The following is a 115,343-nucleotide window of genomic DNA, read 5'->3' as shown; positions in this document are numbered from 1 at the left end:
AATATGCTTATGACCAAGGTGTACAAACCGTTAAACTTTTTAGCGATGAAGGTGCCCCTGCTGAACGAATTATTCATCATATCTTGCCACAAACCCAATGTGACTTACTCATTATTGGATCACACGCTAAGCATGGGCTGAAAGACTATTTTGGCACCAGTGCTTCTTATATGGCTAAAAATGCCCCAATTTCAGTCATGATTATTCGCTGAAAGTGTACTTTTTTGGTAACCGACACTCAGAAGTTAGATTTTAGCTCTAAGGATTGCTACATGATTTTAAATGAAGATTCTACTTACTTCTTGGATAAAAAATACAATTATAAAAAGCGTGCTGCTTTATACATAGCACGCTTTTTTTCATCATGAATTAAACTAAATTTTATCTATCTATAAACTCTGCTTCATCTTCCAAATTTTTTGGCAAATCAATATTGTACTTTTCCACTTGCTTTTGATTAACATATGTTTCCCCTTCGTCGTAAACATAGACAGGAGTTTTAGCTGGATCATCTCCATTGAGGATATCAGCTGTCATTTCACCTGTTTTTACCCCTAATTCATGTTGGTCAATCCCTACGGTCGCGACGCCGCCTTCTTCCACCATAATATCTACTGATGGAATAATGGGAATATTCTTTTTGTCGGCTTCGTTAACAATGGTTGACATCGCATTAGCCATAGTATTGTCATTTGGAATATAGATAAAATCGACATCGTCCATGGCTTGGATCGTTTGTTGAATTTCATTTGATGAAGGAACCGCATATCTTTCAGTCTTAAAATCTTGCTTTTTCGCCTCTTTTTCGGCTTCTACAACTTGTGGTTTAGCATTATCTTCTGAGGACGAATAAAGGATCCCCATTGTTTTTGCTTCAGGTAAAAGTTCTTTGGCCAAATCCAGTTGTTGATCAATCGGTACTTGATTAGAAACGCCGGTCATATTTCCGCCTGGTCTTTCCATAGAATCGACTAAATCACTGCCCACTGGATCTGCAATAGCGCCTAACATAATAGGTATATCACTCGTTTCATTTGCTAAACTCTGAACAGCGGGTGTAGCGATTCCTACCAGAGCGTCAGGATTACCTTCGACTAATTGTTGGCTCATTGTCGCTAATTTGCTTTGATCGCCTTGACCATTTTGAAACTCGAGTTCAAGATTCTCGCCTTCTTTGTAACCCGATTGCGCTAGGCCGTCTTCCACACCTTGTCGTATATCATCTAATGAAGGGTGACTGACATATTGTAAAATACTTACTTTTTTCGTTTCTTCAGACTGAGCGTTTCCCGAATTCCTTTTCCCTAACTCAAAAGCGAACAAGCTACCTGCTAAAACTACCACAATAACAGCAACACTGAATATCAATCCTTTGTTTTTCATTTTACCTTCCTACTTTCTTTATTGAATTAAACTGATATGATCGCTTTGTTTGCTTTGTTTTAACAAATAAAAAAAGCAACAATCCTGCGATCATTGCTGAAAAACAAAGGGTCTATAATATTTAGTGTTGTTACTAAAAAAATTAGTAATAACACTAATTTTTTATATAACAAAAAAGCATTTGTTTCCTTTATAATTAAGTTGGACACCAAAATAAAAGGAGAAAACAAATGCTTCAATACAAAGATATCAAAATTAAAGATCAAAATCTAGATGTAGGCCTTAAAAACTTACTCAATATTAAGGACCCTCACATCTTTTTTTCCGCTCAAGCAGTTCAAAAAGAACCCATTCATCATCGAATGACGAATGTCTTTTACGGTGTCCTTACCTACACCCCGAAAGCTTGCGAATGTTGTGGCCTCATAAATGAAGAGAATCTTCTTATTAAACATTCGCCAAAGGCTTCGGATATTCAATTAATTCCTTATCAGGAAGTGCCCAGCGTTTTACGCTTATTTAAGCAACGATTTTATTGTAAATCCTGTCATCATACTTTTAGTGCCAGGACCTATTATATCGCCAAAGACTGTTATATTTCGCAAGCCTTGAAGTTTGCCATTGCGATAGACTTGAAGAAAAAACTATCGATGAAAGATATTGCTTTACGCTATGGGGTCTCATTTAAAACTGTGGAACGCGTATTGGATACCTTCTATCAAGGACTTAAATTCAATCCCAACCATTTACCGAAACATTTGCTAATCGATGAATTCAAAGGCACGAAGGACTGTGAAGGAGCCATGTGTTTTATCTTCAGTGACGCTCAGACAGGAAAAATTATCGATATCTTGGACGATCGCCGCAATTTCAAACTGATTGCTTACTTTCAACGATTTACTCAACAAGCGCGGAAAAGAGTCCAACATGTGGTTATGGATATGAATTCGGCTTATGGAAAAATGATCCCTCAAGTATTTCCGAAGGCCAAGATTCTTGTGGATCATTTCCACATTATCCAACAGATTTCTCGAGCTTTTAACCAGCAGCGGATTCGGTCGATGAACCAGCTGGACAAAAAGAGCGCCCAACAAATGAAGGATTATCGCAAATTAAAAAAATACTGGAAACAGCTCCAAAAAAAGCATAAAAACTTGGGGTACGACCATTTGAAACAGTTCCCTCTTTTTCGCCAAAAATATGTGACGGAATCGGAAGTTGTGGATTACTTATTAACCATTGATCCCGTGCTTAAGGCTTCTTATGATGTTTATCAAGATCTGCTTGACGCTTTTGAAAACGGCAAAGCGCAACCATTTTTCGCTATCATTGATCAACTGTCGCCTTTATTAGAAGAACCCTTTAAAAAATCCTTACGTCACCTCCAAAAGTACCGTAAAGAAATTACCTTATCTTTTACTCAACCGTATTCCAACGGCAAACTTGAAGGGAAAAACAACTTGATTAAAGTAATTCAACGGATTGCCTTTGGCTTTCGTTCTTTTAATCATCTACGTAAGCGAGTGCTTATTCAACAAGGGCTTCTTGAGATCTTATAAAATAACAAAAAAAGAAGAACCGAAGTCCTTCTTTTTATAAAGGTTTTGCTTAAACAACACTATTTGACAAAGAGCCAAAACAAAAACCGCATAGATGATTGATCTATGCGGTTCATAAGATTGATTTTAACCGGCATAGATACAAAGCTTTAGATTGCTCGTCTAAATCGTTGTATCTATGGAAAGAATCCATCAATACAACCTACTACGCCAGTTTTGCCATGCTTGTGCTAAATTGTTTGCGTAAGTTAATTGCATAATGGTTTCTTCCTTTCTTGTTTAGTAATTGAGCTTATCATACCTGAACAAAGAACTTAGGTCAACCTTTTTACAAATCAAAGATTCGATTTGGGTTTAATACATTTTTTGGATCTAGTGCTTTTTTAATCGCCTTTAATGTATTCATGTATTCTTTTGAGTAAAAATGGGATAAATACTCTTTCTTTTCCAAGCCAATACCATGCTCAGCAGAAGGCAAACCGCCCAGTTCAGCAATAAATGGATAAAGTTTTTGTTCATATTCGACTAACATCTTTTTCCACTGAACATCTTCATAATCTTCTTGTAAAACGCAGATATGGATGTTGCCATCACCTGCATGTCCAAAAAACGCACTTGAAATTCCCATCTCATCTGCATATTTTTTCGATTGAATAATTAAATCAGGAACGTAACGAGTGGGAACGACAGGATCGTACATTTTGGTAGTTGCCGCAGCATAAATTCCGGTTAGGATATGATCGCGAATATTCCAAACTAATTTTGCTTCTTTTTCATCAATATCCCGGATATTTAACGCGCCTGCCGAGTTAACAATGGAACGGACTTCGTCTAATTCACGGTTTAGAGCTTTTTCGTCATTGGAGTTTAATGTCAAAAGTAAAAAAGCCGCTCCTTCTTGTTTGGGCATTTTGACTTGTAAATAATCTTCCGCATAACCCACCGAATTTTTCTCTAATAATTCCAATGCTACGGGCTCTACAGGCGAATTTAAAATTTCATAGACTGTAGGTGCCAGATCATCTAATTTTTCAAAACCAACCAGCATGGAACGTTCATAACGTGGTCTAGTCCGCAATTTTAATTGTAATTCAGTAATAACACCTAATGTCCCCTCTGAGCCAATAAAAAGATCTTTTAAGTCGTAACCAGAACTATTTTTTTGATTTAAACTACCTGCATGAATAATATCACCATTAGCCAACACCACATCATAGCCACGTACATTATCGCGTGTTACACCATATTTGATGGCGCGCATTCCTCCTGCGTTCGTTCCAACAGTACCACCAATCGTAGCGGATTTTTCACCTGGATCTGGCGCATAAAAATAAGGCGTATCGGCTAAATACTGGCGGATTTGCGCCAGAGTCACCCCTGCTTGTACATTTAAAGTTAATGTTTCTTTATCTAAAGAGATAATATCAGTCATCTCAGCTAAACTTAAAAACCACTCACCTTCATGAGGATAAGTTGCACCAGTTAATCCGGTATGTGCCCCAATCGTAATCACTTTTTTGTCAGCCTCATTTGCTTTTTTCATAAAATCGCTGACATCTTCTGTACTCTTAGCATAACCGATTAATTCCGCTTGTCCCGGTTCGAGTTCATGAGCATTTGAGGTTAATAATTCCTCAGGCACTATTTCTTTAATTTCCATAAATAAAAATCTCCCTTAACTAAAAAATATGTAAGCGTTATTACTACTTAACTATAACATAGTTAATTTTTTTGAAAAAGAATTGCGTCAATTGTTTCTTATAAATGAAAATAAAAATTAGTTGGTTAACTTCAAAAAATAGCGCAATTGGCGAAATAGTTGACGATGTGAACCCAATCCATAGAAATATCGGCGGGACATTTGACGATGTGCCACCAATCGTTAAATTATTGGAGGCAACTTGCTCAATCTGCCTCCAATAATTACAAATAATGATAAAATGTATGAAACAAAACAACTTTCATCTTTTGAATTACTTTTCTATCGTTCCTTGTTCTTTCGCGAGTTCGTTTTTGTCATAAACTTTAAAGAAAGGATAATAAATTAAAATAGCAATAATGATTAAAACAACATTTAAAACAGCAGCTCGCCAATCTCCATTTGTTGCCAAGAAAGCGCCGATAGGTCCGGGTAATGTCCAAGGAGCAGTCACCGTCACGGCATTAACCAAACCTAGTTTTGTCGCAAACCAAGCAATTGTTGCTAACACAATAGGTGCTCCAATAAATGGCACCATTAGAATAGGATTTAACACAATAGGTACACCAAAAATAATAGGTTCATTGATGTTAAAAATCGCTGGCGCCAGAATCGTCTTTCCAAGTTTTGAACCATATTGCGACTTTGAACGAAAAGCTAGTAAAATAGCTAATCCGATCGTTGCACCTGCTCCACCGATCCAGATGAACCATTGATAAAATGGCTCTGCTCCAATTGTAGGTAAAGGCTCTCCAGTAGCTAATGCACTGGAATTACTTTCCAATAATTGTAACCACAGTGGTCGAGCGATTGATCCAATAACCGCTAAGCCATGAATACCAAAGAACCAAAAGAAAGTTGTTAGTAAGACTAATAACAAAACAGATGGCAATGAATCTGCCGCACTAATTAATGGACTAATTAAATTACCGATAAAAGCATGCCAATCAAAACCAATATAATAAGTAATTGAACCAATCAACAAGATTACAATTAACGTAGGCGTTAATACTTCAAAAGAACGAGCAACTGCGGGAGGTACTTGATCAGGCATTGTAATTTTAAAATTTGATTTATCCGTTAAACGATAGATTTCTACAGCAATAATCGAAGTCACAATCCCGACAAACATTCCTTCGCCGCCAAGATTTGCCATAGGAAGCACAAAACCTTCAACACCAGCTATTTCCGTTGCTTCTTCAGGAATAGAAACAGGAACCAAAGTTAGTAAGAAAGCCGTAACTGCTAAAATTCCACCCGCAACTTGGTCAAGATCATAACTCTTGGATAAACTCGCACCAATACCAAAAGTCGCATATAGCGCCATAATATACATAGACATACGATAAGGAAGCAAAATTGTTTCAGCATTTGCGGTCAAAAACTGTGTAATTCCCCACGACTCAGGTAGTGGCGGAAAAGCGACAATCATGAAAAAAGATCCAACAATAATCAAGGGTAATGCGGCAATAATCCCGTCACGGACAGCTCTTAAGTGACGCTGGTTGGCAATATTTGCCATCGGTCCTCCCAGATATTTTTCAATCCATTGGGTGAATTTGTCTAACATATTTCCCCTCTTTTCTTTTTTAGAAGATAAACCCTTCTATTAACCAGACATATGACATCAGTTCTAAAATGACCGTAGTTACAACAAAAAACAAAATAAATCGCTTACAAAAACCTTGCTTAGTCTCTATAAAATAATGACTATATACCAAAGAAAAAGCTAGACTGACTGGTAAGGTAAGCATAACGCCTGTCTTAAAACTAAGACCTAATATTGTCAACAAGTAAGGAAAAATAACTCCGCCAAGTAACAAAAAAGCAAATACGATAAAACTACTTTTAACAGAAAGCCTAGGTCCTCGTAATGGCTGTTCTTCAGGTTTCATCTTTTCCCTCCTCTCGCCTTTATTATAGCGTTTACAAAGCGTAGTTTCAATTGTTTATAGACATTTTTGAAACATTTTTTCTAAAATAGCCTTTTCAAGACAAATAAAATATGTAGTGATGAAATATTATTTCATAAATGATTAAATTAATTCTTAAAAATACTGATTAACCTACGAAATCTTATTCACCGTCTAAATAAAGTAAAAAATGTAAAATGAATGCCAACCTCCTATAATTAAATCTATAACTAGCGTATAATGAACTGAGAAAATTGATGAAAAATTTATTGGAGGTAACTATGAAAAAAAGTAGCAGTAAAACGATACGTACATCGGATTTAATTTCTATAGGAATTTATACAGCATTATATTTTATATTAGTCGGCGTCGCTGAAATGATTGTGGTACTGCTTATTCCTGGTTATTCCTATTCTTATTCTCCTGTTATGGCAGCTTTGCTTGCTGGAACGATTTTTATGTTAATGGTCGCAAAGGTCCCTAAATTTGGCGCGATTACGATTATGGGGAGTGTTTTAGGTATATTTTTCTTTTTGAGTGGATTATTTCCTTTTGCCTTAATTCCAAGTGTTATTTCTGCCCTACTTGCAGACATTATCGCCTATATTTTCAAGTACAAAAGTAGGATAGGACTACTAATTAGTTATATTGTATTTTCTTTTAATACTACTGGACCTGTCGTTCAATTGTTATTTAGCCCAGATAGCTATGCAGCTAATCTCAGAGAACGTGGAAAAGATACAGCTTATATTGAAAATGTCTTTGCAAGTATTGCTAATTACACGGGGATTGTTGTTTTTGTTTTGCTTATCATTGCGGCTATTGTTGGTGGCTTATTTGGTCAACGAATGATGAAAAAACATTTTAAAAAAGCAGGAATTGTCTAATGGTTTTCCATTTTGATCCGCGAACAATTCTTTATTTTTTGCTAATATCCCAAATTGTCTTACTGTTAGATAGCAGTATTTTTATCGAAATAGTCACGGTCTTTATTTTCATTATGCCTTTTTTTATAAGTAAGCAACTTAAATGGGGTTTCATTATTGTTATCGTTTATAGTCTGCAATTGTTTACAGCCTTTACTATTTTGCCAAATATCGATAATACAATGTTGCTTTACCCACTTTCAATGGTCGCTAATGGATTTCGGGAGTTAATCCCCGGAATTATAATAGGCATTTATGCATTAAGATTAACACACTCAGCGGAATGGATCAGTTTATTTAAAAAATGGCGTTTTCCTAATTTTTTTATTGTACCCTTTTCGGTTATCTTTCGTTTTTTTCCAACAATACGAGAAGATTATCATCAGATTAGAAAGGCGATGGCTTTTCGAGGAATTGAAAAAGGTCCTATTGCTTTTATTAAACAACCCGTACAAACCTTTGAGTTTATTTTAATTCCACTGCTGATGAACGCAAGTCAAGTGGCACAGGATTTGACTATTTCTGCTTTAACTAAAGGATTAAGTATTCCGGGAAAACAAACGTCCATTATCAACCTCCGCATGACTAAAGTTGACCTGATTTATATGGTTATTGCTATCATTCCCATTGTTATTGATATAGGAGGTTTATTATGAAACGATTTGCAATAAATAGTGAAAATACTTCATTTCGTTTTCTTCATGCAGATGATACTTTTTTAAAATCGATTAACCTAAAAGTATCTTCCGGTGAGTGTATTCTTATTTGCGGAAAAAGCGGTAGTGGCAAAACCACTTTTAGTCGTTTATTAAATGGAATTAGCCCTAACTATATTGAAGGCGACTTGACTGGACATGTTGAAACACTCGGTTTAATTGCGGGAGAAGCAGACATTGAAGATTATGTTCCTGTAATTGGTAGTGTTTTTCAAAATCCAAAAACACAACATTTTACTACAAATACCACCTATGAACTTGCTTTTGCTCCTGAAAATATAGGAGAGTCTCCTAATCAAATTTATAAACGTATCAATGAAGTCTCTGAAGAACTTGATATCAAAAACTTACTTAACCGTGATATCTTCAAATTATCTGGTGGGCAAAAACAACAAGTTGCTATGGCTGCTGCCAACACTCTACGCCCTAAAGTTCTGATATTAGATGAAGTAACAAGTAATTTGGATCAAAAGGCAGTAGAGCAGATCAAAAAAATGATAAAACAAAAAAAGGAACAAGGAGTCACAATTATTCTCACCGAACATCGTTTAGCTTGGAGCAAGGGACTAGTTGATCGCTACGTACTATTTGAAAATGGTAAGTTAGTCCAAGATTGGAACAGCGATAAATTTAATCAATTGACGAATCATGAGTTAGGACAAAAAGGTCTGCGAGCCATGGATTTGTCTAAAAAACACAAAAAACTTTTGCAAAAAGAACAAAAAACTGAAAATTTCCAAGGGGCCTATTTACTACAAGCGGAAAATTTAAGCATTGGTTATGATAAAAAAACTCCGATTTTATCAAATATGACTGTCGGGCTAAGTCAAAACAAAATCACAGGAATCATAGGTCCCAATGGCGTAGGAAAAACAACACTAGCAAACACGCTTACGGGCTTATTAAAACCCTTAGCAGGAAAAATTTTATGGCATGGCCAATCAATTTCTCCTAAAGAATTAGTCAAAAAAGGTTTTTTAGTGATGCAGGATGCAAATTACCAATTATTTAGCGAATCTGTTTCTGAAGAAGTTTTACTCAACGCAAAATATCCTGAACAAAAAGACCCAGTATTAGAAAAACTAAATTTGTCAGGTTTAGAAGAACGTCATCCTATGAGCTTATCAGGGGGACAAAAACAACGTGTTGCCATAGCATCAGCTATCTTATCGGGAAAAGAATTGATTATTTTTGATGAACCTACTAGTGGTTTAGACTATGTCAATATGCAACATTTTGGTCAGTTATTAAATACGCTGAAGGAAACCGACGCTATTATAGCCATCATTACCCATGATGTGGAACTATCAGCTGATTGGTGCGATGAGATTATTAATTTAGGATAATTGTATAAAAAATATCCAATTGGCAAATTATGCTTCTTGGATATTTTTTATACACTGAAATACTTATCTTTTTTTTAAAATATCTATCGCTAAATGCTATCATCAAAACGACTCAGTCGAAAACTTTCCAAAGAAACAGCTGGTTGTTTTCCCATCAGCATATTTGCCAAACATTCACCAATACCACTGGCAAATTTAAAACCATGACCCGAAAAACCACAAGCAACCATAATATTTTCATACTCTGGTAAATAATCGATAATAAAATCTTCATCCGGCGTATTCGTATAAGTACATACTTTGCCTTCTTTTAATTCTATATTTTTTAATAAATGCTTATGTGTAAAATCAACCACTTCCTGCTCGTCTTCTGGATATGTTCCAAACCGTTCTAACACCCTCGGATCATCTAACAAACGTCCTCCATCATGTCTACCGATTTTCAACCCTTTTTCATTTATATCAGGAAAGCCATAATAAGTGCTATTTCCATCATCATAACCCCAAGCTGGAAACCTGCCTTCCTTATAAAGTGAATTTTTAGCAGCAGTCATCCATGAAAAAGTTTTACGTAGTGGTATAAGAGGTAATTTTATATTTAATAGTTTTGTTACTTGATTGGTCCTTTTACCAGCAGCGATAAGTAATTTTGTACCAACAACTGCTTCATTTTCTAATTTTACAGTAATTTGTTCTGTTGATGTTTTAATTGATTGAACAAAACGATTCATGTATAAATCAGCACCATTTTTTTCTGCTAACATACGGTAGGTTCGTATTGCATTTTCACTAAACAACACACCAGAACTTTTTTCAAAATAACCAATAGCGTCTTTATCCAATTGAAATCCCGGCCAGCGTTGGTTAATGTCTTTTGCTGTCATCACTTCTAGAGGCAAAAGATACTCTTCAGCTGACTTTTTCACGGTTTCTAAGAATATATTATCTTTAGGACCAAAATTTAATACGCCAGTTTTAGCAAAAATTCTTTCATTCGTTTTCTTTTCTAAGCTTTCCCATAGTCTTTGTGCATGCAGTGCTAAAGGGACATAACTACTACCTTCTCCATAAGCATGGCGGATTAACCTAGTTTCGCCATGATGCGAACCTTCTTCATGCGGAGGGTCAAAAGCATCAATCAGCGCAACTGTTTGTCCTGATTCTGTTAAGTAATATCCAGCAGCCATTCCCATAGAACCTGCTCCTATAATAATCACATCATACAATATTTATAGCCTCCTTATTTTTTAATTCATTACTAAATTTAAGTCTTATATTATTTTATTTCTATGTACTGTTTCTTCCGAATACAACATTATCTTGTGTTTTTATAAAAAGCATCCTAAAAGCGTAATGCCTTTTGGATGCTTAAAATTATACATTAATAAATAAATTAGCTAGCGGATATGCTATAAATAATGCGATAATTAGTGTTCCTACTGCTACTAACATCCCATATTTTAACATTTGTATAGTATTGGTCCAACCAGAAGAACCAGCGATAGCTACATAAGGCATCGAAGGCGGTGTAGCTGAGCCGATAGAAGCCACTAACCCAATAACAGCTGCAAGAGAAGCTGCTTCAACCATATTGGAAGAAAGCGCAATAGGCACTGCCACGGAAGTAACCACTTGTGAAGTAACCATATGCGAGCCAATATTTGATTCAAAAGTTGCCCAAGCGATAAATAATCCTACGATCAATAACGGCGAAAGCCCTTGTGCAATTGGCTTCATCACATTTGATACATAATTAATCAACCCAATATCTTCATTAGTCAGCGCGCTACCTATGGCTAAAGTCGAAGCTGCCATAATCAGACTCGGCCAAGAGACACCCTTTGTGATAGCTTCATTGATGACTAATAAAGGCTTGCCTTCCAATCGCAACATTGCTAACACAACAACGCCAGCAAGCGGCGGTACAGCAGTTCCGAAGCTATCGATTGTTGCTGCTATATTAGGCAAGATAGGCGAAATAATACCCGGTAATACCCATAATAAAATGACAATAACAAAAATAGACAAAATCATTTTTTCCCGTGTTGTAACAGGTTCAGTCTGCATTTCTTTAAAGTCAGCTTTATCCAACTGTTTAAATTGCTTTGTATCTGGTTTTAAAATAAAGCGGAAAACTAACAACATAAATAAAAAGATTAATAAACCTGATGGAATCGCAAAAGCCATATAATCTGCGTAGCTTATTGTCATATTTGCAATAGATTCAAATACGCCCAATGCAATTACAGGAAAAACATGAGCGATAGGTGTCATCCCCGAAGATAAAGAACAAGAAATCACTAAGCCAATCATTAACATGGAAGCAAAGGTACTTCCTTTTTTCAGATTTAAAATACCATAGATCTCTTCTAATATCGGCAGCATAATAAAAAATAAGACCGTTGGGGAAATAAATAATCCTATTAATAATACCGATAATAAAAATAATAATGTCAATTGCCAAGCGCCCTTTTGTGCCCACTTACTAGTAATAAACGCTAGTGCAATACGTTTAATAATACTTGTCTGCGACAAAGCGTAAGTAAGCATAAAAGTAAAAAGTAAAAAGACAAAAGTTTCATTACCAAAAGATGAAGCAAAAACTTGCTCCGGATCTAATACTGGCACCAAAGTCAAAGCCGCTAAACATAATAAACTTGGCCAATCAATCCCTACAAAAATCCACAATAGTAGCGTGCCTAAAAAGATTCCGACAACCTGCATACCATCCGCGTTTAACCCTGTAGGTGCTGGGATAAAACGAAAAAAGAAAATCACTAGTAAAGCAAAAAGCAGAATCGGTATTTTCCTATTTCTCATAAAAACGCCAACTTCTTTCAAAAAATTACATTATGATAAATTTATTAACAAGACAAAAAAGTATTATTGATCAATAATTTCTTCTTGTTGATATTCTTTTGTCGTGTCCATAATTGCTTGAAAAATTTTACGAACTGAATCTTCAAAGTCTTTGTTTTCAGTATAAGAAGCGATTTTATCTAAGACTGCTTTTTCACGATTTTCATCTAAAACAGGTATATTATGCTCTTTTTTAAATTTACCCACTTCCACTACCGCGTTCATTCGTTGTTCAATCAAAGGAACAAGCTCCTTATCTGCTTGATCAATCAGTTTTCTTGCCTCTTCTAAATTCATTGTCATACCCTCTTTCAGTTATTTTAAATAGGAGTATATCATGGTTGATAGTATAATACTATGGGAAAATAAAATTAGTCATTCAATATTCTAAAGTTAGTCTTACAAAGTCACTCTAGTTTTTCATAATTTTAGAGCTAGTTTGACAAAGTAGCTCTAATTTTTGTGGAATCTTGAGTTAGTCTGCTAAAGTAGCTTTAGTTTTTTCGAAATCTTGAGTTAGTCTGGCAAAGTAGCTCTAGTTTTATCACTACAAATGCTACTCATAAATCTCAAACCCATAATTTCGAATGTGCTGTTTTAGTAATTCTAAGTAATCTTTTGCTATCTTACTTAAATCGATCTTCTTATTTTTTAAGTAACCTAGTATCATTGAATCGTCTATTTCCAAAGGAATAGCAACAATCTTTTCATCATTTAATTCACTACTAATAATACCCGAACTGATCGTATAACCATTTAGTCCTACCATCAAATTAAAAATTGTCGCGCGATCACTGATTTGAATATGCTTTTTCCTTTGTAAGGTACTTAAAATTTCTTCAGAAAAATAAAACGAGTTAGTATCCCCCTGTTCATAGGATAAATAAGGATAATCTTCTAAGTCTTCTAAAGTAATACTTTTCTTTTTCGTTAAAGGATTTTCTCTGCCCACGAAAACATGTGGTTTGGCTTCAAATAATGGAATAAATTCTAAATTTTTTTCTGCAATAAGTCGCTTTAGGACGGTTTGATTAAAATCATTTAAATAAATTATACCTAATTCGCTTTTAAAAGTTTGGATGTCATCCAAAACATTTTGCGTCTGTGTTTCTCTTAAAGTAAATTGGTATTCGTCTTGACCGATTTTTTTCACTAACTCTACAAAAGCGTGAACAACAAAAGCGTAGTGTTGTCCTGACACACTAAAAATATGTTTACGTGTCGTAGTTTTCCCGAAACGTTCATCTAATAGATTAACCTGATCTAAAATCCCACGCGAATAGTTGATAAATTCCCGTCCTTCATTTGTTAATGTAATCCCTAATTTCGTTCGGTAAAATAATTGGATTTTATATTCTTTTTCCATTTCCTTCATTGCCTGTGATAACGATGGCTGACTAATAAAAAGCTGCTTTGCTGCTTCATTTATCGATCCTGTTTCAACGATTTTCTCCAAGTATTCTAATTGTTGTATCCTCATATGTTTTCTCCTTGTTATAGTTTTTACCTATCATAACATAGAAATAAAACGTATTATCTATTTTAGAGTAAACTTGTTAGAATAATGCCAATACAAAAATATTGGAGGAATGCTTTATGAGTACAGCTACAACAAAATTTCAACTTGTGGGTTTCTTTGTTAAGACCTGAAGATTTATTGGAATACAAACAAAAAATTGAAAATCGTGATGATATAAAGTATCCATTTTATGATGCTTTTCCAGGTTATAAAGAAAAAGAAAGTGAAACGACGAAACAAGTGATTGCTAAACAAAAAGAAGAAGGAATAACGCCTATTACTGATGGAGAATATACAAAGTCTATGTGGCATTTGGACTTTATTTGGGGCCTTAAAGGGATTGAACGCTATATTGCTGATACTGGCTATGCTTTTCAAGATCATGACGGCGGAGATTTTGAAACTAGAAAGGACATTGGTCTTCGTATCACTGAACCTTTATCTGGGAAAAATCATCACTTTATTGATATTTTTAAAAATATTAACGCTCAAGCTGAAGAGACCGATGTTAAGCTCACTGTGTGGGGTGCCGCTCATGCATTTACTGAACTAACAATCTTTGATGGTCTGTTTGGTAAGAATCAACTGTACAAAACCCAGGAGGAATTAAAAGATGGTTTAGTCAACGCTTATAAAGAATTTCTAACTGAATATAAAGAAGCTGGTGGTAAGATCATCCAATTTGATGATTGTCTGTGGGAGCTATTTGCTGATGATAATGAACATAGTTTTTACGCTAGTGGAAATGAAGGGATAGAAGATTTAGCCGACACCTTTATCTCAATTAACAACAAAGTCGCTGACTTTGGACATGAATTAGGTCTAAAAGTTTGGACGCATAATTGTCGAGGAAACTACCAGAGCCGTCATGCTGCGGGAGGCACTTACCAAGCAATTGCCGAAAAATTTTTAGGCGAACAACACTACGATCGTTTCTTTTTGGAATGGGATGATGAACGTGCTGGTGACATTTCAGCTCTAGAAGTATTAAAAGATAAGCCTGATGTTGAAGTCGTTTTAGGGCTTCTTTCCAGTAAAACAAGTACGCTTGACGATGAACAACGAGTGGTAAATCTGCTTGATAAAGCAAGTCAGATTTTGCCAAAAGAACGTTTATTTCTTTCACACCAATGTGGCTTTGCTTCTTGTGACAACGGAAATGAACTCTCCATCGAACAACAATGGAATAAAATTAATCAAGGTCAGAAAATCGCAGCTGAGTATTGGGGATAGATAAATTTTTACTGCTTTTTCTAACTTCAAACAAAATCTAACCCATTCTGTTTAGATGGCAGGATGGGTTAGATTTATTATTTAATTTCTTCAATCAACCAAAAAATGGCTATAACTTATGTTTTCCTCTTCGTTGACTGCATCTAGCTTCAATGGATCAGTCATAATTTGTTCAATGATATTGACGAGCATCTTTAGTTTTTGTTTGTCTCCTGCAATTTGAGTTTTAACTTCGATATAATATTTCTTCTCCTCGAGATCTGCATCATTTATATGAAAAATGGTAAAATCCTCTTTTTCATGGTGTAAATTAAACTGGACTTGCACGCTATTGTTTTGGACAAATGTTGTCGATGTTAATTCATTGAGTCCATTTTTATCGTTCCAATTGATATTCTTTAACTTAATTTGAGGAAGCTTTTTATCATAATCATACGATTGAAAAAAAATATGCTTCAAAGAATCCATATACTTAAATTCATTCATTTCCTCTTCTATATAGAAAATGGGTTCGCAAGTAATGTTTAACTTCTTGCCATAATCAGAGCATAAATAATAATCAAATTGCTGGTTTTCCAACGTTTCTAATTCATACAAAACTTTGGTTTCGATTCGTTCGATAAATTCCGAAAAATAATGCTGTAAGTTGAATTTCAAAGGTTGTGTAGCTAAACGACCATCGATAGCAATAATTGCTAAGCGTAATTTACGATGACTTAGTGTAATCCGGTTGATGACGCCAAGGATCGTCGAAAAAATAAGCTGTTGTTCTCTTTTTGAAAATGAATAATGATAAACTTGAAAAAAATCTTGATACACTAACGAACTGTAATAGCGAATGAGCGACTGTGCGCCTTCATTTTTAAAATCTTTATAACGCAGATCAATACTATCTGAAACACCTAACTTTATTTTTAAACTAATGGGAATCATAATTTTTAATAAATCTTTCAAGCAAGTGTAGTCATCAAAAATATCAATCTGTAAATATTCAGACATACCTTTTAAAATAAAGTTCCTAATTTCTTCAGCAAAAGAAATCAGCGTATTATAATTTTCTTTGCTACAATCAATAAATCGATATAAATCTGTGCTAAAAACCGCCACATAGGTTAAAAACTGGACTATTTCTTTAGTAAATTCAAAACCACTAAACTTGATTTTTAGTTTCTGTACTAATTCCACAATGAGTTCATACTCCTCAGTTGCGCGGTAATCAAAATCGATCGTTGGTAAAGACAATTGCAGTGAATTCTTTTGCAATGTTTGGTTACGAAAGTATAACAAATAGACAATAAAACGTTCTGCATTAATATCTGAAAATACAATCCTTGATTGGATAATTGTTTCGTAAAACGTCTTTCTTATCGCTGATTTTTCTAACTCATCGCAATAAAACAACTGATTGTAAGCTATAATTCCAAAGTCATGGTTTATACTTTTATCAAAATAGCGATACATTCGAACAGTAAGCATGATTTTTTTAAACGAAGCGCCATCAATATACATTCCATAATGAGGGCGTGTTTTTAAGGATAAATCATACTTTGTAAGCATCTTTTTAACCTCTTGCATCTCACGATTTAAAGAATAGCTAACCGCGATTTCCGTCTGTATATCTTCTTCTTTGACAGCTTCTTCCGAAGATAGCAGTCTACGAATAATATAACGAACACGATGATCAAATTCACTTTCACTTGATATTGAAGGATAAATTTGAAAAAACTGCTTGATTTTATTCTCCGTTTCTTTATTCATTACTTCTAATTGATAGCCTTTGGAAGGCTTCGAAGTAATGAAAACTTCTTCTGTGTAGAAAATCTGTTTTAACAATAAAACGTCTGACTTAATTGTCCGCGAGGTCACGCCTAATTCTTCTGCTAACTGCATACTGGTAAAATAGCCATCATGACGAAATAAAAGAAGAAACAAAGACTGTAACCTAGGCTCATCTGCTAAAATACGAAGTTCGTCTGTATTTTTCATACGCCTACTTTTTCCTCCGCACTATTCTAGATACATATTTTTCATCTGTTGCACCATCTGTTCTGTTAATTTTAATTCCTTTTTAACATAATTTTCAATCGATCCGTATTGCTCATGAATCGTATCGATCGATTCTTCAATAAAGTCCGGTTTTGTATCAATAAAAGAGTATAACTGATCCAATACCACTGGGTCATTCGTCAATTTTTTATAACCTTCCATTTTAATTCGATTTCTTTCAATCCGATTTTTTGCGGTTAGAAGATAATCCTCGACTAAGTCTTCTTTTTTTACACCCAATGTTCCTAAAACAAGCATAGAACCAAAACCTGTCCGATCCTTTCCACCTCTACAATGTTGAACTACAGCAGGGGCATTAGGATCCGCAACGATTTGCAGCATCTTAGAAAAAGCTTCTTGGGATTCTTTTTTAGTCACAAAGGTATGATATTGTGTTAAAACAACATCGCTATGATCGACTAAAGTTCCTTTTTCCTTTTGTTCAATAATTTCATTAATTAAATTTGCATCTTCTTCTTCTTTAGAAGATTGAAATTGCGCGGCTAATTCTGCGGCATGTGCTGATGGATCCATTTGATAAGTGGTTACTTGATCGCTGATCTGCTTATTAGGGTATTTTTGCGTCTCCACATTACTACGGTAGTCAATAATGGTGTGAATGCCCAAAGTTTGTAGATAGGCGATTCCTTTATCCGTTGCATTATGAATATGATCCGAGCGATAAAGTTTTCCCCATTGAACAGTTTTTCCCGAATCAGTCTCGTATCCGCCCATATCTCTAAAATTATTCATGCCTTCAACAGGCAACGTCCGTTCTGCCGTAATATATTGATTTGCTTTTGTTTTAATCAAAAAATAGGGACGATGAGAAAGTTCGTTAAGATCAATATCAAAATTTTCCTGTTTTGTTTTTAACTAAAACTTGAAACCTACTTTTCGATACGTATCCCTTGGTATACCAAGGATCTCATGCACAAAATTAACTTCAACCTGCTTGCTTGAGCTGTTTTTGTATAGAGGAAGGTAGTTTTTCAAGGAACTGTTCGATAATGTTATTTAATACGGCTTCATCCAAAACATATTCATCCGCAAAAGCTTCTTGGAATAAAACGAGTAATTGCAGAATGGCTTCCGATACAGAAAGCTCAGAAAGCTCATCAATGAGAAGATAAAATAACTCGCCAAGCGTTCGGTCGTCTTTACTTTCACGTTCTTGCACCGCTAGGATCATATAACCGATAGCTACCAGTGTCGTATGCGCAAAGATCCCGTCATAAGAAATCCCTTGGTACTTGGCTAATTTTAAGTATTGTTTGCACATCTTGAAGTAGACTTCCACCGACCAGCGTCTAGCATAGAGCTGAATGATCTCGTCTTCGGTCAGATCGATATCGGTCGAAGCTAAGACCAAATAGTCGTTTCGTTTATTGCGATTGCGAATATATACCAACTTAATGGGAAGGATTTTCCCTTCTACGACAGCTTCTACTTGGACACTCAAAAGATAGCGAGAACGACCGCGGCGCTTTTTATTTCGTTTGAAGATTTCTTTGACATCCATCTTTTGGCCTTGATAACGGTAGTAGATCTTTTGACTACGTTTGACCATCGCTACGCAGTGGCATTTCAGGTCACGGATCTGTTGGAACATTTTGGGACTGGAAAACCAAGTATCGAATAAGACATAATCCGCATGGATCCCTTGGTTCAAAGCCGATCGAAGCAGTTCCAGTGTCACTTCTGTGCCTTTACGAAGCGCTTGAGCTTTACGTTTCCCCCTATTCGTGCGTTGGTCCCCGATATCAAGATCAGATTGGAGCTTTCTTTTCCCGGAGAGCAAGGAAAAAGCGACGGGACAAAGCTGTTGCCATCACTCCAGCCTAATTGTAAATAACGAAATCCTTTGAAATATTTTTTCTTGGCATGGTCGTATTGTAAAGCGGCACATTCCACTTTTTTCGCATTCGAGCGGGTATACATGGAGTCATCCACGATAAATGTGGTTTTTCGGGCATCATCCGTCAATGGACGTAGGAAAGTAATGACGGATTTAGCCACTAAGATCAGTGATTTTTGCCAATGAATGTGCGGATCATTCAAAACGTTGCGAAATGTTTTATCTGAAAATGATAGCTGTTCCTTTTGCTTTTGGTAAAACCGATAGGTAGAACCGTTGGTAAAGATCGAGGCCAATAAAAAAGAAAAAATAACAGGAACCGAAAAACCCCTTTTATGGACTGCGTTTGATTTTTTCAACGCAGAAGCTACATGGAACCGATGAAAAAAATCAGACACAGAGGTAGAAATTTTTTCTGAATTTGACGTTTTTTGTGTTATAATTGACATGGCATGAACACTCCTTGGTTATTGGTTTTTTGGTAATTCTATTATACCAAGTTTTGAGTCGTTCATGCTATTTTTGTATCAAAAAACGTTTATTTATCAAGGGATGAACTGTATTTTTGAACTTTCAAGTTTTAGTTTTTAATAAAAAATTTGGTTGCGAATTTTCCATCAAAAATACTTCTACTTCTTGTTCTTTGTTAGCCATAGGTATTTCAAAATGGAAATGATTTTTTCTAGTTTGCTCTACTTTATATTTATTTTCCATATCATTCTCCTAAGACGCCGACCGCAGTCAAAAGAATTGATAAAATCATAATGGCTAATATCAATAGGGGCGCATGTTTTCCATTGGTTTTTTTCAAAATTTTATATACAGCAAAAGTAATCAATAAACTAAACAATCCAGGCATTACTTGGTCAAACATTTCCTGAAACTCAATGACATTATCCCCTGCTGAGATTTCAGCAACAACATTCACATTTACTACAGACGCAATAAGACCGCCAACAACCATTAAACCTACAATATTAGCAATATTGGAAAGGCGCTGTAAGATATTTCCACCTGTTCCTTCGATCATTTCCATTCCCTTAGTATATCCCAAATGAATCCCATAATATTTGATGGATACATTCACTACATTATATAGTAAAAACATAACAATAGGACCTAGAATACTACCGTTAAGCGCTAAAGATGCACCAATACTTCCGCAAATAGGTAACCAGGTAAATTTTAAAATACTATCACCGATACCGGCAAGTGGTCCCATCAGTCCCGTTTTTACATCGGTTACTGTTTGTTTTTCTTCTTCACCTGTTGTTTCTTCAATAGCAGCAGCAATCCCTAGAATCAGAGCATCGGCATTTACGTGACTGTTAAAAAATTCTAAGTGACGTTTCATTGCAGTTGTCTTTAGTTCTTCAGATTGGCCTTCATACAAACGTTCTAAAACTGGAACAAAACTAGATAAAAACCCAATTGCCTGTAATGATTGAAAATTGTTGGTTACATTTAATAACTGCATACGCCAAAAAACACGATTCAAATCATGTTTGGTAATTTTCATCTCTTCAGTACTCATAGATCGTATTCCTCCTCATCATCAGCTGTATCAGTCTCTACATTTTGTTCTGATGTTTGCGGTGTTTGTTTTACTGCTAGATCATATATAAAAGCGATAGGCAGAGCGATTAACGTAATCGGCAGTATCTCTAAGTCTAAATAGACTGCTAAGGTAAAACCAGCCACCAAAAACATCCAGAGCTCGCCTTTTTTGATCATCATCAACATCAATAAACCAATTCCGACCGAAGGAATAATTGCACCTGCCACACTTAGACCATCCATTATCGCGTCTGGAAGGCTTCAACCGCTGTATCGATAGCTCCGGCACCGAAATAAATAGCTAAAAATGTAGGCACCGCTCGAACTAAAAAGGCAATCAGCATAGGAACATAATTAATACGGAAAACTTTAGAAAAATCACCTGTTTCAGCAATCCGATCAGCAATTGGATTTAAGTAAGTAATTGTCGAACGATATAAAATGAGTAATTGCTGAGCTAACAGTGATGTGGGAACGGCTAATGCTACAGCAGTGGCGGTTCCACCCGAAGAGATACCTAAAGCCGTACCAATAGCTGTACCAGAAATAATATCTGGAGCAGAATATGCACCGACATTTCCTATCCCCATCCACATAACTTCTAATGTTGCACCAATATATAAAGAAGTTTGCAAATCACCCATAATTAATCCAACCACCGGAGCAATCAATAACGGTCTACGTAATATTTGTGTTCCAATATCGTCAATCGCACAAATCCCTGCCCAACAAGCAACTAATAATGCAGAAATCATTGGATAACCTCCTTTAGGTTAACTTTTTCATCGTTTGGTACCATTTGAATCGTGATATTTAGTCCACCGTCAAGCAACTTTTGAAATGCTTGTTTCTCCTCTTCTGTGACTGCTAACGCTTTTGATAATCGTTGTCTACCTTCTTGAAAACGCATGCCACCAATATTTAGCGCGTCGATTGGAATTCCCGCATCGACTGCTCTTAATACGTCAACACTCGTCGTAAATAAAAGCATAGTACGTCGCGTGATTTCATTTTTCTTAATAATTTCGCCAAATTTTTCTACCGGAAAAGCTTGTACTTTTATCCCTTGAGGGGCAGACATTTTTAAAATATTTTTTTGTGTTTTGTCCCCTGCAACTTTGTCATTTAAAATAATAATCTGTTCAATTCTATGCATATTCGCCCAGGTTGTTACCACTTGTCCATGAATTAAGCGGTCGTCGATTCTACTAAAGACTATACTCATCGTCATCTTCTCCTTCTATATCCTCATTTGTTCGTACAGATAAACCTTGATTATAAGTACTAGTTATGATTTCTTTAAGAGATTGGATATCTTTTGTACAGTTTGTGAAAACTTCTAATAAAATGGGTAAATTCACTCCTGCAACCACTAAAGCATCTTCGCGTGTTAATAATTCACTTGCCAAGTTTGTCGGCGTACCACCGACAATATCAGTAAACAAAATTAAACCATTACTAGTATCTAACTGATTCACTTTATCGAATAGTTCTTGTTTTAACTGTTCGACATCATCTACAACAAAAACACTAACAGTATCATAGTTATCTTGCTGACCTACAATTAATTGGGCACTTTCCATCGCTGCTTTTCCAAAGTCACCATGGGTCATAACAATAATTCCAACATTTTCTGACATTTCACTTTCTCCCTTCCTTTTTTTACCAATGTTTCACTTACTTGTAATGCTATTTATTATAATTAAATTATAAAAGCTATTAAATCGTTTTCAACGATCGTTATTTCACTATATATAGTGAAATAATTTCTCGCTAAACAAAAATAAACATCGAAATGATGTTTGTTCCAATGGTAAAATAAAATGGACATAATACTTTATAAATTGACAAAATCAAAAGCGTACTATATTATGTACATATGAGGATGGTGTTTAAAATGGATTCAATGACAAGAACAAATCTCAGAAAGGATTTATTTAAAACTATTGATAAAGTGAATAAAGAGAACACCCCGTTAGAAATTACAATTAATAGTAATGAAGGTACAAATGAAGGTGTCGTTATGCTTTCTAAAAGAGAATATGAAAGAATGCAGGAAGAACTTTATCTTCGTGAAACTGGTACTTTAGACTACGTCTTTGATCTGATGGATAATTCTTCAGAAGACGATTTTGAAGAACTATGAGTGTTTGGAGAGTTAAAGCGCATAGAGTTATAAAAAAAGAGCATATTCCATTACTTGAGCAATCTGGATTAAAAAAAGACTTCGATGAGATTGTTGAGACATTAAAAGAAAATCCTTTTGCAAATGTCCGAAGACAAGAAAAATTAAGTCCAAAAAGTAGAGGACTTTACTCTATGAGAATAAATAATAAACATAGAGTTGTTTATTCAGTTAATAAAAAAGATAAAGAAGTCACAATTTTAGCAGCATGGTCGCATTATGAAAAGAATATACCAAAAAAATAAAGACTAGATAAAACTGATATTGTAAAAAGTTTTTTCTAGTCTTTATTTTTTTCTTATCAAGAGGCAAATTTCAATTTCGTTCTCACTTTGTTAAGTAAGTACTTAAGGATTGATTAGAAGTAAATTTAGATTCTGCTAAGCTCATAAGTAAGCAAAAGTAGTGAGCTAAAAAAGAAATAAGCACATAAGTTCAGTAAACTAGTGGTGTTAAATCATGATAACCACATAAGTTTGTCCGACTTATGTTCTTAATTTAAGAAAAGAATAACAAAAACTCCATTTAGAATGGATTTAGCACATAAGAACGACCAAAGTAGTAGCGTTATTTGTGTTTAAGCACATAAGTTCAGTAAACTAATGAGGTTAAATCATGATAAGCTCATAAGCTTGCCCGACTTATTTGGTTAATTTACTGATCTCCTATAAAAAACTGGCTACTATAAATTAACTTCACAGTAACCAGTCTTTATTATCTTCTATTTAATTGGTGTAGCTGTTATCTTTAATACTTCATTTAATTCGTCAATGTTTTGTTTACCTTGTGTTTGTAACCATTTGATAGCGGCTTGTTTACCATCTTGTACAAAAACAGGAACGCCATCTGCCCAAGTTGCCCGGCCACATAAGACGCCGTTAAAAGTTGATCCAGCTTCCTTAGCAAAGCGCAAGGTGTCACGAAATAATTCAGCTGATACTCCTGCACTTAAGAAGATGAATGGTAAATCAGTTGCATTAGTTTGATCAACAAAGTAACCAGCTGCTTCATCTTGACTATAAACAACTTCTCCATCACTATAACCTTCGACAAAAGTCATATTTACTGGCACTTCAACTTTTAATACATCTACATGGTATTTTTTAGCAGAAAATTCTTTCATCATTTCATTCACTTTATGTGGTTTTACTCTCGCATACTCTGCACTTTTTACGTCTAAACCAGAAGCATCATAAGAGACTAATTCTAAAAAGAAAGGTAGGTCTTCAGCTACACATTCGGCACCAATTCGTTCGATAAACGCATGTTTTTGATCATTGATTGCTCGGTCTTCGTCTACATCATAATAAAGTAAGAATTTGCAAGCATCAGCACCGGCTTTTTTTAATCGGTGAACGGACCAAACATCAAGTAAGTCAGGCAAACGGCCAGGTGTTGTCGCATCATAACCGGATTTTTCATAAGCGAGTAATAGCCCACTGCTGTTGGCTTTTTTTCCTGCAGCTGGTAAGCCATACTCCGGATCCAGCAAGATAGAAGAAGTATAAGGCGTTAGCTCCGTTGCCACTAAACTTTTAAAGTCAGAAATATCGTTACCTTCTGGTTCTTTGTAAGGGGCGATCATTTTTTTCATTGCCCCTCTTTGGTCGATTGCTAAAGCGCTAATCACCCCTTCTTCATTCATAAGTTGATTTAAATGTTCTTGTTTATTCATAACTAGTAATCTCCTTTTTATGATTCAGCAATATTGGAATTTAATACTTCTGCGATTTCAGTAGCAGATGTGGCTTTTTTTAATTTGTCTGTGACATCAGCTTTCATTAACAAACGTGCTAATGTAGATAAAAGAGTTAAATGCGTGGTTCCAGCTTCTGTATCGGGAACAAATAAAGCAATAATATACTTAGAAAGGCTATCGTCCATGCTATCCCACTCAATCCCCGAATTAGGATAAACAATGATTACCTCTGCTTCTTTTATTGATTTATCTTTCGCATGAGGAATGGCAAAGCCATCCATCATGCCGGTTGTACTCTCTTCTTCCCGTCCATTGAATTTTTGATAAATAGCCTCAGCGTCTGTCGCAATCCCTGCTTTTACTGCTTGTTCTGCTAAAAATTGAAATACCTCATCTTGTGTTGTTAATTCTTGGTTTAAAAAGATATTTTCTTCTTTAATATATTGTTGCATTATGCTGCCTCACTTTCGTTTGTATTGTTTTTTACTGCAAGTCTTTTTTGTTTAAAGCCAAATAATAAACCTGCAATAATTGATCCTAATAAGATGGAAGAAACCCAGGCTACTTTACCTGTTACGACTGGTAAAACTAGGAAACCACCGTGAGGCGCAGGTACTTGCACATTAAACATGTAAGTTAATACGGCTGCGATGGAAGAACCTAGCATAAAAATTGGGATGTTTCGTAATGGGTCTTTTGTGGCAAAAGGAATTGCTCCTTCAGTAATATGAGTAGATCCCAAAATAAAATTAACGAATCCAGCATTACGATCATTTTTTTCAAAATATTTACCGAAAAATAGAGCACCAAAACCAGTAATCAATGGAGGTGCGATACAAGCTGCGGAAACGCCAGCCATAAACCCACTATTTCCTTGCGCTAAAAGAAAAGTCCCAGTAACATAAGCTGCTTTATTAATGGGGCCTCCCATATCAAAGGCGGACATACAACCAATAATGATGCCTAAAATTAAAGGATTCGAGCCTTCAAAGTTGACTAAAAAGTTCATCATTGCTTGGTTGATTGCCTCCATTGGACCGCTCAATAACCACATAATCACACCAACCACAGAAACTCCAATAACTGGATAAAGGAAAATAGCTTTTAACCCGTCTAATGATTTCGGCATTTTAACTAGTAATTTTTTCAAAGCTAGCATGAAATATCCTGCTAGAAAACCAGACAAGATCCCGCCTAAAAATCCCGTTCCGCCATCATCAGCAATTAAACCGCCGACAAAACCAACGGCTAAGCCAGGACGTTGCGCGATCCCTTCAGCAATATAAGCGGATAACACAGGTACCATTAGTCCCATCGACATATCGCCAATGCCTTTAATCATCGCAGCCGTTTCATTATATTGTGCACTATCAGGTTCCGCCGAATAAACACCCCAAATCGCAAAAGAAACCGCCATCAAAATACCTCCAGCGACCACAAACGGCAGCATATGCGAAACACCATTCATCAAATTATTGTAAATGTCTCGACCAATACTATTGGCTTGTTTTGTTTCGCCTTGGCCTTCTGTTTGTTCTGACTGTTTTTCTTGCTTACTTTCACCTTCCAAGACTTCACCTTTACCTGCTAGTGCATCGTCAATTAATTGATCCGCTTCTTTAATCCCTCTACCTACCGCAACATTGATCACTTGTTTGCCAGCAAAGCGTTCTTTTTGTACATCTTTATCTGCTGCAATAATTACCGCATCAGCATCTGCTATTTCTTGGGCGGTTAATTCATTTTCGATACCAACTTGCCCATGAGTTTCGATTTTGATGGTAACGCCTTTATTTTCAGCCGCTTGTTGTAAAGCTTCTTGCGCCATATAGGTATGTGCAATCCCAGTAGGACAACCTGTTGCGCCTACAATTTGATACCTTGCCATGTTAGTTCACTCCTTTTTTGAAATGGTAATTTGTCTTTGTAAATCATCCACATCTGAAAAATCCGTTAGACCTTTATGAAAAGCCGTAGAACTGCCAGCTGCCAAACTAAGTTTTAAGTTATCTTCGATATTTTTCTCTTTTAAAATTCCTACCAAAAATGTTCCTAGTAAAGTATCTCCAGAGCATGCTGTATTAACGACTTCGCCCTTAGGTGAATTTCCAAAAAAGACCCCTTCTTTATTCAATAAAACAGCGCCATCTGCCCCTAAAGAAATCAGTACATTTTGAGCTCCTGCTTTTAATAATTCATTACCATAATAAACATAGTCTTCTTGCGAATTAATCTTAGTATTAAACCATAAAGCTAATTCTTCTTCGTTTGGTTTTAATAAAAACGGCTGATAAGTTAAGCAATCCATCACATCTAAATAGCTGCTATCAATAATTAGATGAACTTTTCTGTCCTGACAGATTTTTGCCATATCGACTAAAATCGATGAAGAGACACCTTGTGGAAAGCTACCAGATACACATAAATAGTCGCCTTCTTGTAAATTGTTGATTTGGTCTAATAACGATTGAACAGCTTCTTTTGGAACATTCGGACCTCGATTGACTAGTTTGTATTCTTTATTCGTTTGATTGACTTTCGTAAAAACATTGATCCGTGTCATTCCAGGAACTTCAATAAAGTCCGTATCGATTTGTTTTTCATGTAAAAATTCTTCAATATAATTGCCGGTAAAACCCGCTTGAAACCCTAGTGCGGAGCTATCAATACCTAACATTTTTAAAACCAGTGAGACATTAAATCCCTTTCCATTTGCCTGAATATCATCATCTTTTGTTCGATTGACAACAAAAGGCTTTAACTCATCTGTTTCAATAAATAAATCAATTGCTAGATTTAACGTACAAGTATAAAAAGCCATCACCACTTCCTCCTTAATTTTTATTATGCAACATATAGATGTGTAAAAGTGTTCAAAATAAGGAGATAAAACAGAAAACCTTTACAATCTTTTTTCTTTTTAATAGACGCATCGTTTTGTTCATATTATGATAGGAGCTACAAGGAGTGTGCATTCATGGATAAAAAATTAAGTGATTCAGAACAATATGTTTGGGACTTTATTCAAGAAAATATACAAAATATTCCAAACTATTCCATCGTCAAACTAAGTGAATTAGCCAATGTCTCAACCGCTACAATTGTTCGTACCATGAAGAAAAAAGGCTATGAAGGATTTACAGCCTTTAAACATCATTTAAAAGAAATGTCTTATAAAGATATTAATTTTTCTTCTTTAGACAAAGTAGATCAAGGAATACGAACTGCTATTTTAAAAAATGAACAAGAAGTAACACGAACCATTAATATGATCGAAACAGGTAATATTGAAGATGCAATTCAAAGAATCAAAGCAGCAAAACGTGTCATTATTTTTGCACGAGGCTTTTCAGAAATGACGGCACAAGAAATGATGGTCAAATTTCAGCTTACAGGAAAATATTGTGAGTTACACGCAGATCCAGAAATCATAAAAACGATGAGTAAAAAATTAACGAAAAATGATGTAGTGATTTTCATTTCCCTTAACGGAGAGACTAAAGAGTTAGTTACAGCAGCAAAAAATTGTTACCAATTAGAAATTGGAACGATATTGTTAACAGCCAGCCGCCACTCTAGTTTAATAAATTTTGTCGAAATTCCTTTTGTAGGATTTAAATCGGAAGGATCTTTTTTTCCAGATTATGAGGTGCGTTCGAGGTTGCCTTTAACTATTTTAGCTCGAGTGTTGTTGGATTCGTATGCTTTACGAACTTCTGAAAATTAAAAAAATCCATTGAAAATTGAGAATCGTCCTAGTCACAATTTTCAATGGATATTTTATTATGTTAATCAAAAGTAATTACATTTTTCAAGCCAATCGACTTTTCAGCATTTTCCAGCGCTTGTTTAAATTCTTCTATTGGATATTTATTGGTAATTAAACGTTCAATAGGGACCTGGCCACTAGCAATCAGTTTTTCAGAATTGCGATAAGAGGATAAGCTAGCCCTAGTACAACCAAAAATACGTAATTGTTTATAATGCAAAATATTAGTATTTATTGCTACATTCTCACGATTTTTGGGTAATCCACCAAAGAAAAGTAAACGTCCATTAGTTACCATATAATACATGCTTTCTGTCTGTGCTTGAGGTGAAGGAGCTGCAACGATGCAAAGATCCATTCCTTTCCCCTGTGTTTTTTCAGCAATTTTATCCGCCAAATTCTCACCTGATAGAATCGTTAATTGCGGCAAGATTTTTTTAGCTGCTTCCATGCGATTTTCATGATGATCGGTTAAAATAACTTGGCCAGCTCCTTTATTAAAAGCTAACATCGCATGCATGATACCAATAGGACCTCCACCAATGATCAAAACTGAGTCTCCAGGAAAACTACCAGCGATCTCTTGACCATTAAATACACAACTAAAAGGTTCAATTAAAGCTGCTTGTTCAAAAGAAGTGCTATTAGCTAAAAACGTAATATTCCCTTGCTGAATAGCCTTTTCAGGGATTTTTAAGTACTCAGCAAAACCGCCAGCTAAATGAATACCAAAAGCTCGATAGTTGGTACATAAATGAGTGTTTCCATTAATACATTGATCACAGTTACCACAACCAACATTAGGCGCCACAGAAACCCTTTGTCCTATTTTATAAGAAGTAACATTATTCCCCACTTCTTCAATAATTCCTGAAATTTCATGGCCCAGTGTTAACGGATGATGCTTATCAATACCTGTAGCTCCGTTTTTATACATACGTACATCAGTACCACAAAGAGAAGCTGCTTTTATTTTAAGTAAAATTTCGTTTTCATTAATTTGTGGTTTTTCTATATTATTTATCCGCATATTTTCTTTTCCATAAAGTTGCACTGCTCGCATTTCGTACCCCCTTGTGTTTCTTCACACATTCAAAGCTTTCATTTATTACCTACTTTCGAGTTGTTACAAATTAACTTTGCTCTGCTCGATACTCTTCAATAACTTTAACACTTGAACTCATGCCTAAACGATCGGCCCCTGCTTCAAGCATATCTTTAGCAGTTTTCAAGTCACGAATACCTCCAGCAGCTTTGACTTTTACTTTGTCACCAACCACTTCTTTCATTAATTTAACATCAGCAGTTGCTCCAGCTGAACCAAAACCAGTGGTCGTTTTAACAAAATCTGGTTGAACTTCTTTAGCTATTTCACAAACTTTTTTCTTTTCATCGTCTGTTAAATAACAAGTTTCTAAAATAACTTTCGAAAGAACATCTTCTTTTTTACAGATATCCACAATTGTTTGCATCTCTTCTTCAATATATTTGTCGTCACCATCTTTTAATTTTGATAAGTTGATAACATAATCAATTTCATCTGCGCCATTTTTAATTGCTTCTTTGGTTTCAAATGCTTTTGTCTGGATAGTCGTTTGCCCTAAAGGAAAGCCAATCGCCGCGCCTACATGCACTAAACTTCCATCTAATAGCTTCTTACATAACGCAACAGGATAAGAATTAATCGCCACCATTTTAAATCCATACGATCTTGCTTCTTGGCATAACTTTTCAAAATCGGCTTCCTGTGCATCTGCTTTTAATAAAGTATGATCTATTTTATTGGCTAATTGCTTTACCGTTAAATTTATCGTCATTCGTATTCTCCTTTCTTAATTTTGATTTCGCTTACATCATAACATTTATTTTATGCATAGTTCATTGTATTTGATTATTTTTTAGAAGCATAAAACAAAAAGGGATGCTAACTTTTTATTAGCCAGCATCCCGTTTCCTTGTATAAGATAGAAAAATTTACTTATAAATCTCGGCTTGTTCAATCATCGTTACTTTTTCTGCTTGGCCAGTTTCTCTTGATTTGATCAACGCGTCTGAAGTGACACAAGAAGCATACCCATCCCAAGTGCTAGCTCCGACAAGTTGATCATTTAAAATACCAGTTGCCCATTCAATAAATTCCTCATCATAAGAATCCGCAAAACGACTCGCCCAATGATCTCCTAGACCGTACGAAACTTGTTGGTTTTTTCGCTTAGCCACTACGGCTGGATCTGGTAAATCTAGTGTACCGTCCTCTCCAACCACTTGACAGCGAATGTCATAAGCATAAGCGCCATCTGTTTGGACTTCAACATCAATACGTTGTCCTGATTTTGTTGTAAACATCATCAACTGTGGGTTTAACCAATCGCCGGAAGTGCGTTTACTTTGTTTTACTTTAAGAACTTGGACTTCCTCATACTCATCTCCTAATAACCAACGACTAATATCTATTTCATGAATAGCCACACGAGTGATTGCATAATCAGTTTCAAATCCAGGGGCTTGTGAAATATTACGATGCGCACTATGGATCATTAAGGGAGCACCAATTTCCCCATCTTCAATTGCGTTTTTCATTTCCACATAACCTTTATCAAAACGACGATTAAAACCCATTTGTAACAAACGATGGCCTTGCTTACTTTCAATTGCCATCATTTCTTCACATTCTTTGGCAGTTAACGCTAAGGGCTTTTCACAGAAAACATATTTATTTTGTTTTAAGCACTCCACAACATAACCAGCATGCGTCTCATCTGTCGAACAGACTACAACCGCGTCCACGTCATCACTTGCGATTAATTCTTCACCACTTGCGAAACTTTTAGCATCATAATTTTGCGCAACTTCATCTGCAACTTTTTCTACATAGTCGTATACAGCCACGACTTTCGTTTGAGCAACGACGTTCGTTAGTCGTTCAACGTGTTCTTTTCCAATCGCTCCACATCCGATAACACCTACACGAATCAAATGATTATCCAATGAAATTCCTCCTCATATTTTTATTACATTGCTATATTTTGCAATTTCAAGCGTTTTCTTACTCTATTACAAAATAACATATTCCTTTTTTCTTGTCGTCCCCAAAATTCTATTTCGTCATGCCTATCAAAATACCTCCGGCAACCACCAAGATCAAACCACCTAAAGTGTACTTAAGTTCTTTGGAAGTTTTTATTTCATGAAGAATAAGCAGTCCACCTATAGTGGAGACCACCACATTCATCTGAGAAAGAGTAAAACCTAATGCAACGCCATTTGCTTCATTAGAAAGCATAAGTGTAATATTCCCGATAGCAAAAAAGAGCCCAATAAGTAAATTTTGAAAAGACTTTTTTCCGAAAATATCTGGTTTCTTCTCAAATGAACAAAACAAAATCGAACCAATAAACATACCAATCGCTTGTGGGAAAATTGCATCCCAACCATTAATATCAGCAAGACGAGGAATTACTGCGTATAATACAAAACCTGCAGAAGAAACAATTAATGTAATCATCCCTTTTTTCATGTCTACTTCATTACTTATTTTTTCTACTTTTTCTTGATAAGCAGTAAAAGTAACACCCGCAATAATTAATATTAATGCACTAATTCCTAAAACATAATGCATTGCTTGGGTCCACTCTCTAAAATACAATACACCTACTAAGGTTGTACCAATTAATTGTGTCCCAGTCGAAATCGGCATTGCACGCGAAACACCAATAATATGAAAACTTTTAATTTGGTTAAACTGACCAAATGACCAAGATATCCCACATAAAAATGAAGCTATAATTAGATTGGCAGACCATGCAGCTGGTTGATAAAAAAATAAAACCGCTACTGAGAATATTAATGTTCCCATAGACATTCCCATCTGTTGATTTGTTGCTTTACCACCAATTTTTTGCATAACTAGTGGGTTGATCCCCCACATTAATGCTGGCACTAGTGCCAATAAAATATTACCCATTTTAAAAACCACCTCTTGCTTTTATTTTCACAAGAAATGAACTACTAGACTGAACTAATAATTAAAAACTTGTGTCTACCATTAAATTATAAAAGACAATTAGATAAAAATATTTTCGTATCTTGCGCAATATGTGATTTACTAAACTTAGTAAAAGTCCTTCTCAAAAAAGTTAAAAATAAAAATTTTAAAAATCTTGCGTTCACTATTTCACGTACCTATCTCGATATTCTCTAGGACTTAGAGAAACAATTTTCTTGAAAAGTGTTGAAAAATAAGCAGAACTATTAAATCCTACTTTGTGGGCAATTTCTGTGACTGAGCTTTTAGTTGTAATTAATTGCGTCTGAGCTTCTCCTATCCTGCGTCGTTGTAAATATTCAATGGGTGAATAACCATAAAGCTCTTTAAATTTATGAGCAAAATAAAATGAATTAATATTCCATCGTGGATTACTTTCTAAATTCTTTACTTTAAACTCTTGAGTAAAATTTTCATCCATATATAATTTAATGTCTTGTACGATAGCTAGTTTGTTATCTTTTTTCTTCATATTGTTTTTATTTTGTAGAATATTCGACTTTAATAAAAGCACTAGTGTCATAAAAAACTGTTGTACAATCGTTGCATAGTTGAGCTGCCGTTGTTCTAAAACGAGAAAACAAGTTTCAAAAATATTTTTTATAATATTAAAGTTTTCTCTTGTTTTAAAGATAGGCATTTTTTGATCAGAAATCAAAGCTCCTGGTCGTAGTCCCTTTTCTTGCACACCTTTAAAACCAATACAATACAAAGAAACGGCTTCATTTTTAAAAAATTCCTCATGTACAACATCACTATTATAGACAACCAGATCCCCTTTTTTGACAAGATACTCGCGTTCATCAATAAAGATTTCCCCTTTTCCTTCAGTAACTAAGAGCAATTCAACAACATCTGAATGAGCATGTAAGGTACGAGGATGGTTACGATCTTCTATGTTTACTTGACTAATATATATAAAACAAGGGTTGTTTTCATTAAATTTTTGAGTAAATGATTTCGGTAAAAATAACTGATGCATAGCATGCCTCCTTTAAATACAGTAGGAAAATGTGCAAATATTCTTTAAGATTAAATATAAATTCATTATAACAATTTTAAAGCAATGAAACCTTATTCGCTTTAAATTTTTTTAACTGCGCAAGATTCAAAGAATAAAAAAGCCGATTTATTCTTATATTTAGTCTACAAGAATAAACCGACAGTTTCATGGCACTATAAAAAATAAACTTCTATAATTATCCCTGAATGATTTATAAAAATTTGTGGATAACGCATTCGACTGTTCAACGAGGTGACTTTTATGTTATTTTCCCTTTTTATCGCCGCTTTTGAATAAAGAATAGAAAGGGATGATCGAACGACGCTAAAAAAAGATAAAATTCTTCCTAGAGAATGAAAGCCAAGCCTTTTTTATCAAGAGGAAAAGGGGAAAAGTAAACTAGAGATTCAATCGCTGAATTCGTGTAAGGACTTCCCAAAAAAGCGTGTTGTAAACATTCGTACTTGATAAGTGAATTTGCACTTGACGCGCGTGTTCTGTGACTTTTCCAGCAATATGAAATAGTTGAAAACGGATCGTGTCAATCACCGTCGTCTTTTTCTCTTGCGGAAAAGTCAGCTGTTTCATCAAGTGGATGATATTATAGGCGATAAAACTTAGGGCTAAGCGAACCTTATTCGCTAAAAAGGAAGGACTGTCCGTTTTATCAGCGAAAAATCCGGTCTTCATTTCTTTAATGAAGTTTTCCATATTCCCTCGTTTTTGATAGAGCTGAAAAATGGTTTGGGGCGAAAGATGAGCGAAATCGGTCACCACAAATTGAAATTCGGAAAAAAGTAAAGTTTCGGCTTTTCGAGTAGCCTTGATGGCTACTGTTCGAGATCGGTCCCAAGAATCTGCTTGATAAGCCATCTTAAAATATTGATGTTCGGACTTTGTGTAGTCCGTACCGTTGGTATATTGGACAAGATGTTGCGCATAATGAATCAACCGTACGTTATTTTTCAATTTAATCACATAATGGGCGCCTCGACACTCACATTGTTTATAAATTTCCGGTTTGGCAAAGCCACTATCCCCGCGTACAAGCATTGTGGGATCACTCGAACGTTGTTGGTAATGCGCCAACATTTCTACGAGATAATCTTCGGCGTGGGTGGAGGTATAAGATTTGCCATGACGATGGCGAACATCTAATGCCAATCCGGTTAAACCTTCAAATGCCACAAATGAATGATACCCATTGAGGCCATAGTGGTAAATATATTCCCCTGCTTCTTGCTTTCCGTAAGTGGGACAACAGGTGGAATCCAGATCAAGCACGAGTTGTTGGCTGTTTTGCTGGTCCATGCCTAAATCGCCAAGTTTTTTCGCCACTTGTAATAGTTGATTAACATTTTCTTCTGTCAAGGTATGAAGCAAAGTAGACATCATAAATTGCGAACTAAGGCGTTCTTGTTTCAATGCTTCCTTAAAAAGGCGATCATATTGTAAGGTATTGGCGTCTCGGTCTCGAGAATAACCAGCGATCAATTGATATAGCCATTGTTTTACGACATCCAGCCATTCATGTTGGGCGAAGGCACGATACTCTGGAATATGAACGTATTGCGCTAACAGGGAATCAAAACGAATTTGATTTAGAAACTCCGAAAGTAAGACGAGCCCCGCGTCATTGGTTAAGGTGCCACCGTCATTGGCGATCAAGATGGCTTTTTGCTTATTGAATGTAAGAGAATTTTGTTGTAAAGTAATAGACATAAGAACGCACTCCTTTATTGTTATGTTTCGTTGACTTTACAATAACACGAAGTGCGTTCTTTTTGTACACCCAGAAGGTGAAGCAACTCAACCTTTAGAAAAAAGCACATGCCAAGGATTGAATGATCCTGGGAAAAATTTATAAATCATTCAGGTTATCTCTACATAAATATCTTTACAAAGATTTAAATTTATTCACTACATTACCCACAGTAAATCCAAATGCTTCCATCACCTCTTCTGGGTCACCCGAATAACCAAAGGAATCAACAGATAGAATTTTACCTTCAGATCCTGCATATTCTCTCCAACCTAATTTCGAAGCCATTTCCACTGTTATACGTTTAGTTAAATTATGTGGTAATACCTTTTCTTTATACTCTTTTGTTTGCGCTTCAAATAAATCCCAAGAAGGAAGACTCACAACATTCACTGCAATGTTCTCTTTAGTAAGAGCTTCTTGGGCTTCCAATGCTAAAGAAACTTCCGAACCACTAGCGATTAATATCCCCACAGGATCTTTCACTTCAGAGACAATATAGCCTCCATGGCTTACACCTTCTATTGCCTGATCCAAAGAATGAGTAACTGGCGCAGTTGCTTGTCTTTCTAATACGAGCATTGTTGGTTTAGTCTTTTGTTTTAAAGCGAACTTCCAAGCTGCTGCCGTTTCGTTGCCATCTGCGGGGCGAATTACTTGCAAGTTCGGCATAGAGCGAAAAGCAGCGAGTTGCTCGACCGGCTGATGCGTAGGGCCATCTTTTCCAACAGCAATACTGTCATGACTAAAAACATAAGTAACTGGTAAGCCCATTAATGCGGCTAAACGAATAGCCGGTTTCATATAGTCTGAGAAAATAAAATACGTGCTGACAAAGGGTAAAAAATGATGTAATGCTAATCCGTTAGCAATTGCTGCCATCCCGAATTCTCTGACACCAAAATAAATATTTTTACCGGAAAAATTAGAAGCAGTAATCGCTGCAGAATTATCAATTGTCGCTTTTGTTGATGAACTAACGTCTGCAGCTCCCCCTATCAACTGTGGAATATCTGTTTGTAAAGTATTTAATATTTTATGAGAAGCAGTACGTGTTGCTAAGGGCTCGTTATCAAAAGAAAGCTCTCCTAACATTTCAGACCAGTTTTCTGGTAGTTTTTGTTCGATGAAATATTCCAATATTTCTGCTTTTTCAAGATTATTTTGCTTAAGTTTTGAAAAATTTTTCTCCCATTCTTCTTCCAATTGTTTCCCTCTAGTTTTTAAATCTGAAAATGTCTCATAAGCTTCATCGGGGATAGTGAATGGTTCCTCATATTCCCATTCTAAAGTTTGTTTGGCTTTCTTTGCGTTCTCTTCTCCCACTGGATCACTATGAGCATCGCTGGTTCCTGCAATATTCGGTAAACCATAACCAATGGTTGTTCGCACTTCGATAACCGTCGGCTGATTTGATTCTTTTGCTTGATTAATTGCCGCATCGATCGCAGCGATACTTTGTCCATCTTCAACAAGTAGATGTTGCCAGTGAACAGCTTCAAATTTCTTTTTGATATCATCTGAAAAGGACTGTTCCAAAGAAGCATCCAAAGAAGACTGGTTAGAATCATATAGCACGATTAACTTTCCTAATTGCAAGTGCCCGGCAAAGGAAATGGCTTCATGACTCACACCTTCCATCAAATCCCCATCACCACACAACACATACGTATAATGATCGATTAACTGATTTTGCTCTTCATTGATAGTTGCCGCCAACTTTTTCTCGGCTAGAGCCATACCAACGGCCATAGAAATTCCCTGTCCTAAAGGTCCAGTGGTTACTTCTACTCCTTCTGTTTGCTCCCATTCTGGATGTCCTGGCGTTTTACTATTAAAAGAACGAAACTCTTGCAAATCTTTTTTTGAAACATTAAAACCACTTAAGTGCAATAATCCGTACAGTAACATAGAACCATGACCTGCTGATAAAACAAAACGATCTTGGTTAAACCACCGCGGATCTTCTGTATTAATATTTAAATGTCTATTCCACAATGTATAGGCCATTGGAGCTGCCCCTAAAGGAAGCCCCATATGTCCGCTACTTGCTTTTTCGACGGCATCAATAGCCAATGTACGTAAAGTATTAATTGCTAATTGTTCACTTTTAGAATTTGTACTCATATAATAATCTCCTTTAAACTTCTATTTTCTTCGCTGGACGTAGGGCTGAATAAATAAAGTAAGCCACTAAAATAGCGACGATGCCATAAATTCCGACTTTGCCGAACCAGTTATAGAAATAGCCAAGTACAATTCCAACAACAGCAAAATCAGAATCTCCAAAAGTAGAGTTAGTAAATCCTAGGTCTCCTAATAATGGTAGCAAAATTGCTGGCAACAAAATTAGTAATGCGCCATTAATAATGCCACTAATAATTGTCCCTCGTCTTCCTCCTGTTGCATTGGCTAACACACCAGAACCAGCACCTACAAAGAATAATGGAATTAATCCTGGAATGATTACGGGTAAATTAAGTAATGGCAGGAGTAAAAACATAAGGAATCCACCTACCACAGAAGAAACAAAACCTACTAAAACAGAATTAGGCCCATAAGGAAAAATAACAGGTACATCTAAAGCCGGTTTCGAATCTGGCACAATTTTTTCAGAAATTCCTTTAAAGGCAGGAACAATTTCAGCCAACATCATACGTACCCCTTGTAAAACAATCACAAAACCAGCCGTAAAAGTAAGCGCTTGTGTAATAGCAAACATTACAATGTTATCTCCGCCGGACATTTCGCCAATAACCGCGCTGTCAGCAAATAAGAAGGTAAGTACATAAATAATTATCATAACGATAGCAGTAGAAATCGTATTGTCTCTGAAAAAACCTAAGCCCTCAGGGATTTTTAAATCTTCTGTCGATTTTTCTTTATTCCCTACTAATTTACTAATCCAGCCAGATAATGCATAATTGGCCGCATTAAAGTGACCCATAGCGATATTATCATTTCCCGTCACATTACGGTAAAAAGGTTGAACAATGGCAGGAGAAATCGCCATAAATGAGCCTAACAAGAAAGCACCGACCACGACTAGCTCTACACCTGTAAAACCGGCTGTACCAAGCACTGCAGCTAATAATGCTGACATGAACAAAATATGATGTCCTGATAGAAAAATGTATTTAACATTGGTCAACCGAGCAATCAAAATGTTCATAATAAAACCAAAAGCCATAATTAAGCTCATCTCTGTTCCCAGCAAGTTTTCTGCTATCCCAATAACAGCTTCATTTGCCGGAATTACCCCTTGTACATTAAACGCATCTTCAAAAGCAGGACCTAGCGTTTCTAATGCACCAGAAATAATGTCACCGCCACTAGATAGGATTAGAAAACCGATAACTGTTTTACCTGTTCCGGTAATAATTTTCGTTACTGGCTTTTTTAAAGCAACCAAACCAATAAAAGCAATCAGTCCGATGATAATTGACGGTTGATTAAAAAAACTATAAATAAAATTCATCTATTTCCACTCCATTTCTACTTTATCTGAGGTAAAATTGCATTTCTTATTGCCTCTTTATCAACTACATTGTTCACAAATACTTTAGGAGCTTCAACATCCGTTAGCTGACTTTCTAGTTCAGCGGTTGAAATAATTAAATCTGCGCCTTGTCCACCTACAGAACCTAAATCACAAGCTTCTACTTCACCTTTAATATCTTCTTCTTCTAAAATCGCATCTACATTCATTTTCATAATCAAACTAGATCCTGAACCCATGCCACATACTGTTAATATTTTCATCTGTATTTCCTCCCAAAATTTTTATTGATTATTTACTACACTTTCTTCTACTTGCGTCAAAACCATATGGAAAATGGACATCGCAATTTCTTCAACTAAATCTGAATCTTTAAAAGAAAAATCGATACATTTGTCCGTCCACTCTTTTAACACGCCTCCATTATTTCCTAATACCGCAATCGTATATATCTCCTTTTCTTTTGCCTTTTTCAACGCCTGTAATAAATTAGAAGATCCCGCACTAGAAGACATGATAATAAGAACGTCCCCTTTATTTCCTACCCCTTCCACCTGGCGAGCAAACACTTCCTCGTAGCCATAATCATTTCCAGTCGCTGTCATCACGCTGGGATCAACCGTCAAAGTAACCCCCGCAAAAGCTTTCCTTTCGATTTTGTAACGTCCGACAACGTCACCCGTAATATGCTGTGCATTTGCTGCGCTTCCCCCATTGCCAGCAGTTAACACTTTATTTCCATTTTTTAAAGCTTTTATGAGTATTTCAGCTGTTTGTTCCATTTGTTCTATCTTTGACTCACGAACATTTTGCAAAGCTTCTATCCTACTATTAATTTCTTTTGAGTAATCCAGTTTTTATCCCTCCTACGCTTTTAAATACCTGTTTTATCAATATACTGTAAGATCCCTTCCTTATCAGAAGAACGTAATAAGCGATTAAACTGCTCTTCTTTTAAAGCTTCCACTAATTCGGATAACGCTTTTAAATGAGAGTTATGATCAATAGCCGCTAAGCAAATAACAGTATAGACAGGATCATTCTCCTTATTACCAAAATTAATTCCCTTATCTAAGGTAATTAAACTCATTCCAATTTTATGGACGCCATCTTTGGAACTAGCATGAGCCAAGGCAATATGGGGGGCGATAACAATATAAGGACCAAATTTTTCCACGGACTCTACCATCGAATTGGTATATGTTCTATCAATAGTTCCTTCTTCTTCTAAAATTTTTCCGCCATAAATGATCGCTTCTTTCCAATCATTGACGTTAACCTGAGTATCAATTGTATTTTCTGTTAATAGTTCTTTTAACATTGGTTCATAGCTTCCTTCCATACTTTTTTCTTGAATCATTTTTTCATCTAAAATCTTTTTTTCTAATAATTGAATCTTATTGACATCTATTTCGGAAAGAACAGCCGATACTTCAACAAACGGAATATCTATATCTTCTAGCGGCACAGTAGAAATAATCATATCCGCGTCATATAAATGCGCTTGTAAATAATCTTTGGTGACCACTTCCATAGGAAAGTTAAAATGCTGTTCTAATTTATTTTTTAAAAACTGAGAAGTTCCTACGCCCATATGACAGACTAGAAAAACATTTAGATTTTTAGTATAGATGTTTTTCATTTTTTCCATCGAAGAAATGAGATGTAAGGTTACAAAAGAATATTCTTTATCATCACTTATTGAAATATGGTGTTGTGTAAATACCTGCTTCATTACTTTTTTGACAGCAACATAGACAGTTGGATACATATTTCGAATCTTTTTATACATCTCTTCATTGATCAAATCACTAATATCAGTATCTTTAGTTATAGTTGTCTGGAAATGTAAGGCTAAATTTTCATATAACTCTTTGTCTTTTGTTAAGTCAATGTTTAATTTCTTACTAATTTCCGTTATTACATTATTTGCTAAAATATCCAAGTTTACTTTAAACCCTTGATAGATCACCTCGTTTTTGATGAAATGTCTTTGATAAAGCTGATTGGATAGAAATAAAATTTCGGGGGAATCGAACAAAATGTCAAAGTATCTTTCTAGTAAATGACAATTGTTGCTAACAATTTCTAATTCATTGATAGAATAGCCAGCAGCGGGTTTATAATTTTCGCTTACATATTTGTTGCTCTTTATTCGTTTAATAATCGTCACAATAATTTCTTCGAATTTTTGAAAACTATCATCTGTCATTTGTATCATTAATTCTTCTTCCACTTTTTTAATCCAATAATTGATAAAAGAACGATCACTTGTTTCCAGTTCTTTTAAATAATTACTCGAATGTATGGCTTTTTCTATAAATATAAAATAAAGCTCGCGTTGATTTTCTTCAGAACCTGATAAATAAAATCCTCTCTTTTTTTCAAAATAAATGGAGATATCTTTTTTCCAAGCAATCTTTCTTAACTCTTTCAAATCATTATTAACCGTACTTCTACTGACTAATAAGCAATCCATAAAGTATTCGATAGTAATCCGTCGTTCTTCCCAAAAAAGCTTATTGTATAAAAATTGCAATCGAAAAGAAGGTTCTTGCCAAAAATCTTCTTTATTATTCGAAGAATTTCCATGGGATAAAGCCTTTTCAATTGAGCTTTTACTATCATTAAGTGAGTAAGTCACTTGCACTTGTTTCTCCAAACCATTTAAATTCTTACTATGTAAGAATTCATCAATTTCCAAAAAATGATTTCTTACAGTCCGTGGTGAAACACCCAATAGTTTAGCAATGTCATTTAACTCGATCGTTTTCTTTTCAAGTATAAGAGTCAAAATTAGCTGGCTTCTTTCACTTAACATTTTCTTCCTCCCTAGATCGTATTATCCAATATTTTTTTATTAATCAACAGCTCAATTCTTTTCCGTGATTTTGAAAGGGCTTAAATACATAGTTTATAATACTATGACTTGCTATTGAATAAATGTAAAAAATAACCGAAAAGGTTTGTAAATATACAAACTTTCTCGGTTATTTTTAGGTCAAGCTAAAGAGGATGCTTCTCTTAGTTTTTTTGATTCAGTTTAAGATTGAACTCGCATTTATTCGCCCCAGCCATATTTAGCAAGCTCTTGTTTCATCTCCTCTTCGGAAAGAGTATGGCTTGTTTCAGAATCTGCAAAACTTGCTTCAATGATTTGGCGATCGTGTTCTTGTGCTAACTGTTGCGTATCAACCATATAATGATTATCCCTTTTTTGATAATTCAAGATATCTTCTCCTATTTATTGATTTAAAGATTCAAAATTTAAAGCTGCACCAATAAGGTTCGCATCATTATGGTACTGACAAGCTTGGATTTCTGGCATAATGGACTCGATATCATCTTTTGCTAAATCACGATATAGTCGCTTACGCAATTCGTTGATAAATTCATTTCGTGCAGAAACGCCTCCGCCGATAATCACCATCTCTGGATCTAAAGACACTTGTATATTATATAGACTTTCCACCAAAGCATCATACATTTCTGAAATCATTTGCGTCGCCTTAGTATTGCCTGCTTTTTTTAAATCAAAAAGTTGCAGGCCATCGACGTTTTGACCAAATTTTTCGGAAAAACGCAAGGCTGTATTTCGAACAGTCCCATTCACACTCAGAGCTTTCCCATTCTGATTACGCATAAGACCAAATTCGCCACCGAAAAGATGGGCGCCTTTGTATAATTGATTATGAATAAAAATGGCGCCCCCGACACCCGTTCCAATAACAAGAAACACCGCTTGTTGTACTTGTTTTCCTGCTCCTTGAATCATTTCACAAATACCAGCACAATTGGCATCATTTTCGATGGTAACAGGTAATTTTAAATAGTCTTCCAGTTCAGCAAAAATGGGGCGATGATGAAGATAAGATACCGCACTTATGCCATCAATTCTTCGTTTCTCCACATTGACTGCGCCTGGAGAACTAATAGCAACGCCTGTAACCTCAGTATCAAAATTTTTGATTGTTTGAGCAAAAGTTTCTTCTAGTTGGGTAAAAGAAGAGGGGGTAGGAAATTTCCCCTTCTGTTCAAGTACCCCTTCTTGCCATAAACCATATTTCACTGCAGTACCGCCAATATCAAAAACTGCCAGACTCATTGTTTTCCTCTTTTCTTAATACCCATTATTTTGTGCGACTTCTTTGTACCATAGCCCACTTTTTTTCAAATGACGTTCAAAGTTATTCTCCAATTCCAAACGATAAAAGCCATAACGGTTACGATAGCCATTTAGCCATGACCAGCAATCAATAAAGGTCCAAGTATGATAGCCAAAGCAATTACTGCCTTCTTGAATCCCTTGATAAAGATAATCCAAGTGTTCTTTCATAAAATCAATGCGATAATCGTCTTGAATCATGCCTTGTTCATCCATAAAACGTTCCTCATTCGCAACGCCCATACCATTTTCACTCACATACCAAGGGAAATTGTCATACTCATTTTTCATCATCATCGCCACATCATAAATGGCTTTGGGATAAATCTCCCAGCCACGATAAGGATTAATTCTTTTTTCTGGCCAATCATAAGGGGCATATAAGTCCTCTGGATCTTGCGCAGGAAAACGTGGATTTTCAGGTGCTTGTACGCGTAAAGGCTGATAATAATTTAAACCAATAAAATCTACTGTATTTTCTTTCATTACTTCTTTATCAGAAGGGTTTGTTTCTGGAGTTAGCTCATGTCCTTTGATTAATTGCACCAAAGCTTCAGGTATAGCTCCTTTGACTGCTGGATCTAAGAAACTTTTCATCGTTAATAAATCGGCATTTTCTTTGGCTTTTTGATCGGCTTGTGCAGCACTGCGTGCATAAGCCGGAGTAATATTTAAGATAATGCCGATACTGCCTTTAGGCTTTACTTCACGAAAAGCTTGCACGGCATAAACGTGAGCCATCAAGGTATGGTAACCCACTTGGACTGCTTTTTTGAAATCATGAATAGCTGGATAATGAGCGCCATTTAAATAGCCACATTCAATATGCACGATGGGTTCATTAAAGGTCGTCCATTGATCAATTAGATCTCCAAACAACTCAAACGCCGTTCTTGCATAAAAGGCAAAAGCATCCACCGATTCACGACTTTCCCAACCGCCCTTTTCCATTAGCCACATCGGCATATCAAAATGAAATAAGTTAATAATAGGTTGAACACCTTCTGCAAGGATATGTTCAAAATAATAGCGATAAAAAGCCACTGCCTCCTGGTTTACATGCTTGCCATCAGGTAAAAGACGTGCCCAGGAAATGGATGTCCGAAAAGAATTAAGCCCAACTTCTTTCATTCGCTGGCAATCTTCTTTATACATTTCATAGATATTCGACGTATTTTCGGGTCCTTGATTCTCGTGGAATTTTTCCGGATTGGTTTGAAACCAATAATCCCAAGTTGTAGCAGACTTACCATTTTGTGAACTATGACCTTCAGATTGCGGGGCAGAAGTGGCCGACCCCCATAAGAAATTTTTCGGGAATGTTTTCATAAAAAAGCTCCTTTTAGCTGTGTAATATTTCTTCCGATTTAATCCATTTTTGGATATTTTCGGAGTATAGCTGGATATAACGTTCATAAACAATATCTAATTGAATAAGTATCGGAACCTGTGGCGAAATAATTCCCAGAGATTCTTCTCTAGTAAAGCCTGCAGCAAACAAAACATTGTTAGCAAATGGAATTAAAGGAGAATGTTGATTAGAAGTGATTAACAAAATAGGCACATTCTTTTCTTTAGCTATCCCTAAAGATTCCTGCATTTGTTCATCTTCTCCTCTTAAACTAACAACAACAATCAACTCATCTTTTTCAGCCGAATTTGCTGAAAGAGCAATCGATCGCTCATCAGAAATAATCCTTACATACTTTCCCATACGAGAAAACTTCAGCTGAAAATCAGCTCCTGCATAGGAATTAAACCCTCTGCCAAAAAAATGAATGATTTTGTGTTGATACAATTCATGACAAAAATCATCAACATCATCCGGAGAATAAGTCACGTCACTTCTAGTCGCAATGGAGTGATAAGCAGAAGTTACATCACTAGCCACAGACAAACGCTCCCTCTCCCTTTTTAGAGAAAGATTATATAAAAATATCAATTCTTTATAGTTATTTAAACCGATCTTTTTACAAAAACGAGTAATAGATGCCTTTGAAACGGAAATCAACTTAGCTAATTCATCCATGTGAATGGCTTCTTTTTTCGATAAAAAATAATCTGCAATGACTTGCTCTACATCTGTAAAATTTTTTCGGTAAGATTCAATTAATATAAAAATATCCTCTTGCATAGATTTTCTCCTCTAAACGATTCGAATCGTTCTGATTTCGCCTGGTTTAAAAATACCTAAATCTACTATATCATTTTTATCTTTTTTAGAAAGGAGTTCACCTTTTAAATCCACAAATTCTATAGCTTTTTTATGGCTAAAAGTTATACTACCACCTTTGACTGAATTCTTTGTATCCGGATTATACAAGCGTAATTCATAACCATTATCTTTTAGCGATTTTCTAAAGGAACTGTAAGCGAGTGTATCTGTGTCTAAAGTAAATGGTGAACGATAATCGATCTTTTCTTCTAATGGATTAGAAACAAAATATTTTAGCGTCGTCGTAAACAAATTAAGTTCTTGTATTTGATAATAAGGCAGCATTAACGCATAATCCAAATAATCTTGCGATAATTTTGCTGCAGAAAAATGATCTTCAATTTGGATTGAAAATTTAAATGTTAATTTTTGTTGCAACTGACTACCGGGGGTTGCAATATACTTAAATTCATTTCCCGAAGCTTTTCCAGGTCGACGTAGTAAATCGGGTCTGCCAAGGTAGCCAACCGACCGAAATAAAGTCAAAGCGATCTTATCAAATTTATCACCAACAATTTGATATTCTTTTATCCCCTTAGAAAATAGAGTAAGACTTTGTTTTTCATTATGTGTATTAACATAGTGTATCATCGGAAAGATAGCTGTCGGTTCTTCTTTCCAGCCCATCTCTTGCCAATCTTTAAGATGCGGGTCTTCTACCGGGCGCTTTGCTACACCGAAAGGCGTGTCTGCATAAGAAAAAGAATTTTCTAGAGGTGTTTGTACCAAAACACGCATCCTATGATCATAAGCACTATTGTCGATTGTCAAATGGCAATCAATATGAGTAGACTTCGAACTCAAGGATAAAGTTAATTGGTAAGAAATTTCCTGATCGCGGATTTTTTTCCCCCGACTATTCAAATTTCGTGCTATTTGCCACGTGCCTTCAATAGTCATTGTTTGTAACAAAGATTCGCCAGATGTTTTAACAACTGCATTTTCAAAATCAAACAAATAAGTGTCATTTTCATAAGCGGGTGAATAGTCATAAGTATCGCCTTCGTCCCCACTATCTTCAATTTGAATAAACCGATGATAAGTTTTCTTATGTTTTTTATCATATAAATTGAGAGTGTTTTGTTTAAATTCAATAAAATAACCATCGTTTTCTATCTTTAGCTCTTTGTTTTCTAATTTATCCTTTATTACTCCTTTTTCCACTTGATAAGTAGTAAAATCAAGCGAAGGTATTTCAACCTCTAGTGCTATGGTATGAATAAAATAAAATTTATTTTCATCCATTTCAGCTGATGTCCGTTTAATAGAACCATTATATTCTTTTTCTGTATTTATATATTCAAATGGAATATCCTTACCATCTTTTGTTACTGTGATTGTAGAAAAGTCTGTTGAAACATCGACTTTTATCACTTTTTTAACTTTCCAAGGTAAAGGATTAAAAATTGTCAGGTCGTTTTCTTGGACTTTGTGCCTTGATTCAGAGATCTTACGAGTCAAATAATCTACTATTGAATAAGATAATTGATCTACCTGAGTATAACGCGCCAAAATTGCTTGGTTCGTCTTATCACTATTACAGCCACCTGCACTGTCATGTGCTTGATTTCTATTAAGTAAACGCCAGATTTTATCAAGAATTCCTTGTTTATAAGTAATCCCCAACTGATCTGCCATAGCCATCAAAGGTTCCACTTGATAAGTCATACGACGTTCAATTTTATCGTTCAAATATTTTTGATCGTAACGAGAAGAATAAATTGAACGATGAATTTTAGAAACAGAACTGGAGATAAATTCCCCTTGCACTTCAGATAAATTTTCCGTAGAAAGCTCATGAAAGAAGTCTTCATAAGTACTTTCTTCTAAATGATAATCTTGCAGCTGTTTATTATAAACCGCAACTCTCTCTTTTAAGTTTCGATCAACATAACGTTGATCTCCTCCTACAGGTAGCAACAATTCATCGCTAGTTGCGCCATTACCCACAATATCCATTTGTCCTTGATAATCTTCATCATAAATCAAACCCAAACCTGCAAAATAGCCATCTTTAATATTGGATACAATAACGCTTGATCCATCTTCACTTTTCCAATTAAATTCTCTATCGACCGTCACATCTTCTGAAACACCACGCCAGAAAACAGCATTTTTGATACCTAAACCATTATATATCTTGGGCATATCTTTCCCTTGCCCAAATGAATCTGGAAGATAGCCCACATTCATATATCCGCCCAGTTGATTGGCTAAAGACATGCCCGCATTAAGGTTACGAATGATAGACTCACCCGAAATAATCAGTTCATCCGTCTGGGTATACCAAGGTCCAATTCGTAATTTTCCACTTTCTACAAGAGTTTGAAGACGCTTTTTTTGTTCTGGAAAACTCGTAAGATAATCATCGAGCAAGCTCATTTGGCCATCTAAAAGATAATAATCGATTTTATTTTGTTCTAACGCATCCATTACTTCATCCAGATGATATATCAGTTGAATAAATGACTCATTACTTGTAAAATACCATTCTAAATCCCAATGGGTATGATGAATAACATGAACTTTTTTTACCATATTGTTTTATTTCCTCCAATGTCAAAAATCGATCGTATCAATAATAGAAGCCAATTTTTTGGTGTCATTATTGGCTAAGATTCCTTCTCTAAAGTCTGTATCAATTAATTTTCTTGCAATGAGGCTAAGAAGCTTTAAGTGTTCAGAAGCCCCTTCTCCTGGAATTGTAAGCGCAAAAACCGTGTTTACCGGTTTTTGATCCAAAGCTTGCCAATGAATTGCATGTTTAAACTTGATCAAAAACATACCAGGTTTAATCACTGAGGCATCTTTACTATGTGGAATAGCAATACCTTCTTTAAAACCAGTAGTAGCTTCGTTTTCTCTTTCCTTTAACCCTTTAAAAAAGGTTGTTTCATCTGAAACATAGCCTTTTTCAAAAGCAACCTCGGCGATTACTTTAAAAGCCTCCTCTTGGGTTTTAGCTGATTCATCAAATAGAATGTGGTCTTCTTTAAAAATTTTACTATCCATTATAACTTTCCTCCAAATCCATATTTACATTATCCTCAATTGGTTTGCGCATAATACCAATGAGTAAAGCAGTTACTAAAATACCGGCGCACACACAGAATATCCAAGTTACAAAAGGAATAGGTTGTTCAATATATCCAATAAATGTCCCCAAAGGTGAGCCAATACCACCAAAGAAGCGACAACCTGTAGCTGCGGCCAAACCACCGGCTACTGCAGAACCAGTCACATTCGCTATAATCATACGTATTGGATCTGCAGCTACAAAAGGAATCGCTCCTTCTGTCACCCCAACCAGTCCCATACCAAAAGTGGCACTGGCTGAGACTTTCTCATCTTTGGTAAATTTATTTTTAAATAACACTGTCGCTAGCCATACGCCTAATGGGGCTACCGAGATAGCTGCTTGCGTGGCTGTACCCGGAACAAAATTTGCGTCGTTTATGCCGTATTTGGCAAGGGTATCAGTAAATACAGTCGTACCAAATACCAAAGCCGTCTTATTGATGGGACCACCTAAGTCAAATCCGATCATGGCACCACAAACGATTCCCAAAATAATAGGTGCACCTGTATAATTACTATCAAGTGCTGTAAGTCCACTATAAAGTGCGTCCATACCACTAGCGATTGGATTTCCAATAATGTAAAGCACGATCAAAGAAATAATCGCACTGGCAATAAAAGGAATAATCATAATAGGTACGATAGGTTGTATAATCTTAGGCCATTTGATTTTTTTTAGCGCTTTTACCATATACCCAACAATAAAAGCAACAATGATTGCACCAATAAAACCACCACCAGCTTCTGCATCTAGAAATTCAGGATCGTTTACCAGATAAGCGCCAATCATGGCTGGAGCAATCGCTGGTTTATCCGCAATGGAATTAGCGGTAAATCCAGCAAATAACGGAATCATTAAAGTAAAACCAGCTTGTCCAACATCAAATAATTTTGACATTAAAAAACCCATTTGAGTACTTGTATTAAATCCCCATTCGACGATCCTTCCCATATCGTCGCGTTGAAACGCATAAAGGTTCGCAATTGTTAAAATAAGTCCTGCCGCAATAACCATTGGAACCATATAAGAAATACCGCTCATGATATGTGTTAAAACAGTGGTTTTTTCTTTATCATTTCCAATTTGGACTTTCCCGACTTTTGATCCTTTTTTTCCAAATACTTGTGCTTCTTCAAAAGCTTTATCAATAAGTACTTCAGAATCATCAATAGCATCATTAGAATCCGTAACATACAGTGGTTTTCCAGTAAACCGAATGGGATCAATTTTTATATCAGAAGCGACTATGACTAGATCTGTATTATCTATATCTTCATTTGTCAGCTCATTTTCAGCCCCAATTGCACCGTTTGTTTCTACCTTAACTTCGTAGCCCTTTTTCTTAGCCGCCTGTTCGATTGACTCAGCCGCCATATAAGTGTGAGCAATCCCCGCCGCACAAGCAGTAACCGCAACAATTTTTTTAGACATCTTCGTTCCTCCCTATGAAATATTTATTACATAAAAAATATTATCAAAGGGGACCATTGTTTGAAATCGTTTCATCGGAAGTTGTTCTTAATTTCAAAGAAAAAGGAAAAGCTGAAATTTTTTTCAATATACTACCAAAAATCGACTTACTTTATGAGAACGTTCGCGCCTTCGCCATGCTAATATAAACAAAAATATGGAAAGGAAGAATAAAATGAAGAAGACAGAAAAAGAAAAGAGAAAGCTATTTGAAGAAAAGCAAGGAAATCCCTTTGACGATGACATAGGTCGCCGGCTCAAAGAGAAGATGGACAGTTATCCTGATATGGATAAATACGTGATGTTTTTAGCTGTAATGAAAGTACTGATTGAATATGCAGAAAATGGTAACTGGGCAAAAAAAGCACCAGATTTTGTTAAAAAGTATTATTTTCCACAAAAGCAAATAGAAGAAGTACAGCAAATTTCTGCGTTTCGTTATTCTTATCAAGACTACTGTGAATTAACTCGCGATTATTATTTATTGACAGAAACCACAGGTAAAAAAATATTCCAAAAAATGTTGGATTGGTTTCCTTCAGAAAAAGAAAAAAATAGAATTGCTACTTGGCCAGCATCTTTTGTAATAAGCTTATTTCGTCCTATTGAATTGGAAAATAAAATCTACTTCGAAGACATTCGAACGAAAGAAAGATATAAAGCAACGCTTCTTGATGACGCACTGATTAATAAAATTAAAACATTTCGTGCGCCTTTCTTATCGTTATTAGTCCCGTCTGATAAAGGGTACTTAACTGATATTATTTTAGAGTGTGAAAACTTTGATCTTATCAATCCGACTAAAACAAAAAATCTTTCTAAAAAAGACTGGGGAGAATATGTATTTCGTTGGTATCGAACAAATTTATTAAGATCACTGACATCAGAAAGCTCTCAATCGAACTAGACTGGAATTAGGATCCCCTGAGACAGCTTTTTTCAGGAAAATATAAAGATAACATAGTCGAAATAACGTTACAAGTTACGAAAAACAACTATATCTATACGGAATAACATTTCAGTATAAAAAATAGCAACGTTCAACCAAGATTTTTTGGAGAACGTTGCTTTATGTTAAATATATTTATAATGAACGTGATATTTTTATAATTGTCGCTATATTAGCAGCTAAAGTTTCCAAATTTTCTTTTCCATTGGCTAAAACTGTTTCTAGAGAAGAAAGTTGAGGAATAATACTAAACGCAGCATCAATTCCCTCTTCGTAAATTGTTTCATATCCTTCATTTAAACTACCAGCCAAAGCAATCGTAGGGATGCCCAATTTCTTTCCGATATGAGAAACAGCTACAGGCGTTTTTCCAAAGCGCGTCTGATGATTAATACTACCTTCTCCCGTTATTAAAAGTGCAGCATCCTTTAATGCATCTTCAAGACTCAACATTTCAACTAGTAGATCTCCACCTCTTTGTAACTTGGCATCTAAAAAACCTAATAAACCGGCTCCTAATCCACCTGCAGCGCCTGCTCCTGCTGGTGAATCAATATCTTTTCCCATTTGTTTTTTGACAATATCTGCGTAATGAGCTAGATTTTTATCCAATTGTTTGAGCATTTTCGAACCGCCACCTTTTTGCGGCCCATAAATGTAAGAAGCACCATTTGGACCTGTTAAAGGATTATCTACGTCACACGCAACCCTAAAAGTAACATCTTTAATACGAGGATGTATGTTAGAAGTATCTATAAATTGAAGTTCTTTCAGTCCTTCTCCAGTCGGAATGATATTTTTTTCATTTCTATCTAAAAGTTTTCCACCTAGACTCATAATCATTCCAGCCCCACCATCGTTAGTAGCGCTTCCGCCGATACCTAGGATGATCTCTTCAACTCCTTCATCTAAAGCTGAATATATCAATTCACCAAAACCATATGTCGAGGTTTTTAAAGGATTACGGTCGCTTGGCTCTACTTTATCCAGGCCTGAAGAAGCTGCCATTTCAATCACTGCCACTTTTTTATCACCCGTTAATCCATACTGTGCTTTCAAAGATTCTCCTAATGGTCCTTTTACAGTCTCTGTCTTAAAACTACCTCCTGTAGCATCAATGATCGATTGTACCGTCCCTTCTCCACCATCTGCCATTGGAACTTTTAAATATTCTTCATTTGGCAATACTTTTTTAAAGCCCTTTTCAATAGCCGTTGCTGCTTCTAAAGATGTCATACTTTCTTTAAATGAATCTGGTGCGATCACAATTTTCATCTTTTAGTTCCTTTCTGTTTTTATAAAGTTATCCTATCATTCCAAAAATAACAACCGAAACAATTGTAATAGTTAGACCAACCAATGTTTCATAAGGAATGAGTTTCAACCTATCCTTAAATTTCATTTGAACGCTCCCACCTGTTGCATGGAAGAAACTTCCATGTGGCATATGGTCTAATACTGTAGCACCGGCATGAACCATAGCTGCACCGGCAATACCTGAAACGCCAGATTCTAGTAATGTGCTGCTGAAAACTTGACCAGCAACAATTGCCCCTAAAGTTGTAGAAGCGGTTGCACCTGACATAAGAATACCTGCTAATGGTGCCAGTAAATAAACAGGTAAACCCAAATCAGAAATAAAATTAATTAAAACATCGCCTAATGTCGAATTTGTGATCACTCCGGCAATCAAACCAGTCCCAATTAATAGCACTGCAACATTAGACATTTTACTTAACCCAAAAGTCGCTTGTCCTATAATTCCTTTAAAGCGTCCCATAATAACTGAACCTGTGACACCACCTAATGGTAAAGCAATCATAGGATCAATTTCAATACCAAATATTGGTCTTAACGAAAGTAAAATAACAGCTACTAAGGGACCGGATAGCACTGTCATAAAACTCGGTAACTCTAATTCAGATCTTTTCTCTTCATCAGTGTCCTCCAAAGTTACTCCTACGCCTTTTTTCGTTAATCGTTTAGCCAAGAAATAAGTAATAAATAAAGCCACAAAAGCAGGGATTACTCCAGCAAGCATGACAGAAGTTAGCGGTGTCGCAAAAGCGTCGGATAGTGCTATTGTATTAGGATTAGGAGACATAACATTACCTGCTTTTCCGCCACCAATCATAGCTAATAAAATGGCTGTTTTACTAATGTTAGCATTTTTAGCAATGATTAATGCAATGGGAGCAACTGTAATAACTGATATATCAATAAAAACGCCAACTGTAGTTAAAATCATTGTTGCTAAAGCTAGTGCAAAAAGTGCTTTTGTTTCACCAATTTTATTGATAATTGTCCGAGCAATTGATTCCGCGCCCCCTGTTTCGATTAAAACACCAGCTAAAATACCTGCAGCCAAAATCCTCAAAATAGCTGTAACCATGTCTTGTGCTCCGTTTATCATCAACTCAATCGTTTCAGCTAAACTTGCTCCTCCTAAGAGTCCTCCTGCTAACGCTCCGATAAAAAGTCCATATACTGGTGGTGTCTTGATAAAAATCAAAATAATAGCAATAATTAAACCTGTTACAGCACCAAAAGCAGTTACTTGTATATCCATTTTTTTCCTCCTTGAAAATTTTAGTTATTCCCCGTCGCTAAAATACATGCCAAAAAACCTAATTTTTCAGTTTTAGATGAAAAATTAGGTTAAGCCTTTGATAGTTACTCCCATTAAGTAAGTTTTTAAATCATTCTATTTTTTATATTATTTAAAATTATTCTTACTAGTATTCCTCCCTTACTAATTATGATATTTAGATTAAAGTGCCATAGTTAAAAACATTATAAAAAATATGGTTAGTTATACCGCTTTCAAAGTTATTATATAATAACTTAAGTTACTCCACAATATAATTGACAAAAAGAACCTATACCTCTCTTCAACTTTTAAATAAAGGATTTTATTTAATTAGATAGACGACTTTTTTTAAACCAAAATACCAAATAGTTAATTTTTGCACAATATCAGCATTTTTTCTAAACTTTTCTATTCTTTTTTATTACGTGGCAATACTGAAAGCAAAAGATCCATAGAAATTTGCACAAATAAGCGAACTTCTATGGATCTTCTAATGTTTTAAATTAACTTCTACTTCTGATTTTTATCAGCCATTGTCTCGTTGGCTTCTTCTCCGATAATTCTTACCTCGGTTTGCAAATCAACATCAAATTTTTCTTTAATTACTTCTTGAATATGACCGATCAGTTCTACATAATCCGTAGCTGTTGCACCGTCTAGATTAATAATAAAACCGGCGTGTTTATTAGAAACCTGCGCGCCGCCCCATTGTAACCCTTGTAGGCCAGCCTCTTGGATTAACTGCCCTGTAAAATGACCAGGTGGTCGTTTGAAGACACTTCCGCAAGAAGGATATTCTAAGGGTTGTTTAGATTCTCGTAAATAAGTCAACTCGTCCATACGTTCTTTGATAAAATGATGCTGTCCTTCTTGTAGAGAAAAACGCGCATTTAAAATGATGCCATGACGAACTTGAATGATGCTATTTCGATAGCTAAAATCCATATCTTGGTTAGAAAAAGTTTGCACTGTACCATCTGGCATCAAAACATCACTAGAAGCAAATACATCTTTTATCTCACCGCCATATGCACCAGCATTCATAAAAACTGCGCCACCTACACTGCCAGGAATACCGCAAGCAAATTCTAAACCACTTAAAGACGCATCAAGCGCTGCATAACTGGTATCTATTAAGCGCGCACCTGCTTGCACTTCAACTGTATCATCAGTAACTTTAATTTGGTCCATCGACAAAAGCATAATAACAAGACCACGGATACCGCCATCACGAACAATTAAGTTACTAGCATTTCCTAAAACTAGCCAAGGAATGTCATGATTACGACAATACAAAACTAATTCTTCAGCTTCTTCAGCATTTTCCGGAAAAGCTAAAACATCAGCCGGTCCACCCGTTTTTGTAAATGTATAATATTTTAAAGGTTCATCTATCAATAAATTAATCGCAGGAAATTGTTGTACTAATTTTTCTTTATCCACCGAGAACTTCTCCTTTTTCCAAACATCTTACTCATTCTATCACGTTCTTAGCGAACTGACTACTGATAGTTTAGTGCATTCTATTTTTTTCAACTTGTTTTAATATTTCGGCGCAAATTTTATGACTATCATACACATTTTCCTGACGTAAATCCGTCGTTGATCGCGTCTTTAAAGCCTTAAGAAAAGCTTGAACCATTGGATAAAACCCACGTTTTACCAAAGTATTTTCCCAATCACCAAAGGCTTCCACTTGCTCCATATTTTCTTTGTGCGTGATATACTTTGTTAAATTTGTTAAACGATGCGTGCCTTCTTTGGTAGTTACTTGGTAGTTTTCCTGATTACTTCCACTTTTAGTATCCATACTTAAAATCGCTGTCGATTGTTTTGTTTCTAACTTAAGCAAAGCTGTCTCTAAATGTTGCTTAGTTTCACGGATATCACTGTAAAATGTTTGAACCGAATCATCTAAGAGATAAATTGCCGTATCGACCAAATGTAAAAAGACATCAAAAATTTCAAAGGCCGTCTCTTCAGAATTAGCTAGCTGGTTTTTTTCCAAAAATAACATGCGCTTAACCTTTCGTTGGTTCAATCTTTCTACCATAGGAGCGAATCGACGATTAAATCCTACCATTAAAATTCGTTGTTTCTTTTTGGCTAAATTTAATAGTTCTTCTACTTCGGAAATATCTTCACTTAAAGGTTTATCGACAAATACATCCACACCGTTTTCTAAACATTTTTTTACCAAAGAATAATGCGTTTTTGTTGCCGTGTGAATAAAACAGGCTTGGATTCCTTCTGCTAATAAATCATCCAAATATGTATTCATATGCTGCAGATGATACTTATCTTGCAGCTTTTTTTGTACTTCTTTATTTCTAGTCGCAAAATAAAACGCTGCTTGATCTTGCATTTGTGTATAAACAGGTAAATAAGCTTTTTGCGCAATATTTCCTAGACCTAAAACGCCCACCTTCATCTCTTAACCCCCAAATTTTCATTTGTTTTTATATTAACGTATTTTAGGATAAAACAAAACTTATACAACCTACTTTCTCATGTCAGAAAATTTGAAGGAGAACTAGATCGGTGCTAAAATATAGAGGTGTATTCAATAGGAACATACCCACCCTTTAATAGGAGATGTATAGCAAATGAATTTTATCGCAATGGATTTTGAAACAGCTAACTACCAAAAACACAGTGCTTGTTCACTAGCTTTAGTCATGGTAGAAAATAGCCAAATCGTTGACGAATATTATACCTTAATTAAACCGAAGACAAAGTTTTTTTGGAAAAACATTCAAATTCACGGCATTCATCCAGAAGATGTTGCCGATGCACCAAAATTTCCTGAAATTTGGCAAACAATCCATCCTTACTTTCAAGAAAATAATCTCGTTGTAGCACATAACGCTGGCTTTGATAATAGCGTACTAGCAGGTTGTTTAAACTATTATAATTTAGAACCTGCCCGATTTTTATCATTATGTACCGTCAAAACAAGTCGCAAACTTTATCCTGAAATCAGTAACCATCGTTTGAATACGATGTGTGACTTTTTGCATATTCCACTAGATAATCATCACGACGCGCTAGCTGATAGTCGTGCTTGCGCAAATATTTTACTAGAAGAAGAAAAGTACTTTGGTACTGAACCCTTTAAAAAATTAGTAACAGCAAAATAAAAGGCAAAAGCTCATCAATTGGGCTCTTGCCTTTTATTATAGTGTTTTTGAGGAATGAATCCGTGTTTCTTTATTCGATTTAGCTTGCAGGATCAATCATCTTACTCATTAGCAACACATCCAAAAAACGTCCATCGTCACCAATAGCGCCGCGCTCTAATACAGCTTCGGTTTGAAAACCATATTTTTCATAAAGATGGCTTGCACGGCGATTTTGTTTTTGTACGGTTAACTCTAAGCGACGAATCTGTCCTATTTGTTGAGACCAATCGATCAACTCTTCTAATAAAACACTACCTAAGCCTATGCCCCAGTAATCCTGTAAAATTGAGATACCTACTTCGCCAATATGTGAGATGCGTTTTTCTTCACTTGTTCTGACAGAAGCAGTTCCCAAAATTTGTCCGTCTACTTCTGCGACCAAAAGTAATTGTTTATCACTCTCGTAGATTGTTTCAAGCTGATTTTCTAATAAATGAATTGGCAAATCCATACCATGTTCGTCCATGACTAAAAATTCCGTTTGTTTGCCGATAGTTTGCGAAACTTTTACTATTTGCTCAGCATCTTTGGCTAATGCTTCCCGGATATTCACATCCACTTCTTCAGACATTTTATAGCTCCCATCTTTTCTCAATTCTTTTTTTGAAATCTTCGGCTTGCTTACCAAATGCCTGTAATACTACTTGACGTTTATTTTCATCATCCGAATCTTTTTCAATAATAAGTTCTAAATAATCTAATGGGACTGCATCTTCTAATTGTTTCCCCCACTCAATTACACAAAGGCCATCACCTTCAAAATATTCATCTAAGCCTAAATCCCAAGCGCCTGTTTCAATACGATAGACATCCATATGATACAAAGGTAGTCTTCCATTAGGATATTCTCGAATAATTGTATAAGTGGGACTTTTAATCGTTTGTTTAATTTCCAAGCCTTTAGCGATTCCCTTTGTTAAGGTTGTTTTACCAGCGCCTAAATCTCCGGTCAAGATTAAATTATCGCTTGCTTTGGCTACTTCACCAATGACTATAGCGAATGCTTCTGTGGCTTGTAGGTTTTGTAAAGTGATCACCTTTTTCACTTCCTTTCAATCAATGGCTAGTATAGCTGCTTTAATAAAAAATGGCAAAGATTTTACAGTCTACTGCTAAGTAGTAATGAATCCATAATTGTAAAATGATGAAGATTTCAATTCAAAAAAGCTAAAAGAGTCGGCGCTAACTTCAACCAACTTTTTTAGCTTTAAAAAATACTTTTTTAATTCATCAATGATTGACCTGCAGTAATAATTGCTAGCTTATAAACATCTTCTTCATTACAGCCACGAGACAAATCAGAAACCGGCTTGTTTAAGCCTTGTAAAATTGGGCCAATCGCTTCAAAGTTACCTAAGCGCTGTGCAATCTTATAGCCGATGTTTCCAGATTGTAAATCAGGAAAAACAAAAACATTCGCTTTGCCTGCAACATCAGATTCAGGAGCTTTTAGTTGAGCCACTGTTTGAATATAAGCCGAATCAAATTGCAACTCACCGTCAATTGGTAGCTCGGGAGCTAAATCTTTTGCCAATTTCGTCGCTTCAATCGTCGCGTCTGATTGCGGGCCGTGCGCAGAGCCTTTCGTTGAAAAGCTTAACATTGCCACACGCGGATCAATATCAAACATTTCCGCTGTTTTAGCTGATTCAACAGCAATTTCTGCTAATTCTTTGGGTTCAGGGGCAATATTAATCGCACAATCTGAAAAGATATATTTTTCTTGTTCATTTCCGCGCATCATCAAAAACGCACCGCTTGTACGACTTACACCAGGTTTGGTTTTAATGATTTGCAAAGCTGGACGTACTGTATCACCAGTAGCATGAATCGCGCCGGATACTAAACCATCGGTGATTCCCATATAAGTCAACATTGTGCCAAAATAGTTTTCATCTTTTAGAATTTCTTCTGCCTGCTCACGAGTCGCTTTTCCTTTACGACGTTCCAAAAATGCTTCTACAATTTGTTCCCAGCGCTTACAATTGTCTGGATCATAAATCGTCATATTAGAAATATTGATTCCCCGAGTAGCTGCGGCCGTTTCAATTTCACTTTGCTTTCCGATCAAGACTGGTTCAATCAATTCTTCCCCTCTTAAACGAGCTACAGCACTTAAAATACGAGTATCTGATGCTTCAGGAAAAGCGATTTTGATTCCACGACGAACAATTTTAAATTTCAGACTATCAAATAATTCCATGAATTGGTTCCCTCCAGATTTTATTTACCTCTTCATCATACACTATAACAGCGGAAAAAAACAGGGCTTCTTTCTGTATTAATAAAAAAACACCTTTTAAACATTTGCTTAATTTGAAAAGATGAACTGCTATATTACGGCTTTCAATCTGTTATACTTTTTGTGGTAATCGCCAATCAATAGGTTCTTTACCTAAAGCGATAAGCGCGTTATTGGCTTGAGAAAAAGGTTTTGACCCAAAAAAGCCACGGTGAGCAGATAACGGGCTAGGATGAACAGATTTAATAATCACATGTTTGCTTGTGTCGATCATAGAAATCTTCTTTTGTGCAGGTTTTCCCCATAGAATAAATATCACAGGATCTTGACGTTCATTTAATTTTTCAATGACTTTATCGGTCAAACGTTCCCAACCTTTTCCTCGGTGTGAATAAGCTTGGCCTTCTCGTACGGTTAAAACCGTATTTAATAATAAAACCCCTTGTTTGGCCCAAGGCACTAAATATCCATGATCTACCGGCGAAATGCCTAAGTCACTTTCTAATTCTTTATAAATATTTTGTAAAGAAGGTGGTACTTTCACACCCGGCTGCACGGAAAAAGATAAACCGTGTGCTTGATTTGGGCCGTGATAAGGATCTTGACCTAAAATAACGATTTTCACCTTTTCATAAGGCGTTATCTGTAAAGCCTCAAAAATATGATACATATCAGGATGAATTTTCTGACTCGCATATTCTTCTTTTAAAAATTCACGTAAATCTTTATAGTATGGCTTTTGGAACTCATCAGCTAAAATATCTTGCCAACTATTATTGATGATCGTCTTCATTTGAAATAAATCCTCCTTATTTTTAAGGATATCTCAGAAATTGTCTGGCTACAAGTAAAGACACATTTTTTTACTAAAAAACTTTTTTCTAGCTAAGAAATTCTAATAAGAATATGGTAAACTGAAATTGTATAAAAAGAAGAAGCGGCAATGTAAAGTCGTTTTGCGAATGGACTTTCGTAGATTTTTTACTTGCCTAGGATGAAAGGAACAAATATATGATTAAGCTAATAGCTTCAGATATGGACGGCACTTTGCTTGATGCAAATATGCAAATTCCTGAAAAAAACGTAGCAGCAATTAAATATGCCCAAACACAAGGGGTGGAATTTATGGTGGCTACAGGTCGAAACCGTTTTGAAGCACTTCCCTCACTAAAAGAAGCAGGAATCGATTGTGCGATGATTACGCTTAACGGCGCTCAGGTTTTTGATAAAGCAGGGAACTCTATGTTTATGGAGCCGATTGATGTAGAAACAGCAGATAAAGTTTTAGATCTCTTAGAAAAAGAAGACATTTACTGCGAAATTTCAACTAACAAAGGAACTTTTTCGCAAAGTAAAGAACGACGTATTGAAAATTTTGCTACCATAGTAGCCGAAGCAATGCCCCATTTAACGCGTAAAATGGCAATCGCCATGTCCACTGCACGTCTTGAATTTTTACCTATCCATTTTGTCGACAGTATCCGTGAAGTGATGCATCAAGAAGATATTATCGTCTTAAAAATTATTTGTTTCCATAGGGATGGCGCGGCATTTTTAGGCCCTGCTGCTCGTATTGTAGATGAAAGTTTTGAAAATTTATTTGTCACTTCATCTGGACAAAATAATTTGGAAATCAACCATCGCTTAGCACAAAAAGGCATCGCGGTCGCTCATATAGCAAAAGAACGCGGTATTTCTTTAGATGAAGTCATGACAATTGGTGATAATCTAAACGATGTTAGCATGATCCAAACAGCAGGTGTTAGTTTTGCGATGGATAATGGTTTGCCAGAAGTAAAAGAATACGCCAAATATACGACAGATACCAATGTCGCTTCCGGTGTCGGCCAAGCGATTTATCGCTCTATTGAAGAAAATTTATAGTGTTTTGCTTTTTTGCACGAACACCTTGATTGTTTAAACAAGGAGGTGAAGGGCATGCCAGAATTTTATATTCAAGATAAGCAATTAAGTAACATTACACGTACGGTTGTGACAGATGAAAAAGGTCAATCCCTTTTCTTACTTGTCGGACGCTGGGGTACAAAAGGCGATGCTCTTTCTTTATATCGAATGAACGGCAACTTAGTCGCTAGTATCAAACAGATCAGTTGGACTTTTGGTAAACGTTTTGAGATTTATGAAAACTATACTAAAGTGGGGACTTTACAAAAAATCTTTAATTGGCCAGGTGATTTTTATTACATTCCAAGATTAAATTGGAGTGTTTATGGAGATATTTACAATCACCATTACAAAATTCGGCGCTTTAACGAGGAAATCATGCAAATGAATAAAGCTGTGTTTTTAACTGGCGACTATTATATGCTAGAGATTCCCAATCCAAACAATGCGCCTACTTGTATCTGTGTCGCAGCTATTATGGACTATTGGTTATATAATCGTAATCGAAAAAAGAAAGCTGCTTTTTATTTTGATTTTAAACTATCCAACAGTCTAGAGTAAAAAGACAGAACCTAATTGGTCCTGTCTTTTTTCATTAAGAATGAATCTCTTTTTGCATATGATGATAAGGATGGTCACTGATGATTTGCTCCCCAACGATTTTAAATCCATTCTCTTCGTATAGTCTTTGCGCCTTTTTATTCGCATGGTCCACACAAAGGCCTAAAACCGTGGCGCCTTCTTTTTTGGCAAAATCTTCAGTAGCATCTAACAGTGCTGTAGCAATCCCTTGCCCACGATAAGCTGAATCTACACAAAGCGTATCTAGATACCACTCCCCAGCAAAACTTTCTTTTTCGCCAAACATAGATTGATCAGCTACATTATATTTAGCGAGCACTTTTTCTAAACTTCTATCGATCGTTTCTTCCTCGCTAGCAAAATAACCAAAAGCAATTCCAGCGACTTCCCCATCAACCTCATTTACCAAGCCATGTTTCCTGCCATACCGATACTCAGGATCTTGCATAGCTTCTTGTAAAATTTTTAAAGTCGTTTGTTCATCGACTTTATTTAAAAAGGGTAACTCCATATCCTTTAAAATAACTAATATTAATTCCGCAATTTTGGGTTGATCCTCTTTTTTGGCAAAACGAATCATAAAATTCCTTCTTTCTTATAAAATTATTTTCCAACATTTACTTATATTTGCTATACTATCTCCAGGAGGTAATATCCAATGAATGTAGTATATATATCTATTTCTGGCAACACTCGTTCTTTTGTGCAACGTCTCCAACGATTTGCCGAAGAAAAAAATGTTAATGAGCTAATTATACACGCAAAAGAAATCGACGACAATACACCTGAAGAAGAAGAAACTGAACCATTTTTTGCTTTTGTTCCTACTTACTTAGAAGGCGGTAATGGCATCGATAATGGAGATCAGGAAATCTTAACTGAAAGCTTACGAGATTATATCGAATTTAAAAATAATCCAAATCTTTGCTTAGGAGTAATCGGCAGCGGCAATAAAAATTTTAACGACCAATATTGTTTAACTGCTAAACAGTACGCTGAACAGTTTGATATCCCTTTTTTGGCTGATTTTGAATTACGTGGTACCAATGACGAAATCCAAAATATTTACCACTTACTCTGTGAAAAATGGCAAGCTGCCGTAGATGAATTTTAAAATTTATAGCAAATGAGGTGAAGGTTTGTTTCACTTATTAAAAGCTTTTTTATCTGTTTATGAAACCCATAATTTTACCAAGACAGCCAACAGTCTTTATCTAACACAACCTACTGTGTCCGCTCAAATCCGAAAATTAGAGGATCATTTAAATGTCACTTTATTTATTCGCAATGGGAAACAAGAAATTCTTCCTACCAAAGAAGCTGATTTTTTATATCCTAGAATTTTAAAGATTATTGAAGAATGGAATGACGCCATTACGCATGTAAATACACAAAAAAGTTATCGTGAAAATTGTGTTTTGGCTAGTTCTCAAACTTGCGGAACCTATCTGATCCCTAAAATTGTACCTATTTTGGTCAAGCGTTTCCCTATGGTTAATTTTAGTTTTCCAGTCATGTCAGGAGAAGAAATTGTCCAAGCATTAGAAAAAGCAAAAGTTGATTTTGGCTTGATTGAAACTCCAGAACGTAGTGAATTGGTTGATCGTTATATCGTCACTAAAGACGAATTAGTACTAGCAGGTGATCCTGATTCCGACTATTGGTTACTACCTGAAACCGACTCTCCTCTGGGTTTTATCAATGAAAATTATTTAAAATCTAACAACCTAACGCCTAATATTATCCGTACTTATAACCATGAGATGGTTTTAGCACTGTTAAAGCACCATGTAGGAAAAACGATCGTTTCCAAGTTAGCTTTAGAGCAAAATTTACCCTACCAATGTTTAGATTCTTTCGGCGAACGCAATCTATATTTTTTAACACGTAAGAAGGTAGTATCGGAAAAGTTAGGACAGATTTCTGCTTTTATCCAAGAACAATTATCCCATCGCGAAATGTTTTCTTAAAAAAATGGCTTACTGGTTTTTTAACCAAATAAGCCATTTTTTTATCCACAATTTTTATCCAAAAAACATCCACACCTCTACTTAGCGTTTCACAAAAATAGTCGTAAAAGAAAAATTAAAAGGCGTGATTTCATGTTTTAAATGATAAAATTATTTTTTATTAAAGCTAAACGTGAAACAACTTAATTGAAAAAATCGTTTTCTAAACTATATTGTTCCCCTTGTAAAATATCGTATTGAATCAAACGATAATCCTGGTAAATTTCTTGTTGCTTTTTATTCAACTTTAACTCTTCATGAAATTGTTTATCATTATCTACATACATCCTCGCCTCAAAAGCAGGCAGTATATCTTCTAAATCTAATAAAAGTTCATAAAAAGGTGTTGACTGCAAGCCTGCTTTTTCAAATAAATTCGGTGCGAAGTAAAAAGGACTCGTAACCTCCCCTTCTTCGTGTTGTAAATCTTCTTTTGAATCTACCATTAAAAATTCCGTTTGATGTAAATTAGCTTCATCATTTTGTTCTTGTAGTTGATCAGAATAAATCCCTGGTAAGTGATCGCCCCAAAAAACGACTAAGGTACGTTCTGGTAATTTTTCCAGTTCTTGGGTGAAGTCTTTTAGCGCTTTTCCACTGTAATGAATGTCTTGTAAATAATGTTCAACATTACGATTATTATCATTTCCACTTACTTGATAATCAACATTATCATATTTGCCCTCATAAGGCATATGCGTTTGCATAGTCACCAAATGAAAGAACTGTGGTGTTTTTTCTTCTTGTAATTGATCCAATATTTGCTGATAAGCGGCCTCATCAGAAATATAAGGATTATTTTCGATGGTTTGAGTATAATCCATACTATCTTGATCGATAAAACGATCAAAACCTAAGATTGAATAAACATCTTGTCTTTTATACATGGAAGTATCATAAGGGTGGATCGCAGTTGCATCATATCCGCGATCTTTTGTTAAAGAAACCAATGAAGGCAAATCATCCATCTTAGGTATTAACATCGTATAAGGGGTTGTCATCTGCGGATTCAATAATTCCATAGAAAAACTCGTTAGTGCCTCAAATTCAATATTCGCTGTACCCCCACCGTAATTTTGCGAAAGCATTTTCCCACTGTAGGTTTGCTCAGCTAGGTCATAATACTCTTTTAAAGGATTTCCTGAAACCGAGAGTCCCTGTAGATGCTCAGGATCAGAAAAACTTTCACTCATCACATAGACAATATTAGGCTGCTCTTTACTTTCAGCTGGTTCAACTTCCTCTTGGTATTTTTCTGTAATATCTGCAATTGCTTCTTGTGAATACCCTTCAGGCTCTTTCATTGCGTCCACCCGCAAATTATATAAAAAACCACCTACAAAACCGACATTATAGTAATTCATTTCTTGCGAATAAGGAATCCACAAAGCGGTTTGATCATAACCTTTTCTTAGCAAGTTACTCTCATCATTGAAATGACTAATATATACCAAACCTAAACTGCTAAGACAAAGCATCATAACGCGCAAGATTTGTGTATTTTTGGCTAAAAAGAAACTACGATATAATTGATAGATAAAAAGAAGTCCAACAGCGATCATTAAAATAAGAACGAACACAAAGGGGCCTGTCCCAATAACTTCTCTAAAAAACCCCAACTGAGTCACCATTTGTAAATCATCAGGATAAACCGGTTCTTGTCGAAAGGACATTTTCAAATAAGTAGCAATGCCTATGATCGTAATAAAAAGGCTATAAAAACTAGCACCAGCAATTAACGAGCCTGCCAGACTACTGAAAAAGATAAACAGTATCAACAAAACCAAACTAGCTAAAAAGAATTTTTCTGTATGCCATGAAAAAGCAAATTTTATGGCTAAATCAATGGATAGCTCATTTTGACACCATTGTAAAAAAAGATTACTAAAGATAATTCCACAAAAAATCACTAAAGTTAAGACGAAATATTTTAATTTTTTATTCATTCTTTTCAAACACCTTACTAAAAAATCATAACCACCCTTCAAAAGGGTGGTTTGCTCTGGGGCTATAAGCCCCCAATACTAGCCAGCGTCTCAAGGCGCTGGCTTTCACTTTGTTCAAGCCACACTGGTTTTGTCGCTTTTGCTACCTCTCAAGAGGTGTTTTTATCACTCTCTAACCCTTAAAAGGGTCTGCATATTCTCGAACACTTAGTTTATCTAAGGCCATATCATGTTTTTCTTGCTCTTGAATATATTTCTTGATGGTTGCCTCATTAAGACCCACTGTGCTCACATAATAACCTTCTGCCCAAAAATGACGATTCCCAAATTTGTACTTCAAATTGGCATGTTTATCAAACATCATCATGGCGCTTTTTCCTTTTAAATACCCCATAAAGCTAGAAATACTTATCTTCGGTGGTATACTTACGAGCAAGTGAACATGATCGGGCATCATATGTCCTTCTAGGATTTCTACACCTTTATAACTGCACAATCTTTTGATAATCTCTTGTAGACTTGCTCTGTATTGATTATAAACAATTTTTCTTCTATACTTGGGGGTGAATACAATATGGTATTGCATAACCATTTTGTATGGGCTAAACTATTTGCTTTGTTAGCCAACTGAATCTCTTCCTTTCATTACCATGTAGCCTGAACAACTACATTGTAACGCTAGTGAAGAGATTTTTTTAGTATAACTTTTTCCTTTCCACCCGCATAGCGGGTGGTTTTTTGTTTCGCACGCTACGCGAGCTCAACCCGGTCTAAAGACTTAATAAAAAGGGAAACCTCAACGTTTCCCTTAGCTATTGTTAACAAAATCCAAACAAATACTTGCGCGCTTTTATTTCCAAAAATCATCAAAAATCGTGATCGGTTGATGTCTTTTATGTTGTGTTTTCGCCCATAAATTTTCAATTGTTTCTTGGGCTTGTTGGGAAACGCGTTTTCCTTCTAAGTAATCGTCAATCTCTTGATAAGTTACACCTAAAGCAGTTTCATCGCTAAGTAGCGGCTTTTCTTCTTCTAAATCTGCAGTTGGCACCTTAACATAAAGTTCTTCTGGTGCGTTCAACGTTTCTAATAACAGTTGTCCTTGTCTTTTATTTAAACGGAATAAAGGCAGAATATCAGCTGCTCCATCACCAAATTTTGTAAAAAATCCTGTAATATTTTCCGCCGCATGATCTGTTCCGATCACTGCACCCGAAAACTCACCAGCAATTGCGTATTGCGTAATCATGCGCTGACGTGCTTTTATATTCCCTTTGTTAAAATCTGAAACTGACATACCTACAGTTTCCAAAGTAGATACTTGAGCATCTACTGCCGGTTTAATATCAACCGCAATTTGTGTGTCTGGTTGAATAAACTCAATAGCGCGTTCAGCGTCTTCTTCGTCTGCTTGTGTCCCATAAGGAAGTCGTACCGCAATAAAATGATAGTCCGAATTTTGGGTCTCTTGTCGTATTTCCTCCATGGCTATTTGTGTCATACGTCCAGCTAATGAAGAGTCCTGTCCACCACTAATACCTAGTACAAAGGTTTTTAAAAAAGAATTTTTGTATAAATAATCTTTTAAAAATTCTATACTCTTTCTGATTTCTTCTTCTGGATCAATGGTCGGCTGGACGCCTGTTTCATTGATAATTTTTGTTTGTAAACTCAAAATAATTCCTCCTACATATATAACAATTAAGATGTTATATCTTCTACCTCTTGACGAACTTTATTCAAAAGTCTCATCTTATGATTATAACAATCTGTCGATAAATCTACTGGATAAGGTTGTGGATTTAACTCACGTTTATACTCTTCCCACAAGGAAGCTAAGCAACTTTTAGAATATTCTTTGATCTCTTCTAAAGAAGGCATATCATAAATTAATGCACCTTGTGCAAAAATATCATGTAAAAGAACGCGAGCAGTAAAATCAGTAACCGTTTTGTTAATATAAGTGTGTACGGGATGAAACATATAGATACTTTCTTGTTCGTTAGGTTTTTCATCCCACAAAGTGACGTAGTCTCCTTGTGATTTTCCATCTGAATTACGTGTAATACGCCATACTTGTTTTTTTCCAGGCGTTGTTACTTTTTCTGCGTTACTGGAAAGTTTGATTGTATCAACCATTTCTCCTTGATCATTTTCAATCGAAACTAATTTATAAACCGCACCTAATGCAGGTTGATCATAAGCAGTAATCAGATTCGTTCCCACACCCCAGACATCAATTTTGGCTTTTTGCATTTTTAGATTTAAAATCGTGTTTTCGTCAAGGTCATTGGAGGCATAAATTTTCGCCTCAGGAAAACCAGCGTCATCCAACTGCTCTCGAACTTTTTTGGAAATATAGGCCATATCCCCGCTATCAATTCGCACTCCTAAGAAATTGATCTGATCGCCTAATTCTTTAGCTACACGTATCGCATTTGGTACGCCTAGTTTTAATGTATCATAGGTATCCACTAAAAAGACACAATCTCTATGCGTTTTAGCATAAGCCATAAAACCATCATAATCATTCCCATAAGATTGAATAAGTGAATGTGCATGTGTCCCAGCATCCGGAATACCAAATACTTTACCGGCGCGTACATTACTAGTAGCATCAGCACCACCCACATAGGAAGCCCGAGCTCCCCAAAAAGCAGCATCCATCTCTTGTCCACGTCTTGAACCAAATTCCAAGAGCGGATCTTCTCCGATAACCGACTTAATACGGGCTGCTTTGGTGGCAATTAATGTTTGAAAGTTAACGATATTTAAAATAGCAGTTTCTACTAATTGCGCTTGAGCTAGAGGTCCTTCTACTTGGATAATAGGCTCATTGGCAAAAACCAAATCCCCTTCTTTAGCTGAACGAACAGTACAACTAAAAGAAAAATTTTTTAAATAATCCAAAAAACCTTCCGGATAATTTTCTACTGAACGTAGATATTCAATGTCTGATTCAGTGAATTTCAAATTTTTTAAATAATCAACCAAACGCTCCAACCCAGCAAATACTGCATAACCATTTTTAAAAGGCATTTCCCTAAAAAAACATTCAAAAACCGCATGCTTATCAGCACGCCCTAGTTCCCAATAAGTTTTCATCATATTAATTTGATAAAGATCCGTATGCAGTGCTAAACTATCATCTTTGTAGGTTTTATTCATTACACTCAGACTCCCTCAATTTTTCTCCATTATATTATAACAAAGATAATCACAGCAATGTAACAATAACACTTAAAATAAGTAAAATATTATAGAATGACTTGTAGACTTCCTTTTTATTTCGCCAATTATAATTATTTGTTATGCTAAAACAAGAAAGAACATTCGTGAAAGGAAGGGATACCAAATGAAATCATTGTCAGAATCCACAGTTTTAATTACTGGCGCAACAGATGGTCTGGGAAAAATGACAGCTGAACGTTTTGCAAAACAAGGCGCAAAAGTCTTGTTACATGGAAGAAATGAAGAAAAAGGTTTTAAAACTATTGAAGAAATACAACAAACAACCGGCAATCAGAATCTAAAATATTTTAATGGCGATTTTGCTTCGCTTCAATCGGTAGCAAAATTGGCTGAAAAAATTATAGCAAATAGTGAAAAAATTGATCTTTTGATAAACAATGCTGGTATTGGTGGCGGTCCGAAATCACAAAAGCAACGTGAACTGAGTCAAGATGGTTACGAGTTAAGATGGAGTATCAATTATTTAGCTCAAGTTTTATTAACTAGAAAATTACTTCCGATGATGAAAGATCATGCAAGAATCATTAACGTTGCTTCAGTTGGCCAAGCGCCTATTGATTTTAATGATATCAATATGGAAAACCATTATGAAGGTTACTTAGCATATGAGCGTAGTAAATTAGCTTTGATCATGTTTACATTTGACCTTGCAGCTGAATTACAGAAAAGAGAAATTCACGTCAATGCACTACATCCATCAACACTAATGAGCACAAACATGGTATCTGATCATTTCGGTCCAGCGCAAACTTCAGTGGAAAAAGGTTTTTCTGCCGTTGAATATCTTACAACTTCAAAAGAATTAGATGAAGTTACAGGTGAATATTTCGAAGGTAAAACCCAAGCTCAAGCAAACGCACAAGCTTATGATAAAGCAGCTAGAGAAAAATTGGGACAAATAACAAAAGATAGCATAGCAAATTATCTATAAATAAAAAATACAGATTGATTTTAGAGTATAAAAAACTTATGTTGTATGAGCGGCGATAGCACATAGAAATGGGAAACTTATGTTGTATGAGCAACGATAGCACATAGAAATGGAAAACTTATGTTGTATGAACGACGATAGCACATGGAAATGGAAAACTTATGTTGTATGAACGACGATAGCACATGGAAATGGAATTTCTATGTTGAATATATAGCAATTCGAATTCGCATAGCTCTTTTGTATTATCAACGATAAAAGGTAAAGGACACTACGGCTCGCCTTCGCTCGCCCTAGTACTGTTCATCTCTTTGTTTACGCTTCGATTCACAGCAAAAAAGCCTTGGACATTTTAAAGTCCAAGGCTTTTTGTAAAGTTATTACATCATGCCGCCGCCCATCATTGATGGATCCATTCCTTGAGCGCCAGCTCCAGCATCATTGCCTGATTCATCTGGACGATCTGCAATTACTGCTTCTGTTGACAGTAATAGTGCAGAGATAGATGCTGCATTTTGTAAAGCAGAACGTACAACTTTAGTTGGGTCAACAATACCTGCATCAACCATGTTTACCCATTGACCAGTTGCTGCGTTAAAACCAATTCCTAATTTTTCGCTTTTTAGTTTTTCAATAATAACTGATCCTTCAAAACCAGCGTTTTCAGAGATTTGACGTACCGGTTCTTCTAATGCACGAAGTACGATGTTAACTCCTGTGATAGCATCGTCATCTGCATCTAGTTCAGCTACTTTGTTAATTACATTAACTAGTGCTGTACCACCACCGGATACCATACCTTCTTCAACACCAGCGCGAGCAGCGTTTAAAGCATCTTCAATACGTAGTTTTAGTTCTTTTTGTTCTGTTTCAGTTGCTGCACCGACTTTGATTACTGCAACCCCACCTGCTAATTTAGCAAGGCGTTCTTGTAATTTTTCACGATCAAAGTCAGAAGTTGTTTCAGCTACTTGGTTTTTAATTAATTGTACACGATCTTCGATAGCTGTTGAATCGCCAGCACCTTCAACAATTGTTGTATTGTCCTTATCAACAGTTACTTTATTAGCTTTACCAAGAGAGTCCATTGTAGCATCTTTTAGTTCAAGTCCTAAATCTTCAGTGATAACTGTAGCACCAGTCAATACAGCGATGTCTTCTAACATTGCTTTACGACGGTCGCCAAATCCAGGAGCTTTAGTTGCAACAACGTTAAATGTTCCACGAATTTTATTCAAAACAAGTGTTGGTAAAGCTTCACCATCGATATCATCAGCGATAATCAATAGTGGTTTAGATTCTTGTACAACTTGTTCTAATAAAGGAAGAATATCTTGAATGTTAGAAATCTTCTTATCAGTAATCAAAATGTAAGGACTATCTAAATCAGCTTCCATTTTTTCATTATCCGTTACCATGTATTGTGATAGATAACCGCGATCAAATTGCATACCTTCAACGACATCCAATTCTGTGTCAATACCTTGTGAATCTTCAATAGTAATCACACCGTCGTTACCAACTTTATCCATTGCATCTGCAATATATTGACCTACTTGTTTGCTGCCTGAAGAAACTTCACCAACTTGTACAATCGCTTCTTTTGATTCTACTGGTGTAGAAATATTTTGTAATTCTTCTACAGCTTTTTGTGTTGCTTGTTCAATACCACGACGAATACCTAAAGGATTAGCGCCAGAAGTAACGTTTTTCAAACCTTCACTTACAATAGATTGTGCTAATACAGTGGCAGTTGTTGTACCGTCACCAGCGATATCGTTAGTTTTAGAAGCAACTTCTGAAACTAATTGTGCCCCCATATTTTCAAAACGATTTTCTAACTCAATTTCTTTAGCAATCGTTACACCGTCATTTGTAATTAAAGGAGAGCCGTAAGATTTTTCTAAGACAACGTTACGACCTCTTGGGCCTAAAGTTACTTTGACTGTATCTGCTAATTTACTTACGCCATTAAGCATTGAACGACGTGCGTCTTCTGAAAATTTAATATCTTTTGCCATGATTTCTTCACCTCAAAATAAAGTATTTTTTATTCTACAATTGCTACAAGGTCTTTTGCTGAAAAGATCATGTAGTCTTGTCCATCATATTTCACTTCAGAGCCGGCATACTTTTCAAATAAAACAGTATCTCCGACGTTTACAGGAACCGTTGCTAGTTCACCATTATCTAGTGTACGTCCTGGACCGACAGCTACAACTTTACCAGTTTGTGGCTTTTCTTGCGCAGTGGATGCTAAAACAATGCCTCCAACTGTTTTTTCTTCTTCTTCCGAAACTTCGATCAATACGCGATCGCCTAATGGTTTTAACACGAGAAATCCCTCCAAATAAAATCTTTCATTTAATTTTCTGTTATTAGCACTCATTAATATAGAGTGCTAAATCACAATTTCAATATTATCATTTTTTACTAATATTGCAAGTAGTTAGAACAAATTTTTTTACAAAAGTCAAAAAAAGTCAGTCACTTCTAAAGCCGAACCTATCGGCTAAATGACTGGCAATTGTCAATCTGACTCTCTTTTTGTATAATAAATAAATTGATAAAAAAATTTCTTAGAAAAAGGAGTCGCTAATGTCTGTTAGAAAATATAGTTTATTAACCATTTTTATGTATATTATTGCTTTTTTTGCGCCCATCTTTGCGCCAACGAGCCAAGCCAGCACGAATATCACCACAGTGACTTATCTTTTAGGCGCTGCTTTTATGATTTTTTTATACCTTAGGCAAACGAACAAATTAAGCTTTGAAAAAAACAAGATCAACCTACTTCCTACTTTATTTTGGGGGATCGTCGGGATTTTTCTAGCCATACTTTTGCAAACAGTTATTATGCAAATAGAACAATTTTTCGGCATACCAATTGAATCGCAAAATACACAAAATATTATTGGGATTGTTTTACGTCAGCCCTTATTTGCTCTAGCAGCAATGGTTGGCGGTCCGATTATGGAAGAGTTTGTCTTCCGTCGTTCGCTGATCGGTCTGTTTGATTCATTTGCTTATCCTTGGGTAGGTATTATTGTTAGTTCACTGATATTTGCTGTTGTTCATCAAGATGGGCATCTGCTGTTATACTTTTGTCTAGGCTTTTTCCTTAGCTTACTTTATAAAAAAACGGGAAAGATTTGGACTTCCATGATTAGCCATGTCGGCATGAACAGCTTAGTCGTTATAGCAAATCTTATCTTAATCACAGGAAATTAGACAAAAAGAGACATCCGAACTTTAATCGGATGTCTCTTTTTATATAGCAAACAAACTTGTTGCTTGTTCTGGATCTGTATCACAGATTTTAAACATTTCCCCTGCACCAAAATCATGTTCTTTTAAAGTATTTTCCATGGTTAAATGTGCCAACTCTTTTAAATTGTTTTCTTTACTTAAATGACCTAGATAAATACGCTGGGTTTGATCGGTCAAAATATCTGTCATCGCAAAAGCACTATCCTCATTTGATAGATGACCGCGATCGCCTAAAATCCGCTGTTTTAAACTCCAAGGGTACTTACCTGAACGCAACATCGCTAAATCATGGTTATTTTCAATCAAATAAGCATCTGCGCCGCGTACGACCCCACGCAAATAATCGCTACAATAGCCAGTATCCGTCAATACCACAAATGACTTTCCATCTTTATGAATACGGTAAAATTGCGGAGCAGCCGCATCATGTGAAACACCAAAGCTTTCAATATCCATATCGCCAAAAGTCAAAACTTTACCCATTTCAAAGGAATGTTGATGTTCAAGTGCGACATTACCGATTAAAGGTGACATTGCTTGCCAAGTTTTATCATTGGCATAAATATCCAAATTATATTTACGTGATAATACGCCCACACCATGAATATGATCACGATGTTCGTGGGTAACAAAAATCGCATCTAAATCATCCGGTTTTCGTCCTACTTCACTAAGCAATGAAGTGACTTTTTTTCCGCTTAAACCAGCATCTACCAGAATTTTCTTTTTAGGTGTTTCAATATATAATGAATTACCGGTGCTTCCACTGGCTAAAACACTTACTTGAAATGCATTTTCTTTCTCCACCGCGCGTGACTTCCTCTCTAACATAAAAACTAATTTCATTATACATACCTTTTTATGAATTTTCTACCGTTTGAACTGTAGTATTTGTAATGATACGATTCGTCAACGCATTGACTTTTTCAATTTGGGTCTGTCCATCCTCGTCTTCAATCGCAACAAACCAAGCAGGTACATAAACATTTTGTCCTCGTACTTTCAAATTTAAAGTATAGGCTAGATGGCGCCATTTGATTTCAGAGCCACTTGGAATTTTATTATTCACATATAAGGTATTAATAATTTCTTCTTCTGAATATAAAGAGATCGCTTCGCGCAAAGGAATCAAATCAGAAATATGCGTTTGTGTGTAATTACTTAAAACCCATTTATCATCTTGCTCTGACAGCTCGATTTCAATACGACTCGAACTATCATCAATAGGGATACCTTCATAACTTTGTGCTGCAATTATTGACGGGTAATCCCCTTTAAAGCTTGAAACATCTTCTAAGTAACTGTACTCATCTCCAAACAACACTTGATTTTCTTCTTGTAAAAATTGCTTTAATACATTGCTTGTCTGAGAGGTATCGGTGATCGCATTTTCTTCTGTCAAACTATGAGTAAGTGTTTGATCATCGACTGAAGTTTGATCTTTTAAAAGATCCTGGTCATCTTGGCGATCCCTTTCTTCATCCAATACCTCATTCATATCGCTAGATTTACCACTGATATAATAACCTTTTTGGTGTTTTTCAGAAAACTGACCACTATAGCTTATATCTTCTGAATCCAGACGATCTTCAATAGGAACCTTTTGGTCTGTTCGATAAACAACATCTTCCTGATCATCTGCTTCTTTATAAATACTAAATAAAAATATATTCAATCCTAGAAAGGCAAAGAAAAAAATCCAACCGATCTTTTTAAAATCCATTTATTTATTCCTCGCTTTCTTGCAATTGTTGCATTAAGTCTTCTGATTTGTGCCAGCTATTTCCATACTGCACATACCAAGCCGGTTCTAAATCGACAACCCCTGTATCTTCAATATTTTCCCAGCTGTAACCAACGACCAGGCTGTGTAATTTTTCTGGGTCTGCGCCCGTATAATATAGATCCTCTAAAACTTCTTTTCCTGAAGGAACTTCTACTTCACTATCAGAAGGAATCGGCACTTGAATCATATTTAGATTGGCTTGGATTTCCACACTGCGTTGACCTTCTTGCGAAGTATCTGAAAATTCAACCGAAAATTTCCCTTCCTCGGTATCGCTAAAGACTGGAAAACCTTCTACAAAAATACGATAATCAAGAGTATTTTGCATAGAATCTAAAAAGCGTATTGAGCCATAATTGGTACCCAGTTTTCGAATATATTGATAACTATCAGTATAAGGGTCGAATTCCTCTTCTTCAGAAGTATTCCCTTGAAAATCGACCTTTTGATTATCGGGTTCAATAATCATCGACTCAGATCCATCGTAAATATTTAGGTTGTCGGTATCATCATTACTGCGTAAATTATCCGGATTTGTAAAGAAGGAATCACGGAAAACGGTATATGGTCTTGAAGAAGCAATGTAACTAAACTTTTTCAATTTTACTGGCTGGTCATTGAAGTATTCAAAATAATCAAGTCTTTCATCTTGAACAACATCATACCAATCAACAGAATCTTCATTTAAGATATTTTTTATACCATCTAAAGAAGATTGAATATCTGCTTCTGCTGATAGCTGTTCATCTTTGTTAATAAAACGAATTTTCTCTTCTGTAAAATCAATTTGAATCAACTGAAATGTCAATGAATTTATTTCTTCATTTCCTTCATTTGCCAACGCTAAATTAAAAAAGTCAATGTATTTTTCTAAAGGAAAGGAACTAGTATAATCCATCTCAACGCCATCAGACATTCTAGTTTGTTGAACTAGTTGTTCAGTTGAATCATAGCTTTGAACATTTAAAGAGCTAAAAGAAGCTTGCGAAATATCTGCCTGTAAATCTTCTAATAAGTTTTCCGTGTTACTGGCTTGTATTTGCTCTTCTGTTTTATAAACAGCTTTTATAGGTAAAAAGACATCTTCAGCGGCTATATAATCCTCTTCTTCTTCCTCATCATTTGCTTGACTTTCTTCTGTTTCTTCGACAAGTGTCTGACCTTCAATGGTTGGATTGGCCCATATCAAGTAAGAAAGATAAAAACTTAAGATGATCATTAGTGCTAAGCCGATCCACAAAAAATATTTTGAAAACTTCATTCCCACCAGTCCTCCTCATAAGGTTCATAAGGCAAACTAACAAAGAAAGTTGAGCCAACATGTTCACGACTTTCAACCCAGATGTTACCTCCATGAACTTTCAATACTTCTTTAGAAATCGCAAGGCCTAAGCCGGTACCGCCTTGCTTACGTGCTCTTGCTTTATCGACCCGGTAAAAACGATCAAAGACTTTATTAATATCATTAGGTGGGATGCCTAAACCTTGGTCGGTGATACTTAAGATGATATTATTGTGTGTTTCCACCAATCGAACCGTGATGATACCGCCATCTGGTGAATATTTCACCGCATTGTTCATCAGATTATCGATCACTTGAATCATTCGGTCGGTATCTACTTCTACCCATAATTCTCTTTTCGTAAAATCACGTTTGATATGGTATTTTTTTTCTTGCTCATCGACCATCATATCAAAACGGTCTAACACAAAATTCACCAGTTCTTTAAAATTAATATATTCTGCTTGGAGTTGATAATTTCCGCTATCCATTCTAGAAAGACTCAATAAATCATTGATCATACGAATCATACGATCTGTCTCATTTAAAGTAACATTCAAGAACTTAGGCGCGATTTCTTCGTCTTTCCAAGCGCCTTCAGACAAAGCTTCAATATAACTTCTAGTACTTGTCAAAGGCGTACGTAATTCATGCGAAACATTGGAAACAAACTGGCGTCGTTCTTGTTCGGTTTTTTCTTGTTCAGTGACATCATGTAAAACAGCCACTAAACCAGAAATAAAGCCGGAATCACGACGGATCATGGAAAAATCTACACGCAAAAGGACATTATCCAAATTTTTATCGGCAGAAGGTCGCTCTAATAAAATTTCCTCTGGATTTTCCAAAATTTTACGTAAAGTATAATCTTCTCCCATATCAAAGAGTGTTAAAATCGACTGGTTTACTGCAGACTCACGTTCGACATTTAGTAAAGATAAAGCCATCTCATTGATAGTAATTACTTTTCCACGACGATCTGTCGCCACAACACCGTCTGTCATGTGGGATAATACACTATTTAAACGGTTGCGCTCTGATTCCATCGCTTCTTGCGTCTCTTCAATTCGTTCGCCCAATTGATTAAAAGTCGCTGCCAATTCACCCAGCTCGTCATTTCCTTTTACTTGGACCTTACGACTATAATCTCCTTTGGCAATACGAAGAGCTTGCTGTCGCATTTCCCCAATCGGCTGAGTGATGGAACGCGCCACTAAAACAGCCACGATCATCGAGATAAAAACTGCAATCACTGAAGAAGTAATAAAAATTAAAGCAATATCATTGATTTCTTCATATTGTTGCTCTAAGTCACTTCTAATATACAAGGCCCCTACTGTATCACCTGTTGTTTGAATGGGCTGTACATTAATTTGCACACGATTAGAAGATTCTTCATCAACAGCTACTAAACTCTTGGTAGAAAAATCATCAATATAGGGATCATCATTTTTCTTTCCTACTGTATATCTCTCTGCAACATTGGTTGTTGCACGAATGTTATTTTTTCCATCGACCACTTTCATTTCCAATACATCAGGAGAATCACTATTATCAAGCACTCGTTGCAGCTCATCGTTTTGTTGACCACTATCTTCATCATCTTGATTGCCTAAGTGATTGCCTAAAGTACTCGCTAGCGTTTCAGCCTGTGTGTCCATGCTAGTTTTGAAATTATCGATGGTTGAGCGTTCCAATCCGCGAATAAAATACGCCCCGATAATCTCGATTGAAACAAGTAAAACCAAGATAAAAGTCAGGGCGATTTTAAAGTTCACTGATCGAAAAAAGCGAACCTTTTTTTTCATATAGCGTTACTCCTGTTCTGGATTGCGTAAATAATAGCCTACGCCTCGACGTGTAACTAAATAGCCTGGATGGCTAGCGTTATCTTCGATTTTTTCGCGTAAGCGTCGCACTGTTACGTCCACAGTACGTACATCGCCAAAATAATCATAACCCCACACCGTTTGTAATAAATGTTCACGCGTCATTACTTGTCCAATATGTTGTGCTAAGTAATGTAACAGTTCAAACTCACGGCGGGTCAATTCAATCTCTTCCTCATTTTTTGTAACCATATAAGCATCCGGGTGAATGGTAATATCATTGATTGTAATCTCTACATTGGCTGCTTGATCAGCGCCTTTAGCGCTGGAAGATCCTCGTCTTAGATTAGCTTTAACACGAGCGACTAACTCACGATTAGAAAATGGTTTTGTAACATAATCATCTGCTCCTAATTCCAAGCCTAAGACTTTATCGATTTCTGCGTCTTTAGCAGTCACCATAATGATTGGCATATCATAAGTTTTGCGAATTTCACGCGCCACTTCTAGCCCATCGACTTTGGGTAACATTAAATCAAGTAAAACTAAATCAGGTTTCACCTCTTCTACTTGTTCTAATGCTTCTTCTCCGTCATAAGCTGTATAAACTTCATAACCTTCTTTTGACAAATTAAAATTAACAATGTCAGTAATCGGTTTTTCGTCATCAACAACTAATATTTTTTTCAAAAAATTTCACCTCATTTGATTTAAATCTTTTTTAGCGTCGTTTCTATTATACATGATTTTGTCTCTAGTTTCATTAAAACAAAACAAACTCTTCTTCTTAAAGCCTAAATTTTCCCAGAAATATGCGATTTTTGAAATGATTAACTACAAAATTCTAGACAATAAAAAAGAGAGCAAACAAAAAAGAGAGCAAACAAAAAAAGAGGCCTGCCGAAAATGTATCGGCAGGCAAGGAGTAAAAATGAAAAAGTGTTAGGGTTGTCTTATAAAAAGACATTTTGTTGGTATGAGTCTATAGTAACTATTAATTATGAATAAATTATGAAAGATTAACTGTTTTCATGTAAAATTTTTATAAGGAATTTTTAAAAGCAAGTATTTCTATCTATTTTAGCAAACGATGTTACAATAAAGAAAAAAGTACAAGGAGGAGTTTCTGATGGGAAATACAATGAAAGCTGTGGGGCTTTATCGTTATTTACCAATTGATAATGAGGAAAGTTTATTAGACTTGACTCTGCCTAAACCACAAGCCAAAGGTCGTGATTTGCTTGTTCGTGTTAAAGCTATTTCGGTTAATCCGGTTGATACGAAGATACGCTCGCCTAAAGAAAAAATCGAAGAAAAACCAAAAATTTTAGGTTGGGACGTGGCAGGTGTCGTAGAAGAAGTTGGAGAAGATTGCTCCTTATTTCAAGTAGGCGATGAAGTATTCTATGCAGGTGACTCCACACGTCCTGGCGGCAATAGTGAATTTCATTTAGTGGATGAACGTATTGTAGGAAAAAAACCAAACTCCTTAGATTTTGCTTCCGCTGCATCTTTGCCATTAACGTCTTTAACGGCTTATGAAGCTTTATTTGAACACTTAGCTATTAGTCATAATAAAAGTAGCAATGTAGGTAAAAAATTACTTATTGTAAATGGTGCAGGTGGTGTTGGATCGATTGCGACCCAACTCGCTAAAAGTGTGGATTTAACTGTTATTGCGACAGCTTCCAGACCCGAAACACGCGATTGGGTAAAACAACAAGGCGCAGATGTGATTATTAATCACCATAAAGATTTTTCTTCTCAGTTAAAAGAAGAAGATATTACAGATGTTGATTATATCCTTTGCCTACATTCCACCGAAATGCATTGGGAAAATATGGCGGATGTGATTGCGCCTTTAGGTAAAATCTGTTCTATCGTAGAAACGGAAGAAGCGGTTGATTTGGGGTTACTGAAAAACAAAAGCGCTACTTTTAGCTGGGAATTTATGTTTACTAAATCAAGTTATCAAACAGAAAATATGGTTACTCAACATGAATTTTTAGATAAAATTTCGCAAATGGTAGATAACAATGAAATTCATGCAACCATCAACCATCATTATGGTACAATCAACGCTAAAAATTTGAAAAAAGCGCATAAACAATTAGAATCAGATACAACGATTGGAAAAATTGTTTTAGAAGGCTTTGACTAAAGTTGTTTCATTTATAATTATTGAATTGGGGGCATTTCTGAAGAGTTGCCCCCAATATTTCTCGGATTGGCGGCACATCGAAAGAGTTCCCTCCAATATTTCTCAGATTGGTGGCACATCAGAAAAGTTCCCTCCAATATTTCTCAGATTGGTGGCACTTCTGAAGAGTTCCCTCCAATATTTTTCGGATTGGCGGCACATCGAAAGAGTTCCTTCCAATATTTCTCAGATTGGCGGCACATCAGAAAAGTTCCCTCCAATATTTCTCAGATTGGTGGCACTTCTGAAAAGTTCCCTCCAATATTTCTCGGATTGGTGGCACATCGAAAGAGTCGCCTCCAATATTTCTCGGATTGGTGGCACATCAGAAAAGTTGCCTCCAATATTTTTTGGATTGGAGGCACATCGGAAAAGTTCCCTCCAATATTTCTCGGATTGGTGGCGCATCGAAAGAGTCGCCTCCAATATTTTTTAGACCGCTTATCCTATTTGGTATTGGCGCAACGGAGGCTATTTTAGATTAACTTTCTTAAAAATTTTTATGTGCAGCTAGAATTAACATCATCGGACGACGCAGTTCTTCTTGCATATCTTGACTAGACGCTAACATTTCTTGTGTAGGCGTTGGTTCAATGACTTGATCAAGAACAAGACCTTGATGCAAAAGAGCTTGCACGTAAGTCATCATGGTTCGATGATACTTCGTCACAGTGAATCCCAAAAAATCAGTATTTCTTACGCCTTCTGAAAAGTAATAGTCCACCGGCCAATGACTGATCTCGCCTTGCTTATCTAGCACCCACTGTTCACTACCTTGGGCCGTAAAAACAGGATGCTCCACACTCATGATAAAAACGCCTTCAGGTGCCAACTGCTTATAAACTTTTTCAATTAATCCTACGTAATCAGCAATATAATGAATCGCTAAAGAGCTAATGATCACATCAAAATTTTCCTCGAATTTATCTAGATCAAACATGTCCATCACTTTGTACGCTATATTTTCATTTTCCGTCATGGATCGTGCCTGCTCGACCATTTTTTCTGAACTATCAATGCCAATGACTTGTCTTGCTCCGTGGTCTGCTGCATATCGACAGTGCCAACCATAGCCGCAACCTAAATCTAATACTGTTTTTCCAGTAAAGTCCGGCAAAATTTCTTTTAATTCATGCCACTCCCCGGCTGCATCTAAGCCATATCTAGAGCGATCCATGTTGGCATATGCATTGAAAAACTCTGGATTATCGTAATTGGAGTTCATTTTCTCATCCCTTTTCTATTAACACTGATTAAAATAATTACTTGATGTTAAAATTACTATAACATATTTAGATGCTTAATTTTATGTAATTATGTCATATGACTCAAATCATTAATTCAGAAAATCATCATAATAAATAACAAAATAATCATATAAATCTTTACCTCATGTTGTTTTAATTTCTTTACGGTAAATCGAAATTTTTTTATCTAAAATTGCTAAATTTTTCTTATAAATACTCAACTGTTCTTGTATCTTTTTTCGATGTAAAAGTTGCATCAGCTCCTCTACTGGTGGTTCTTCTAATTGTCTTAATCCAGTGTATTTTTTCGTATCTTTTATTAACATTCCTGTTTCTTTCATATGAATTAAAAATTCAATCTATTTCTTGTCTTCTTCTGAATAAATCTGATTTTTGCCTTGTCTTTTCGGAGTTACTAATCCCTCATTTTCCCCGTGAACAGTCATTCCTACAATTTTTGCCAATTCGCCAATAGAATAACTCATTAAAATTTTTCCTCCTTTTACCCAAAAATAAGTAAAAAGGCTCAAGAATTAGCTTCCTGAACCTTTAAAAATTAAATGATTTAACATTTAGGCATCTTCATCAAAGATTTCTTTAGCTAAATTAAACGCCGACCAAGCTTTAGGCCAACCGGTATAAAAGGCTAGATGAGTAATAACCTCAACAATTTCTTCTTGTGTTACGCCATTTTGTTTGGCTATATTTAAATGCGCTTCTAATTGTGGAACGCCTTGCGTTAACAAGCTTGCAACAGTAACTAAACTACGATCACGTGGAGATAGCTGTTCTTCTCTATCCCATACTTCACCAAATAATACATCGTCATTTAACGCCGCAAATTGCGGCGCAAAATCACCTAAATTGTCACGTCCTGCAGTTTGTTTTGCCATAATAAATACCTCCGTTTTTATTTATCTAAATTATAATAAATTTCATCAGAAACAGGTTCCAGCCATTCTGGAGTTCCTGCAGTAATAGCGATATGTTCAAACCAACTATCTTTAGTTGCACCATGCCAATGTTTAATGCCATCATGTGTGACAATCACGTCGCCAGCTTGTAAGAATTGCACCTTTTTGCCATCTTCTTGGTACCAGCCTTCGCCACCAGTAACTAAAAGGATTTGATAGCCATCATGGTGGATGTGCCAGTTGTTACGACATCCTGGTTCAAAAGTTACATTGCCAACACCTACATTTACTTCAGGATCTGCAACCAAAGAGTTCATGTAGCTTTGTCCTACGAAATATTGGGCAAATGCGTCATTTTTTTCACCACTTGAAAAGATGATACCGTCTTTTACTTCTTCATTTTTTGCCATTGTTTATTCCTCCAATTTATTATATTGAACAAGCCTATTTTTTACAGCTTCATCAGCCCTATAAACACGAGAGCCATGTACAGCAAGCCCGGTCGGTCATAATTTTTGCGTGAGGGCACAATGCTTTTAGTTCAAATAGACTATTGCCAAAAGCACTTCCCTCAAGAGTGCAAAAAGGAAAAATAGTTTTTCCTTTTATATTATAATTTTCTAAAAAATGAACCACAATTTTAGGGAGCCCGCCACACCAATTAGAAAAACCTAGAAAAAGTATCTCCCTCTTTAAGGCTTTTTCTAGTCCATAAAATAAAGGCCTTAGTTGATCTCTCTTTTCATTTTCAGCTATTTCTACCATCTTATTATAAGATTTAGGATAGCTTGTGACAGCTTGCAGCTCTAATTGCTCACATGCAATGCTTTGACTGATTTTAGCGGCAACAACTTCTGTATTGCCTTTTGCAAGCTCTACCACTTTCCCATCGATTAAATTTTCATACTTTCTAGAAAAATAGATTACTTTGGGCAATACTTTCACCTCAAAAAACTGTAACTGACTTATTTCATAAGTTTATCTTACAGCTGAACTTTGGCTATGGCTATTGCTTTTTATGCAGAGGGCTATGCTTGAAAAGCTTGTAAAAATTTTTCTAGTAGTTTATTAACTGAAGGGGATAATATTGTATTTCTTTTCCAAACAAGCACACAATGAGTGCTTATCTCTGGAACAATAGGTAAAAATTTCACATTGCTCGTATTTCTATTAGCCATAGCACCTTCTATTGTTAAGGCGGACCCTACTCGGTTTTCTACTAATGAAAAAACATTAAAGATTAGATTATAGGTGCCTATAATGTTCAATTGTCTATCCTGCAAAGCTTCATGAGATTGAAACATTTTTTGTACATCCTCACGTGGAGAACAAAGGAGAGGAACGCCGACCAGCTCTTCTAAATAAATACTATCTTTACTTGCTAAATAAGACTGTTGTGATACCATCAATCCCCATTTTTCTTCTCTGGGTAAAACGAACTTATGATATTTATCAGTTGATATAGGCTCTAATAAAATCGCTAAATCTAATAAGCCTTTATCTAACCTATCTACAATAACATCACTGGTACCACTAAAGGTCGAAAAAGTTACTTGTGGATGTTCTGACACAAATTCTTCTAATATAAGCGCTAGTGTATCTGAATTATCCGCTTCTACACAGCCAATACTTATGTGTCCACTGAGCCATTCTTCTTTACTATCGTTAAATTCTTTTTCTGTTTTATCGCTTAGATATAAAATATCTTCTGCTCTTTTTTCAAAAACAAACCTGATTCAGTCAGAAACATTTTACGATTTGTTCTTGTAAAAAGGTCTGTCCCTAAATTCTCTTCAAGTCCTTTGATTTGTCTACTTAAAGTTGGCTGTGTGATATGTAATGTCTGAGCAGCTTTTGCGATACTTTGTTCCTCAGCGACAACTAAAAAATATCTAAGTACTCTTAGCTCCATATAGTTTCCCTCCGACTTTGTTTCCCTTTACATTACAACTTATTTTACCTAAATAATGAAACAAAAAAGATAATAAAGCAATAAAAAAATTCCTTGTAGCTCCTATTTTCTGTTATTTTAAATTTGATTTGAAGCTAGGCATAGTTTGTTAATTGACATAGAGTGAAGTCTAGGTAGTACACTACAATTGAATTACTTTAAGAAAAGAGGAGATTTAGTTATGAATAGACCTTACGTTTTTTGTCACATGCAAGTTTCTCTTGATGGAAAAATTATCGGTAAATTTATGGATATTCCAGAAAGTAAAGGTTCTGGTGAGTTCTTTTATAATGTTGCTTTTGGAGAAAACGCTCATTACAAACATCAAGGTTGGTTATCCGGACGTACAACAACGGATGATAATTTCACCCACTATAAAAAACCTGAATTAGACGAACAAGCTCCTGAAGTACCTGCAGGAGACTTTGTCGCAGAACCAACTGGAAATAAATATTACATTTCGATTGATACCTCTGGAAAATTGGGATGGGCTAAAAATACTCTACAATACGGTGATACAACTGCTGAAGTTTTAGAAGTCTTAACGGAAAAAGTAAGCAATGCATATAAAGCTTTTCTAAGAGAAAAAAATATTTCTTATGTTATTGCTGGAAAAGATTCCTTAGATATGGAGTTACTATTACAAAAGTTAAATGATCTTTTCCAAATGGATCTCGTCATGTTGGGTGGCGGCGGTGTCTTAAATTGGTCCTTTATCCAAGCAGGCCTTTGCGACGAAGTTAGTGTTGTGATTGCTCCTGCAGCAGATGCTTCAGCTACTTCCCCATCTTTATTTGATACAAAAGAGGGCTTAACAGATGATGCACCCGTTTCCTTTACATTGAAAAATGTAGAAACAAAAGAAGATAGTACAGTATGGCTGACTTATGATGTTAATAATAAAGAAACAAATAGCTAATGAAATTTCGACACTTAACCCTCTATTTCTGTAATCATCTTTTCAAGAGCACTTGCAGCAATTTCATTTTCAGGCATGTTTTCTTTGATACGCTCTATACACTCACTATGGTCATGCTTACGTGCGATACATTGATAACGCCCAAACAACCATATCGAGTGATGCGCTGGGTACCACATGTCTTCAGGGAGTTTATCTGACATCATCTGTTCCACTTTTTCTACCGAAGCATCTTGGGGAACGAAATGGAGTTTTCTTGTCACTCTTTTAATGTGAGTGTCCACCGCAAAAGCCGGGATATTAAAACCGTTTGTCAATACAACATTGGCCGTTTTTCTACCCACGCCAGGTAAAGTTGTTAACTCTTCCCGATTATCTGGAATTTGACCCTCAAATTTTTCCAATAACATCTGACTCATATTTTTTAAATATTTCGCTTTATTTTTGTACAACCCAATACTTCGAATATTTTCCTGAATATCTTCTAAAGACGCTACTGACATAGCTTCAGGTGTTGGAAATTTTTCAAACAGCTGAGGAGTTACTTTATTCACAGACACATCTGTTGTTTGTGCGCTTAATAAAACAGCGCATAACAATTGAAAATTGCTTTCATGATTTAAGTCTGTTCCTAATTTTGGATAGAGCTTGTTAATGGCTTGAGCAACTGTTGTCGTTTCTTTATTGGTTAATAAAACTTCTTCAGACACATGATCCTTCCCTTCTAACTTTTATATTTAAATCCTAGCCTTTTTTTGTGAACTCGTCAACTTTCTTCTTATTTTGAAGATTTAAATAATTTATAGTTATTGATGTTAAAGATAAGGACTGAAAAAGTTCCCCCTATGTTTATAAAGATGGGGAGTGTTTTTTCATTACATTACCTGATATCTTAAAGATAGGGGTTATTTTTAAGTTTCTTTACCTATCTTTAGAAAAATTGGATAAATAAATGAACACAGTGTTCAAAAAGAGCCAAAGATGGGGAGTGTACTTCGATTTAATTCCCTGTGTTTGCAAAGATAGGGAGTGTTTTGCGATTTCATTACCTGATATGCCAAACATGGGGGTTGTTTGACTCATTTACTCCCTATTAATATCCATAAAAAAGCTACCTAACAAGATAGAATGAGTCTTCTTGTCAGATAGCTTAAATGAGTTTACTTTTACGCAATTGCTTTCTTTACTTGACTTGCTTCTTCTTTAGTTGTTTCAGTTTTAGCTGGTTTAAATCCTTTCAAACGCAGTGCATTTAGTAAAACGGAAACTGAACTTAAACTCATTGCGGCGCCTGCAAACATTGGATTTAGTAGCGGGCCACCAAATAAGTACAAAATACCCATGGCAATCGGAATACCAATCGTATTATAAGCAAAAGCCCAGAATAGATTTTGTTTGATATTTTTAATCGTAGCTCGGCTTAGTTCAACAGCTGTTGGTACATCCATTAAATCACTACGCATCAAGACAATATCAGCTGATTCAATTGCAACATCTGTACCAGAACCGATCGCAACCCCTACATTAGCTTGAGCTAAAGCAGGCGCGTCATTGATACCATCGCCGACCATAGCTACATGGAGCCCTTCATTTTGTAATTTTTCTACTTCATTAGCTTTGTCTTCAGGTAAAACTTCACTAAAGACACGATCGATTCCTACTTGTTTAGCAATTGCTTCTGCTGTACGTTTGTTGTCTCCGGTAATCATCGCTACTTGTAAGCCCATATGGTGCAGCTTATCAATAGCGGCAATACTGTTTTCTTTAATCGTATCTGCTACAGCTACAATGCCTATCAACTGTCCACCAGCTGCAATAAACATCGGTGTTTTCCCTTCATTAGCTAAACGATCGGAAACTTCTTGCGCGTCAAGCGTAGCAATATTATTTTCTGTAATTAATTTTTTATTTCCTAGTAAAACCGTTTGTCCATCAACAGCGACTTGAATTCCATGTCCTGGAATTGATTGGAAATCTTTGACTGTTTGTAAAGTTACGCCTCGATCTTTGGCACTTTCAACAATGGCTTCTCCTAATGAATGTTCTGATCCTGTTTCCGCAGAAGCGGCTAATGTTAAAACAGCTTTTTCATCATAACCATTATAATTAATGATATCCGTTACTATGGGTTTACCTTCTGTAATGGTTCCTGTCTTATCAAAAACAATGGTTTGAACTTTTTGCGTACCTTCCAGCGCGTCACCGCTTTTGATCAATACACCATTTTCAGCACCTTTTCCAGTACCAACCATAATTGCCGTCGGTGTTGCCAATCCCAAAGCACAAGGACAAGCGATAACCAAAACGGAAATCGTGATCGTCAAAGCAAAAACCCAAGATTCTTGCCCTAAAAAGAACCAAGCTAAGCCAGAAAGTACAGCGAGACCGATCACGATAGGAACAAATACACCAGAAACTTTATCTGCTAATTTAGCAATCGGTGCTTTAGAACCTTGCGCATCTTCTACTAACTTGATGATTTGTGATAGTGTTGTATCTTTTCCTACTTTAGTTGCTTTAAAATGGAAAGAACCATTTTTATTGATACTTGCGCCTACAACTTTATCACCGATTTGTTTTTCAATCGGGATACTTTCACCTGTGATCATCGATTCATCAACCGCAGAGCTACCATCAACTAACTCCCCATCAACCGGGATCTTATCGCCTGGGCGAACAACTACAATATCATCTGTTACTACTTCATCGATGGAAATTTCGACTTCTTCATCATGACGAATAACACGAGCAGTCTTAGGCGCTAGACCCATCAATTTTTTAATCGCATCGGAAGTTTTCCCTTTAGAAACAGCTTCTAAGTATTTCCCTAAAGTAATTAAAGTCAAAATAACTGCCGCAGATTCAAAGTATAAATCAGGATGACCATGATGTACTTCCACACGTCCCATGACTAGAAGAACGGTCATCACAATGCCTTGCAATAAAGCCGCTGTCGTTCCAATGGCAATGAGAGAATCCATATTAGGATGCCCTTTAAAAAGTGATTTGAAACCTACAGTATAAAAAGAACGTCCTAAATAAATGACGGGTAAAGTTAAAGCTAGTTGGACTACCGCAAAGGTAACTGTATGTTGTACCGGATCTAGAAATTCAGTAATAGGCAAGCCGCCAAAAGGCAACATAGGCCCCATAGCGATATACAAAAGGGGTAAAGCAAAAATAGCTGATCCTAAAAATCGGATCCATAAATCTTTCATCTGCTTTTGTTTTTTATCTGCATCATCGCTACTTACTTTATCTGATTCCACAGCCGCTTGATAACCAGCATCTTGAACAGCTTTAATAATATCGCCTGCATTGATTGCATCTTCATCATAAGAAACATTCATTTTTTCTGTGGCTAAATTGACGGCAACTTCTTGTACACCCTCTACTTTTCCTACACTTTTTTCAATCGCTTGTACACAAGAAGCACAAGTCATTCCTTCAATGTCAAAACTCTGCGAAGCTATATTTTTAAGTGCTTTATAACCGGCACTTTCTACCGCTCCTTCGATATCACTACCCGCAATGACCGTCGAATCATAAGAAACATCCATCTTTTCAGTCGCTAAATTAACAGCCACCTCTTCTACACCGTCAAGTTTTCCCACACTTTTTTCTACAGCTTGCACGCAAGAAGCGCAGGTCATCCCTTCGATATTATATGTGTCTTTTAACACCTTTTTCATCCTCCTTCAATAGCGGATGTATGTAAGAAAAGTTATGCTAATTTCTTACACAACAATGCTCACTACGCTTTTTCCGCTGTATAACCTGCTTGGCTCACTGCATTTACAATATCTGCAGATTGTACTTCATTTGTATCAAAAGTAACCGTTAATTTCTTTTCATCTGGATCGGCATTAGCGTTTTGAATGCCAGTCAGTTTATTCACTTCTTCTTCAATGCGCGCCTTACAATGAGCGCAAGACATATCTGGTACTGAGTAAGTATTGGTATTCATCATTCATTCCTCCAAAAATTTTATTTTTTTCGCATATTTCCTCAATTTTAGCTGAATCATGATTCGTAAAATATTTTCGTTTACAATTGTAATTAATTTCTATATTCTCAATTTACCTTTTTTGTTTACAAATGTCAATAATAAAAACAAAATTTTTTTAACTTCCTAAAAAAAAGCGAGCATCCCTTAGCTTATACCAAGAGAATGCTCGAATAAATTTATTTAAAAACTTCACTAAACAGCTATACGTTCAGCATTTAAAGCATAAGAAGCATATTGCTTTGCTTTTTTTACAATTTGTTCATCTGTTTGATGCCCCACAACAAGTGATCACTTGTTGTCATCAGAGGCTCATTTTTTATTCACTATCTTTACTAGACAACAAATCAGCGATCACCGGATGAACTAAATCAAGCAAATCTTGCACCGCAATAACGACACTTTTATCCAGCTCACCTGCAGAAACAGTAATGCGTTCATAATTTTTTATTACTTCATCAAACAATATCGGATACTCCGGATGGTGCATATAAATTCCAATAGGTGTATTAGCACCATGCGGATAACCGGTTGTCTCCATCACATAATCCATCGGTGGAAGCCCTATTTTTCTATTTTTAGAAACAGCAGCAGTTTTTTTATAATCCAGACGAGCATCTAAAGGAACTAACGCAATCGTAGGACCGGTCTTATTTCCCTTAAGTACTAAGGTCTTAAAAATAGGTGTTTTACTTGTATCAATATTATCAGAAGAAAATTCATAGGATTGATAAGCAATATTCTGCTTATCTAAAAAAAGTTCTACTTCATTTTTAGACATTTCCATCCTCCTTATCTCTTTATCTACACTAATAAATATAATAAGAAATAAAATTTATGAAATCAAATATAGTGAACTCGCGTGAAATTTAAAGATAGTCATAGTTTTTTTGATTATTGAGGAAGTTTTTTCTTTACTCATTATATAATAATGCGGTTAGCATCTCCGCTGTTTAAACATTAACTCACTTTTTCCAAAACATTACAAATTCTTTTTCTCCAGTCTCCTCATCGACATTAACTTCTTTTGTCACAAAGCCTTCTCTTTGGTAAAAATCTATCGCTCTTTGATTTTTTTCGTAAGCTTTTAGAGTTAATTTACTTTTTTGCGTTTTAACATAATCAAGTAATTGTTTCCCTATACCGTCAGATTGTTTTTTATGAGTAACAAAAAGTCCAGCAATATATTCGCCAGCTAAGCCAATAAACCCTGCAATGTTGTTCTTACTATCTAGATACACATAAACTTCAGATTGCGGCAACGCTCTTTTCATCATACCGATCTGACTGTACCAATAACTTGCAGTAATAAAATCATGTGCTTTAACATTTTCTTCTTTCCATATAGTAAGCACTGTTTCTATATCTTCTTCTTGTAATTCACGGATCATATTTTCTACTCCTTATTTTTCCCCTAGGACAAACGCCCTAGATATGGTATTTTAAAGTTAATATAAAAAGTGCTGAGTGGAGGCAACATTAACTATGAAAAAAGGAAATATTATTGAAATTATCGCTATTTTGTCATTATCTTTCATTCTGACATCGACCTATTCCGTCTCAGGTGTGGTTCCCACTTTGTTAGAAGCTTTTCCTTTTTATTCACGTTCTTCCATAGAATTTCTGGTCTCCATTCCTTCGATATCTATGATTGTAATGATTGCCTTAAGTCCATTACTTGCCAAATTCTTTAGTGAACGTACTACCATCATTTCCGGTTTGCTCATTGCTGGTGTCGCTGGCATTACACCTTTTTTTACAACAAACTTTTCTATGATCTTTATTTCTCGTCTGATCACGGGTGTCGGCTTTGGCTTGATTAATACTTGCGCTATAAGTATGATTAGCGAACGTTTTACTGGCAAAAAGCGTGCGCATTTATTAGGTTATCGTACTTCTATAGAAACCTTAGGGCAAGCGATTTTGACACTGATTGCTGGGCAACTATTGGTCTGGGGTTGGCAGCCTGCTTTTTTAATCTACAGTATAGCATTTCCTCTTCTAGTTTTATATCTTCTCTTTGTCCCTAATAAAGAAGTTAAGACACAAAATACATTCACAAAAGAAAAGCTTCATCTAGGTCAGCTTTTACCAATCTTAACTAGTGCGCTTTTTGGCGGTTTATTGATTGCGACTAATACAGCCAACTCGCTAAGAATCCCTAGTTATATCGTGGAAAATAATTTAGCTTCTACGCTAACAGCCAACCGTGTGCTAAGTTTGTTTATGTTTGCTGGTTTTATGGGTAGTGCTTTTTTTGGTAAACTTTTCACGCTATTAAAAAAATACTTTTTAACTGTTCTACTGTTTGCTGGTGGTTTAGGTTTAATCTTTATTCCGCTAAGTACAAGTATTTATTTTATAGCCATTGGTGCTTTTCTTAGTGGGTTTACAATCACAAGTACTGTTTCTAGTATTTTTACTCGTTTACCAGAAAAAATACCATTAACGTTTTTGAATACTGCCAACGCTATGGTATTAATCGGTTGTAATTTAGGCGCTACAATAGCACCTCTTCTTTTAAATTGGATAGGAAAAATAAATGCTGGCTTAGATTTTCCTTTTATTATTTTTGCAATAATCTTTTTTATCATTTCTGCTGGAAGTTTTTGGCATGCTATAACTTATAAGCAGTAGCAAGCAGATTGTTCTATTGCGCAGCTAAATTTTTTAATCCGAGATGAACCAAGCCATTAAAGTAATCCTTATTCATAAAGATATGACTCTATCATCCTCAATACGCTGTCTTCATCATTTGAAGGCGCAGTATATTTTGCTGTTTTCAATACCTCTTTACTGCCGTTTTTCATAGCATAACTTTCATTCGCTAATGCCAGCATTTCTAAATCATTATTCCCATCACCAAAAGCCAGCAACTCGCTAGTATCAATCTGCCATTTGTCTAAAAGTTTTTGCACAGCCTCTCCTTTGTGTATCCCCGGTATAATCAAATCAACATCTCCATGCCCGCTATAAACAGCGACAACTTCATTTAAAAAATACCGATTAACGCAATTAATCAGTTCTTCAGTTTTTTCAGTAGAAACATTTAACGCAAACTTTACAAACTCGTCTTTCGGTAAAAATGAAAAAGAAGAGATCTCAGCAAGTTGGTAATAATATTTTTTTGCAAAAGATTTAAAAGTAGCCATCTCATTTTCTAGCATATAGGCTTGGGTGACACCACATAAAACAATCCCTACTTGAAAAGGCAAATCCAGTAAAAACTGCAAAATCCTATCCACCAAATTTGCTTTAAAAGCTACTTTTTGTATCAATTGATCCTGCTTAAAAACCAAAGCCCCATTTTCTGATACAAAAGTCATCTCTTGCTCTTTTTCAGGAAAAAAAGTCCGCAACTGCGCGTATTGATTGCCACTAGCAACTATAAATTGAATATTTTGTTGCTGTATTTCATTAAATATTTTTTCAAATCGCTCTCTATTATAATCATTGTTCGAATTTAAAAACGTCCCATCCATATCAACTGCAATTGCTTTAATCATTGGTTTCCTCCTAGATTTTTTAAAGAACTTGAAGTTTCCTTAGCGCAAATTCAATACCTTCTTTTTCATGATCAAGCGTCACCAAATCAGCTGCTTTTTTAGAACGATTTTTATTCACAATTGCCAGCGAAAAAGGACTGTCTCGGTAAAAGACAAAAAAGAAGAAATTTAGACAGTTAGCACTTAATAAAAAGTTACCACAGAAAGACCTTTTTCTTATATACCGAATTACAAAAGTCTAATGTAGATGTAGATACTGCTTTATCCTCAATGACATGGTTTCCATAAAATGAACATCGATTACTTAAGACAAAAAACCTGGAAAATTTCAAAAAATCTTCCAGGCTTTTTATCCCGAATAATATGATCTTAAATATTTCACTCTTTCATCTTTTTGACTTGATAAGAAATTGGGCGAAAGCTAAATAGGCCTATCACTATGACGGCTACTAACAAAAAGCTAGCAAAGCTCCAATTAAGAAATACCTTCAATAAAAGAAGAAAAAGTAGTATTAACCCCATCCCACCTACATAAAGCCAAAAACTTTTTTCTGATTTAAAATATTTCATTGAAGAACACCTACCCTTTTTTATACTAGCGTATCAAATAACTTTTATTCCTTGCAAATATATATTTAAAAAAGAAAAATAAATATTTGCAAGTTACCCGTTACTTATACGGTTTTGCTAGCACTAGTAGCCGCAATTTTTATGCGGGTAATTTCAAAAGACAGTAATCTTTTGAAATTACCCGCCTTATTATTTTTAGGTTCTGCTATCGTACGAAGTATAATAGTCATTAAGCAAACTAAAAAGGAATAATCTAAAGTATCTTAATTAAAAAAGCATAGAAACCTCTATTATGTCAGGAGTTTCCGATGCCTTTTTTTTATTATACTGCATTTTCATTATCTCTATCAGAATAAGAACTGTCTTTAAAGAAGTAATCCGTCACTTTTTTATATTCTTCTATGGAAACGTCGGCATTATCAGAATGCAGCATTTCATATCTCACGCCGCCTTCTGTCATAATTTTACCACTACCGACAAAACCGTTTCTCAAATAAAATCTCTTCCGGCTTTTTCTTTGCTCGTTATTTTCCGCATCATCACGGATTTCTTCAACCAGTAAAATAATTTTATCATTAGCAAAATAATTTCTTATTGCTTTTATAGCTTCTCTGCCATAACCTTTAGATTGAATCATCGCGTCTATGGCAAAATAAAAGATATATACTAAGTTCTCATATCTTGTGTAATAAACAATGCCAACGAGTTGTGAATCGGAAAAAAGTCCTGAAAAACTAGCTTTTCCCAATTCAACATTATCTTTTAATATGCTAAATGGTAATTGTTCTTTTTCAGGAAAAGAGTTGAAATAGATTTTTTTCGCGTCATCAATTGATGTTGAATCATTCTTAAGTTCTCGAATCATTAACATAAACTACCCCCAATATTACAATTCATCTATTTTTTTAATACAACTATTTTCCATCATAAGAAACTTAACAAAAGAAAGTCAATAAAAAAATATTAAACAACCCGTTCTATAAAATCCCTTTAAAAACGGGTCATTTAATACATTTTAATTTTATTATTTTGAAAACTTAACCTATATTTAAAAAACCAAGTTTAGATAAGTGAATCCTCACCTGCTTCTTGTGCAAGTAGTTTTTGATCGTACATTTTGATAAATGGGAACCAGATAAGAAATGCTATAATAGCACAAAGTATAGATATAACTATGGACATATAGTCTCCACCTGTACTAATAAAAGCACCTGCTCCTATAGGGGTAGGCCAAGGCATCATGGCAATAACCGGTTGCATAAATTGTAATTCAACTGCCCAATAAGCTACTGACGCTGTAACCATCGGTGCTACAAAAAATGGAATAGCTAAAAATGGATTGTATACAATAGGTAACCCGAAAACTAAAGGTTCATTAATATTAAAGAATCCAGGCACAATAGCTGCTTTCCCTAATACTTTTAATTGTTTAGATTTGGCTACAAATGCGAGATATATTACCAATCCTAAGGTTGCTCCTGCACCACCCATAATGATAAATGCATTATTTAGTTCCCCTGCAAATGGAATATTTGCGCCATTTGCATTAGATTGTAAATTTGACATAAGAATTGGAAAAAGAAAGCCCTGGATAATAATATTTGAACCATGAATTCCCACAATCCAAAGAGCATGAACTAAGAAGTAAATAACTAAAATACCTAACCAACTATTCGTCAAATTAACAACAAAGCCAAAAGGAAGGGCGATTAATTTAAAGATATCTGTTCCAAGTGCAATCAAAATACCGTTAATCAATAAAACCGAAATAGCAACAACAAAAGCTGGTATTAAAGCTGTAAAAGCATTAGCTACGCCCGATGGTACTGCTTCTGGCATTTTTATAACTAAATTTCTTTTTACACAAAATCTATAGAGTTGAACAGCTAATATAGCCATAATAATTGCTGAAAAAATTCCTGATGAACCTAAACGGCTAATACCGTCTTCAACCATTTCCCAGCCGTAAATAATTGTTGAATCTTCATTATTTTGGTTGACTAAAGACATTTCCCCATTTTGAAAAACTAATTGAGGAACTGTCATAAACAAAGCAAACATAGCTAGCAAAGCACCATTTACTGGGCTCATATTCAACTCATCTTCCTCTGCATATATCCTTGTATATTCATAACCAACGACAATACCAAAATATAATGCTAACAACCCCATAGTCGTTTTATTTGCTAACATATATAAATCACTAATTCTAAAAAAAGTATTATTGAAAAATCCTTCCAAGAAAGTAAATGTTTCGGGTAATACATTAAAAACGAGGAACATAGACCCAACAATAACAAACGGTATACTTGCCATCCCAGCAGCCATTACAGAACGAACAATACGCCATTGTGCAACTTTACTCATAGGTCCTAATAAGTACTTTTCTAAGGTATCAAGTGCCTTATTTCCTGATTCCATATAAATTCTCCTTTCGATTATACATGAATAATTTCTTCATATTTTTTAATACGCTGGTAATGTTTATCCTCATTATATTGAATTTGATGTAAACGATAGAGAATGATACTACTAAGTAAAATGCCTATTGCTAAAATACTTACAATTAGCACTTGGGACTTCGCTTGATTTACAAGAAAAGGATATAATTGAGAAAAAACTGGAGAAAAAAGGCTTAGAAACACCAAGAATACATTGGTTGTAAGCAAGGTCATAAAACAATATTTTGTATAAATTGCTCGATTTGTATGCTTGCTTATCATTTTCACCTGTTCAGCAACACTACTTAATAGACAAAGTATCAATATTGAAGGAATAAAAGATAGAATTGAACGACTCATTAATAAGGAAATTAACCAATATATATTGATAAAGAAAAATAACGCTACAACATACCTGACAAGTAAATACCGATTAAAGTACATCGATTTTATGCTAAAATTTTTCTTATTTTTCTCTATTTGCTTCTTTTCCTCTTTCTTCATAAGATAATTTTCACTCACTTTCATTTTGGATGTTTTTATATAAATGTAACATCTCCAAAGCAACTTCCCTTAGTGTCACTGTCGTCATTAAGTGGTCTTGTGCATGTACCATAATAATGTCTATATTGACATCTTCGCCTGAAGTGTACTTTTGCATAAGTGAAGTTTGTGATTGATGAGCCGCCGTTAATTCGTTATTGGCTTCGTCTAATTTTTCTTCAGCCTTATCGAATTCTTTATTTCTCATCAAGCCAAATCCTTCGTGTATTAGCGTTCTTGAATTACCACTATGTAAAATAATGGTAAAGGCGACATTTTGAATTTCATCTTGATCCATCCAATTAGCTCCTTTGCTTAAAACATTTTATTTTTACGATTCAGGTAACTCTTGCAAAATTAAATTCGATAATTTTTCAATTCCCATAGGGACAGGCACATATGCTTGAGGGGGAATATTTATTACTTTCTTGCCTGATCGTTCACCTGTTTTTTTAAGTTGTTCATAATACATCTTGGTTTGAGGGCTAACTAAATATAAATCATACTTTCCTTTTTCAATCATATTTCTTCCTTCATTTGTAGAGGTGGCTTCCACTTGAATATCATTACCTTTTTCTTTTAAGTATTCGGTCGTCTTCTTGGCTAATACAGAAGAAGACATACCTCCTTGACAAATAATTAATATATTTTTCATCTTTTTTCCTCCTTTATTTAATTTCACGATTTTTATTTATAGATCTTCACCACTTGACTTGATAACTTCTTTATACCAATAAAAAGAGTCTTTACGCTTGCGATCTAAGGTCCCTTTTCCCTCGTTATCTTTATCCACATAGATAAAGCCGTACCGTTTTTCCATTTCTCCTGTTCCTGCGCTAACGATATCAATCACACCCCACGGCGTATACCCTATTAAATCTACGCCATCGGTAGCTACCGCCTTGATCATCTCTTCAATGTGTTTTTTCAGATACGTGACACGATAAGGATCATGGATACTTCCATCTTCCTCTACTTTATCGTAAGCACCTAAGCCATTTTCCACGATAAATAGTGGTAAATTATAACGTTGGTGAAGAACATTAAGAATATAGCGTAGACCAATGGTATCAATCGGCCAACCCCAATCACTGCTTTCAATATAAGGGTTATCTACCATTTTGGCATCAGGATATTCCGGCACAGAATCTTGTCCTGTTACATCTGGTAATGTGCTTACAGTTCCTGACATATAATAACTAAAACCGATATAATCCACTGTGCCTTCTTTTAAGGTCTGCAAGTCTTCATCAGTATATTCGATGTTATAGCCTTTTCTTTCCCATTCTTTCAAGGTATAAGCAGGAATTTCTCCGCGAGCGTGAACATCATTATAAAAGAAACGGCGATTCATCACTTTGACAGAAGCCATCATATCGTTAGGATTACATGAATAAGGGTATATTGGCACATAAGCCATCATACAACCGATTTCAAAATCAGGATTGATTTCATGGCCCAACTTCACCACTTTAGCGCTTGCGATAAGTTCATTAAGCCCAGCTTGAAAAATGACTTCCTCATCATTTTCTTCTTCATTGACTAAAATCGCCGAATTGGTCCATGTTTGAAAGGGTTCTTGTCCATCTGCCTGATTATTGATTTCATTAAAAGTCATCCAGTATTTCACCTTATCTTTATAACGATTCATCACCACTTCAGCATAATGAACGAAAAAGTCAATCAGCTCCTTATTTCTAAATCCACCGTATTCTTTAGCTAAATGATAGGGAATTTCAAAATGTGATAGCGTGATTACTGGCTGAATACCCGCTTCTAATAATTCATCAAATAAATCATCATAAAACTGCAATCCTTCTTCATTGGGTTCTTTTTCATCACCATTAGGAAAAATACGAGACCAAGCGATGGAAGTGCGAAAAGCTTTTAACCCCATCTCTTTTAATAGTGCAACATCTTCTTTATAGCGATGATAAAAATCAATAGCTTCGTGATTTGGATAGTTCTCACCTTCAATGACACCATCAGTAATTCTTCGACGCACCTTATTTGTACCTGCTGTCATAACATCAGCCGTGCTAATTCCTTTGCCACCTTCTTGCCAACCGCCTTCAATTTGATGTGCAGCGACCGCGCCACCCCACAAAAAATTTTTAGGTAATTTAGCCATTTATATCTTACCCCTTTCTTTTGTTGATTACATTTTTATAATAGTTTATAACCGCTTTCATTTGTAGAGAATATTTTTCCGTTGACAACAGAAAAACGTTGGACATAAAAAAAAAAGACGCCATATCGCGCCTTTTTAAACTTTCTTGAGCGTATTTTTTAAACCCTCATAAGTATCACATTGCAGTACTTTTTGGATGAGTGAACGGTTATCTAATAGTTTCATTAAAACATCATACATAGGTTTGGACTCTTCCATCTGATTTTGCTCACTGATATTAAGCAAACAGACAAGTTGAACTAATTTATCGTCCCACTGAATTGGATGTTTTAAAGTAACAACCGACCAGAAGGTTTCCTCGACTTGCGGGTCCATAGGATGAGGTATAGCAACTAAATTACCAAAACTTGTGGTAGAATATCTTTCCCGTTCTAGTACCGAATCGACAAAATCATTATTCACTAAACCTGCCTTTTGCAATTCTTTACCTAAAAACTGAATCACTTCTTCTTTAGAAGAGAAATCCTTTTGTAAATAAGTAAATTCTTTTAGCATATACTTTTCGATAATTGTAATATCAAGGCTCACTAATTTTTCTATTTTATTGACATCTTGCCTTCCTAAAAGCGTACTTACCTGAATGACTGGAACAGGCAATTTATCAGGAATAGGAATCGTACTAATGATCAAATCTAAAGAATGAAAATCTTGCTTTTTTAAATTGTAGTATTCAGTTGTACCTAAGATATTCAATTCATCATAAAAAGAATCTTGTAATTTCAGTAAAAGCAATTGCGCAGTTCCTAAACCAGAGGCACAAACAATCAAACATCGTTTCTTACTTTTTTGATTTTGTTTTTGTCTTTCTAAGGCAGCTTCAAAATGAAGTGCAATATAGCCAATTTCATTTTCATCAATGGTGATTCCTAAACTTTCTTTTATAACTTCCGCCGCAATGGTTAAAGCTGCTTCATAAGAAAAAAGATATTTATTTTTTATTTCTTCTAATAAGGGATTTCTTAAATTCATCTGATGCTTATAGCGGTTAATCGCCGGCTCAAGATGAAGGCTCAAACTCAACATTAGTTCATTGTCTTGAAAAAGATTTAGTGAATATACATTATCCATTCTGCGCAAAATTTCTTTAGTCAACTGTTGAATATCATTTTCCAAATAGTTTTCTATTTCATTCATCTCTGAATTAGAATGCATTTTCTTTGTTCCTTGTAAATGAATGGCCAAGTAAACAACCTCATTTTTAGGAAAAGAGACGTCTAACTTTTGTTCTATATCTTCTACGATTGCTTTTGCTACTGTATATTCTTTTTTCTTAGTAATCTCTCCGAGCTCTTCTTGAAAAATCTCAACCATTTCCCTTTCGCGAATTCGCTTACAAGCGATGGCGATATGAGTTATTAAATTATTCAAACTAATATCGGTAATCACAATACTATATTTTCTTAAATTTGTTAGTATACTATCACGAATCCATTCAATCTCATTTTGGGGTAATATCTCAATCAATTCTGTGATTTGGTCACTTAAATCAGACTTATGATTAAAAACATATTCAGAAATACAAAAGCGAATATCCATCTCGTTTCCAGTAATTTTAATCCCGTAATTAGGTTTTTGTTCTAAAGATAAATGATACTTTTTTACAATTTTTCGAATATCGTTGATATCACTTTGTAAAGTCGAACGACTGACAAACAATTCGTCTGCAAGGTCGTCTATTTTCAAATATGAAGTCTGTAATAACAATTTTTCCATTAAAAATTGCATACGAGCTTCAGGCTCAGTCGGTATCACTTGATCATTTTTATCTGTATCTTTTCTTAGAAAATGTTTAAACTGCTCTTCATCAAAAATACGAAGTAAATAACCTTTTCCTCTATAGGAGTCAATTATTGCCGTTTTGTCACTTAGTAGCTTATTTAATTCTTTCATCTCTTTTTGAACCGTTTTTGAACTCAACTGAAGGTTTGTTGCAATTTCGCCACTAGTTTGTAGTTCATCGGTTGATAGTAATAACTGTAAAATTTGCTGCATACGAGCATTCAAAATACCCATTGGTTAAAACTACCCTCCTTTAACATATGTTGATTTCTAAACATTAGTATAGGGGAGTTGTTTTAAAAAAACAACGCTAATATTCATATTGTTAAAGTTCAAGTTAACAATAAATAGATTGAAAGCGTAAGAAAATGTTTTTAGAAAATGTGCTACTTATAGGAAAGTTAATAATATAAGATTCTTAAACTAATAAAATTACCTCTTAATACTATGCTATTTCACTTTAGCTAGTTACCTTTTAAAAAATAAGCTAGCATCTCTTACATATTTATAGAAAATGCTAGCATATTAATATATTTATTTAGCCACATGCATCATTATAGAATTCGCGGCAGCTCTTCGCCTTTAACACTATGCACATCGTCCACTACCACAAAGGCGTTTTTATCAATATTTGATATCAACGGGAAAATATTAGCTACTTGTTTATCAGAACAAATCAAATAGATCATTTCACGAGATTGTTTATGGTAATAACCTGTTGAATTAATAAGCGTAATCCCTTGTTTTAAAGTGTTTGATAGTGCTCCGGTAACTTCCTCTGTTTTGTTTGTAATAATAGTGACTGATTTTTTAGCACCAAAGAAAGAACGTAATTTATTTAAAAACATGGCACAAGTATATAATTCAACAACGGTTAATAACATATTTTCAAAGCCGATGATAAAACCTGAAGGAATAGCCACTGCTAAATCAAAAATCAACATTGCATTTCCTCGCTTCATCCCTAAATAACGATTGCCGATTTCGCCTAAAACCGTACTGCCAGCGATCGTACCTCCAGCATTAAAAATCAAAAACAGACCAAATCCCATGAGCAATCCCGCTACTGTTGCAGGGATAATCGTCTGATCCGTAGTATAATCTAAAAAATTAGGCAAACGTAAAAAAACGGAAATCCATATAACCGCCCAAAGAGAATTAAAAATAATTTTTTTATCCAATAAGCGATAACCTAATAAAAGCAACAGAGCATTAAGCACTATATTTGATATATCAGGAGGAATTCCTAACGCATAATAGCCGATGGCAGCTAAACCTACCACTCCACCGTCCCCAATTTCATGCGGAAGTAGGAACCAATTCACAGCAATACCGTACATAAAGGCTCCTATTACCATCATTAATAAGTTTTTCATGCGCAATTTCATTTCACCAACTCCTTAAAAAAAGATAGACGCTTCAGTCTAACATAAAAGGAGAAGACTTTTAACCAAGAGCGGTTGGCATTTCTTGCTGCTATTTTTACAAGCTAAAATTTTACTATTGAGTATCTTATGAAACAATAAAACTTTACTAAACTCACAAAAATTGAGGAAAGAACATTGTGCTTCTTTCCTCAATCAATTAATAACAAGTAATACTGAACATTCTTTACAGAAGTAATTATTTTACGCCTCTTTTACTTTAATTAACAATTTCCCAATATTTTCGCTATTTTCCATCGCTTGATGAGCTTTTGCTACATCTGCAAAAGCGTAAGTTTGATGGATAATCGGTTTTATTTTTCCGGCTTGAAAATAAGGGATCACTGTTTTTTGAAAATCAGCAGCTAATACCGCTTTGTAATCATCTGAACGTGGGGATAGTCCGGTACCAATAAATGAAATACGTTTGCCAAGAAAAGCACTTAAATCAACATGATCCACTTCCACTCCCCCAAGTGTTCCAATGAAAATCCAGCGAGCATCGACTGCAGCACTATTAACATTTTTATGCCAGTAAGTCGCGCCAATAAAATCTAGGATAACATCTGCGCCATGTCCGGTTGTTTCTTTTTGAACAATCTCATCAAAATTTTCTTTTTTATAATTGATCGTGACATCTGCACCTAATTCACGGCAAAAATCCAGTTTCTCTTGTGAGCCTGCTGTCACAATAATACGAGCATCACTGATTTTTCTAGCCATCTGAATGGCCGCTGTCCCTACACCACTTGCTCCGGCGTGGATCAAAATAGTCTCTTCTTCCTGCAATTTTCCTAACCAATACATGGTTTGATAAGCGGTCAAAAACACTTCAGGTATAGCTGCTCCGTCTTTTAGAGACATCTCTTTGGGTAAGATAATTGCTCTACCCGCTGGAATAATAGCATATTCTGCATAGGCGTCTTTTTTTACTAAACCTGCTACTTTGGTACCCGGTTCTAATGAAGGATTATCAGAATGGTTTGCTTTTACCACACCACTGACTTCAACGCCTAAAATAGGATAAGGCTTTTTCATTGCCGGATTTTCTCTTGTTAAAATATCTAAACGATTAATCCCCGCATATGAAACCTCAACCAAAAGTTCGCCATTTTCTGCAGTTGGAACTTGTCTTTTAACTAATGTTAACTGTTCACTTCCTCCGGGTTTTTGAACAGACCATGCATTCATTTGCATAAACTCACTCCTCTAATTATTTGTGCAACCAACGAAACGCACGTTTTAATTCATCACTACCATTTTTATCATACCAACGTCCATGAGCCAAAATAATTTTTTCTGGTTGCCAATTTAACATTTGCTCATAAGCTGCTTTTGCGATTTTCTTTCGTCCTAGAAAAGTTAGACGTAAATCGATTGGCGTTTTCCCATCAGGATCTGCAATTCCTCCTAACTTATGTACTATACGCCAAAAACTATTTGAGGTTCGCTTTGATTCAAAGTTTTCAATTAAGTCCGTTAAAATCAATGTGTAACTACTTTTATGGAAGAAAACAACTTCTTCCATAGCACGACTTCCCTTAAAGATAAGCTGCTCAATTTCATCCTTCCAATAAGAAGGCGCAGTATTTTTTAACGAATCATCAAAATGTACCTCTATATCTTGCTTAGCAGCACGCTTTTCAACGCCTGGACTTGACCAAGCAATAGCATCGGGATAACGCTTCTTCCATTCTTCAATATAGGCGTAATGAATTTTATTCGGTGAAATCAAATGTCTTACTGGGCCTAAACGATCAATTTCTTGAAATAGCTCTTCATTAGCTTGAATCGGAGAATGACACCATAAACTTTGATCAGATAATCGAACAATAGTCATTCTAGTTGAAAATGGGACCTTAAAACGACCCACATTCATTTTAATTTGTCCACCGTCTACAATCCAAATATTTTCTGCTACTTTTTTTAAAGTATTTAATGGTTCATAAATGGGAAGTGTCATGATACGCTCCTTTATAGGTAATTAAAAAACGATAATGGTTTTACCGTTATTACCGCTTTGACTAGCATGTTTCAACGCTTCTTGTATCTCATTCATCGAATAGACCGCTTCGATTCGACTGTGTAATTTTCCTTTAGAAAACAAAGTAATGATGGTTTGTAAATCCTCTTGGCTAGTACGAACAAAATTATGTTCTGCCCACAAAGCCTGTTCTTCTACATTGTGACTTACTTTGTCATCACTTACGGTAATCAAACGTCCTTGGGACTGAAGAATCTCCGTACGATCTAAAATTCCTGCTGTATCAAATACTGTATTAAAAGCCGGAACCGATTCATCACTTACATACATTGTCACATCAAATAAATCTTCGCAAATCTTTTTTTGTTCTTTATTTCGGACAAGCCCTGCGACAGAAATTTTCGCTTGTTTTGCTAATTCGATGGCATAACCACCAACTGAACCCAATGCTCCTGTTACAAGTAAAGTTTCCCCTTGCTTTATTTTCAGTTTTCTTAAAGCTTGTAAAGCAGTCACAGCGCCTAAAGGAATGCTTGCGCCATGGATAAAATCAATATCCTCTGGTAATTTTAGCAGTTGGTCTTCTTTAACAGGCACGACTTGTTGCCAGCTTCCTTGTGGATGTAAAGCTAGCACCCGATCTCCTATTTGAAATGCACTATCTTTATCAGCTTCTATAACGATACCAGCGATATCCCAGCCGAGTACCATAGGAAATTGATCAATTTCTTGTACTGTTCCTGGTGTCATATGTTTAATGTCGACAGGATTCACACTAGAAGCAACCACGCTTACTAATACGTCTCCTTTGTTTTTTATCGGTGTGTCTACTGACTGAACTCTTGCAACCTCAGGTCCACCATAATTTGTTACTTGAATTGCCTTCATATAAAGCGCCCTTTCTTTTCATGACTTACTTAATATCAGTGTATCTTTCTAAACAAAAAAAGTCAGTTAAAACGTTTTGTTGTTATTTACCAAATAAATTTAAATACTATCTTCCTCCAATTAGTCTCCGCTTATTTTTTACGAAACTTGAACTTCACCTCTGGAATCGTTACACTTATAGTAATAAAAGGAAAGGAAGGCTTTCAAGTGAATAAAATAATTATCCATTTAGAAAACCTGTTACTACTGTTTCTTTGCTTGTTCTTTTATTTTCAGTCCGACTATCCAATCGTATTATTCATTATCCTATTTTTTGTACCGGACATATCAATCGCTGCCTACTTCATAAATAAAAAGATTGGCAAAATCGTATATAATTTCTTTCATTCCTATAGCCTTCCCTTTTTACTACTGACAATCAATCTTATTGCAGAAATTAATCTTTTACTTACAGCCATCGCACTCATTTGGATTGCACATATCGCACTAGATCGCACACTTGGCATGGGGTTAAAAGAAGAACACTTTAAAAAGACTCATCTACAAAATTTATCATAAGCCGCAGGAGGAACAAATACATGACACAACCAAAACGTTTTGCAGGAAAAGTCGCATTAATCACAGGAGGACGTTCAGGTATCGGACAAGCTATCGCTACTCGTTTACAAGCTGAAGGAGCCACAGTTATCACTGCTCAACGTGGTGAAGATAGCAAATTTGATTCGATTAAAGCTGACTTTTCTGATCCTGAAGTTCCTGCACAAGTCATTGCAGAAATCATCCAACAAAAAGGACAGCTTGATATATTGACTAAAACTTGAAACACCGAAAACCCGACTAAAGGCTTGATATAACTAAGATTGTTCTAATAAAAATAGCACGAACCTTTCCAAATTGGTAAAATAGAATTGACTAAAAAACCATCTACCAAGGAGTGTTCATGCTATGTCAATTATAACATCAAACAACCAAAATAAAAACGAAATTTCATCCTCCATTGATACTTTTTTCCAACGGTTTAATGTATCCACTATTGCGAAAAAATCGAATGCACAAAAGGAAAAAGGAGTGAACTTTCTCGTGCTTTTTCGCTACCTTGTAACCACCCTCTTTTCCAATCGCTCTGCTTTCCGTGACTTCCAACTTCATCAGGAGGAGTTAGGATTTTCAGATAAAACGTTTCGCAACCTACTAAACAATGGGAAAATTAACTGGCAACGCTTCTTGATTCTCTTATCCAAACAGGTCATTGCTTTCATTCGTCCGTTGACAGAAAAGGATCGTAAAGAAGTGTTTATCGTAGATGATTCCATGTATGAGCGTTTGAATGCGAAAAATGTAGAGCTTTGTGGTTGGCAATACGATCATACTGACCACAAAAACAAGAAAGGCTTTCGTTTTCTTCAACTTGGTTGGAGCGATGGCAATACCTTTTTGCCTGTGGCGTTTAGCCTTTTGTCCGCAAGTAAGAAAGTACGTGAAGTAGAGAAAATAGATCATCGGACACACGCTGGGAGAAGAAAAGCACAAGCACAACGCAAAGGAACCGACGTACTCATAGAGCTTCTTCAAGCTGCTCTAAAAGAAGGAATACAGGCAAAGTATGTGCTCTTTGATTCGTGGTTTTCAAGCCCGAAAATGTTTCATGCTTTGCGCGGACTCAACCTTCATGCCGTTTGTATGGTGAAACGTTCAAAAAAAGTCTATTATCGCTATCACGGCGAGTGGGTCGATGTAAAGACTATTTTTCAAATAGAGAAAAAGCGAAGAGGTCGTTCAAGATATCTTCTTTCTGTTTGTGTTGAATCTGAATTGGAGGGTAAGATACTTCCAATTAAGCTTGTGTATGTGAGAAATCGCAACAAGCGGAATGATTATCTTGTCTTGGCTACAACCGATCTTTCTTTGAACGAAGATGAAATCATTCAGCTATATGGAAAACGCTGGTCGATCGAAGTGTATTTTAAAATCTGTAAACAACATCTCCGTCTAGCCAAGTACCAAGGGCTTTCTTATGATGGGATTTTTGCGCATACCATTACAGTCGCCGTTAGTTATCTCATTCTGGCTGTCCAACATCGTGAACAAGCCGATGAACGAACGATGGGCGAGTTATTTTATTTGATGATTGAAGAACTATCTGATATTAGTTTTTCAGAAGCTATCGTCCAACTTCTCGAGCTTTTTAAGGAAGTATTTGCGAACGAGATGATCCTTTCTGAAGAAACTTTAAATAACATCATGAGTCAGTTTATACAAAAACTACCTCAATCAACACAAAGACAGTTAAAAAAGGTTGCTTGAAATGAAATTTATCGTCCTTTTGCTTGATACCATAGGCTTAATGTGTACTTTTTATATTTCAAGTTTTAGATATTGATTAATAATGCTGGGATGATGGTAGAAGCAGGTATCGAAGAAATGTCGCTTACAGATTGGCAAAAAAACATGAACATCAATCTTACTGCGCCTTTTTTAATGATTAAAGCAGCGCTTCCCTATTTACGACAAACGAAAGGCAATATTGTCAACACAGGATCAGTGGAGGGACAAGCTTCCAATCCTAAACATGTCGCTTATAGCGTTTCAAAAGCTGGCATTCAAGGCTTAACTCACGCTGTTGCTGTAGACCATGGTGAGGATGGGATTCGTTGTAATGCTGTTGCACCAGGTTGGATCGATACAGCATTAAATATTGATATGATTGAAAATTCTTCTGATGCAGAAACTTTTAAGCAAAATATCGGAAAAATTCATCCTATTGGTCGTAGTGGCACCCCAGAGGAAGTCGCTGCACTTGTCGCTTTTCTAGCAGCGGATGAGGCAAGCTTTATCACCGGACAAGTCTTTACTGTGGACGGTGGTAGAACAACTAAATTGAGCTTACCTTAATTATTCCAATATTAATTCCTGCCTAAAAATAAAACAGGCAGGAATTTGTCATTCTAATCATTTTCTTGTATTTTTGTAAAAATCGACTTAGCAGTCATCAAATCTTGGGCAGCAATTCCCACTGTTTCAAATAGAATAATTTCTTCATCGTTTTCTCTGCCTACTAATTCATTGCTTGCAAGCTGACCGATATCACCTGTAAATTTATCTTTAGTTATTTCTCCTTTATCTAATGGCACAAGTAAATCTCCAGCTTCAGCTAAGACTGCTTCTTGTGAGTCAAAATATATTTTTGAAGCTCTTTTTAATAATTCAACTGGGATTTCTTGCATATGTGGTTGATAAGAGCCTACACCTGAAATCGTAGCACCAGCTTTTACTTTATTTCCATCAAAAACCGCTTGCGTAGAAGAAGTTACCGTTGTGATTAAATCAGCGTTATCAATGGCTTCATCAGCATCTGCCACGGCAATAATTTCAGTTGGAAATTTTGCTAAAGATTTACGCATGCTTTCTGCAAAATTTTTCGCCCGTTCAAAATCAAGGTCATAAACACGAACTTCTTTTAGCTCTTTTGCTGTTAACATGGCTTCAAGTTGTGTGGCTGCTTGCCCGCCTGTACCGATTAAAGCGCCGATTTCACAGTGTCTTTTGGCTAATAATCTAAATGCTACACCACTAGCAGCTCCTGTTCTTAGCTGCGTCACATATGTTCCATCCACTAAGCCATTAATTACCCCAGTTTCAGTATCCATAACTAAAACTTGAAACCTACTTTTCGATACGTATCCCTTGGTATACCAAGGATCTCATGCACAAAATTAACTTCAACCTGCTTGCTTGAGCTGTTTTTGTATAGAGGAAGGTAGTTTTTCAAGGAACTGTTCGATAATGTTATTTAATACGGCTTCATCCAAAACATATTCATCCGCAAAAGCTTCTTGGAATAAAACGAGTAATTGCAGAATGGCTTCCGATACAGAAAGCTCAGAAAGCTCATCAATGAGAAGATAAAATAACTCGCCAAGCGTTCGGTCGTCTTTACTTTCACGTTCTTGCACCGCTAGGATCATATAACCGATAGCTACCAGTGTCGTATGCGCAAAGATCCCGTCATAAGAAATCCCTTGGTACTTGGCTAATTTTAAGTATTGTTTGCACATCTTGAAGTAGACTTCCACCGACCAGCGTCTAGCATAGAGCTGAATGATCTCGTCTTCGGTCAGATCGATATCGGTCGAAGCTAAGACCAAATAGTCGTTTCGTTTATTGCGATTGCGAATATATACCAACTTAATGGGAAGGATTTTCCCTTCTACGACAGCTTCTACTTGGACACTCAAAAGATAGCGAGAACGACCGCGGCGCTTTTTATTTCGTTTGAAGATTTCTTTGACATCCATCTTTTGGCCTTGATAACGGTAGTAGATCTTTTGACTACGTTTGACCATCGCTACGCAGTGGCATTTCAGGTCACGGATCTGTTGGAACATTTTGGGACTGGAAAACCAAGTATCGAATAAGACATAATCCGCATGGATCCCTTGGTTCAAAGCCGATCGAAGCAGTTCCAGTGTCACTTCTGTGCCTTTACGAAGCGCTTGAGCTTTACGTTTCCCCCTATTCGTGCGTTGGTCCCCGATATCAAGATCAGATTGGAGCTTTCTTTTCCCGGAGAGCAAGGAAAAAGCGACGGGGACAAAGCTGTTGCCATCACTCCAGCCTAATTGTAAATAACGAAATCCTTTGAAATATTTTTTCTTGGCATGGTCGTATTGTAAAGCGGCACATTCCACTTTTTTCGCATTCGAGCGGGTATACATGGAGTCATCCACGATAAATGTGGTTTTTCGGGCATCATCCGTCAATGGACGTAGGAAAGTAATGACGGATTTAGCCACTAAGATCAGTGATTTTTGCCAATGAATGTGCGGATCATTCAAAACGTTGCGAAATGTTTTATCTGAAAATGATAGCTGTTCCTTTTGCTTTTGGTAAAACCGATAGGTAGAACCGTTGGTAAAGATCGAGGCCAATAAAAAAGAAAAAATAACAGGAACCGAAAAACCCCTTTTATGGACTGCGTTTGATTTTTTCAACGCAGAAGCTACATGGAACCGATGAAAAAAATCAGACACAGAGGTAGAAATTTTTTCTGAATTTGACGTTTTTTGTGTTATAATTGACATGGCATGAACACTCCTTGGTTATTGGTTTTTTGGTAATTCTATTATACCAAGTTTTGAGTCGTTCATGCTATTTTTGTATCAAAAAACGTTTATTTATCAAGGGATGAACTGTATTTTTGAACTTTCAAGTTTTAGTAACTAAAATCTGGGCATTAATGGTAGGCAATCCTTTTTCTACATTTCCTGGAAACATATTTAACACTTTAACACAAGAAGCGTCATACTCCTGGCAGTAAGCCGGCATACATAAATAGGTCCCTGTACCCTCTTCATTTTTAATTTGTGTTCTTAAAGGAACCTCTACTTTTCCCTGGGAAAATAAACGAAAAGCATCTTGAACTGCTTTCATACACTCTTCCATCGAATAATATTCTTTTATATCTTTTTCGGAAATATTAAGCACTTTATTATTCCTCCTTTGATAATTATTAATCATAGTATAACATCTCCTAACACCTTTAAAAAACGTTTTCAATTTTGTCTATTAAATTAATAAGTAAAAAGGGCCCTGAATGATTTATAAAAATTTGTGGATAACGCATTCGACTGTTCAACGAGGTGACTTTTATGTTATTTTCCCTTTTTATCGCCGCTTTTGAATAAAGAATAGAAAGGGATGATCGAACGACGCTAAAAAAAGATAAAATTCTTCCTAGAGAATGAAAGCCAAGCCTTTTTTATCAAGAGGAAAAGGGGAAAAGTAAACTAGAGATTCAATCGCTGAATTCGTGTAAGGACTTCCCAAAAAAGCGTGTTGTAAACATTCGTACTTGATAAGTGAATTTGCACTTGACGCGCGTGTTCTGTGACTTTTCCAGCAATATGAAATAGTTGAAAACGGATCGTGTCAATCACCGTCGTCTTTTTCTCTTGCGGAAAAGTCAGCTGTTTCATCAAGTGGATGATATTATAGGCGATAAAACTTAGGGCTAAGCGAACCTTATTCGCTAAAAAGGAAGGACTGTCCGTTTTATCAGCGAAAAATCCGGTCTTCATTTCTTTAATGAAGTTTTCCATATTCCCTCGTTTTTGATAGAGCTGAAAAATGGTTTGGGGCGAAAGATGAGCGAAATCGGTCACCACAAATTGAAATTCGGAAAAAAGTAAAGTTTCGGCTTTTCGAGTAGCCTTGATGGCTACTGTTCGAGATCGGTCCCAAGAATCTGCTTGATAAGCCATCTTAAAATATTGATGTTCGGACTTTGTGTAGTCCGTACCGTTGGTATATTGGACAAGATGTTGCGCATAATGAATCAACCGTACGTTATTTTTCAATTTAATCACATAATGGGCGCCTCGACACTCACATTGTTTATAAATTTCCGGTTTGGCAAAGCCACTATCCCGCGTACAAGCATTGTGGGATCACTCGAACGTTGTTGGTAATGCGCCAACATTTCTACGAGATAATCTTCGGCGTGGGTGGAGGTATAAGATTTGCCATGACGATGGCGAACATCTAATGCCAATCCGGTTAAACCTTCAAATGCCACAAATGGATGATACCCATTGAGGCCATAGTGGTAAATATATTCCCCTGCTTCTTGCTTTCCGTAAGTGGGACAACAGGTGGAATCCAGATCAAGCACGAGTTGTTGGCTGTTTTGCTGGTCCATGCCTAAATCGCCAAGTTTTTTCGCCACTTGTAATAGTTGATTAACATTTTCTTCTGTCAAGGTATGAAGCAAAGTAGACATCATAAATTGCGAACTAAGGCGTTCTTGTTTCAATGCTTCCTTAAAAAGGCGATCATATTGTAAGGTGTTGGCGTCTCGGTCTCGAGAATAACCAGCGATCAATTGATATAGCCATTGTTTTACGACATCCAGCCATTCATGTTGGGCGAAGGCACGATACTCTGGAATATGAACGTATTGCGCTAACAGGGAATCAAAACGAATTTGATTTAGAAACTCCGAAAGTAAGACGAGCCCCGCGTCATTGGTTAAGGTGCCACCGTCATTGGCGATCAAGATGGCTTTTTGCTTATTGAATGTAAGAGAATTTTGTTGTAAAGTGAAAGACATAAGAACGCACTCCTTATTGTTATGTTTCGTTGACTTTACAATAACACGAAGTGCGTTCTTTTTGTACACCCAGAAGGTGAAGCAACTCAACCTTTAGAAAAAAGCACATGCCAAGGATTGAATGATCCTGGGAAAAATTTATAAATCATTCAGGAGGGCTTTAATTGTAATTAACAACGATAAATATTAAAATGAAGTCGTAATAATAGTTTCAGTCGAAATGGAGGATTTATAATAATGAATGATAAAACAGTGGTATTAAACGGCAGTGTCGTAAATTACGATGGGAATGTTGATTACTCAAACATTGCTTCTGAAGTTGTTGTCTATGATGAAACGCCTAAAGAAAAAATCTTGGAACGTGTCGATGGGTTCAATATCGTCGTCACAAAAGAGATGCCTGTACCTGGAGACATTATTCGTCAATTTCCCGATAGCGTAAAAATGATTTGTGAGGCTGGTACTGGCTTTAATAATATCGATATGGATGCAATTCATGAAAAAGGAATTGCTTTATGTAATATTCCAGCTTACAGTACACAAAGAGTGGCTCATACGGGCATCATGTTTATTTTAAACTTAGCTAGCTCCATGCAAAAACAAATTCGCATGTTAGCAGAAGGCAATCATGATAATTTCCAAAAACATCTTATGGTCGAACATATGGAAGTAAATGGGAAAACATTAGGTGTGATTGGTTATGGTAATGTAGGTAAAGAAATTATCAAAATCGCCCAAGCTTTAGGTATGAAGATTTTAGTAGCGACTCGTACACCTAGAGAAGACCAAGATGGCGTCCACTTTACTACCAAAGAAGAATTATTTAAACAAAGCGATTTTGTTTCGCTGAATTGTCCTTTAAACGATGAAACTAAACATACCATAAATGAAGATACCTTAGCTATGATGAAATCAACAGCTTATTTAATTAACACAGCACGTGGTGGTTTTAGTTGATGAAAAAGCACTGATTCAAGCCATCCAAAGTGGAGACATTGCTGGCGCTGGTTTAGACGTCCAAGAAAAAGAACCACTGCCTGATGATAGCCCGCTATATGATATGGATAATGTTATCATAACGCCTCACATGGGTTGGCGCGGTCTAGAAACCAGAAAACGCCTGCTTTCATTGATTCAAGATAATATCACGGCTTTTGCCAAAGGTGAACCTATTAATCGTGTTGATTAATCGTTTAGCTACGATATATTTTTAAATAGGAAAATCCCCAGCTTTTGTCATTGAGTTCTTACAAAAGCTGGGGTTGTTTTTCTCAAAAGACAATCACGGTTTTTCCATTATTACTGCTTTGGTTAGCATCTTTTAAAGCGGTTTGAATTTCATTGACGGAATAAACTGCCGTTACCCTTGTTTATAATTTTTTATCTAGAGTAAACTGAATTGTGTCTTGTAAGTCTCTTTGATTAATAGACACATGGTTTTGTTTGGCAAACGATATATGTTGTTTTACTTCATTACTAACATCGTCATCACTTACCGTGATCAGTTCTCCCCCTTACTTAAGAATGTCCGTACGATCTAAAATTCCTGCAGTATCAAAGACAGCATTAAATGTTGGAAGGTTTTGAAAAAACCTGTAAATGAAGTAGCGGAGCTTTTTAACTAAAAAGAAAGCTCGTTTTCTGAAAGTAAACTTCAGATATAGTTTCTATCAATTTACAGGGAGTCAATTAACGAAACGTTCCCTATCTTTGGCTTTTCAGGGGTTAAATTGCAATTTTACTACCTAACATGTTGAACATAGGGAGTAAATCAGCTATTCAACCCCTATGTTTCTTCTTTTTTGCCATAATTATATAATTTTATGCTAATTTACACTAATAACAGGTAGTCTTTTTTCAATCTATTCCCTGTCTTTTATTTCTCAGGGAGTAAATCTGAGAAACGTTCCCTATCTTTTCAAACATAGGGAGTCGTTTTGGATTTTACTCTCTATCTTTGATGTTTACCGCTTAGAAAATAGATTACCCACTTATAGAAAAACTATAGTTTAGTGTTTCTAAATATAAACTAAATTTGAAAAGCAAGGACTATAAAAAACAGAGGAAATGGAAAGTCGAAGACACAATTGCTGAACCTCTTTTCAGACATAGAGCCTAGCTAACGTATATAATCATAAGCAATATTTATAAACAAAAACTGTCTACCGCTCGCTTCGCTCAAAATCTTGACGAATAAAATTTAAAATAATCGAAGCTAATCGTTGTTTCCAATAGTTTTCTTCCACGTACAACGCATATACATTAGGCGTTAAATCTTTACGTTTATGATAGTTATTTCCAATTACTCCTGCTCCTAAAATAATCTCGTCTTTAGCATTCATGCCTACATACCACTGGGGCACGGTGTTAGAGTTATTAATACAGTCTTGTATGTTTTTTTATAACTTGTAATAGAGGCCTTCCATTTTTCTGCAAACCAAGTCGCAGTTCTTTCTAATAGAAAAGACGCATCATGTAGAGGGACTAGCCCAGTTCAGCTATTAGTTAGGTGCAGTAAAGGGTATGGACGGTTTTGACCGTCTACACTGGAACGACCCATAATCAGAAAGCCATTTTTCAAATAAAATTTCTTAGCCACAGTATTTTGTTCATTTACATCAACACCAGTAATACCATATTTTGTGATTAGTTCTTGCAAAATAGCTGTTCTATAACCTTTAGCTGTAAATTGGGGATCGATAAAAAGCATCTCTAAATATTTTTCATTTTGACCGCTAAAACCTAGCAAATTATCCATATCATACCAAAGTCGAATATCTAAAAAAGGAAAATAACTTGGAATTTCTTTCCGAATTCGAACTTTATCTTCTTGACTTAAAAAATCATGCGTAGCTGTCACGCTTTTGTCCCATAAGGCAATAATTTGTCCTTCGTCTTGCTGTGTCGCAATTTTATTGCTTAACATATTTTCTCCTAAGTAAATTTTTCTATAATTTATTCAAGTATAAATCATAAAGAGGGGAAATTTCTATATTAATTTGTATCAAGATAAAATGATCCATATTTATCCCTACATTCCTCCACTTTTATATAATTATTGGTGGCAACTTTTTTAATCTACCTCCAATAAGTTAAATTGGTAGCAAGTTTGCAGAGTTGCCTCCAATAGCAGTTATTTATTAATATTTTTCAAATGAAACAAAAAAACTAGGTATTTTATGTTTATCGTTAAGTTAAACATAAAATACCTAGCGCAAAATTTTATTAACTAATCATCTAATCCTATCATATAATCATCATCACTCATCGCTTCAACAGTTCCAAGCAAATAACCATTACCGACTTGTGAGAAGAAATCATGGTTGCTGGTTCCTGTGGAAATCCCATTCATAACAATCGGATTGACATCATTCGCGCCATCAGGGAACAACGGATCTTGCCCCATATTCATCAAAGCCTTGTTGGCATTATAACGTAAGAAGGTCTTTACTTCTTCGGTCCAGCCAATATCGTCATAAAGTTGTTCCGTATAATGTTCTTCATTTTCATATAATTCAAAAAGAAGATCATACATCCAATTTTTCATTTCTTCTTGTTCTTTTTCAGAAAGTTCGTTGAATCCTAATTGGAATTTGTAACCAATATAGGTACCATGAACTGATTCATCGCGGATAATCAACTTGATAATTTCTGCCACATTTGCCAACTTGTTATTTCCTAAATAATACAGCGGTGTATAAAAACCTGAATAAAATAGGAAAGTTTCCAAAAAGACACTGGCTACCTTTTTTTGTAAAGGTGAACCATTTTTATAGATTTCATTGATACGTTCGGCTTTTTTCTGCAAATATTCATTAGTATTAGTCCACTCAAAAATATCATCAATTTCCGCTTTCGTATTCAAAGTGGTAAAAATTGAAGAATAACTTTTCGCATGAACAGACTCCATAAATTGAATATTATTTAAAACTGCTTCTTCATGCGGTGTGCGAGCGTCTTCGCGAAGACGCTCCATCCCATTTTCAGATTGTATGGTATCTAATAGAGTTAAACCACCAAATACATATCCCACAAGTTGTTTTTCTTGTTCACTTAAGCTACGCCAGTCATCTAAGTCGTTTGACAAAGGAATCCGCGTATCTAGCCAAAATTGCTCAGTTAACTTTTCCCATGTTGATTTATCAATAAAATCTTCGATTTCGTTCCAATTAATGGCTTCATAATAAGTGTTTGCCATTTTTGCGCCTCCTTGTTTCTAAACTTTAGATGACACAGCTTTCACATTGATTGCTGCCGATTTCTTCTTCATCTTCAGTAAACGTACGTACATAATAAATGGATTTAATGCCTTTATGAAAAGCATAGTTTCTTAAAATATTCAAATCACGTGTCGTTTGTTTATTCGTATCTGTCTTCCATTCGTAAAGCCCTTCAGGAATTTCCGAACGTAA

The 115,343-nt window shown here is 35.7% G+C and carries 109 protein-coding genes and 7 pseudogenes (2 of these 116 cut by a window edge); 26 read left to right on the top strand and 90 right to left on the bottom strand.

Annotation, left to right across the window (positions count from 1 at the left end; translation table 11 throughout):
- Nucleotides 1-212: the end of a universal stress protein gene (locus tag C7K42_RS01135; protein WP_014124576.1), read on the top strand. Its footprint begins 220 nt before the window's first position; 212 of the gene's 432 nt are visible here — the last part of the coding sequence; the start codon falls outside the window, past its left edge; its stop codon occupies nt 210-212.
- A gap of 169 nt (nt 213-381) precedes the next feature.
- Here the strand turns inward: C7K42_RS01135 and trpX are convergent, their stop codons facing one another.
- Nucleotides 382-1,383, bottom strand: a complete 1,002-nt coding sequence (trpX, locus tag C7K42_RS01130; RefSeq protein ID WP_014124575.1) for a tryptophan ABC transporter substrate-binding protein — start codon at nt 1,381-1,383, stop codon at nt 382-384.
- 230 nt (nt 1,384-1,613) lie between these two features.
- Between trpX and C7K42_RS01125 the strand changes: the two genes are divergently transcribed.
- Complete coding sequence (locus C7K42_RS01125; RefSeq protein WP_012345024.1) at nt 1,614-2,942, top strand: ISL3 family transposase; 1,329 nt, start codon at nt 1,614-1,616, stop codon at nt 2,940-2,942.
- Nucleotides 2,943-3,270: 328 nt separating this feature from the next.
- On the opposite strand, the gene C7K42_RS01120 is transcribed toward C7K42_RS01125, so the two are convergent.
- The 3 genes from C7K42_RS01120 to C7K42_RS01110 all read right to left on the bottom strand — a co-directional run bounded on the left by C7K42_RS01120 (nt 3,271) and on the right by C7K42_RS01110 (nt 6,536).
- Nucleotides 3,271-4,602 (bottom strand): FAD-binding oxidoreductase, encoded by a 1,332-nt coding sequence (locus C7K42_RS01120; RefSeq protein WP_069028851.1) that lies wholly within the window; start codon nt 4,600-4,602, stop codon nt 3,271-3,273.
- Between the two features lie 313 nt (nt 4,603-4,915).
- Complete coding sequence (locus C7K42_RS01115; RefSeq protein WP_103099675.1) at nt 4,916-6,211, bottom strand: PTS sugar transporter subunit IIC; 1,296 nt, start codon at nt 6,209-6,211, stop codon at nt 4,916-4,918.
- 19 nt (nt 6,212-6,230) lie between these two features.
- Complete coding sequence (locus tag C7K42_RS01110; RefSeq protein WP_014124572.1) at nt 6,231-6,536, bottom strand: hypothetical protein; 306 nt, start codon at nt 6,534-6,536, stop codon at nt 6,231-6,233.
- 299 nt (nt 6,537-6,835) lie between these two features.
- Here C7K42_RS01110 and C7K42_RS01105 point away from each other — a divergent pair, with 299 nt between their 5' ends.
- From C7K42_RS01105 to C7K42_RS01095, 3 genes are read left to right on the top strand one after another with little or no spacing between them, the layout of a single operon-like run.
- A complete protein-coding gene (locus C7K42_RS01105) occupies nt 6,836-7,441 on the top strand; it encodes an MptD family putative ECF transporter S component (protein ID WP_014124570.1) in 606 nt (201 codons plus the stop codon).
- Complete coding sequence (locus tag C7K42_RS01100; RefSeq protein WP_014124569.1) at nt 7,441-8,136, top strand: energy-coupling factor transporter transmembrane component T family protein; 696 nt, start codon at nt 7,441-7,443, stop codon at nt 8,134-8,136. Before C7K42_RS01105 ends, C7K42_RS01100 begins: the two co-directional genes overlap by 1 nt.
- The gene (locus C7K42_RS01095) at nt 8,133-9,542 is read left to right on the top strand and encodes an ABC transporter ATP-binding protein (RefSeq protein ID WP_014124568.1); all 1,410 of its coding nucleotides are present in this window, start codon (nt 8,133-8,135) and stop codon (nt 9,540-9,542) included. Before C7K42_RS01100 ends, C7K42_RS01095 begins: the two co-directional genes overlap by 4 nt.
- Before the next feature lie 89 nt (nt 9,543-9,631).
- Here the strand turns inward: C7K42_RS01095 and solA are convergent, their stop codons facing one another.
- The 4 genes from solA to C7K42_RS01075 form a co-directional block, all read right to left on the bottom strand.
- On the bottom strand, nt 9,632-10,759 hold the full coding sequence (solA, locus tag C7K42_RS01090; RefSeq protein ID WP_227869152.1) for an N-methyl-L-tryptophan oxidase: 1,128 nt from the start codon (nt 10,757-10,759) through the stop codon (nt 9,632-9,634).
- 157 nt (nt 10,760-10,916) lie between these two features.
- Nucleotides 10,917-12,362: an SLC13 family permease gene (locus C7K42_RS01085; protein WP_103099673.1), complete on the bottom strand. Its 1,446-nt coding sequence runs from the start codon at nt 12,360-12,362 to the stop codon at nt 10,917-10,919.
- Between the two features lie 63 nt (nt 12,363-12,425).
- A complete protein-coding gene (locus C7K42_RS01080; protein ID WP_014124565.1) occupies nt 12,426-12,698 on the bottom strand; it encodes a chorismate mutase in 273 nt (90 codons plus the stop codon).
- 259 nt (nt 12,699-12,957) lie between these two features.
- Nucleotides 12,958-13,881: a LysR family transcriptional regulator gene (locus C7K42_RS01075; RefSeq protein WP_014124564.1), complete on the bottom strand. Its 924-nt coding sequence runs from the start codon at nt 13,879-13,881 to the stop codon at nt 12,958-12,960.
- A gap of 116 nt (nt 13,882-13,997) precedes the next feature.
- Between C7K42_RS01075 and C7K42_RS01070 the strand changes: the two are divergent.
- Nucleotides 13,998-15,153, top strand: a pseudogene (locus C7K42_RS01070) (cobalamin-independent methionine synthase II family protein).
- A 90-nt stretch (nt 15,154-15,243) separates the two neighbouring features.
- Here the strand turns inward: C7K42_RS01070 and C7K42_RS01065 are convergent.
- From C7K42_RS01065 to C7K42_RS01030, 8 genes and pseudogenes are all read right to left on the bottom strand, one after another.
- Complete coding sequence (locus C7K42_RS01065) at nt 15,244-17,139, bottom strand: HTH domain-containing protein (protein WP_014124562.1); 1,896 nt, start codon at nt 17,137-17,139, stop codon at nt 15,244-15,246.
- Between the two features lie 21 nt (nt 17,140-17,160).
- Nucleotides 17,161-17,967 (bottom strand): tyrosine-protein phosphatase, encoded by an 807-nt coding sequence (locus tag C7K42_RS01060; protein ID WP_282957117.1) that lies wholly within the window; start codon nt 17,965-17,967, stop codon nt 17,161-17,163.
- A gap of 178 nt (nt 17,968-18,145) precedes the next feature.
- A pseudogene (locus tag C7K42_RS13265) lies at nt 18,146-19,506 on the bottom strand (IS4-like element ISTeha4 family transposase).
- A 124-nt stretch (nt 19,507-19,630) separates the two neighbouring features.
- On the bottom strand, nt 19,631-19,771 hold the full coding sequence (locus C7K42_RS01050; protein WP_249038012.1) for a hypothetical protein: 141 nt from the start codon (nt 19,769-19,771) through the stop codon (nt 19,631-19,633).
- A 1-nt stretch (nt 19,772) separates the two neighbouring features.
- Nucleotides 19,773-20,591 carry a PTS system mannose/fructose/sorbose family transporter subunit IID gene (locus C7K42_RS01045; protein WP_103099672.1) on the bottom strand — a complete coding sequence of 273 codons (819 nt, stop codon included), beginning with the start codon at nt 20,589-20,591 and terminating at the stop codon, nt 19,773-19,775.
- Nucleotides 20,588-21,369, bottom strand: a pseudogene (locus C7K42_RS01040) (PTS mannose/fructose/sorbose/N-acetylgalactosamine transporter subunit IIC). The gene C7K42_RS01045 and the pseudogene C7K42_RS01040 overlap by 4 nt, the downstream one beginning before the upstream one ends.
- On the bottom strand, nt 21,366-21,839 hold the full coding sequence (locus C7K42_RS01035) for a PTS sugar transporter subunit IIB (protein WP_014124557.1): 474 nt from the start codon (nt 21,837-21,839) through the stop codon (nt 21,366-21,368). Before C7K42_RS01035 ends, C7K42_RS01040 begins: the two are co-directional and overlap by 4 nt.
- A complete protein-coding gene (locus C7K42_RS01030) occupies nt 21,823-22,254 on the bottom strand; it encodes a PTS sugar transporter subunit IIA (RefSeq protein WP_014124556.1) in 432 nt (143 codons plus the stop codon). Before C7K42_RS01030 ends, C7K42_RS01035 begins: the two co-directional genes overlap by 17 nt.
- 257 nt (nt 22,255-22,511) lie before the next feature.
- Between C7K42_RS01030 and C7K42_RS01025 the strand changes: the two genes are divergently transcribed.
- On the top strand, nt 22,512-22,760 hold the full coding sequence (locus tag C7K42_RS01025) for a type II toxin-antitoxin system Phd/YefM family antitoxin (protein WP_014124555.1): 249 nt from the start codon (nt 22,512-22,514) through the stop codon (nt 22,758-22,760).
- The gene (locus C7K42_RS01020) at nt 22,757-23,044 is read left to right on the top strand and encodes a Txe/YoeB family addiction module toxin (RefSeq protein ID WP_014124554.1); all 288 of its coding nucleotides are present in this window, start codon (nt 22,757-22,759) and stop codon (nt 23,042-23,044) included. The genes C7K42_RS01025 and C7K42_RS01020 overlap by 4 nt, the downstream gene beginning before the upstream one ends.
- A 476-nt stretch (nt 23,045-23,520) precedes the next feature.
- On the opposite strand, the gene lacD is transcribed toward C7K42_RS01020, so the two are convergent.
- From lacD to pfkB, 4 genes are read right to left on the bottom strand one after another with little or no spacing between them, the layout of a single operon-like run.
- Nucleotides 23,521-24,474, bottom strand: coding sequence for a tagatose-bisphosphate aldolase (gene lacD / locus C7K42_RS01015; protein ID WP_014124553.1), 954 nt, complete (start codon nt 24,472-24,474; stop codon nt 23,521-23,523).
- Nucleotides 24,475-24,491: 17 nt separating this feature from the next.
- The gene (locus C7K42_RS01010; protein ID WP_014124552.1) at nt 24,492-24,950 is read right to left on the bottom strand and encodes a fructose PTS transporter subunit IIA; all 459 of its coding nucleotides are present in this window, start codon (nt 24,948-24,950) and stop codon (nt 24,492-24,494) included.
- Nucleotides 24,950-26,386, bottom strand: coding sequence for a PTS fructose transporter subunit IIC (locus tag C7K42_RS01005; protein ID WP_014124551.1), 1,437 nt, complete (start codon nt 26,384-26,386; stop codon nt 24,950-24,952). The genes C7K42_RS01010 and C7K42_RS01005 overlap by 1 nt, the downstream gene beginning before the upstream one ends.
- 6 nt (nt 26,387-26,392) lie before the next feature.
- Nucleotides 26,393-27,319 carry a 1-phosphofructokinase gene (pfkB, locus tag C7K42_RS01000; protein WP_014124550.1) on the bottom strand — a complete coding sequence of 309 codons (927 nt, stop codon included), beginning with the start codon at nt 27,317-27,319 and terminating at the stop codon, nt 26,393-26,395.
- 156 nt (nt 27,320-27,475) lie between these two features.
- Between pfkB and C7K42_RS00995 the strand changes: the two genes are divergently transcribed.
- Nucleotides 27,476-28,225 (top strand): MurR/RpiR family transcriptional regulator, encoded by a 750-nt coding sequence (locus C7K42_RS00995; RefSeq protein WP_014124549.1) that lies wholly within the window; start codon nt 27,476-27,478, stop codon nt 28,223-28,225.
- Between the two features lie 61 nt (nt 28,226-28,286).
- Here C7K42_RS00995 and C7K42_RS00990 read toward each other — a convergent pair whose 3' ends face one another.
- The 18 genes from C7K42_RS00990 to C7K42_RS00905 all read right to left on the bottom strand — a co-directional run bounded on the left by C7K42_RS00990 (nt 28,287) and on the right by C7K42_RS00905 (nt 49,466).
- Nucleotides 28,287-29,330, bottom strand: coding sequence for an alcohol dehydrogenase catalytic domain-containing protein (locus C7K42_RS00990; protein ID WP_103099671.1), 1,044 nt, complete (start codon nt 29,328-29,330; stop codon nt 28,287-28,289).
- A gap of 70 nt (nt 29,331-29,400) precedes the next feature.
- On the bottom strand, nt 29,401-30,084 hold the full coding sequence (gene deoC, locus C7K42_RS00985; RefSeq protein ID WP_103083766.1) for a deoxyribose-phosphate aldolase: 684 nt from the start codon (nt 30,082-30,084) through the stop codon (nt 29,401-29,403).
- A 157-nt stretch (nt 30,085-30,241) separates the two neighbouring features.
- Nucleotides 30,242-31,255 carry a Gfo/Idh/MocA family protein gene (locus C7K42_RS00980; protein ID WP_103083765.1) on the bottom strand — a complete coding sequence of 338 codons (1,014 nt, stop codon included), beginning with the start codon at nt 31,253-31,255 and terminating at the stop codon, nt 30,242-30,244.
- 109 nt (nt 31,256-31,364) lie between these two features.
- Nucleotides 31,365-32,231 carry a GRP family sugar transporter gene (locus C7K42_RS00975; RefSeq protein ID WP_014124545.1) on the bottom strand — a complete coding sequence of 289 codons (867 nt, stop codon included), beginning with the start codon at nt 32,229-32,231 and terminating at the stop codon, nt 31,365-31,367.
- 205 nt (nt 32,232-32,436) lie between these two features.
- On the bottom strand, nt 32,437-33,294 hold the full coding sequence (locus C7K42_RS00970) for an AraC family transcriptional regulator (protein WP_014124544.1): 858 nt from the start codon (nt 33,292-33,294) through the stop codon (nt 32,437-32,439).
- Nucleotides 33,295-33,714: 420 nt separating this feature from the next.
- A complete protein-coding gene (locus C7K42_RS00965) occupies nt 33,715-35,037 on the bottom strand; it encodes an IS1380 family transposase (RefSeq protein WP_124175378.1) in 1,323 nt (440 codons plus the stop codon).
- Between the two features lie 175 nt (nt 35,038-35,212).
- Nucleotides 35,213-37,204, bottom strand: a complete 1,992-nt coding sequence (gene tkt, locus C7K42_RS00960; protein ID WP_103099777.1) for a transketolase — start codon at nt 37,202-37,204, stop codon at nt 35,213-35,215.
- Between the two features lie 13 nt (nt 37,205-37,217).
- A complete protein-coding gene (gene ulaA, locus C7K42_RS00955; RefSeq protein WP_014124541.1) occupies nt 37,218-38,555 on the bottom strand; it encodes a PTS ascorbate transporter subunit IIC in 1,338 nt (445 codons plus the stop codon).
- Between the two features lie 17 nt (nt 38,556-38,572).
- Entirely contained in the window at nt 38,573-38,839 is a 267-nt protein-coding gene (locus C7K42_RS00950) for a PTS sugar transporter subunit IIB (RefSeq protein ID WP_014124540.1), read from the bottom strand.
- A 21-nt stretch (nt 38,840-38,860) separates the two neighbouring features.
- Nucleotides 38,861-39,391: a D-sedoheptulose-7-phosphate isomerase gene (locus C7K42_RS00945; RefSeq protein WP_234976221.1), complete on the bottom strand. Its 531-nt coding sequence runs from the start codon at nt 39,389-39,391 to the stop codon at nt 38,861-38,863.
- Nucleotides 39,392-39,450: 59 nt separating this feature from the next.
- Entirely contained in the window at nt 39,451-41,397 is a 1,947-nt protein-coding gene (locus C7K42_RS00940; RefSeq protein ID WP_014124538.1) for a BglG family transcription antiterminator, read from the bottom strand.
- Between the two features lie 240 nt (nt 41,398-41,637).
- A complete protein-coding gene (locus C7K42_RS00935) occupies nt 41,638-41,805 on the bottom strand; it encodes a hypothetical protein (RefSeq protein ID WP_014124537.1) in 168 nt (55 codons plus the stop codon).
- A 15-nt stretch (nt 41,806-41,820) separates the two neighbouring features.
- Complete coding sequence (locus C7K42_RS00930) at nt 41,821-42,681, bottom strand: ROK family protein (RefSeq protein WP_103083939.1); 861 nt, start codon at nt 42,679-42,681, stop codon at nt 41,821-41,823.
- A gap of 15 nt (nt 42,682-42,696) precedes the next feature.
- Nucleotides 42,697-44,070 (bottom strand): glycoside hydrolase family 1 protein, encoded by a 1,374-nt coding sequence (locus tag C7K42_RS00925; RefSeq protein WP_014124535.1) that lies wholly within the window; start codon nt 44,068-44,070, stop codon nt 42,697-42,699.
- 13 nt (nt 44,071-44,083) lie between these two features.
- Nucleotides 44,084-44,875 (bottom strand): MurR/RpiR family transcriptional regulator, encoded by a 792-nt coding sequence (locus C7K42_RS00920; RefSeq protein WP_014124534.1) that lies wholly within the window; start codon nt 44,873-44,875, stop codon nt 44,084-44,086.
- Between the two features lie 12 nt (nt 44,876-44,887).
- Nucleotides 44,888-47,494 carry a glycoside hydrolase family 38 N-terminal domain-containing protein gene (locus C7K42_RS00915; protein ID WP_103099778.1) on the bottom strand — a complete coding sequence of 869 codons (2,607 nt, stop codon included), beginning with the start codon at nt 47,492-47,494 and terminating at the stop codon, nt 44,888-44,890.
- A gap of 21 nt (nt 47,495-47,515) precedes the next feature.
- Nucleotides 47,516-47,968 carry a PTS sugar transporter subunit IIA gene (locus tag C7K42_RS00910; protein WP_014124532.1) on the bottom strand — a complete coding sequence of 151 codons (453 nt, stop codon included), beginning with the start codon at nt 47,966-47,968 and terminating at the stop codon, nt 47,516-47,518.
- Nucleotides 47,961-49,466, bottom strand: coding sequence for a PTS fructose transporter subunit IIC (locus C7K42_RS00905; protein WP_014124531.1), 1,506 nt, complete (start codon nt 49,464-49,466; stop codon nt 47,961-47,963). Before C7K42_RS00905 ends, C7K42_RS00910 begins: the two co-directional genes overlap by 8 nt.
- Before the next feature lie 214 nt (nt 49,467-49,680).
- On the opposite strand from C7K42_RS00905, the gene C7K42_RS00900 reads away from it, so the two are divergent.
- Nucleotides 49,681-50,412 (top strand): hypothetical protein, encoded by a 732-nt coding sequence (locus C7K42_RS00900; RefSeq protein ID WP_041591800.1) that lies wholly within the window; start codon nt 49,681-49,683, stop codon nt 50,410-50,412.
- Between the two features lie 177 nt (nt 50,413-50,589).
- On the opposite strand, the gene C7K42_RS00895 is transcribed toward C7K42_RS00900, so the two are convergent.
- From C7K42_RS00895 to C7K42_RS00880, 4 genes are all read right to left on the bottom strand, one after another.
- Nucleotides 50,590-51,729, bottom strand: coding sequence for a glycerate kinase (locus tag C7K42_RS00895; protein ID WP_103092052.1), 1,140 nt, complete (start codon nt 51,727-51,729; stop codon nt 50,590-50,592).
- Nucleotides 51,730-51,757: 28 nt separating this feature from the next.
- A complete protein-coding gene (locus C7K42_RS00890) occupies nt 51,758-53,023 on the bottom strand; it encodes a GntP family permease (protein ID WP_103083869.1) in 1,266 nt (421 codons plus the stop codon).
- Between the two features lie 531 nt (nt 53,024-53,554).
- Nucleotides 53,555-54,487, bottom strand: coding sequence for a UDP-N-acetylmuramate dehydrogenase (gene murB / locus C7K42_RS00885; RefSeq protein ID WP_103083870.1), 933 nt, complete (start codon nt 54,485-54,487; stop codon nt 53,555-53,557).
- A gap of 70 nt (nt 54,488-54,557) precedes the next feature.
- Complete coding sequence (locus tag C7K42_RS00880) at nt 54,558-55,475, bottom strand: Gfo/Idh/MocA family protein (RefSeq protein ID WP_014124525.1); 918 nt, start codon at nt 55,473-55,475, stop codon at nt 54,558-54,560.
- A 175-nt stretch (nt 55,476-55,650) separates the two neighbouring features.
- Between C7K42_RS00880 and C7K42_RS00875 the strand changes: the two genes are divergently transcribed.
- Nucleotides 55,651-56,184, top strand: a complete 534-nt coding sequence (locus C7K42_RS00875; RefSeq protein WP_061841219.1) for a 3'-5' exonuclease — start codon at nt 55,651-55,653, stop codon at nt 56,182-56,184.
- 79 nt (nt 56,185-56,263) lie between these two features.
- Here C7K42_RS00875 and C7K42_RS00870 read toward each other — a convergent pair whose 3' ends face one another.
- From C7K42_RS00870 to C7K42_RS00855, 4 genes are all read right to left on the bottom strand, one after another.
- Nucleotides 56,264-56,797 (bottom strand): GNAT family N-acetyltransferase, encoded by a 534-nt coding sequence (locus C7K42_RS00870; RefSeq protein ID WP_061841218.1) that lies wholly within the window; start codon nt 56,795-56,797, stop codon nt 56,264-56,266.
- A gap of 1 nt (nt 56,798) precedes the next feature.
- Nucleotides 56,799-57,263 carry a tRNA (adenosine(37)-N6)-threonylcarbamoyltransferase complex ATPase subunit type 1 TsaE gene (tsaE, locus tag C7K42_RS00865; protein WP_061841217.1) on the bottom strand — a complete coding sequence of 155 codons (465 nt, stop codon included), beginning with the start codon at nt 57,261-57,263 and terminating at the stop codon, nt 56,799-56,801.
- Between the two features lie 185 nt (nt 57,264-57,448).
- The gene (pta, locus tag C7K42_RS00860; RefSeq protein WP_061841216.1) at nt 57,449-58,429 is read right to left on the bottom strand and encodes a phosphate acetyltransferase; all 981 of its coding nucleotides are present in this window, start codon (nt 58,427-58,429) and stop codon (nt 57,449-57,451) included.
- A 151-nt stretch (nt 58,430-58,580) separates the two neighbouring features.
- Complete coding sequence (locus C7K42_RS00855) at nt 58,581-59,261, bottom strand: uracil-DNA glycosylase (RefSeq protein ID WP_061841215.1); 681 nt, start codon at nt 59,259-59,261, stop codon at nt 58,581-58,583.
- Nucleotides 59,262-59,479: 218 nt separating this feature from the next.
- On the opposite strand from C7K42_RS00855, the gene C7K42_RS00850 reads away from it, so the two are divergent.
- Both C7K42_RS00850 and C7K42_RS00845 read left to right on the top strand, forming a co-directional pair.
- The gene (locus C7K42_RS00850) at nt 59,480-60,352 is read left to right on the top strand and encodes a Cof-type HAD-IIB family hydrolase (protein WP_061841214.1); all 873 of its coding nucleotides are present in this window, start codon (nt 59,480-59,482) and stop codon (nt 60,350-60,352) included.
- 54 nt (nt 60,353-60,406) lie between these two features.
- Nucleotides 60,407-60,934 (top strand): LURP-one-related/scramblase family protein, encoded by a 528-nt coding sequence (locus tag C7K42_RS00845; RefSeq protein WP_069028811.1) that lies wholly within the window; start codon nt 60,407-60,409, stop codon nt 60,932-60,934.
- 34 nt (nt 60,935-60,968) lie between these two features.
- On the opposite strand, the gene C7K42_RS00840 is transcribed toward C7K42_RS00845, so the two are convergent.
- Nucleotides 60,969-61,535: a GNAT family N-acetyltransferase gene (locus C7K42_RS00840; RefSeq protein ID WP_069028810.1), complete on the bottom strand. Its 567-nt coding sequence runs from the start codon at nt 61,533-61,535 to the stop codon at nt 60,969-60,971.
- A gap of 78 nt (nt 61,536-61,613) precedes the next feature.
- On the opposite strand from C7K42_RS00840, the gene nrdI reads away from it, so the two are divergent.
- Together nrdI and C7K42_RS00830 are read left to right on the top strand one after the other, a co-directional pair.
- Complete coding sequence (gene nrdI, locus C7K42_RS00835; protein WP_014124515.1) at nt 61,614-62,069, top strand: class Ib ribonucleoside-diphosphate reductase assembly flavoprotein NrdI; 456 nt, start codon at nt 61,614-61,616, stop codon at nt 62,067-62,069.
- A gap of 25 nt (nt 62,070-62,094) precedes the next feature.
- Nucleotides 62,095-62,925 carry a LysR family transcriptional regulator gene (locus C7K42_RS00830; protein ID WP_061841211.1) on the top strand — a complete coding sequence of 277 codons (831 nt, stop codon included), beginning with the start codon at nt 62,095-62,097 and terminating at the stop codon, nt 62,923-62,925.
- A 182-nt stretch (nt 62,926-63,107) separates the two neighbouring features.
- Here C7K42_RS00830 and C7K42_RS00825 read toward each other — a convergent pair whose 3' ends face one another.
- The 4 genes and pseudogenes from C7K42_RS00825 to C7K42_RS00810 form a co-directional block, all read right to left on the bottom strand.
- A complete protein-coding gene (locus C7K42_RS00825; RefSeq protein WP_014124513.1) occupies nt 63,108-64,910 on the bottom strand; it encodes an LTA synthase family protein in 1,803 nt (600 codons plus the stop codon).
- Between the two features lie 172 nt (nt 64,911-65,082).
- Nucleotides 65,083-65,537: pseudogene (tnpA, locus tag C7K42_RS00820) on the bottom strand (IS200/IS605 family transposase).
- A 223-nt stretch (nt 65,538-65,760) separates the two neighbouring features.
- Entirely contained in the window at nt 65,761-66,585 is an 825-nt protein-coding gene (gene nadE, locus C7K42_RS00815; protein ID WP_103096806.1) for an NAD(+) synthase, read from the bottom strand.
- A gap of 26 nt (nt 66,586-66,611) precedes the next feature.
- Entirely contained in the window at nt 66,612-68,078 is a 1,467-nt protein-coding gene (locus C7K42_RS00810) for a nicotinate phosphoribosyltransferase (RefSeq protein WP_069028808.1), read from the bottom strand.
- Nucleotides 68,079-68,265: 187 nt separating this feature from the next.
- Here C7K42_RS00810 and C7K42_RS00805 point away from each other — a divergent pair, with 187 nt between their 5' ends.
- On the top strand, nt 68,266-69,093 hold the full coding sequence (locus C7K42_RS00805) for an SDR family NAD(P)-dependent oxidoreductase (RefSeq protein ID WP_069028807.1): 828 nt from the start codon (nt 68,266-68,268) through the stop codon (nt 69,091-69,093).
- A 380-nt stretch (nt 69,094-69,473) separates the two neighbouring features.
- Here the strand turns inward: C7K42_RS00805 and groL are convergent, their stop codons facing one another.
- Both groL and groES read right to left on the bottom strand, forming a co-directional pair.
- Nucleotides 69,474-71,114: a chaperonin GroEL gene (groL, locus tag C7K42_RS00800; RefSeq protein WP_103083492.1), complete on the bottom strand. Its 1,641-nt coding sequence runs from the start codon at nt 71,112-71,114 to the stop codon at nt 69,474-69,476.
- Between the two features lie 29 nt (nt 71,115-71,143).
- Nucleotides 71,144-71,428: a co-chaperone GroES gene (groES, locus tag C7K42_RS00795; RefSeq protein WP_103083491.1), complete on the bottom strand. Its 285-nt coding sequence runs from the start codon at nt 71,426-71,428 to the stop codon at nt 71,144-71,146.
- Nucleotides 71,429-71,691: 263 nt separating this feature from the next.
- On the opposite strand from groES, the gene C7K42_RS00790 reads away from it, so the two are divergent.
- Nucleotides 71,692-72,324: a CPBP family intramembrane glutamic endopeptidase gene (locus C7K42_RS00790; RefSeq protein WP_103083490.1), complete on the top strand. Its 633-nt coding sequence runs from the start codon at nt 71,692-71,694 to the stop codon at nt 72,322-72,324.
- A gap of 39 nt (nt 72,325-72,363) precedes the next feature.
- Here the strand turns inward: C7K42_RS00790 and C7K42_RS00785 are convergent, their stop codons facing one another.
- From C7K42_RS00785 to yycF, 5 genes are read right to left on the bottom strand one after another with little or no spacing between them, the layout of a single operon-like run.
- Nucleotides 72,364-73,170: an MBL fold metallo-hydrolase gene (locus tag C7K42_RS00785; protein WP_103096804.1), complete on the bottom strand. Its 807-nt coding sequence runs from the start codon at nt 73,168-73,170 to the stop codon at nt 72,364-72,366.
- A gap of 52 nt (nt 73,171-73,222) precedes the next feature.
- Nucleotides 73,223-74,086 carry a two-component system regulatory protein YycI gene (locus tag C7K42_RS00780; RefSeq protein WP_103096802.1) on the bottom strand — a complete coding sequence of 288 codons (864 nt, stop codon included), beginning with the start codon at nt 74,084-74,086 and terminating at the stop codon, nt 73,223-73,225.
- Nucleotides 74,087-74,090: 4 nt separating this feature from the next.
- Nucleotides 74,091-75,410 (bottom strand): YycH family regulatory protein, encoded by a 1,320-nt coding sequence (locus tag C7K42_RS00775; protein ID WP_103096801.1) that lies wholly within the window; start codon nt 75,408-75,410, stop codon nt 74,091-74,093.
- Nucleotides 75,407-77,239: a cell wall metabolism sensor histidine kinase WalK gene (gene walK / locus C7K42_RS00770; protein ID WP_103096799.1), complete on the bottom strand. Its 1,833-nt coding sequence runs from the start codon at nt 77,237-77,239 to the stop codon at nt 75,407-75,409. The genes C7K42_RS00775 and walK overlap by 4 nt, the downstream gene beginning before the upstream one ends.
- Nucleotides 77,240-77,245: 6 nt before the next feature.
- A complete protein-coding gene (yycF, locus tag C7K42_RS00765) occupies nt 77,246-77,950 on the bottom strand; it encodes a response regulator YycF (protein ID WP_124175377.1) in 705 nt (234 codons plus the stop codon).
- 439 nt (nt 77,951-78,389) lie between these two features.
- On the opposite strand from yycF, the gene C7K42_RS00760 reads away from it, so the two are divergent.
- On the top strand, nt 78,390-79,421 hold the full coding sequence (locus C7K42_RS00760; RefSeq protein WP_041591798.1) for a zinc-binding alcohol dehydrogenase family protein: 1,032 nt from the start codon (nt 78,390-78,392) through the stop codon (nt 79,419-79,421).
- Between the two features lie 529 nt (nt 79,422-79,950).
- Here C7K42_RS00760 and C7K42_RS00755 read toward each other — a convergent pair.
- The 7 genes and pseudogenes from C7K42_RS00755 to C7K42_RS00725 all read right to left on the bottom strand — a co-directional run bounded on the left by C7K42_RS00755 (nt 79,951) and on the right by C7K42_RS00725 (nt 83,533).
- Nucleotides 79,951-80,685: a class I SAM-dependent methyltransferase gene (locus tag C7K42_RS00755; RefSeq protein ID WP_014124499.1), complete on the bottom strand. Its 735-nt coding sequence runs from the start codon at nt 80,683-80,685 to the stop codon at nt 79,951-79,953.
- Between the two features lie 165 nt (nt 80,686-80,850).
- Entirely contained in the window at nt 80,851-81,033 is a 183-nt protein-coding gene (locus C7K42_RS00750) for a MerR family transcriptional regulator (protein WP_124175376.1), read from the bottom strand.
- A gap of 33 nt (nt 81,034-81,066) precedes the next feature.
- On the bottom strand, nt 81,067-81,192 hold the full coding sequence (locus tag C7K42_RS00745) for a MerR family transcriptional regulator (protein WP_124175375.1): 126 nt from the start codon (nt 81,190-81,192) through the stop codon (nt 81,067-81,069).
- A gap of 87 nt (nt 81,193-81,279) precedes the next feature.
- Entirely contained in the window at nt 81,280-81,600 is a 321-nt protein-coding gene (locus tag C7K42_RS00740; RefSeq protein WP_094243676.1) for a carboxymuconolactone decarboxylase family protein, read from the bottom strand.
- A 17-nt stretch (nt 81,601-81,617) separates the two neighbouring features.
- Nucleotides 81,618-82,031: a cupin domain-containing protein gene (locus tag C7K42_RS00735; RefSeq protein WP_014124496.1), complete on the bottom strand. Its 414-nt coding sequence runs from the start codon at nt 82,029-82,031 to the stop codon at nt 81,618-81,620.
- 58 nt (nt 82,032-82,089) lie between these two features.
- Nucleotides 82,090-82,566 carry a flavodoxin gene (locus C7K42_RS00730; protein WP_232510062.1) on the bottom strand — a complete coding sequence of 159 codons (477 nt, stop codon included), beginning with the start codon at nt 82,564-82,566 and terminating at the stop codon, nt 82,090-82,092.
- Nucleotides 82,567-82,649: 83 nt separating this feature from the next.
- Nucleotides 82,650-83,533: pseudogene (locus C7K42_RS00725) on the bottom strand (LysR family transcriptional regulator).
- A 220-nt stretch (nt 83,534-83,753) separates the two neighbouring features.
- On the opposite strand from C7K42_RS00725, the gene C7K42_RS00720 reads away from it, so the two are divergent.
- Nucleotides 83,754-84,491, top strand: coding sequence for a RibD family protein (locus C7K42_RS00720; RefSeq protein WP_014124491.1), 738 nt, complete (start codon nt 83,754-83,756; stop codon nt 84,489-84,491).
- Between the two features lie 14 nt (nt 84,492-84,505).
- Here C7K42_RS00720 and nth read toward each other — a convergent pair whose 3' ends face one another.
- The 5 genes from nth to C7K42_RS00695 all read right to left on the bottom strand — a co-directional run bounded on the left by nth (nt 84,506) and on the right by C7K42_RS00695 (nt 89,888).
- On the bottom strand, nt 84,506-85,201 hold the full coding sequence (nth, locus tag C7K42_RS00715) for an endonuclease III (protein ID WP_103099745.1): 696 nt from the start codon (nt 85,199-85,201) through the stop codon (nt 84,506-84,508).
- Nucleotides 85,202-85,657: 456 nt separating this feature from the next.
- Nucleotides 85,658-88,183 carry a heavy metal translocating P-type ATPase gene (locus C7K42_RS00710; protein WP_041591796.1) on the bottom strand — a complete coding sequence of 842 codons (2,526 nt, stop codon included), beginning with the start codon at nt 88,181-88,183 and terminating at the stop codon, nt 85,658-85,660.
- Between the two features lie 62 nt (nt 88,184-88,245).
- Nucleotides 88,246-88,461 carry a heavy-metal-associated domain-containing protein gene (locus tag C7K42_RS00705; protein WP_231834367.1) on the bottom strand — a complete coding sequence of 72 codons (216 nt, stop codon included), beginning with the start codon at nt 88,459-88,461 and terminating at the stop codon, nt 88,246-88,248.
- 355 nt (nt 88,462-88,816) lie between these two features.
- The gene (locus C7K42_RS00700) at nt 88,817-89,278 is read right to left on the bottom strand and encodes a YbaK/EbsC family protein (protein WP_014124487.1); all 462 of its coding nucleotides are present in this window, start codon (nt 89,276-89,278) and stop codon (nt 88,817-88,819) included.
- Nucleotides 89,279-89,462: 184 nt separating this feature from the next.
- Nucleotides 89,463-89,888, bottom strand: coding sequence for a GNAT family N-acetyltransferase (locus C7K42_RS00695; protein WP_014124486.1), 426 nt, complete (start codon nt 89,886-89,888; stop codon nt 89,463-89,465).
- Between the two features lie 94 nt (nt 89,889-89,982).
- Here C7K42_RS00695 and C7K42_RS00690 point away from each other — a divergent pair, with 94 nt between their 5' ends.
- Nucleotides 89,983-91,134: an MFS transporter gene (locus tag C7K42_RS00690; protein WP_103099746.1), complete on the top strand. Its 1,152-nt coding sequence runs from the start codon at nt 89,983-89,985 to the stop codon at nt 91,132-91,134.
- Nucleotides 91,135-91,202: 68 nt separating this feature from the next.
- On the opposite strand, the gene C7K42_RS00685 is transcribed toward C7K42_RS00690, so the two are convergent.
- From C7K42_RS00685 to C7K42_RS00630, 12 genes are all read right to left on the bottom strand, one after another.
- Nucleotides 91,203-92,003: a Cof-type HAD-IIB family hydrolase gene (locus C7K42_RS00685; RefSeq protein WP_069028795.1), complete on the bottom strand. Its 801-nt coding sequence runs from the start codon at nt 92,001-92,003 to the stop codon at nt 91,203-91,205.
- An 892-nt stretch (nt 92,004-92,895) separates the two neighbouring features.
- Entirely contained in the window at nt 92,896-93,444 is a 549-nt protein-coding gene (locus C7K42_RS00680) for a GNAT family N-acetyltransferase (protein ID WP_014124483.1), read from the bottom strand.
- 191 nt (nt 93,445-93,635) lie between these two features.
- Nucleotides 93,636-94,994: a PTS cellobiose transporter subunit IIC gene (gene celB, locus C7K42_RS00675; RefSeq protein ID WP_014124482.1), complete on the bottom strand. Its 1,359-nt coding sequence runs from the start codon at nt 94,992-94,994 to the stop codon at nt 93,636-93,638.
- Nucleotides 94,995-95,011: 17 nt separating this feature from the next.
- On the bottom strand, nt 95,012-95,296 hold the full coding sequence (locus C7K42_RS12950; RefSeq protein WP_197492666.1) for a hypothetical protein: 285 nt from the start codon (nt 95,294-95,296) through the stop codon (nt 95,012-95,014).
- Nucleotides 95,297-95,528: 232 nt separating this feature from the next.
- The gene (locus tag C7K42_RS00665; protein ID WP_014124480.1) at nt 95,529-95,855 is read right to left on the bottom strand and encodes a PTS cellobiose transporter subunit IIA; all 327 of its coding nucleotides are present in this window, start codon (nt 95,853-95,855) and stop codon (nt 95,529-95,531) included.
- A gap of 33 nt (nt 95,856-95,888) precedes the next feature.
- Nucleotides 95,889-96,212, bottom strand: a complete 324-nt coding sequence (locus C7K42_RS00660) for a PTS cellobiose transporter subunit IIB (protein WP_014124479.1) — start codon at nt 96,210-96,212, stop codon at nt 95,889-95,891.
- A 36-nt stretch (nt 96,213-96,248) separates the two neighbouring features.
- Complete coding sequence (locus C7K42_RS00655; protein ID WP_014124478.1) at nt 96,249-97,688, bottom strand: 6-phospho-beta-glucosidase; 1,440 nt, start codon at nt 97,686-97,688, stop codon at nt 96,249-96,251.
- A gap of 135 nt (nt 97,689-97,823) precedes the next feature.
- Nucleotides 97,824-99,761 (bottom strand): BglG family transcription antiterminator, encoded by a 1,938-nt coding sequence (locus C7K42_RS00650; protein WP_103091901.1) that lies wholly within the window; start codon nt 99,759-99,761, stop codon nt 97,824-97,826.
- Between the two features lie 320 nt (nt 99,762-100,081).
- Entirely contained in the window at nt 100,082-100,915 is an 834-nt protein-coding gene (locus C7K42_RS00645; RefSeq protein ID WP_014124476.1) for a YitT family protein, read from the bottom strand.
- 240 nt (nt 100,916-101,155) lie between these two features.
- Nucleotides 101,156-102,142 (bottom strand): NAD(P)H-quinone oxidoreductase, encoded by a 987-nt coding sequence (locus C7K42_RS00640; RefSeq protein WP_050989810.1) that lies wholly within the window; start codon nt 102,140-102,142, stop codon nt 101,156-101,158.
- 22 nt (nt 102,143-102,164) lie between these two features.
- The gene (locus C7K42_RS00635) at nt 102,165-102,914 is read right to left on the bottom strand and encodes a DUF4336 domain-containing protein (RefSeq protein ID WP_069028792.1); all 750 of its coding nucleotides are present in this window, start codon (nt 102,912-102,914) and stop codon (nt 102,165-102,167) included.
- A gap of 21 nt (nt 102,915-102,935) precedes the next feature.
- On the bottom strand, nt 102,936-103,823 hold the full coding sequence (locus C7K42_RS00630; protein WP_103083482.1) for a quinone oxidoreductase family protein: 888 nt from the start codon (nt 103,821-103,823) through the stop codon (nt 102,936-102,938).
- 207 nt (nt 103,824-104,030) lie between these two features.
- Here C7K42_RS00630 and C7K42_RS00625 point away from each other — a divergent pair, with 207 nt between their 5' ends.
- From C7K42_RS00625 to C7K42_RS00610, 4 genes are all read left to right on the top strand, one after another.
- Nucleotides 104,031-104,381, top strand: a complete 351-nt coding sequence (locus C7K42_RS00625; protein WP_014124472.1) for a DUF4260 domain-containing protein — start codon at nt 104,031-104,033, stop codon at nt 104,379-104,381.
- 20 nt (nt 104,382-104,401) lie between these two features.
- On the top strand, nt 104,402-104,644 hold the full coding sequence (locus C7K42_RS00620) for an SDR family NAD(P)-dependent oxidoreductase (protein ID WP_103099747.1): 243 nt from the start codon (nt 104,402-104,404) through the stop codon (nt 104,642-104,644).
- Between the two features lie 124 nt (nt 104,645-104,768).
- Complete coding sequence (locus tag C7K42_RS00615) at nt 104,769-106,127, top strand: IS4 family transposase (protein ID WP_038027114.1); 1,359 nt, start codon at nt 104,769-104,771, stop codon at nt 106,125-106,127.
- 72 nt (nt 106,128-106,199) lie between these two features.
- Nucleotides 106,200-106,715, top strand: a complete 516-nt coding sequence (locus C7K42_RS00610) for an SDR family NAD(P)-dependent oxidoreductase (protein WP_234976210.1) — start codon at nt 106,200-106,202, stop codon at nt 106,713-106,715.
- Between the two features lie 53 nt (nt 106,716-106,768).
- Here the strand turns inward: C7K42_RS00610 and C7K42_RS00605 are convergent.
- The 4 genes and pseudogenes from C7K42_RS00605 to C7K42_RS00590 form a co-directional block, all read right to left on the bottom strand.
- Nucleotides 106,769-107,479 (bottom strand): annotated as a pseudogene (locus C7K42_RS00605) (ornithine cyclodeaminase family protein); the annotation flags it as partial.
- A 63-nt stretch (nt 107,480-107,542) separates the two neighbouring features.
- Complete coding sequence (locus tag C7K42_RS00600) at nt 107,543-108,904, bottom strand: IS4-like element ISTeha4 family transposase (protein ID WP_124175374.1); 1,362 nt, start codon at nt 108,902-108,904, stop codon at nt 107,543-107,545.
- A 124-nt stretch (nt 108,905-109,028) separates the two neighbouring features.
- The gene (locus C7K42_RS00595; RefSeq protein ID WP_103099908.1) at nt 109,029-109,307 is read right to left on the bottom strand and encodes a hypothetical protein; all 279 of its coding nucleotides are present in this window, start codon (nt 109,305-109,307) and stop codon (nt 109,029-109,031) included.
- A gap of 302 nt (nt 109,308-109,609) precedes the next feature.
- Nucleotides 109,610-110,931 (bottom strand): annotated as a pseudogene (locus C7K42_RS00590) (IS1380 family transposase).
- Between the two features lie 237 nt (nt 110,932-111,168).
- Between C7K42_RS00590 and C7K42_RS00585 the strand changes: the two are divergent.
- The gene (locus C7K42_RS00585; RefSeq protein ID WP_268809244.1) at nt 111,169-111,888 is read left to right on the top strand and encodes an NAD(P)-dependent oxidoreductase; all 720 of its coding nucleotides are present in this window, start codon (nt 111,169-111,171) and stop codon (nt 111,886-111,888) included.
- Nucleotides 111,875-112,120 (top strand): NAD(P)-dependent oxidoreductase, encoded by a 246-nt coding sequence (locus C7K42_RS13260; RefSeq protein ID WP_268809245.1) that lies wholly within the window; start codon nt 111,875-111,877, stop codon nt 112,118-112,120. The genes C7K42_RS00585 and C7K42_RS13260 overlap by 14 nt, the downstream gene beginning before the upstream one ends.
- 973 nt (nt 112,121-113,093) lie before the next feature.
- Here C7K42_RS13260 and C7K42_RS00580 read toward each other — a convergent pair.
- From C7K42_RS00580 to nrdE, 4 genes are all read right to left on the bottom strand, one after another.
- On the bottom strand, nt 113,094-113,273 hold the full coding sequence (locus C7K42_RS00580) for a hypothetical protein (RefSeq protein ID WP_050989756.1): 180 nt from the start codon (nt 113,271-113,273) through the stop codon (nt 113,094-113,096).
- A 152-nt stretch (nt 113,274-113,425) separates the two neighbouring features.
- Nucleotides 113,426-113,857: a GNAT family N-acetyltransferase gene (locus tag C7K42_RS00575; RefSeq protein WP_069028788.1), complete on the bottom strand. Its 432-nt coding sequence runs from the start codon at nt 113,855-113,857 to the stop codon at nt 113,426-113,428.
- Nucleotides 113,858-114,160: 303 nt separating this feature from the next.
- Nucleotides 114,161-115,129, bottom strand: a complete 969-nt coding sequence (gene nrdF, locus C7K42_RS00570) for a class 1b ribonucleoside-diphosphate reductase subunit beta (protein ID WP_014124466.1) — start codon at nt 115,127-115,129, stop codon at nt 114,161-114,163.
- Nucleotides 115,130-115,154: 25 nt separating this feature from the next.
- On the bottom strand, nt 115,155-115,343 hold the 3' portion of the coding sequence (nrdE, locus tag C7K42_RS00565; protein ID WP_069028787.1) for a class 1b ribonucleoside-diphosphate reductase subunit alpha. The gene runs 1,974 nt beyond the window's last position; 189 of the gene's 2,163 nt are visible here — the last part of the coding sequence; the start codon falls outside the window, past its right edge — the gene reads right to left on this strand; it ends in the stop codon at nt 115,155-115,157.

This window comes from Tetragenococcus halophilus subsp. halophilus DSM 20339, assembly GCF_003841405.1.
Lineage (GTDB): Bacteria > Bacillota > Bacilli > Lactobacillales > Enterococcaceae > Tetragenococcus > Tetragenococcus halophilus.
The sequence above is the reverse complement of the archived record's forward strand: the minus strand, read 5'-3'. Positions and strand labels throughout refer to the sequence as shown.

What these genes read in the sequence shown, in the direction of transcription:
- C7K42_RS00640 (WP_050989810.1), bottom strand. Translation starts at nt 102,142, where the DNA reads ATGAATGCATGGTCTGTTCAAAAACCCGGAGGAAGTGAACAGTTAACA.
- C7K42_RS00650 (WP_103091901.1), bottom strand. Translation starts at nt 99,761, where the DNA reads ATGGGTATTTTGAATGCTCGTATGCAGCAAATTTTACAGTTATTACTA.
- C7K42_RS01035 (WP_014124557.1), bottom strand. Translation starts at nt 21,839, where the DNA reads ATGAGTATAGTCTTTAGTAGAATCGACGACCGCTTAATTCATGGACAA.
- C7K42_RS01030 (WP_014124556.1), bottom strand. Translation starts at nt 22,254, where the DNA reads ATGTCAGAAAATGTTGGAATTATTGTTATGACCCATGGTGACTTTGGA.
- C7K42_RS00910 (WP_014124532.1), bottom strand. Translation starts at nt 47,968, where the DNA reads ATGGATAGTAAAATTTTTAAAGAAGACCACATTCTATTTGATGAATCA.
- C7K42_RS00740 (WP_094243676.1), bottom strand. Translation starts at nt 81,600, where the DNA reads ATGGCAAAACAAACTGCAGGACGTGACAATTTAGGTGATTTTGCGCCG.
- C7K42_RS00870 (WP_061841218.1), bottom strand. Translation starts at nt 56,797, where the DNA reads ATGTCTGAAGAAGTGGATGTGAATATCCGGGAAGCATTAGCCAAAGAT.
- pta (WP_061841216.1), bottom strand. Translation starts at nt 58,429, where the DNA reads ATGGAATTATTTGATAGTCTGAAATTTAAAATTGTTCGTCGTGGAATC.
- C7K42_RS00790 (WP_103083490.1), top strand. Translation starts at nt 71,692, where the DNA reads ATGTCTGTTAGAAAATATAGTTTATTAACCATTTTTATGTATATTATT.
- C7K42_RS00995 (WP_014124549.1), top strand. Translation starts at nt 27,476, where the DNA reads ATGGATAAAAAATTAAGTGATTCAGAACAATATGTTTGGGACTTTATT.
- pfkB (WP_014124550.1), bottom strand. Translation starts at nt 27,319, where the DNA reads ATGGCTTTTTATACTTGTACGTTAAATCTAGCAATTGATTTATTTATT.
- C7K42_RS01020 (WP_014124554.1), top strand. Translation starts at nt 22,757, where the DNA reads ATGAGTGTTTGGAGAGTTAAAGCGCATAGAGTTATAAAAAAAGAGCAT.
- C7K42_RS00905 (WP_014124531.1), bottom strand. Translation starts at nt 49,466, where the DNA reads ATGTCTAAAAAAATTGTTGCGGTTACTGCTTGTGCGGCGGGGATTGCT.
- C7K42_RS00690 (WP_103099746.1), top strand. Translation starts at nt 89,983, where the DNA reads ATGAAAAAAGGAAATATTATTGAAATTATCGCTATTTTGTCATTATCT.
- C7K42_RS00685 (WP_069028795.1), bottom strand. Translation starts at nt 92,003, where the DNA reads ATGATTAAAGCAATTGCAGTTGATATGGATGGGACGTTTTTAAATTCG.
- C7K42_RS01095 (WP_014124568.1), top strand. Translation starts at nt 8,133, where the DNA reads ATGAAACGATTTGCAATAAATAGTGAAAATACTTCATTTCGTTTTCTT.
- C7K42_RS00775 (WP_103096801.1), bottom strand. Translation starts at nt 75,410, where the DNA reads ATGAAGTTTTCAAAATATTTTTTGTGGATCGGCTTAGCACTAATGATC.
- C7K42_RS00575 (WP_069028788.1), bottom strand. Translation starts at nt 113,857, where the DNA reads ATGTTAAGCAATAAAATTGCGACACAGCAAGACGAAGGACAAATTATT.
- C7K42_RS00875 (WP_061841219.1), top strand. Translation starts at nt 55,651, where the DNA reads ATGAATTTTATCGCAATGGATTTTGAAACAGCTAACTACCAAAAACAC.
- C7K42_RS00705 (WP_231834367.1), bottom strand. Translation starts at nt 88,461, where the DNA reads ATGATGAATACCAATACTTACTCAGTACCAGATATGTCTTGCGCTCAT.
- C7K42_RS01050 (WP_249038012.1), bottom strand. Translation starts at nt 19,771, where the DNA reads ATGGAAAATAAATATAAAGTAGAGCAAACTAGAAAAAATCATTTCCAT.
- C7K42_RS00695 (WP_014124486.1), bottom strand. Translation starts at nt 89,888, where the DNA reads ATGATCCGTGAATTACAAGAAGAAGATATAGAAACAGTGCTTACTATA.
- C7K42_RS00925 (WP_014124535.1), bottom strand. Translation starts at nt 44,070, where the DNA reads ATGAAAACATTCCCGAAAAATTTCTTATGGGGGTCGGCCACTTCTGCC.
- C7K42_RS01075 (WP_014124564.1), bottom strand. Translation starts at nt 13,881, where the DNA reads ATGAGGATACAACAATTAGAATACTTGGAGAAAATCGTTGAAACAGGA.
- C7K42_RS00810 (WP_069028808.1), bottom strand. Translation starts at nt 68,078, where the DNA reads ATGAATAAAACCTACAAAGATGATAGTTTAGCACTGCATACGGATCTT.
- C7K42_RS01085 (WP_103099673.1), bottom strand. Translation starts at nt 12,362, where the DNA reads ATGAGAAATAGGAAAATACCGATTCTGCTTTTTGCTTTACTAGTGATT.
- nrdI (WP_014124515.1), top strand. Translation starts at nt 61,614, where the DNA reads ATGAATGTAGTATATATATCTATTTCTGGCAACACTCGTTCTTTTGTG.
- C7K42_RS01105 (WP_014124570.1), top strand. Translation starts at nt 6,836, where the DNA reads ATGAAAAAAAGTAGCAGTAAAACGATACGTACATCGGATTTAATTTCT.
- C7K42_RS01100 (WP_014124569.1), top strand. Translation starts at nt 7,441, where the DNA reads ATGGTTTTCCATTTTGATCCGCGAACAATTCTTTATTTTTTGCTAATA.
- C7K42_RS00585 (WP_268809244.1), top strand. Translation starts at nt 111,169, where the DNA reads ATGAATGATAAAACAGTGGTATTAAACGGCAGTGTCGTAAATTACGAT.
- C7K42_RS01125 (WP_012345024.1), top strand. Translation starts at nt 1,614, where the DNA reads ATGCTTCAATACAAAGATATCAAAATTAAAGATCAAAATCTAGATGTA.
- C7K42_RS00920 (WP_014124534.1), bottom strand. Translation starts at nt 44,875, where the DNA reads ATGCAAGAGGATATTTTTATATTAATTGAATCTTACCGAAAAAATTTT.
- C7K42_RS00825 (WP_014124513.1), bottom strand. Translation starts at nt 64,910, where the DNA reads ATGAATAAAAAATTAAAATATTTCGTCTTAACTTTAGTGATTTTTTGT.
- C7K42_RS00895 (WP_103092052.1), bottom strand. Translation starts at nt 51,729, where the DNA reads ATGAAAATTGTGATCGCACCAGATTCATTTAAAGAAAGTATGACATCT.
- C7K42_RS00855 (WP_061841215.1), bottom strand. Translation starts at nt 59,261, where the DNA reads ATGAAGACGATCATCAATAATAGTTGGCAAGATATTTTAGCTGATGAG.
- C7K42_RS00580 (WP_050989756.1), bottom strand. Translation starts at nt 113,273, where the DNA reads ATGAATGCTAAAGACGAGATTATTTTAGGAGCAGGAGTAATTGGAAAT.
- C7K42_RS01115 (WP_103099675.1), bottom strand. Translation starts at nt 6,211, where the DNA reads ATGTTAGACAAATTCACCCAATGGATTGAAAAATATCTGGGAGGACCG.
- C7K42_RS00635 (WP_069028792.1), bottom strand. Translation starts at nt 102,914, where the DNA reads ATGACACTTCCCATTTATGAACCATTAAATACTTTAAAAAAAGTAGCA.
- C7K42_RS00840 (WP_069028810.1), bottom strand. Translation starts at nt 61,535, where the DNA reads ATGATTCGTTTTGCCAAAAAAGAGGATCAACCCAAAATTGCGGAATTA.
- C7K42_RS00665 (WP_014124480.1), bottom strand. Translation starts at nt 95,855, where the DNA reads ATGGATCAAGATGAAATTCAAAATGTCGCCTTTACCATTATTTTACAT.
- C7K42_RS00680 (WP_014124483.1), bottom strand. Translation starts at nt 93,444, where the DNA reads ATGTTAATGATTCGAGAACTTAAGAATGATTCAACATCAATTGATGAC.
- C7K42_RS00615 (WP_038027114.1), top strand. Translation starts at nt 104,769, where the DNA reads ATGTCAATTATAACATCAAACAACCAAAATAAAAACGAAATTTCATCC.
- C7K42_RS00600 (WP_124175374.1), bottom strand. Translation starts at nt 108,904, where the DNA reads ATGTCAATTATAACACAAAAAACGTCAAATTCAGAAAAAATTTCTACC.
- C7K42_RS00805 (WP_069028807.1), top strand. Translation starts at nt 68,266, where the DNA reads ATGAAATCATTGTCAGAATCCACAGTTTTAATTACTGGCGCAACAGAT.
- C7K42_RS00660 (WP_014124479.1), bottom strand. Translation starts at nt 96,212, where the DNA reads ATGAAAAATATATTAATTATTTGTCAAGGAGGTATGTCTTCTTCTGTA.
- C7K42_RS01005 (WP_014124551.1), bottom strand. Translation starts at nt 26,386, where the DNA reads ATGGCAAGGTATCAAATTGTAGGCGCAACAGGTTGTCCTACTGGGATT.
- C7K42_RS00975 (WP_014124545.1), bottom strand. Translation starts at nt 32,231, where the DNA reads ATGGGTAATATTTTATTGGCACTAGTGCCAGCATTAATGTGGGGGATC.
- C7K42_RS00890 (WP_103083869.1), bottom strand. Translation starts at nt 53,023, where the DNA reads ATGGATATACAAGTAACTGCTTTTGGTGCTGTAACAGGTTTAATTATT.
- C7K42_RS01120 (WP_069028851.1), bottom strand. Translation starts at nt 4,602, where the DNA reads ATGGAAATTAAAGAAATAGTGCCTGAGGAATTATTAACCTCAAATGCT.
- C7K42_RS00850 (WP_061841214.1), top strand. Translation starts at nt 59,480, where the DNA reads ATGATTAAGCTAATAGCTTCAGATATGGACGGCACTTTGCTTGATGCA.
- nrdF (WP_014124466.1), bottom strand. Translation starts at nt 115,129, where the DNA reads ATGGCAAACACTTATTATGAAGCCATTAATTGGAACGAAATCGAAGAT.
- C7K42_RS00780 (WP_103096802.1), bottom strand. Translation starts at nt 74,086, where the DNA reads ATGGATTTTAAAAAGATCGGTTGGATTTTTTTCTTTGCCTTTCTAGGA.
- C7K42_RS00880 (WP_014124525.1), bottom strand. Translation starts at nt 55,475, where the DNA reads ATGAAGGTGGGCGTTTTAGGTCTAGGAAATATTGCGCAAAAAGCTTAT.
- C7K42_RS00915 (WP_103099778.1), bottom strand. Translation starts at nt 47,494, where the DNA reads ATGGTAAAAAAAGTTCATGTTATTCATCATACCCATTGGGATTTAGAA.
- groL (WP_103083492.1), bottom strand. Translation starts at nt 71,114, where the DNA reads ATGGCAAAAGATATTAAATTTTCAGAAGACGCACGTCGTTCAATGCTT.
- C7K42_RS00930 (WP_103083939.1), bottom strand. Translation starts at nt 42,681, where the DNA reads ATGAGTCTGGCAGTTTTTGATATTGGCGGTACTGCAGTGAAATATGGT.
- C7K42_RS00940 (WP_014124538.1), bottom strand. Translation starts at nt 41,397, where the DNA reads ATGTTAAGTGAAAGAAGCCAGCTAATTTTGACTCTTATACTTGAAAAG.
- ulaA (WP_014124541.1), bottom strand. Translation starts at nt 38,555, where the DNA reads ATGAATTTTATTTATAGTTTTTTTAATCAACCGTCAATTATCATCGGA.
- C7K42_RS00755 (WP_014124499.1), bottom strand. Translation starts at nt 80,685, where the DNA reads ATGAACTCCAATTACGATAATCCAGAGTTTTTCAATGCATATGCCAAC.
- C7K42_RS00630 (WP_103083482.1), bottom strand. Translation starts at nt 103,823, where the DNA reads ATGAAGGCAATTCAAGTAACAAATTATGGTGGACCTGAGGTTGCAAGA.
- C7K42_RS01045 (WP_103099672.1), bottom strand. Translation starts at nt 20,591, where the DNA reads ATGAGTACTGAAGAGATGAAAATTACCAAACATGATTTGAATCGTGTT.
- tkt (WP_103099777.1), bottom strand. Translation starts at nt 37,204, where the DNA reads ATGAGTACAAATTCTAAAAGTGAACAATTAGCAATTAATACTTTACGT.
- C7K42_RS12950 (WP_197492666.1), bottom strand. Translation starts at nt 95,296, where the DNA reads ATGATAAGCAAGCATACAAATCGAGCAATTTATACAAAATATTGTTTT.
- trpX (WP_014124575.1), bottom strand. Translation starts at nt 1,383, where the DNA reads ATGAAAAACAAAGGATTGATATTCAGTGTTGCTGTTATTGTGGTAGTT.
- C7K42_RS00970 (WP_014124544.1), bottom strand. Translation starts at nt 33,294, where the DNA reads ATGCATCAGTTATTTTTACCGAAATCATTTACTCAAAAATTTAATGAA.
- C7K42_RS00900 (WP_041591800.1), top strand. Translation starts at nt 49,681, where the DNA reads ATGAAGAAGACAGAAAAAGAAAAGAGAAAGCTATTTGAAGAAAAGCAA.
- lacD (WP_014124553.1), bottom strand. Translation starts at nt 24,474, where the DNA reads ATGAATAAACAAGAACATTTAAATCAACTTATGAATGAAGAAGGGGTG.
- C7K42_RS00965 (WP_124175378.1), bottom strand. Translation starts at nt 35,037, where the DNA reads ATGTCTATTACTTTACAACAAAATTCTCTTACATTCAATAAGCAAAAA.
- C7K42_RS01080 (WP_014124565.1), bottom strand. Translation starts at nt 12,698, where the DNA reads ATGAATTTAGAAGAGGCAAGAAAACTGATTGATCAAGCAGATAAGGAG.
- C7K42_RS01010 (WP_014124552.1), bottom strand. Translation starts at nt 24,950, where the DNA reads ATGCAACAATATATTAAAGAAGAAAATATCTTTTTAAACCAAGAATTA.
- C7K42_RS00735 (WP_014124496.1), bottom strand. Translation starts at nt 82,031, where the DNA reads ATGGCAAAAAATGAAGAAGTAAAAGACGGTATCATCTTTTCAAGTGGT.
- C7K42_RS01025 (WP_014124555.1), top strand. Translation starts at nt 22,512, where the DNA reads ATGGATTCAATGACAAGAACAAATCTCAGAAAGGATTTATTTAAAACT.
- C7K42_RS00710 (WP_041591796.1), bottom strand. Translation starts at nt 88,183, where the DNA reads ATGAAAAAGGTGTTAAAAGACACATATAATATCGAAGGGATGACCTGC.
- C7K42_RS00950 (WP_014124540.1), bottom strand. Translation starts at nt 38,839, where the DNA reads ATGAAAATATTAACAGTATGTGGCATGGGTTCAGGATCTAGTTTGATT.
- C7K42_RS00745 (WP_124175375.1), bottom strand. Translation starts at nt 81,192, where the DNA reads ATGAGTTATTCTATTGGCGAATTGGCAAAAATTGTAGGAATGACTGTT.
- C7K42_RS01110 (WP_014124572.1), bottom strand. Translation starts at nt 6,536, where the DNA reads ATGAAACCTGAAGAACAGCCATTACGAGGACCTAGGCTTTCTGTTAAA.
- C7K42_RS00645 (WP_014124476.1), bottom strand. Translation starts at nt 100,915, where the DNA reads ATGAAATTGCGCATGAAAAACTTATTAATGATGGTAATAGGAGCCTTT.
- C7K42_RS00620 (WP_103099747.1), top strand. Translation starts at nt 104,402, where the DNA reads ATGACACAACCAAAACGTTTTGCAGGAAAAGTCGCATTAATCACAGGA.
- C7K42_RS00655 (WP_014124478.1), bottom strand. Translation starts at nt 97,688, where the DNA reads ATGGCTAAATTACCTAAAAATTTTTTGTGGGGTGGCGCGGTCGCTGCA.
- deoC (WP_103083766.1), bottom strand. Translation starts at nt 30,084, where the DNA reads ATGACGATAAATTTAACGGTAAAGCAATTAGCCAATAAAATAGATCAT.
- walK (WP_103096799.1), bottom strand. Translation starts at nt 77,239, where the DNA reads ATGAAAAAAAAGGTTCGCTTTTTTCGATCAGTGAACTTTAAAATCGCC.
- C7K42_RS00720 (WP_014124491.1), top strand. Translation starts at nt 83,754, where the DNA reads ATGAATAGACCTTACGTTTTTTGTCACATGCAAGTTTCTCTTGATGGA.
- C7K42_RS01065 (WP_014124562.1), bottom strand. Translation starts at nt 17,139, where the DNA reads ATGAAAAATACAGACGAACTTCGTATTTTAGCAGATGAGCCTAGGTTA.
- C7K42_RS00750 (WP_124175376.1), bottom strand. Translation starts at nt 81,033, where the DNA reads ATGTTAATAAAAGATACGAAAAAATACACTGGATTAAGACAATTAGAA.
- celB (WP_014124482.1), bottom strand. Translation starts at nt 94,994, where the DNA reads ATGGAATCAGGAAATAAGGCACTTGATACCTTAGAAAAGTACTTATTA.
- C7K42_RS00760 (WP_041591798.1), top strand. Translation starts at nt 78,390, where the DNA reads ATGGGAAATACAATGAAAGCTGTGGGGCTTTATCGTTATTTACCAATT.
- C7K42_RS00700 (WP_014124487.1), bottom strand. Translation starts at nt 89,278, where the DNA reads ATGTCTAAAAATGAAGTAGAACTTTTTTTAGATAAGCAGAATATTGCT.
- C7K42_RS00845 (WP_069028811.1), top strand. Translation starts at nt 60,407, where the DNA reads ATGCCAGAATTTTATATTCAAGATAAGCAATTAAGTAACATTACACGT.
- C7K42_RS00990 (WP_103099671.1), bottom strand. Translation starts at nt 29,330, where the DNA reads ATGCGAGCAGTGCAACTTTATGGAAAAGAAAATATGCGGATAAATAAT.